Genomic DNA, 112,396 nt, shown 5'->3' with positions numbered 1-112,396 from the left:
TCACTGAGATTAATGGAGAAGAACGCCAACGTGTTCATATCCGTGATCTAATCTTTGATATTCCTACACTTATTGAAACTATGTCACGCACTATGACACTGTTGCCTGGCGATATTATCGCAACGGGAACACCGGTCGGCGTCGGGATTGGTTTTAAACCACCTAAATATCTTGTTGAGGGAGACAAGATGAAGGTGAGTATCACAGGTCTAGGTTCGTTGGAGAATACAATCGGCTAATGCAACCGCAGAAGCCATAAAACTAGGGAGGAATGTATGATGAGAAAATTTGTAACAGCATTGCTGGCAACAGCTGCAACGGTCGCCACGGCGCAAGCGCAGACTGACTACTTTGCGGGCAAGTCAATTGACGTGATTGTGCCGTTTGGTCAAGGCGGCGCAACCTTTGTTTCAGCTAAGTTTCTTGAACCATATTTTGAGAAACATTTGCCGGGCAATCCGAAGATAAATGTAATTGATCGCCCAGGCGGCGGTTCAATTCTTGGAGCGAACTGGTTTGAGAAAAACGCAAAACCAGATGGCACAACAATACTTTTCACAACGTCATCAACAGCGAACCCATTCGTTTTGGGCCAGCAAGGCGTAGAGTACCGTTTGTCAGATTACCGTGTTGCTTACTCGCATCCTTTTGGTGCTGTGGCCTATGTGTCGCCAAGTACAGGCATTGAAAAAGCCGAAGACATCAAAAACTCTGATACCCCTTTGCTTTATGGCGGTATTGCCGCTGCTGCATCCGATCTACCTGCACTTCTATCTTTTGAGGTTCTAGGCCTCGATGTAAGATCTGTCCTTGGGTTTAGTGGCCGTGGTCCGGTTCGACTTGCATTCGAGCAGGGCGAAATGAATATCGACTATCAGTTTAGTCCTGTATATTTAACGCAGGTTATTCCGTCGGTTGAGTCCGGTACTGCTGTGCCACTATGGACAGGCGGCGCCATTGAAGACGGTGTTTTGAAGGGCCGTGATCCTATCGCGCCAGAATTACCTTCCGTTTATGAAGTGTATGAAACACTCAATGGTAAAGCCCCATCAGGTATTGAATGGGATGCTTATCAAGGTATCGCTTCTGTAACCTACGCATATGGCTTAACCGGTTACATGCATCCTGATGTGCCTCAAGAAGTATTGGATATTTTTGAAAAGGCAGTAGCAGATATCAATGCTGATCCTGAGTTCCAAGCGCAAAGCAAAAAAGTAACAAATGGCGCAAAACTCAATGCTGGTGCTGATACGGAAAAGTCAGTGAAAGCTGCCCTTTCACCATCTGAGGAAGTTAAGACCTATCTGCGTGATCTGCTTTCAGAAAAGTATGGTGTGAAGTTCTAAAGTAACTTGAGGCGGCTCGTTTTTTAAATGAGCCGCCTTCTTTCGTTGCGCGTAACAATAGCTTGCTATCAGGATTTTATGAATGATCGACAATGCGATCTTGGCGCTGGAAGCGCTTATGGACCCCATTCGGCTCCTCGCTCTTTTGGGTGGTATGGCTGTCGGAATGGTGTTTGGCATGCTCCCTGGACTTGGGGGAGTGGCTGCAGTTTCCATTTTGCTGCCCTTTATATACTATTTAGATGATTACTCTGGCCTCGCGATGCTGCTTGGTGCTGTATCCGTTGTGTACACATCCGACACGATCACTTCGGTGCTGCTAGGCGCGCCGGGCTCTCCAGCTTCTGCGCCAACTGCGATTGAAGGACACGCCCTTGCAAAGCAAGGTCAGGCTGCTCGCGCGTTGTGTGTCGGTTTTCTAGCTTCAATGGTTGGCGGCCTTGTTGGAGCGATAACGTTATTTTTCGCAATCCCAATTGCTGGCCCGATAGTTTTATTACTTTCGACACCAGAATTATTCATGTTCGCATTGGTCGGCCTGTTTTTTGCCGCATCAATGATTGGTAAGGATTTGGCAAAGGGATTAGCCGCCGCGTGCCTTGGTTTATTCTTAGGCGTGGTTGGCCCTGCCAGCGCTGCTGCCGACTTTAGGTTCACTTTCAACCAAGTCTATTTATTAGATGGATTTTCATTGACCATCGTTGCGCTAGGTTTGTTCGGCGTGGCCGAAGTCATCTCAATGTTGGCTGCGGGCGGCGGAATTACTCAAAAGCGTATGACCGTTGGTTCTTGGAACGAAGGACTTCGAGATTTTTGGGATAATAAGTGGCTTATTCTAAGGTCATCAATAATCGGTGTTTTTGGCGGTTTTGTACCTGCTGTTGGTGCCTCTGCATCAACATGGGTTGCTTATGGGCACGCAATCCGATCGACGAAAGATAAGTCTCGCTTTGGCAAGGGAGAGATTAAAGGCATTGCTGCTTCTGAAGGTGCAAACAATGCAACAGTGATCTCCGATTTGGTGCCAACGCTTTTATTCAGCGTTCCTGGCGGGCCTGCGGCTGCGATATTCTTAGGCGCACTGTTTTCATTCGGCTACTATCCTGGTCCAAGAATGATCACCGAAAATCCAGACCTTATGTATTTAATTGTCTGGTCTGTGGCCTTAACGTCTATTCTTGGTGCAGCGGCTTGTTTCGTCATTACGCCTTGGCTGGCGCGATTGACCAGTATTCCATTTGCAATTATCGCAGCGCCGCTCGTGCTCGTTATGATAATCGGCGCATATCAAAATACCTCCACGATGGGCGATATTTTCATGCTCTTTGGGCTCGGTGCTTTGGGCTGGACAATGAAGCAGGGTGGATGGCCGCGCGCACCAGCGCTGGTGGGCTTTGTTTTGTCGGGGCCAATGGAGCAGTATTTTTGGTTGACCAATCAGATACATGGCTGGAGTTGGCTTGCTAGACCGGGCGTATTGATAATCGGTTCTATCATTGTGATCCCAGTGTTGGTTTCAGCATTCAAATGGATCAGAGCACGCAAAACAGCTGTACCTGCTACATCTAACAGCGCAGCTGAAAAAGAATCCGCGGCTGACACAGATGATTCCAACAGATCAATCGCACTAGCCATCGCAATTATTGCATCTGTTGTGTTTGTTTATGCAGCATGGGAAATGTTGAGCTTCAACCCGTCATCACGGTTAATGCCTGCGCTTGCAATCGTGCCGGGTATGGCTCTCAGTTTCTGGTTAGTATTGCGCGGCATTCGCGAATATCGCAGCGACTTTATGCGCGATGGTAGCGAGCTGATTATCCTAGCAGTGCTGATTGTTTATTCGATTGCTGTTTGGGCAATTGGATTAAGCATTCCAACAGTTGCTCTGCTGGTTTGGATGCTGCTCGTGCGGGCAAAAATGCGGTGGTGGACCGCGGCAATTTATGGCGCAGTCGTATTTGCCATCACTCTACTACTTTTCAATGTACTTCGCGGTGATGCACCCGTCGGTACAATCATTTCTCTATTTTAAGAAGAAGGAATACACATGTCTAATATGATCGATCCTGATATTATTGAACCGAGTGTCGACCCAGCTACAAAGAAAATTGGGATACGCCATGTAAAGGCGTCCAATGCGGCTGGAACAAGAACTAAAATCCAAGTTCGTGATTTTGATCCGATATATACAGACGAGCCGGCGTCCCTTGGAGGCACGAACTCAGCGCCTAGTCCTTTGGAAACTGTGCTTGTTGCGCTTGTGGGGTGCGATGGCGTCATCATACATGGTGTCGCTACAGCGATGGGCTTCGCATATAGCGGTGTTGACCTTGCGTGCGAGAGCCAAATCGATGTTCGCGGCCCTAAAGGTGTTCCTGGCATTCGTCCTTACTTTGAAAGCGGTTCTCTTGAGATCACGGTTTATAGTGACGAGCCAGAAAAGCGGTTTGATCAGTTGTGCAAGAATGTGGAATATCGTTGTCCAGTGATGAACCTGTTCAGTGCCGCAAAAGTAGACATGAAAGTTACATGGATACAAAAACCTGCCAGTGAGTATGCTGGTAACACTGACTAGTTTCTTACATTTCACTCTTTGTGAAATGTGGACGTAGTCCATAATTATAGTCGAACGCAGAATTGTTTTTCTGCGTTCATTTAAAAATGTGACAAAGCCGGGATCGGCGTGGCGACGTTCTATAATTGGCGTAAAAAATATGCTGGTTGATGCCATCTGAAGTGAAGCTGTTGATTGTCGGGTAAGGCTGATCCAGTTTGTTGTTTCGTCCTGATCCACCTTTAATTCGAAAATCTTTATACCAGTAACTAGTTACGCCTGCTTAGGTGGGACAGGTTCGAATGAAAAAATGGGTCAAAATCTTCTGAAAATCAATATTTCAGCTACAGGTTGGGTTTAGTGCGCCATTTCTGGAGTGCCTCAAGGTGGCTTTGATCATTTTGGACTAGCCCACGTGTCGAAAGACTTAACTTACACCCAAAGACTTTATCGCATTGATCACAGCTTCGGTCGTCGCTTCTATATGGGTTCGGATGACCCGCTGACTTTTAGCCACATCCTTGTCGAGCGCGGCTTCCATAAGGGCGCGGTGTTCGCCGTGAATATCACGGGTTAAAACCGTGCGTAGGCGGCTTAGTCTGCGAAACCGTTCGTGGTGTTTGAACATTCCAGCGCGGGTGCGCAGCAGCCAAACGGATGGACATGCAGCGACAAGCGCTTCGTGAAACGCGCCGTTAAGTTGTTCCCACTCTGCGAGTGCTTCAACGCCGCGCTCTGGACCGGTTTCCAACCTTTCAAGCCTATGAAAAGTCGTGATTATACGTTCTTCCCAAGCCGTATCACCATTCGGGATTGAAAGGCTCAATGCTTCTGCTTCGACCAGTTTACGTAAGTCGCCGATTTCACGTGCATCTTGAACAGTAAAATCTGCAACAACAAAGCCGCGTTGCCCTAAAATTTGAACCAAATGGTCGCCAGCTAATCGCGACATCGCCTCACGAAGCGGGCCGGAACCTATATCATAGCGATTGCGCAGCATTTCGATTTTGAGTTTTTGCCCAGGAGCAAGAGCGCCAGATACGATATCTTCGCGTAGCAAACGATACGCCCGTTCGGACGTTGTTTTCTCTTCGCCTGCTTCTCTCATCAAACTGGTTTTGCTCACTTCTGCTCTCCCTCGACACGTCTATAGCCGCTTTAAATGAATTTTTCCAGAATGTTTATGTTATCGCATAAAAATAAAAAATATAAATATTTTTGTTGACTGGACCAAAATATAAATATTTATTCACCCGTGGAGGTAATGATGTTCAATGACACTCAGATAGAACTGCCGCAGCCTTGGTTGGTGAGAGTTAGCGCAGGTGTTGCCCGTGTTGAATTCATATTGATTGGTGTGTTGATGGTGGCGATTTTTGCATTTCTGATGCTGAATGTCGTATCGCGTGCCGTTGGCTCTCCTGTCATATGGGTAGATGAAGCGGCCGTTTTTCTCATGATATGGGTGGCGTTTTTTGGCGCATCGTTGGCACTGGCTAAACGAGAGCATCTCGCTGTAACTTTGGTATCGGATATGCTGAGCGGGCGTATGCGTATACTTTTATCTGTACTCGTTGATACCTTCCTTTTTGCCTTTTTTGCTATTTTCGCCGTTATATTGTGGCGTTGGTTTGATCCCATCACGCTATGGAATGCAGGATCAATTGCTGCGTTTTCGAGTGAAACGTTCAACTTTATCTATCAAGAACCAACGGTGACGCTTGGTCTGCCAAAAGTGTGGTTTTGGTTGATCCTACCAATTTTTTGTCTGACGGGACTTGTTCACACGGCAGCGCAACTCATGCGACCTAGAGGAGATTTCCAATGATATCGGCGGGTAGTTTCTTTGCTTTTTTGGCTGCAGGTCTGCCGATCTCTTTTGCGCTGATTTTCTTGTCTTTGGTATATATTGCAATGACCGGAAATTGGATTTTGTTGCAATCATTTCCGCAGCAGTTCTTTGGCGGTATGGAGAATTATGGATTGTTGGCATTGCCACTTTTCATCCTTCTCGGTGAATTTATGAATGCTGGCGGCATTGGCCGTCGATTGATGGCGCTGGCGCTGGCGCTTCTGGGCCAAATGCGCGGCGGATTAGCCTATGTAAATTTAGTCGCCAACATGATGATGGCTTCCATATTAGGGTCCACAGTTGCTCAGATTACAATTATGTCTCGCATTGCCGTGCCTGAAATGGTTCGTGCCGGTTATCCTAAGGATGTGAGCGTCGCGATCACTGCCGCAGGTGGGTTGCTTGCACCAATTATACCGCCGTCAATGATGTTCATTATTTTTGGCGTTATTGCTCAGCTTCCCATCGGGGATTTGTTTATTGCCGGCATTATACCGGGCATGATGATGTTCTTGGGCTTTGTTATTGTGGTGGCTTGGCTTGGGCGCAAACACGGGTTCCCAGTTACACCTAAAATGCCAATTCGTGTGCGTGGACTTGCCGTTTGGAATGCACTTCCTGCAGCTTTGATCCCACTGATCGTGGTTGGCACAATCCTTGGCGGCATTGCCACGCCTACGGAAGCGGCTGCCATTGCAGCAGCTGCGGCTGCTTTTATCGGATTGTTTATTTACCGCGAAATGACTTGGAAACAGATATTTCCAGCATTTGCTAGCGCAGGACGAGGCTCAGCTGTGGTCTTATTTCTGATCGCCGCAGCTCAAATTTTCAGCTGGGTTATCACTTTTGAAAACCTGCCTGCAATTGTTGCTGCTTGGATGCAGTCGCTTACGACGTCACCTGTAATGTTCTTACTAATGTTGAACCTTTTGCTGCTGTTGCTGGGTATGGTTGTGGACCCAATACCTGCGATCATTCTTGTGGTTCCCGTATTCTTGCCGGTTGCGACCGGAGTGTACGATATCGACGCTTTCCAATTCGGCGTCATAATCTGTTTGAATTTAACGATGGGGTTACTCACGCCACCCGTGGGAACAGGGCTATTTACTGCGGCATTAATGAGCGGCGTGCGCGCTGAACGCATTGCACGGCTAATTCTCCCATTCTTGTTTTCGGTCGCCTTGGTACTGATCTTGCTCGCCTTCTTTCCATTGCTATCTACTGCTTTGAAGGATGCTTTCTAATGGCGCAAATTCTCGTCATAGGCGGTGGGTTAATTGGTTGTGGTTGGGCCGCAGCTTTTGCTGGCGCAGGTCACGATGTTGCTGTGGTCGACCCCGATGCTTTGGTTGCTGATCGGCTTGAGCAGACTTGGCAAGCTGCACAACCCGTCATGGTTGCGCTTGGTACAATGCGGGAAAAAACCACGGCGCCGCGCCATGTTTTAAATGTAGATCAAGCACCGTGCGCTGATTTAGTGCAGGAAGCTTTGCCTGAAGATTTGACACTTAAGCATAATGTGCTTGCTGAACTTGAGCCGCTGATTGGAAAAACAACTCCGATAGCGTCGTCGTCTTCGGGGTTCACACCGGATATGATTGCATCGGGACTAACAAATCCTGACAGGCTGTTTATCGCTCATCCATGCAACCCACCATATTTGATGCCGACTGTTGAACTGGTGGGGCAGAGCAATACGCTGCCAAGCATACTTGATGATGCAGAGGCTATTTATGCGGCGATGGGTAAAACGGTTTTACGTATGGCCAAGCCAATGCGTGGACACTTGGTGAACCGGCTTCAGTTCGCGCTTTGGCGCGAGGCTGTTCATCTTGTCGCTACTGGGGCTGCAACCATGGCGGATGTTGAAAATGCCATTAGCGAAGGCTTGGCACCGCGTTGGTGCCTAATGGGGCCAGGCGGCGTGTTTCATCTCTCGGGAGGAGATGCAGGCATGGCAGGTTATATCGAAGCTCTGGGACCCGCGACGACAAGTCTGTGGAATGATCTTGGAACACCTAATCTTGTTACTGCTGCCAAAGTTTTGACGGAAGGGATGACAGAAGTTGATCCACGCTCTGTCGCAGAAATAACGACGGCCCGCGATGCTGCATTGCCGAAGGTTATGCGCGCGTTGAAGCCGATCAAAGAAAACTATCGTAAACAGGGAGAGTAGACATGAATACACTTAAGAAATTTGCAATTGGATTGGCAGCATTAGCCTTGCCGAGCGTTGCCTCAGCCGAGGAATACCGCCTTGGTTTGATAACACCGCCGCCGCACCAGTGGACGGTTTCAGCCACAGAAGCTGCTGCCGAAATCAAAGAAAAGACAGATGGCCGCGTGGATATCCTTCTTTTCCCATCAGGTCAGCTGGGTAATGAATCACAAATGCTACAACAGCTTCAAACTGGGGCAATGGATTTTGCATTCTTCACATTGGGTGAATTTGCCAACCGTGACCCTAATTACGGTATTTTTCTCGCACCTTATCTGGTCGATGATGTTGCTGGTGCGCGCGAATTGTTAAAAGGGCCGACAGCGCAAAAACTGCTCGATAATATGTCAAACTTTGGTCTTGTTGGTTTTGGCTGGGGCATGGCCGGAATGCGGATCATTGTTACTGGTCCAAAGGTCGAAAAGATCGAAGACCTAAAAGGCAAGAAAATCCGCACTATTCCATTTGCACCAGAGCTTGCTTTTTGGGAAGCACTGGGTGCCGCGCCGACACCAATGCCTTTGCCAGCGCTTTATGATGCGTTTGCCAATGGTCAGGTTGATGGAATGCAAATCGATGTCGAGGGTACTTGGAACACTAAGTATTACGATCACGCCGAATCCATCATTATCTCAAACCATATGATGTTCCCAATGGCAGCAATTGGTTCTGGTCGTAAATGGCAGAGCATTGATGAAAAAGACCGTGCTGTGATCGACGAAGTCTTTGCCCGCAAATTGGATGAGATGGTCGGCAAATATGCTGAAATTGATGCCAAATACAAAGCTGATCTGGAAACGACCGATGTGGACGTGACGACTGTGGGCCGTGAATGGTTCGGACCTGCAATCGACGCATGGTATGAAGATTGGCGCGTGAAGGCTCCAATGTTGGTCGAGCTTGAAGCTGAAACAAAGAAATAATCAAGCGTGGGCCAAGCAAAACTCTGCTTGGCCCGCACAAGAAAAGGAATGACAATGTCTGCATCCTATCGTGATTTACGTTATCTACGCTTACCGGTTCAAGAGCTTGAAGCCGCCGCTGACTATGGCAGTAATGTGCTTGGCCTTATGCTTGAGGACCGCACAGAAGATACGCTCTATTTTCGTTCGGATGCACGTAATTATGCTTTGTGCTTCACCGATGGTGGAACCTCATCCGTTGGGTTAACCGTGGCAGATCGTTCGGATATCGATAGAGTGTTTGATCAATTGACCGCAGAAGGGTTTTCGCCCGTCTGGTTGACAGATGACGAAGCAAAAAGCCGTCAAGTAAAATCGGGCATTACAGTTGCTGCGCCAAATGGCGTGATGGTCGATGTGATTTGGCGTCCATTAACTTCAGGCTGGCCATTTCATGGCCCGCGCCCCACAGGAATTGTTGGTCTGCAGGCCATTCAACTGGCTTGTAAAGACGTTGAGGCAAATGAAGTTTTCTGGACCAAAGGTATAGGCGGCACGGTATCTGATTGGGTTGGCCAATCGGCTTTTATCAATATTGATGGCGCACATCACCGAATTGCGATTTATGCGTCCGATAAGGATGGGGTTCTTGGTGTTACTTTCGGTGTTGAAGACACGGACCACATCATGCGCAATTGGTACTTCATGCAAGGGCGCCAATTGCCTGTTGTTCATGGCCCAGGTTTGCAGCCAACATCCGGTTCGCGGTTTGTGACAACCAGCGGTGTGGGCGACATACTCTATAGTTATGCGACGCCAATGGCTCCGCCAGAATCAACCGGACCACGTCAATTTCCTGATGCAGCATTGAGCCATTGCTCATGGGGATCACCCAGCACGTTAGCCGAATTTAACGGAGGATCTGACAGATGATAGAACTTAAGGATGTCGTTTACTGCCGCCTTGGAACAACGGATCTGGAAGGTGCGAAATGGTATGCAGTCAATATACTTGGCCTTGAAATTGCTGGCTATCGCCCTGGGGCGATCTATTTTAAATCAGACGATCGCCAGCATACCTTATGTTACTTTGAAGGGAATCCTGAAGATCAAACAACTGGATTTGAAATCGGGTCTGCCGACGATTTAAACCGCGCTGGTGCAACTTTAGACAAGCTCGGGCATGCAGTACATTACGGTTCGCGTGAAGAATGTGAATTACGGCATGTGGCAGCTTTTATCGGATTCAAAGATCCGATGGGAAATCAAATCGAATTCGTTCTGCGCCCTGATACGACTGCAAAAGCTTATCACGGTACACGCGATGCTGGGATCACTGGTTTCAGCCATGTTGGACTTTGCTCTAACGACCTTGAGAGAGATGAGAAATTCTGGACCCAGGTGTGCAATGCGCGCGTGTCAGACAGGATTGGCGATGCCCCATTAATGCGTCTTGGCACGATCCATCATTCGATTGCGCTATTTCCTTTTCACAAGCCGGGCATCCAACATATTAATCATCAGGTTGGTGGCACCGACGACATTCAACGAAGCTTTAATTTCGTGCGTGAAAATCAAGTGAATGTAACGTTTGGGCCCGGTCGCCATCCGACATCCTCTGCGGAGTTTTTGTATTTCACAGGGCCGGAAGGAATGACTTTCGAATATTCTAGCGGCGTGGTGGAAATCCATGATGAGCCCTTATGGCGCGACCGACAGTTCCACTTTGAACCCAAAGGTTTTTGTAAGTGGGGGTCTGCACCAAATATTGCAGCTTTTAAGGATTGATCGCGGTGGAAGATATTGCTCGCACAGTAAGAATAGCTGCCCGCGCCCTTGGCCGTGCAAAGCTGGTTCACGCATATGGTCATTGTTCTGCTCGGTTAAATAACGAGAGCTTTCTCGTTTGCCCGTCTGTGCCAATGGAGCATGTGCAAGTTGGTCAAACATGCCCGCAAGTGCTGGTCATGGGACCGCTGCCTGATGGGGTTTTGGGAGAGGTAAGATTGCATCAGCAAATCTATGCGCGGCGTCCTGATGCGGGCGGTGTTGTTCGCTTCATGGGGCCGCACATGATGACACTGGCTGCTTTGGCAAAGGTTCCCCAAATTCGTCACGGGTTTGGGACCTATTTTACGCCGAGGGTCGGCTTCTGGGACGACATCCAATTGGTGCGCGATGATGAGCGTGCCAAAGGTGTGATTGATGCGATGGGCGATAGTGCAGGCGTCATTATGCGCGGCAACGGTGCCGTTGTTACCGGTGCGACATTGCCCGAAGCCGTAGGGTTGGCATGGTATCTTGAGGACATGTGCAAGGTCGAACTTGCTGCATTATCCGCAAATTTATGTGACGCCTCAATCGTCACAGCTTCACAAGCTGAAGCCCGCGCCACCCGACAGGGCGGTATTTTTGAACGTATGTGGAACTATTTAACTTACGGCGACCCTGAGTTGCCAAGCTTGGATTGCAAGCCTGAATTAAGGACTGAATAATGCAAAAGATTCTGAATTTTATCGACGGTGAATTTAAAGCCGGAACCGGCGGTGAATTTGCCAATAAATTTCCCACGACTGGTGAAATTTTTGCCGAAGTATCTGCCGCTGGAAAAAGCGATGTAGATGCTGCCGTAGGTGCTGCTCGAAGTGCACTCAAAGGCCCATGGGGCCGGATGAGCGTGCCGGAGCGTGTGTCTCTGCTGCGTAAATTAGCTGATGGAATTAACGCGCGTTTTGATGAGTTTCTGGCTGCTGAAATTCGTGACACCGGCAAGCCGCGTAGCATAGCCAGTCATATTGATATTCCGCGCGGCGCAGCGAACTTTAATGTTTTCGCCGATCAGATATTAACGGCTTCAACTGAGACATTCGAAATGAAAACGCCAGATGGCGGCGACGCGCTTAACTATGCGCTGCGCGGTCCGCGCGGTGTCATTGCCGTCGTGTGCCCTTGGAACTTGCCACTGCTTTTAATGACATGGAAAGTCGCTCCAGCACTCGCATGCGGAAACACGGTTGTTGTTAAGCCTTCTGAGGAAACACCGGCCACCGCCACTTTATTGGGCGAGGTCATGAACGAAGTTGGAATTCCGCGCGGTGTTTACAACGTGGTCCATGGATTTGGCCCTTCCGCCGCAGGCGAATTTCTGACCAGTCATCCCGATGTTGATGGCATCACTTTTACGGGCGAAACCGGAACGGGTGAAGCAATAATGAAGGCGGCTGCCAATGGCGTGCGTCCGGTGAGCCTTGAACTTGGCGGAAAGAATGCCGGTATCATTTTTGATGATGCAGATATCGGCGCGACCCTTGAAGGAATTGGCCGTTCCTGTTTTGCAAATACCGGACAGGTTTGCCTAGGCACGGAACGTCTTTATGTTCAGCGCGATATTTATGACCAAGTGTGCGAAGGGCTTGCCCAAAAAGCGCGCAGCTATCGCATGGGTGATCCTTTCGACCAAGCAACGACGATGGGGACGGTTATTTCTGCCGAGCACCGCGATAAAGTTATTTCTTATTATGACAAAGCGCGTGCATCTGGTGCGCAAATTCTTGCGGGCGGCGGTGTTCCTGACATCAAAGGTTATGAGGGCGGTTATTGGGTTGAGCCAACTGTGTGGACTGGTCTTGATGAAGATCACCCTGTTGTAACCGAAGAAATCTTTGGTCCATGCACGCATATCCGTGCGTTTGATACCGAAGAGGAAGGCATCGCGCTCGCCAATAATTCGCCCTACGGCTTGGCCACAACGATATGGAGTACCAATCTTGGTACAGCACATCGGGTCTCCAAGCAGATTGAAGTTGGCATCACTTGGGTAAATTGCTGGTTCTTACGCGATCTACGCACGCCATTTGGCGGATCAAAAGCCAGCGGTATTGGCCGCGAGGGCGGTGTTCATTCGCTAGAATTCTACTCTGAACTGCGCAACGTTTGCATCAAGCTTTGAAGGAATAAAAATGTTAAGTGAAAAAGACCGCCAGATTTGCGTCGACGGATTATTAGAAAGCCACCGCACGAAAGTGCAAGGGCGACGTCCGTCAGAGATGTTTCCTGACATTGAAATTGCTGACAGCTATGCCATTTCTAGCGCTGTTGCCGCAGCAAAAGAAAAAGAAGGCGTTAAGATCATTGGCCATAAGATCGGCCTGACATCGAAAGCCATGCAGGCTGCATCCAAAATCGACGAGCCTGATTATGGGTATCTTTTTGATGATCTTGTGTTGCAAGACGGCGCCAAAGTGAAGTTCGAAGATTTTTGTGTGCCGCGTGTCGAGCCAGAACTTACATTCATTCTCAAAGAGCCTCTCAAGGGCCCCAATGTTGGGCTTATTGATGTTATGCGTGCGACTGAATGGGTTATCCCGTCGATTGAAATAATTGATGCGCGTGTGACTGAGCCACGAAAAATATTTGATACCGTGGCCGATAATGGAGCAGCAGCTGGTATTGTGCTGGGTGGGCGTCCTGTACGGCCAGAAGAAGTTGATCTACGTTGGGTTGGCGCTGCATTTTATCGTAACAGCCAAATTGAAGAAACTGGCTTGGCTTGCGGTGTGCTTGGCCATCCGGCGATGGCAATTGCGTGGCTGGCTAATAAGCTTGCTCCTTTTGGTACTGTTTTGGAACCAGGACATATGATGTTATCAGGTAGCTTCACGCGCCCTGTTTGGGCAGAGAAGGGCGATACGCTCCATGCCGATTTCGGGCCTTTGGGCTCTGTAGCAGTGCAGTTCGTTTGATGCGCGCGCCCTTGAACGACTTCAAGCGTCGCTTGCTTGCAAACGAGACACTCGACGGTATCTGGATGTCTTTGACAAGTCCCGTTGCATCCGAAGGTTTGAGCCTTATCGGTTATGACTGGCTGTTGTTTGATACTGAACATGCGCCCATAGAAACATCGCAGGTGCAGCCATTATTGCAAGCTGCGTCAGCTGGTGAATCTAACCTCGTTGTACGCCCCGCTTGGAACGACAAGGTTCTCATCAAGCGTGTGCTTGATATTGGCGCGCAGACTGTACTCATTCCCTTCGTGCAGAATGGTGAAGAGGCTGCTGCCGCTGTTGCTGCAACACGCTATCCGCCGCACGGTATTCGCGGTGTTGCTGGGGGCACGCGCGCTAGCCGGTTTGGTTTAGCCACGGATTATTTTGAACAAGCAGATCAACAAATCGCTGTTTTGGTTCAGGTTGAAACGGTCGATGCCTTATCGAAACTTGAAGAGATTGCTTCTGTGCCGGGCGTGAACGGCGTATTTATCGGTCCGTCTGATCTTGCGGCGAGCTTTGGCCATCTTGGTAATCCTGGGCATGAAGAAGTTCAGGCTGCTCTTAAAGACGCAGTGACGCGCTTAAAGGCACTTGGTGTGCCAGCGGGCATACTCGCGACGAACACCAATGACGCTAAGCGCTATCGTGAGTGGGGATATGCATTTGTATCCATAGCCGTTGATTTGGGACTTCTAATGCGTGGTGCGTCTGAGGCGCTAAAGGATATGCGCTCGAAGTAGATATCTACACTTGAACCGGTCTGCTATATGGTCAATGCAGCCCGCTCTCTTGATCTAGACCCATCCGATTGTTTGTGAAGGATTGCGCTCAAAAGCTGCGGTAGGATTAGGCATTGTTGCGTTGTTGTGCAGCCGCTTCGCTCCACCACACAAGTTGATTTAAAGTACGCCCCATATAGCTTCCCCATTTTTCTGTATCGACGCCATTTGCATAAGAGCCGTCTTCAGCAAAGACGTCTTGAGCGTGGGGAATATGGATTATGGCCGATACCGGAAGACAATCGAGTTCACTTAAGTAAGTTCGCATGCTTACAGCTGCTCTGGCACCGCTCCATTGGCCTGCGCAAGGCTCATAGAATGACTATATTCTGGGCTGACCATAACGAAGCAATCAGCATCTTTAATTTTAGTAGAAAGACTTTCCAAAGCTTCAGGTGCGCATCCTGCGCCAAAATGAAAAATGAGGCTTGAAAACTGCAGGCAAGTTCAGATCTAATGGGTCAATAATTTCGACATTTATATCGGTTTTGGCCAATTGCGATGCACAGGCTGCAGCAACGCGAGCACCCAGCCGCGCTGGGTGAGGCGGTTTACTCTCACGAACAGAACCTAGGAAAACAACTGCTTTCATAATTGAACCTTTTGAATGCTAATTAAGCGACTTTGGCAGGATTAGCCGCCGCACTAAATCGTTTAGTTAGAATGAGTTTTTCAATGAGTTAGTATCCGCTTGCATAAGTTTAATGCGGAATGAGAGGGCGGTTACATAACTGAAATGAGTGTCAAAGCAGCTGAAGAGCAGAAGCGTGGTGGGTAATGAGCTATTTCCAGTTTAATTTGCTCTCGACTTCGACGGCGAACGTAAGCGGTGTTTTGCGGTTTTCCGTTCCGAATATCTTTATGCGTGGTAATGCGTTTACTATCACTCCTGCACCAGCTGCGGTGAGCAAGGCGGTGCCGAAAGTTGTCCCTGCTGCCAAAACTCCAGCTCCTGTGATAAGAGCTCCTTGGATATTAAAGCCCAACGTTGTCGTTGCACTTTCAAATGAGATGGAGTTATTTTCACGGGCAGCTTTCATTTGGTCTTCAAGTGCAACCTCGAGCTTTCTAAAAACTGAATGTTCAGCGAGTGGTTTATCTCTCGCGCTGTCTATCTGTAAATACAGTTCGTCAATAAATGACCACATGGCTTCACATTCAGAACTTCGTTTTCGCTTGTACGACAGGATGCGATCAATTGGAGTTTCAAGCGCTGGAACAGGTAGAGATTTTACAAGTTTTACTTGGATGCTACGACCTGAATTGTCTGTCAGTGCATCTGACGTATACGAGCTATCACCTGTGGCAATAGCCCATGCACCGGGATGTTTTTCCTCTTCGTCTGCCCATGATTGCATAACGCTGCGATGTGTCGCCATGCCACCTTCGCCGCTGTTCATTTTGATTATCTTGTTTTCAAGAATTTTGTTTGCACGTAAAATTTCAAAAACAGGTATGCCGCCGCCGATAGAAACAAGATTGTTATCTGGGCTTACAAGCTTGTCCCAATACAAAGTCCAAGCTGATACATTTTGCTCGTTCCAGCCATTCATCTCAATTTTGTTAGCTGCTACACTGACTTTTAACTTCGGTGAAATTACTAGCCCACGCATTTTTATAGCTTTCCCATTAATTTATCTTCCACCGAGTGGCCGGAGCGCGCAAACGCTCATAGCATTGGGCCAAGACAACCCATCAGATGCAGTTTCCAAACATCCTAACCCAGCCTGCTTTCACAAGCAGAGACAGGCTGCCTGATTCTTTGAAAGTGCACTAGCCATGAATGATATGCGCACATAACTCCTGTCCACGCACCTCGTCGCGTCGACCTACATATTGGCGGAGCTTTGAGACGTGGAGTATGCGAAACTATAGCTTAGGGAAGGCGGGGTGCTTATCAATCCCGTCTAAATTAGGCAACGCTAAACCTCATAGCGACCCTTATGCGCAATTTAGTGTGCGGAAGTTGGCAGCTCGACATTTGACGATATCGAAATGTCTAACCTTTTCAGGAAAGCTGTCTAACCAATGTAGGTTGATAATGGTCGATCTTAAAAGCTGAATGATGTCAAGGGTTTAATGGTAGCGGGAGAGGGACTTGAACCCCCGACACGCGGATTATGATTCCGCTGCTCTAACCAGCTGAGCTATCCCGCCACAACAGGCAAACCTGTTACTTGAAGCGAGGCGGATATAGGGGGAAGGTCGCTTGCCTGTCAAGCAAGCAATCGTTGTTTTTCGAACTGATTTGCCAATTGCGTCATATTACGCCCTTGTTTTCTACTTCTTGGCTGATTAGCACAGGCATTAGCCATGATATGAAAGGGTAATCTATGCGTTCTATGCCGAAAATCGCTGTCTTTGGATGCGGATACTGGGGCAAGAATCATGTGCGTACCTTGGCTGAACTGGGCGCGCTTGCGTGTATTGTCGATCAAGACGAAAATTTGGCCAAAGAATTAGCCCAAAAACACGGCGTTGATGTGCGTGATGCGCAAAGTGTTTTTGCTGATCCAGCAATCGACGGCATCACAATGGCTCTTCCCGCTCAATATCATGCAGAAACAGCGCGTCAGGCATTTGCCGCTGGCAAACATGTGTTTGCGGAAAAACCCATTGCGCTCGATGTTCGCGACGCGCAATCCATGGTGGATGCGGCTCAAAGCGCAAACCGCGTTTTAATGGCAGGCCACATTTTGTGCCATCACAATGCGTTTCGCGCGATTGTTTCCTTGATTGAGGATGGGGCGCTTGGCGATGTTAAATATGTGCAAAGCCACCGCTTGGGGTTTGGTAAATTTCATACAAAATTTGATGCTGCATGGGATTTGGCACCGCACGATCTTTCTTTGATTTTATCGATTGCAAAATCTAGTCCGATTAAAGTTGATGCGGTTCCTGTATCGGTGACAGATGGTCAAACGGATAGCGCGCATATTCATTTGGCATTTGAAAACGGCATGAAGGGACATGTGTTCGTATCTCGGCACAGCGCTTATGTTGAGCGTCGTTTCAGCGTGATTGGCACGAAGGCCAGCGTTGTTTGGGATGATCTTGAGCAGGATTGGAATAAAAAAGTCACGCTTTATAAGCACGATGTTGCACGTGAAGGCGATGCTTGGCGCTCTTCAAAAGATGATGGCGAAAACATTGCGTGTGAGGCTGGCATGGCGCTCACCGATGAGCTTGGCCATTTTATTGATTGCATTCAAGAAAATCGCGAACCTTTAACAAATGGACGCCAAGGTCTTGAAGTTGTTAAAATATTAAACACACTTTCGGTTTAATCACTGGCTGTTACATTTGTCTTGAAGGTGTGATCTTGGCACCTATGGATTTCTAAACTGTTCCGCGATACTGCGATTTCGGGGCTAATTTCAATTCGAACCGTTTGTCGGTTCTATCGGGGATAATATGCAGTTTATCGACCTTGCAGCACAGCGCGCACGTCTTGGCGTTGATCTTGAAAACGCAATCATGGATGTCGTTAAAGGCGGTGCTTACATTCTTGGGCCGCAAGTTGCCGAGTTTGAAAAACGCCTTGCTGACTATGTTGGCGTTAATCATGTGATTGGCTGTGCAAGCGGCACCGACGCGCTATTGATCCCGCTTATGGCGTGGGGCATTGGCCGAGGCGATGCTGTGTTTGTGCCAAGCTTTACATTTGCGTCGACGGCTGAGGTTGTTGCGCTTGCCGGTGCTGAGCCTGTGTTTATTGATATCGACCCTCAAACCTATTTGATGGACACGGCGTCTCTTGAAGCCGCTATTCAGATGATTGAAGCAGAAGGCCGCCTAAAGCCGAAGGCGATCATTCCTGTTGATCTATTTGGTGCTGTTGCTGATTACGAAGCCATTGGTGTTATCGCTGCCAAGCATGGCGTACGTGTGATTTCAGATGCTGCACAAGCGCTGGGTGCAACATCAAATGGCGCTTATTGCGGCTCGTTTGGCGATGTGGCGGCAACAAGCTTTTATCCGGCAAAACCGCTTGGCTGTTACGGTGATGGCGGCGCGATCATGACCAATGATGCGATCCATGCCGAGATCATGCGTTCGGTTGCATTCCACGGCAAAGGCCAGAGCCAGTACGACAATGTACGTATCGGCCTGACATCGCGGTTGGACACAATACAGGCTGCTGTTTTGCTCAAGAAAATGGATATTCTTGAAGACGAGATGGAAGCGCGCAATCGTATTGCTGCACGCTATCACAGCGAGCTTAGCGATGTGGTTCAAGCGGCATGTAATGTGGAAGGTCAGCGTTCAGCATGGGCGCAATATGCGATTGAAACCGATGACCGCGATGGGCTTCGCGCGCATTTAAGCGAAAAAGAAATTCCGTCGGTTGTCTATTATGTCAAGCCGCTGCACATGCAGGTTGCCTATTCGAAATATCCGTGGGCACCACAAGGTTTGCCGGCAACGGAAGCCAAGCCATCACGCATTTTGTGTTTGCCGATGCACCCATATCTGACTGAAGAAGATCAAGATTTGGTGATTTCTGAAATCCGCAACTATGTTGGCAAAAACGAGCTTAAGCTCGTTTCAACCAAGTAAGCTGATTATTCAGCTGCAATAGTTTTTGGATTTTCCATCAAGGCAGCAAGCTGAACTTCTACATGTTCCGCGCGGCGGGTTTTATTAATAAAACCGCCGCCTAGAACGCGCGATCCAGCGCCGTGCCCATCATAAAATACGCAAGCCTGACCAGGTGAGACACCTTGTTCGCCGTCAATGACTTCGACAGTAATCATGCCATCTTCATTAAATATACGGGCAGGGCGCGGCGGACGGGTTGAGCGTACACGCACCAACACTTCCGTGCCGCCTTCCGGTATTTCATCGAGTGGCATATCGCCGAGCCAGTTCACATCGCGCAGTTCCAAGACACGTGTTTCCAGCGCTTCCACAGGGCCTACAATAACGCGGCGGGTGCGGGCATCAATTTTAACAACGTAAAGCGGGTCGCCAACCGAAACGCCAAGGCCGCGGCGCTGGCCGATTGTGTAATGCAAAATGCCTTCATGCTGGCCGAGCAGGCGTCCATCAATATGCACAATGTCGCCGGCAAGCGCAGCATTTGGGCGCAGCTTAGTAATGACATCGGCATATTTGCCGTCTGGTACAAAGCAAATGTCCTGACTGTCGGGTTTATCGGCAACGACAAGGCCCATATCAGCAGCGTGGCGGCGCGTTTCGTCTTTGGTCATGTTGCCGAGCGGAAACCGCACATAGTCAACTTGATCTTGCGTCGTGGCAAACAGGAAATAGCTCTGGTCGCGGTCAGCGTCGACAGGGCGGGTTAAAACGCGGCGATTGCCTTTTTCAACCGAGTTAATGTAATGGCCGGTCGCAAGGCAATCTGCGCCCAATTCTTTTGCTGTTTTCAAAAGATCGGCAAATTTCACAGTCTGGTTGCATGAGATGCAAGGCACGGGTGTTTCGCCTGCAATATAGCTGTCGGCAAACACATCGATGACGGCGTCACGAAAACGGCTTTCATAATCGAGCACATAATGCGGAATACCGAGTGTTTCACACACACGGCGCGCATCATCAATGTCTTGGCCAGCACAGCATGATCCGGTGCGGCGTGTTGCTTCGCCATGGTCATAAAGTTGGAGCGTAATGCCGATGACTTCGTAGCCTTCTTTATGCAAAAGGCCCGCCACAACAGACGAATCCACACCACCCGACATGGCAACGACCACGCGGGTATCTTCTGGCTTTTTAGCAATGTCGAGCGAGTTACGCATATCGGCTCCATTTCAAGTGGCCGATATAGTGGTTTTTTGATGCGATTGAAAGGGTGGCCTACACGTTCTCGTTGGCAGATAAATATTTGATGAGCAGCTTGTTGAAAGTTGCTTGCTCTTCATCGGTGAGCGGGGAGACGAGTTTTTCCTGTGTTTCCACATGGGCCGTCACTGTTTTTTCAATAAGTGTTTTTCCTTGCTCTGTTAGCGCGATCAGAACACTACGCTTATCGTTTTGATTTTGAATGCGTTTTACAAGTCCTGCTTGTTCAAGACGGTCAATACGATTGGTCATGGTTCCAGACGTAATCATCATCGTCGCCAGCAAATCATTTGGTGAAAGAGCATGTGGCGGGCCGGTGCGCAAAAGTGTTGCGAGCACATCAAAGCTTGGTCCGTTCATATTATGCTTGGCAAAGGTTTTACCCATTTCAGCTGCCAGCACATGTGACACACGCATTAAACGGCCGATCAATGCCATGGGGCGTGTATTCAGCTCGGGTCGTTGCTTGGCCCATTGGGCGATAATTAAATCAACTTCATCCATGGAAATTAAGTCACATAATAATGTCTTGACGTCAAGATATATTCATTTATCTTGACATCAAGATAAAATAGAGATGCACAAAATGTCCTACGCCCGTGATATTGCTTTAACAGCGTTAGCGCCTGCTATTTGGGGGAGCAGCTATATTGTAGCGACCGAGTTCCTACCGCTCATTGACCCGCTTATTGTTTCGCTTTTACGTGCGTTGCCGGCTGGCATTATTTTGCTGATCATTGTGAAGGAGCTGCCAAAAGGCTGGTGGATTGCCAAAATATTTTTGCTTGGGGCGCTTAATTTTTCTATCTTTTGGACAATGCTATTTATCGCGGCCTATCGATTGCCGGGCGGGGTTGCTGCTGTTGTAGGCTCTTTGCAGCCGTTTATTGTCATCTTCGCAGCACGCTTGATAATTGGGACACCGATAAAGCTATTATCAATTGTCGCGGTCATGGCGGGCATGTTGGGGGTGGCATTGCTTATTTTGACGCCAAAGGCGAGCCTCGATTTATTTGGAATTGGCGCAGCATTGATCGGCTCTGCCTCCATGGCATTGGGCACTGTTATGAGTAAAAAATGGCAGCCACCAGTGCCGCCTTTAACTTTTACGGCATGGCAATTAACTGCCGGTGGTATTTTGCTGCTGCCGACATTGCTTTTAGTCGAAGGGCAGTGGAGTGATTTTTCACTGACCAATTTTGCTGGCATTGCATATTTAGGTTTGATCGGTGCCGCCTTTACATATCTGCTTTGGTTTCGCGGTATTGCCAGGCTCAATCCTTCAAGCGTTGCAATTTTAGGCATTCTAAGTCCGCTGGTTGCAACATTATTGGGATGGTTTATTTTGGGCGAAAGTCTCAGTGCGTTGCAATTGTTTGGTGTTGGCATTGTGCTGGTGAGCGTGATTGCCGGACAATATGCGTTGCGGCCTAATAGAGTTGTGCTCAAGCCTGCCATGTCTAAGTGATGTCTTGATATGCTCACGTAAATTCTCGGCGCTTCATAGTCTCTTGATGTCATGTATTGGAAAAGCTACGTTTTACGCAGACGTAAAGGTAAGTTGCGCTGGGAGGCGTTTATGAGCAGGCTATCACTCATCTTTTCACATAATTCGATTGTTCCCATGATTTGTGCGCTGATAGCCGGAATCATTATTCTTGGTTTGAACGGACCGTGGTGGGCTGTGTTTTTTGTTTTTCTTGGCGTGCCTGCGCAAATGCTCAATGAATATTCATTGCACCGATTTATTTTTCATCTGCCGCCGCCGGAAAAACAGAGCTTATTCAATGTGCTGTATCAGGCGCATTATGGGCACCATGATTTTCCAACCAATAAGAAATTATTTTTCGCACCAATCTGGGTTTCCATTCCGGTGTTAATCATTAACTTCACAGTCGTATGGGCCGTTTTATCGCTCATCGTTCCGCAATATGCTTTGTCTATTGCAGCGTCTATCGTGCTGATTGGCGGGGTTGGCACTTTTCTTTGCTATGAATGGTTTCACATGACGGCGCATTTAACGGTGCGCAAAACATGGGTTGAGCGGCATGTGACGACGCTTCACAATCAGCACCATTTCCGTGATTTTTCAAAATGGTTTCATGTCTCTCCAGGCGGCCAAATCATAGATAAAGCAATGGGTACGGCCATCGATAGAGAAGCGCTTAAAAGGCAGCAGCGGGTTGAGTTTATTCGAACGCTGGGCATGCGGCCCAATGATGAGCGCCTTATCAAAGCCCGTCAGCATTTCAGTTATAAATATGGTTTGAGTGCAGAAGAGATCGAACGCGCCGCTCACATTTAATGCAGGCCTATTGGCGGTTAGCTTTGCTCTGCGCTGCGATTTTCCTGCGTGCGAATATGGAACAGATGTGCAGGAATTGATTCATACATCTTACCAACTCCTTACACTCGAGTTAGCGCTTTTTTAAAACTGTGGCCGTATTGTGGATCATGAATTGAAGGTCGTTAGTTTTGTAGAGAGTAGTATGACCGAACAGATTAGACCACGCGTAAAATATGTCATTGGCCCAGACGGTAGCCCGTTAACGATCAATGATCTTCCACCAGCATCGACGCGTCGCTGGGTAATTCGCCGTAAGGCCGAGGTTGTGGCTGCCGTACGCGGTGGCCTTCTAAGCCTCGATGAGGCTTGCGCCCGTTATACGCTGACTGTCGAGGAGTATCTCTCCTGGCAGGCGTCTATCGAAGAAAATGGATTGGCTGGTTTGCGTACAACGCGTATTCAGCAATACCGTCATTAAAAATTCTTTTCGCCTGTCTTGTTGGGCGAAGTGAAAAGTTTCAAGCGTCGCTTTCGGTTAATGAGGGCGGCGCTTTTGCATCTTGATTCAGCTCGCGCTTTACGATGGATGCCGCAATAGCGCTGGTCAGAGTTGAGGCTGCAAAAAACCAAAGGCCGGGCTGCGAAATTGCTGCGGCTAAACCAGATGTTTTTGCCGCAAAAATTGTGAGCGCCACAAGCAGCACATCCAGCATTGACCATTTTGAAATGATGCCGAGCCAAGTGCCAGCACGGTGCGCGGTGATTTGATTCAAATTTTTAGCTGATAACATACCCGCCAGAGCGAGAAGTTTGGTTGCTGGAAATGCCAGCGATACGCCGCCGACTAAAAGTCCAAGCGCAATATCGCCTGAGGAAAAAAGCCCATTAACAATCGCAACCAGAGAAGGGCGGTCTGTTAAAAAGAAAAGTCGCTCCATTTGCAGAAGCGGCAATGTTGTGCCCAGCGCAAAACAAAAGGCAGCGATCGTGATAAGTAGTCCGGCTAAAATTCGCATATCCAGCAGATAGGGGTGCAAATGATGGCAGGCAAGTTATAAATGCGCAAAATCGTGCAGTGCGAAGATGTCTTCACACTGCACGATTTTGTGTCTGTGTCATCAATGCCTGAACGAAAATGCTCAGCCAATCATGGCGTGTCGATCGTATTTATTCTGTGGTTCTGGCTCAACAGTGCCGCGTGCTTCACGCACTTCCAGCTTTTCAGCCTTTTGAAGCTCTGCTTCTGCTTCCAGTAAAAGCTCTTCGGCAGACTCTTTTTGAGTCTTTAGATCTTTAATGGAATTAAATAGATTGTCTCGGCGTACCCGCGCTGCTTTTGCAAATGTAGGGTATGCGAAGTTTTCGACGTCCGTGACGCCGCTCTTTTTTTCTTCATTTTGTATTTGAAGATCGAGCTCGCCTGCCATCCGTTCGAATTCACTAATCATTGTTTCCAGCTGCATCACTTGGCGATGCTTTTCAGTTACCTGAAATTGCTTGAGACGGATCATATTGTCTCTAGGTTTCATTACGCATTACTCCAAAACCATTTCGGGCTCATTGTCGGCCCGTACACAAACACCAGACATAAAACTTAATAAAAGGTGCAAATTTGCAAAACACGCGAATTTGGTAACTTTTCGTTTACGTCCTGCGTTAATGATACTTCTCAACCTTTAAGGGGGAGTAAACCGATTGGAGAACTTTCACTTAATTGTCGTAATTAAGAGAATTGTTGAGTCATTTGATTCATTTACGCCCGTTTCTTTATAAAAAGATTCAAAATAATTGCGTAAATTATGGTAAATAAATCAATAACTTCATTGATTCACTTAATAAAGTTTGAAGGCTTGCATTACCGGAATATAATTTGTTAACCATTCGGTGGCAGGGTGATTTGCAGAGACGTAGGAGCCACGGTTATGGCCCGAGCGTATGCTGGACAAGGGGAATACAATGCGTGTTTTGCTGATTGAGGATGATAGTGCGATCGCCCAGAGCATCGAACTGATGCTCAAGTCGGAAAGCTTTAATGTTTATACGACGGATTTAGGGGAAGAAGGTGTCGATCTAGGCAAGCTCTATGATTATGACATTATCCTACTCGATTTAAATTTGCCGGATATGTCCGGTTATGAAGTGCTTCGCACTTTGCGTTTGTCGAAAGTTAAAACGCCGATCCTAATTCTATCCGGTATGGCCGGTATTGAAGATAAGGTACGCGGCCTCGGCTTTGGTGCCGATGACTATATGACAAAGCCATTCCATAAGGATGAATTGGTAGCGCGGATCCATGCGATTGTTCGCCGCTCCAAGGGCCACGCCCAATCTGTTATTACAACGGGCGATCTGGTTGTGAATCTGGATGCGAAAACAGTTGAAGTGGGCGGTCAACGCGTACACCTCACTGGTAAAGAATATCAGATGCTTGAGTTGCTTTCATTGCGCAAAGGCACAACGCTCACCAAGGAAATGTTCCTTAACCACCTATATGGCGGTATGGATGAGCCGGAACTGAAAATTATCGACGTGTTTATCTGTAAGCTTCGTAAGAAACTTGATTCTGCATCGGGTGGCGTGGGCTTTATTGAGACCGTATGGGGCCGCGGCTATGTGTTGCGCGACCCTGAAGCAAACGAACTTCAAGAAATCGCTTAATTTTCAAGCAAATTTCTATGAATTAAACCCGCTTAGCTTATGCTGAGCGGGTTTATTTTTGAGAATTGAAAGCTAAAATTTAAGCGGCTTTGCGCATCGTGCGAAATTGGCTCATAAGCTGTTTTCGGTCGAAGGGCTTGAGCAAGAACTCATCTGCACCAGCGCGCTTGGCGCGCATCATGCCAGCAAGGTCAACCTGCGTCATGCAGCAGATTATTTTTGCGTCTTTTTTGCGGTCCAGTGCACGGAGTTGGCGAATAAGGTCTTCGGACTGGCCTTCATTCATGCCTGCATCAACAATAATATAGTCGGGCATTTGTGCAGAAGCCATTGAAATGGCCTCAGCGCTGTTTTTTGCTTCCACAACAACCATATCTTCGCTTGTTAGAATGCGCTTTGCTACTTTACGTATGACGCTTGAAGCGTCCAAAACCATACAAACTTCCATCATCTTACCCTTTACTCAGTCTATCCTTGAGCCATGAATAGCAAAGAGAGCTGAAAAAAAGTAAAAACAGATCGGTAAAATTTTACCGATCTGTGCAGATTCTGATATTTTGGCGTTAAATACTAATTCGCTGAATAGACAACCTTGTCGTCATCCATGTGAATCTTGATTTCCATTCCGGCATCTTTAGCCAAAAGAATGGTATAATAATATTGGACAGAATGGGCATCAATCGCGTCTTCACCCATGCGGCCGTCTATATAATCTTGGAATTTTTGCGGAATGCGTTTCATGCGGCCCATCGCGGTTAGCGTAAAGCTACATTCTTCGCCTTCGACTTGAAGATCGAGATCAAGACTTCCGCCGCGCGGTATAGAGCCGATACCAATCAAAATCATGTTTAAGATCAGTTTCACCTTGTTTTTGGCAAGATATGCGCGTGGGCCGTTCCATGTGAATTCTGGTTTTTCGTTCTTAAGATAATTTTCTGCGACAGCTTGTGCGTCGCCAGTATCGATCTGTACACCGGCAGAGCCGGCTGCACCGAAGGCTATACGAGCAAATTGCAACCGCGCTGAGGCGCTTATTGCACTTTGGCGGATAAGATCCATCGCATCTTCATCAGCGCCGCCATCATCCAGCAGTTCAAGCCCATTATTAATCGCACCAACTGGTGAAATCACATCGTGGCAAACACGGCTGCAAAGGAGGGAAGCAAGATCGGAGGCAGAGAGTTCAACAAGAGCCATAAGAAGTCCATCTTTCAAATCAACATTGTAGATAGGTAGAGAACCTATCGGTACGGTCAGTGTAGAGCAACATTGCCCTGATTCTAGTTTCGATAACCTGTGTCTTGGTTAACTAAAAAGGTGCAATTTTTCCTTAATAAAGTGGAAACTTCATCCGTGTAATTTGAATAATACAAATGATGATGACAAATCGCCATTTTACATATTTTGCCCCGCTTTGCGATTATTGTGCGGGTTCGTTGAGAGTAAGGACAGTAAAGATGCGAAATTTATCCTATACGAAGTCCAATATTCGCCTGATTGCGGCTTTTACAGCGCTTCTTTCCATGGTGATGGTTGCACTATTGCCAAGTAAAGCTGCAGCGCAGACACGCCCTGACACATATGCACTTGGCGAAATGGTCGATGCTGGCCATCGTTTTTTTGGCAGTACGTCTAGTGCTGTTGCACAAACCATTGAGCAAATATTTGCGCGTTATGGCATGCCAAATGGTTATGTTCTTGGCCAAGAAGGAAGCGGCGCATTTATTGGCGGCCTGACTTATGGCGAAGGTACATTGCATACTAAGAATGTCGGTGACCATAATGTTTTCTGGCAAGGGCCATCCATTGGCTTTGATTATGGCGGCGATGGTGCGCGCACAATGATGCTGGTCTATAATTTGGATAGTGTTGATGCATTGCATGGCCGCTATGGCGGTGTTCAGGGCTCTGCTTATCTGATCGCAGGCGTTGGTATGCATGTGCTTAAACGCAATAATATCCTTCTCGTGCCAGTACGCACAGGGGTTGGCGCACGTCTTGGTGTGTCACTTGGTTATCTTAAGCTAACACCAATGCCTACTTGGAACCCGTTCTAAGTTTCTGACTTGGATAGTAACCACTTTAAAGGGTCGCATTTGCGGCCCTTTTTAATGCGGTGTAATATAGAAAAATATGTGCATATATGGCACATGAAGCGCCGATGGTGAGGTTTTCGCGTTGATACAATCTGGTCTGTTTTTTCTACTAGGGTTTTTAGTTGCTGGATTTCTTGCGCTTATCATCGCACCGGCGATATGGCGCCGTGCTGTTTTCTTGACCCGTAAGCGCATTGAAAGTTCCATTCCGCTGACTGCCAATGAGTTGCAGGCCGAAAAAGATAAACTTCGCGCTGAGCACGCTATCGCGCAACGAAAAGTCGAAATAGCGCTTTCCAAGCAGCGGGAAAAATATTCTCAACAGGCCAGCGTTGTTGCCAATCAAAATGAGCAGATCAAAGCGTTCAAAGCCTCTATTGCTGACAAAGATGCAAAATTATCTGAAATGAATGAAGAGGTGTCAAATCTTCGCACTGAATTGTCAGAACGCGAAAATGCTTTGAATGATACGCAATTTGGTCTTTCAGCAACGCAAGCCGAGCTTTCTGCACGCACGGGCGAAATCGAAAGTCTTGCCCGCCTGTATAAAGAGGCAGAAGCGCGCATTGCTTCTTATGAAGAACGTGAAAAGCAAATGGAGCTGCGTGAATCGACATTGATGGCAACGGTTGCTGATCTACGAGACAAACGCCAGAATGATAAAGCGCTTGTCCGTGAAACGCGCAATGATAGCCGTGGAAAAGCAGAGCTACTTAAAAATGAGCGCGCGCGCGCAAAAGAACTAGAAAAGAAATATGAGCGTCTTGTTGCCAAAAACTCTGATCTTGAGACCAAGGTTGCGCGTCGAGAGCGCGAATTAGAGCGGTTACGTGAAAAGAAAATGGGCGAACGTGCTGACACCAATGAGTTAGAAATGCGTCTTGCCGATAGTAACGAAGAGCGTATCGAACTTGAACGCGAGCTGGCAGATTATACTTTGCGGTTTAATCGTCTGTCCAAGCTAACAGGCGATGTTGATCCGGAAGTGGCGCTTGAAAAATTGCAAGCTAAACTCGCACAAATGGAACTTGAGTTAAAATCTAATACCGGCAAATCTTCTGCGCCACATGGTGCGGGGCTAAGCTTGTCGCCAAGTGCTGTTGGCAGTGCCAAGGGTGATGATTTGCTTCGTGATCAACTCAGCCAATTAGCGGCGGAAGTTGTTCATATGACTGCTATTGTCGAAGGCAAAGATTCACGCATCAATGAATTGCTTGATAGTGAAAATCCCAATGAAAATAATGGTGTTGTGAGCCTCGCAGATCGTATTAAGGCGCTGAAAAAAAGCACTAAAGCTGCGGAGTAAGCTTTGGCGCTTATGACGGTGTTGCGCGTTCTAGCATAGCATCAATCGCATCGCCGCTGGCTGCATCACTCAGACCAGAAAAATCACCTTCATTGCACATCATAGCAGTGGCTTGCACAATGTAATGATGGGTCACGCGCGCAAGTGCTGAACCGACCGAGATGCGCCGAACACCGATATTCGCAAAGTCTTGAACATTGTATTGTCTGAATTGCCCTGCTGCTAAAGCGTTGATCGGCGTGTTTACGCTGCGCACAATTTTCGCAAGCGCATCCATTGATGGGGGCAGGGGCGCATAGAGCAGATCTGCGCCTGCTTTTTCAAATGCTCGCAGGCGCTTGATAGCCTCTTCAGTATCATATGTGCCATTCATAATGCCGTCTGCGCGTGCACAAAAGACAAATGGGCGGCCAAGCGCACGCGCTGCATCAACACCAGCCGCGATGCGATCTGCCGCTTCTTCTAGCGTGTAGGTTTTAATCTCGCCGTCGAGATATGTGTCTTCAATTGAGCAGCCCGATAATCCGGCCTCGCCAGCAAGGCGAATTGTTTCAGCAACATCTTCGGGGCTGTGACCAAAGCCATTTTCTAAATCGCCCGATATAGGTAAATTTGTGCTGTGAACCAAATCTTCAGCGTGGGACAATGCTTGATCGCGCGTGATGCTACCCATATCCGGCACGCCCAAAGTAAAGGCCAGCCCTGCGCTTGTTGTCGCCAGCGCTTTTGCGCCATTAGCGGCCATGAGCTTTGCCGAACCGATATCCCATGGGTTTGGGATAACAAAACACCCGCTTTGGTGAAGATCGTGGAAATCTGCGTGGCGCTGCGCAAGTGTTGTCATGGTCTAATCCTGATCGCTTGTAATGGCTGCAATCAATTCTGCTTCGGTTAAGTTGTAAGCTTTACCGAAACCGCCATTAAGGCTGGCCTTTTGCGGGGCAAGTTTGAAAAATGAAAAGTCCGCAAAATCGGCGTAAAGTTTGGCTTTTGGGTGTTGAGCCAAATGGCTCTCACGTATGGTGTTATATTCTGCTGAATCGTTTGGTACTTGGCTGGCAATAACATCCAGCGACATGCGCGGATGGGCAAGCGGATCACCTTTACCTGTTTCGCCAATTAATAGTGCGCAATGCGGGTTGTCGCGCATACAGGCTGTGTGCGGTGCCAAATCAGAAACCAATGTAATCAGTTGACCTTCTTCGTTTGTTGAAAGTTGAATACGGCTGATGTGAGGAAATCTGCCGTTTTTCTCAAATGCGGCAAGTGCGCCATGCTTTGCGGCCATTATAATCTTGGCAACAAGGTTGAGTGCTTCCATATCAGTATCTCTGATAATTTTGGTTTGTGCAGTTTCAGACATCAATTACTCCGCTTTGACCTGTTGATGAACATGCTTCGCAGGTGACAGTTTGGCCGCTATTGCATATTCTCATAATTATCAGGATGACATTACGGACCGGCAATGGCCAAGCTCTATTTCAACTATGCAACGATGAATGCTGGCAAAAGCACCATGCTATTGCAGGCTTCTTACAATTATCGTGAACGAGGTATGAAGACGATGCTCTTTACCGCTGCGCTTGATAACCGTGCAGGCGAACGGGTCATTGCATCACGCGTTGGGCTTGAGGAAATGGCCGAGACCTTTGAGGCTGGCGATGATCTTTACGCACGGATCGAAGCGCGCTTATCGGGAGATCGCATCCATTGTATTTTTATCGACGAGGCGCAGTTTCTTTCGCATGAGCAAGTTTGGCAATTGGGCCGTGTTGTGGACCGGCTGAATGTGCCAATTATGGCCTATGGTTTGCGGGTTGATTTTCAAGGCAATCTATTTCCCGGATCGCAAACTCTGCTGGCTATTGCTGATGAATTGCGCGAAGTACGCACGATCTGCCGCTGTGGGCGCAAAGCTACTATGGTGGTGCGTCTTGATGGCGACGGCAAGGTTACGCGCGAAGGTGATCAGGTTAAAATTGGCGGCAATGACACGTATGTTTCGCTTTGCCGTGCCCATTGGGAAGAAGAAATGGGCCGCGTGCGCGCTGAAGATATGATTGGCTTTGCCAAAGCATAGGCAAAAGCTTTATTGACGTATTTGCAACAACGTCTTCTAATTGAAACGCTGAACCATTATATAGAGTTTAGCAAAGATGCATTGGCGAGGAAATATTTATGGCAGTCACGTATAATTTTGATGCGGAAATTCAACGCACAAAAGACGTCGTTCAAGATATGCAGGGCAAAATCAAACAATCAGGCGACGTTCTAGACAAGATTGCTGAAGCAGATGCGAAAATTGGCGATGCCCAATTTGATATCGAAAATGCCCGCATTCAGGACGTTCTCAAGCAACAAAAGGTGATGGAAGGCAATATGGCCGACCTTATCATTGGGCTTGAAGATGCGACCAATGTGTTCGGTTCAGAATTTGAATCGATGAAATCCTATACAGGTATGGAAAAATTCATTGGTCTGTTTTCCAAGCAGCGCATGCAGCGTATGCGGTCTGAGCGCGTGCGGAACATGTCGCTTGCAGGTAATCTGCAGGAGCTTCTTACTAAGTCTGACACGATTGTCGGCATTTTGAAGAACCAGAAGAATATTCTTGATGAGCGCTATGCGACTTCAGAAAACTCGCTTCGCACAGTCATTGAGCGCCGCAAAACCACAATGGATAATCTTGAGGTAACTCAGAAGCGCATTGAGGAATTGAACCCGATGTTGCTTGATATTGAGAATAAGATTGCCGCGACAACCAACCAGAAAGACCGCACCCAACTTGAAGGTGAGCGTTCGAAACTGGCAACTGAATATAATGAAGCGCAATCTAAAGAGCAGGAACTATTAGCTGAAAGCCAAACGCTTGAGCGCTACACATCGATGTTCCAGACATTCGTGGATTCGCTTAACAACCAGATTGCGGCGCAGAACACGCTGATCAACAAGCTGACGATTGATACAGAGCAGCGCATCGTGCTTTACAAATCGCTGGAAGATTCATTGAAAACAGCAGCGCAGCAGGATGTTGCGCATAAGATCAACACGCTTGGCAGCCAGGTCGATACGGCCGCTGAAACCACAATGGCGGGAATTGGTGCTGCTGCGCAAAAACATATTGGCGACCTGCTTGAAATGCATGAAGGTAATATGGTTGCAACGGCGGATATTCAACGCCGCAAAAAGCTGGCCGATGATGCCTTTGCGCGCCGTTTTGAAGAAGTTATGCGCAAGCATGACGCTGGCAATTATGTGAAAAACTAAGGCGTAACCAACCGGAACGCCTGCACATGAGCACGACAAATAATAAGAATACAAATAGCGCGGACACCAGTGCAGTCACGCGCTATTTTAGTTCGATTGAAGCTGCGCTTTCTGGGCTGGATATCTATTTGCGCGATTCCAGATCGCCGCTTTATAAGCACGGTCTGGTTGCCCAAACGGTGACGCAATATTTAGCGCGGCTAAACAATTCCTTTTCAAGTTGGCAGAACCGGCTCGACTATGAGCCGAGTTTTAAGATTTCGCGCTCTGATAGCGGCTTTCCTATTTTTCAAAATGTTCTTGAGTTGGAAAAGGATCGGCAAACGGCAGAAAACCGCCTTGCCTCTATTCCGGAACCAGATGTTTTGCGCGATGAAATGGCCGACTTCATTTTGCGGCAAAAATCATTTCCGCGTGAACTTCAAAAGACAATGGCCGAACGCCTTTATCTTGAAACGGTGCAGAAAGGGGAGGTTTTTTCTCCTTTCGTGTTGCCTGAAACAACTAAGGTTTCTGCTAACCCTAAGACGGGGCGTCCTTATTATCTAACCCATTGGGGTGTGTTTGACGGTGTCTCGAATTTGCCGATGATCTATTCGGCAATGATTGAAGATTCAACGCTTGATATGATCAAAACATTGGTCGGAAAAGATGGACGTTTGCGCGAGGATGTGGAGGTGCCGCTGCCTGTTGGCGGGCTGCTCAATCCGGCGCTGGCACGTAAATTTGATGAATTTGCAGAATCCAATTCAGCCTATTCATTGTCGCCGACAACCATTGCCACGAATATGGACCAAGAGTTCGACACGCTACATCCCAAGCAATTGCGACGCATCGTATTGGGCCCGTTTTTCTCAACCGGTATTACAGAAAACAACGAGACCATAAACCGGATTTTGGACCGTGTGGCGAACCCGAAAAATGCTTGGCTTTTAACGTGGACTATTCAAGACGTTTATTCCAAGAATGAACGCGCTGGCAAAAAGGGCTTTTGGTCTTCAACACCATCGCGCCAAGAATATCACATTGAAACCAATGATTTAGATGCTGCGCGTATGGGTGTTTCAGCCTATGAAAACCATGCGCTTGTGCCGCATGAAGCCTATCAGGCGCTCTATGCTGCAGGCGAAATCGACAAGGTTTTTGCAGGCTATAAAACGCACATCATCTCCAATGGGCAGGTGATTTCAGACGTATGATGAGGCACATCAAAAGCTATATGCAAACCCAACTTCAAAGGTATTATTTTCCCTTTACAGCTCTTGCTGGCCTCACGCTTTTTACATCAGTGGAAGAAAAATTTGCGTCATGGGTAAGTAGAGTTGTTTTAGGTTACGAAGCCGTCATTACATTCCTTTGGGGGGGGCTGTCTGATATAGTAGGAGTTGATTTCACTCCATTCAAAAATGAATTGTCTTTATCTCTATTACTATTGGGCCCGTATATTGTCCGTGTCAGAAAGGTAACGTTTGGTTCCTTCATTGATGGGAAAAATCGTTTATTACATTTTATAAATTTTATAGCTCTCTCGATAATTGTCGGAGCATTTCCACCCCACACATCTGGCAGTTTTAGTTTAGCACTAGGTGTTTTCTGTTTAGGCACCTTGTTTCTTGTGACCGCGATTTATGGTTTGGCGATAGAGCCAATTTATCGACGCAAAGTGAGGTTAGCTTTTGCACTCATGATGCCATTTTTGATTGGTTGGAGTATATATTCTTTGATTTCAAACAACCAAGAATTGTTGGCGTTTGAGAGTCCATATGTTGCATTGTTTGCAATTTTTATTTCACAGGTTTCTTATATATTTGGAATAATGTGTAAAGTGGAAGATTACTTCCCATTTCTGTTTTGTTTGATTGCCTACGCAGTAATTTGGTCGATTAACTATTTTTCTCTTAATTTAGTTCCGGTCGTTGATGGCGCTTTACTTTCAATTGGAGTTTAAGAATGGACGTTGGTTTGACCCGCATTGATGAGCAGGACATCGCAAAGCATCGCTCGGTTGCGCAATCGTTTGTTACGCGTTTTGTTGTGCTTGAACAGGCGTCAGATAAGTCTGGCACCGAGCTTGCGGGCACGCGCCGGCGTATGATTTCGACAGTGTCGACTGCGGGTTTGCGCAAGACCCGTGAAGTCGAATTGATGAAAGCCATTCAGAGCGTGCGTTCTGACGATGCGATGTTATCGCCCAAACAGCATGCTCTTGCCTTTCGTGCGCGCCGCGGCGTTGCACTGGCGCTGGCAGTCTCAGATGTGTTTGCGCGCCAGAGCGAACTTGAAGCGCTGACTGCACGCAATGCCACATCGCCGCTGGACGGCGAGACCGCAGAAAACTTTAAACGGCTCATGGCTGCTTCGGCCTATATTGCCGCGTTCACGCTGGCTGCTTATTTGGGCCAAATGCTGGAAAGCGATACGGAGCCTGGTGAGGATTTAAACGAGCCGGATTATTTGTTCGATACGCCGCAGGATTCTGTCAAATCGGTGATTGCTGGTTTAAGTGCTGCGATTGAAGGCGCGCCGGATGATACCGCATTGCTGCAACGGGCCAAAGCCTATGCGCGGGTGACATTAGAAGGCTTGATTCAGCGCAAGGGGCGCTTTGCGGGGCTCGGCAGTTTTGAAGATAATCACATTCATGTTGAGCAAGATGATTTCACGCTAAACGGTTTTGATGTTGCGCCCGGCGCAAAGCGTAAACCGCTGACGATGCAGTTTAAAAAGCCTAACGAGATTGTCGGCAACCACATTGCAAAATATCAGGCGATGAAGCTGGCGAAAATGCTGGTCGCTTATGACTTTGATCGGCAGCTTAATCCATTTGTTGAGCTTGGCGGTTTTCTGTTCACATTCATCGGCGATGGTGCGCCCGGTACAGGTAAAACGATCCTTATTCAGATGGTTGCGGGCCTTGTAAATGATTATTGTCAGGTGGCGGGCTATCCGTTCCACTATGAGAATTTCGGCGTGGACCAGATTTCTTCTTATCAAGGTAAGTCGGGCCAAAACTGCAAAAGCTTTATCAATAATGTGATTTCACCCAAGGCCATCGGCTTCGGCACGATTGACGATATTGACCAAGTAGCGGCAAAACGCTCTGATGATCGCGCATCTGCTGGTCAGCAGGAGGTCACGGCTGTATTGATGGAAAGCTTTGCGGGCGCATCAACGGTGGTGCGCGGCAATTGCTCGTTTGGCATGTTCTCCAACTATCCAGAAAATGTGGATGATGCGCTGCGCCAACGTGCTGGTGCACGCTGGTTGGTGGATGGGCCGCAAACGCAGGACGATTATATCGACATTTTTGCACTGCTTGCTGGCAAGAATCACGCTATTCCACTGGGCGACCATGATCTGTTCAAGGCGCAAGCGATTAAGGAAGCGGTGAGCGCTGCTTATTCAGGCAGTGCTAAACCGTCCGAGCAGGGGCTTTTAAATGTCTATGATCGGTTCATCGCGCAGCATGGTGAGCCGAAAACAATGGCGGATGTCGGCACTTATTTGCACATGATTAAACAGGTCGAGCCGCGATTTACGGGCCGTGCGATCAAAAATGTCACCGACGCGATTAAGATGCGTGCCATGGATATCGATCTGCCGGATGAGTGGTTCGAAACGCCGGAAGCCTTTATGCATAAGGACTATGACGCAAAACGCGATATGATTGCCGAACTGCGTCAGCCTTTCACGATGGATATGGTGATGCAGGAAATCAACCGTTATGCGGATTCTGAATTCCGCTACACCGATAAATCCGACAATACCGCCGTAGAAGAAATCATCCGCCGCGAACGCCAGCGCGGCAAAGCGATTGTTGAGATCGAGGACATGAAAAAGCGCGGGGCTTGGTGATGATATCGGACGTCACAGTCGTACTTTTGATGCTTGGATACGGCATGCTGCATTGTGCAGCGTGTATAGTCTGGTTAGTGGTCCGGCTTGTTAAGCGCGGTGCATCAAAGGCTGGTTCACTCAAACAAGCCATCGCTCTACCACTGGCATGGTTTGCGGTTGGTCTGATAGTATTTGTGCGTGGCTATGTCGGCTTAGCAGAATTTGGGACGGGAATGGGGCTTTGATGAAAGTCTGTTTGTTGGGTGATCACTAGTATGAAACGCCTTTATGAAAATGAGCTTATCTATGGCCGGTTGCTGAGTGTTGATCAGCCGCATTTGGTCGAGCGTTATAATAAGGCGTTGCAAGCTTTTGGCATTAAGCCGACTGAACTGACGGCCTTTGACATCGATAAGACTGGGTTTTCGCCGCAAATTGCCAAAGAGCTTGGCGACTATGATTATCTTGATCCAAACGGCGTCAATCGTCGGTTTATTATTTTGACGCCGTCGCAGGTGTCATTGCCAGTGGTGCATACGCGTTTTTCAAATACTGACGCGCTGATGTATGAGTTTTACACCGACAATATGCGCGTCATTAATGCCCTGACGATCAAAGACGTGATCTATGGCGAGATCGAAGACAATGTGTCTGTCGTCAATGATATGGAAGATTTACTCTCCATTCAGCAGGTCGAATTTCGTGTGCTTTCGGCCGATGATGTGATTGGAAAAGCCAATGAATTGCGCGGTCTTATCGACCGGTTGAAACACACAGCTGATGCGTGGCGTGATGATGCTATGCTAAACCGCATGGTTGAACTTTCCAAAAAAGTTGGTGACATTCGCGAGAACCATATGGTGCCGGAACATGTCGTGTTTCGCCATAACGCCTATTGGACCAGCCATTTTGACGGCGCATATATTTTCGTTGATGAGAAAATGACAACGGTTATCAGCAATCCTGATGCGCCCGGTTTCAGGCGGTCGCGGCCTTGGCAGGTTAGCTATTTGCCGATTGGTGATTATGACCGCGTGTTTCGCTTTTTGGCCGCATCAAAGCGTATCGAATTGCCGCGTGCATCGTGGATTGAAGAAACTGGTTTTATCGAACATCGCGCTGAGATGATTATTCGCTCGATCATTCATGAAGCCGAGCCTGATGTTGATATGACGAAAGTTGATGCTGTGTGGCTGCAAACCTGGCTGCATCGCAATGCCAATCTTGTAACAAAAGATGGGCGCTATCCGTTCCTCAATCAGATCAAACGCGAGATTGCGCAAAATGGGCGCGTTGATATCAATGAGATACCTGAAGAATATCGCTTTATGCTTGTTCGGGCAAAGCCGGATCATCCTGATGCATGGCTGACAAATCGTCTTATCTGTGAATTTAACCGTGTTGATTTTGTCTCGCGTTATATTTTCAACAAACAAGCATTTTACGATGATTACGAAGAATATGATGTACAATACCGTAATCATGTTGTGGAAACACTTAAAGCCACCTATCTGAATGATAAGGCGGCGCTGCGCGCACGCTTGTATGGGCTTGATTGACCAATAGCCGGAGGGAAGAATGCTAGATCCGATAGTCGCTTTTTTTACGCGTATTTTTGAATTGATCGGACGGGCGATCGGTACTTTTATCGCATGGCTCATCTGGCCGTTTATTGCCTTTCGCAATTGGTTGCGTGGCAAAGGCTGGTTCATCAAGATTCCGGTCTTTACAATCTTGTTGCTCATTGTTCTGAGCTATATGTATCTGTTTTATATCACGCAGTTCTGGTCCACTGGCGACGAGGATTATGTGGCTGCATATAAGTTTGAAGAGACAACAACTGGCGTTGGCGATCAGCTTGCTGACAATACTTGCCAACAATCAGCAATGGTTCAGGTTGCTGTCGATCTTATTGATTTTAATGTCAATCAGACCGTTTGGGCGCCATCCAACCCGCTTTATAAAGCTGGTTTCATGTTCTACTGGGATTGGAAAGATACGCCGTTCTTTGACAATAAAGCCGCATTCCAGCTTGGTGTGAACCAAGTTCTGCGCCGTACATCTATCGAGTTGGTGGACCGTCTTGGCCGCGTGCGCGGTACATCATCGATCAACCAGAATTTGCAAGAAGCGCGTGAATCCATCAACTACCGCGAGAACGCATGGTTCTTGACATTTTCGCCGCCATTCTTGCAGCCATCAACACAGGCACGTCTTCGCGATGGTCGTCAAAATTTGATCGACTTCAACGAAGAAATGAAAGCTTGTAACGCAGACTTTGATGCACGTGCCGACAATCTCATGCAGTTCTTTGACCGTATTACGGGCGATATTGGTGCAACGTCTGAAATCCTTCAACGCCGCATGGAAGCATCGAACTTTACGGGCTTTGACGCGCGCGCCGATGACCGTTTCTGGTTCACTTATGGGCAGCTCTATGGATATTACGGTATCTTGTCTGCGGCACGCTCAGATTTTCGTGAGGTTGTTGTTCAGCGTCAGCTAGATTCTGTTTGGGACCGTGTGGACGACCAGCTTCGTGAAGCGATGACGACGAAACCGCCATTTATTGCCAATGGTAGCAATTCAAGTCTGGTGAAATCGCATCTGGAAAGCATTGGTTTTGACCTGTTGCGCGTGCGTGCGAATCTGGTCGAAATGCGCGATATTCTTGATCGCTAATTGTTCACTTAGCTTTATCTAAGTTGCTTGATTAAAAGGCTATATCTGCAGTTTTGCAGGTGTAGCCTTTACGCTATGTCGCTTTCACCCTACCGTATCGTTCAAGACAGTCGCCTTTAGGCTGCTCCAAGCCTGAAGGCTTGGAAAAATATATGCGTCAATGAGCATGCCGCAAAATTGCGGTCACAGCATTTTTGCGGTGCTAGCTTGGTATGGGAGGCCACACATTGTCCGAATATAAGACCGATATTCAAATCGCGCGTGAGGCCAATAAAAAAACTATTCAGGAGATTGGGGCTAAACTCGATATTTCACCGGAACATTTGCTGCCCTATGGCCATGACAAGGCGAAAATATCAGCCGAATATATTCAATCTGTTCAAGGCAATAAGAACGGCAAGCTGATACTTGTAACGGCGATCAACCCGACACCTGCAGGTGAGGGTAAAACAACAACCACCGTTGGTCTTGGGGATGGACTGAACCGTATCGGCAAGAAAGCCGCGATCTGTATTCGCGAAGCATCTCTTGGTCCAAACTTTGGTATGAAGGGCGGTGCTGCGGGAGGCGGCTATGCACAGGTTATACCAATGGAAGATATGAACCTTCACTTCACGGGCGATTTTCATGCGATAACATCCGCGCATAATTTGCTTGCTGCGATGATCGACAATCACATTTATTGGGGTAATGAGCTCGAAATTGATACGCGCCGCATCGTCTGGAAACGTGTGGTTGATATGAATGATCGCGCCTTACGTATGATCAATGTATCACTTGGCGGTGTTGCCAATGGCTTTCCGCGAGAGGGCGGGTTTGACATTACGGTTGCCTCCGAAGTGATGGCTATTCTTTGTCTTTCAAAAGACATCAAAGATCTGGAAAAACGTTTGGGCGACATGATCGTGGCTTATCGGCGCGATAAAACGCCGGTGTTCTGCCGCGATTTAAAAGCCGATGGCGCAATGACTGTTTTGCTGAAAGACGCTATTCAGCCAAACCTTGTGCAGACGCTTGAAAACAATCCTGCCTTTGTGCATGGCGGGCCTTTCGCAAATATTGCTCATGGCTGTAACTCAGTTGTTGCAACGACGACAGCCTTGAAGATTGCCGATTATGTAGTAACCGAAGCAGGCTTTGGCGCTGACCTTGGCGCTGAAAAGTTCATGAACATCAAATGCCGCAAGGCTGGCATTGCACCTGACGCGGTTGTTTTGGTGGCGACAGTGCGCGCCATGAAAATGAATGGCGGCGTTGCCAAAGCAGACCTTGGCGATGAAAATGTTGATGCAGTTAACAATGGCTGCTCGAATTTGGGACGCCACATTTCCAATCTTAAATCGTTCGGTGTTCCGGTCGTGGTTGCCATCAATCATTTTGTCACCGACACGGAAGCCGAGGTTCAAGCGGTTAAAGACTATGTTGCAAAGCAGGGCTCTGAGGCGATCCTTTGCAAGCACTGGGCGCATGGTTCGGCGGGGGTTGAAGAACTCGCACATAAAGTCGTGCAAATGGCGGATAGCGGTATGGCGAATTTCGCACCGCTTTATCCCGATGAAATGCCGCTGTTTCAAAAGATCGAAACAATTGCCAAACGCATCTATCATGCCGATGAAGTTTTGGCGGATAAATCGGTTCGTGAACAGCTAAAAACATGGGAAGAGCAGGGCTATGGCCATCTGCCCGTCTGTATGGCCAAAACGCAATATTCGTTTTCAACCGACCCGAATTTGCGCGGTGCACCGACAGGACATTCGGTGCCTATTCGCGAGGTGCGGCTTTCTGCAGGTGCAGGCTTTGTCGTGGTTGTCTGCGGGCAGATTATGACCATGCCGGGCTTGCCGCGTAAACCGTCAGCAGAGATTATTCGCTTCAATGATGACGGCGTTATTGAAGGGCTGTTTTAAGTCAGAGATTAAAGAGCACTGGCTCAAAATGGTTCATATCTTCAAATGTGCAAAAGTCGCTTGTGCCGAGTTCGATCATCGGCACATTTTGCAGAAAGTCAGCGCTTAGCTTTTGGATGGCATCTGCGTGGGTTTTTGCCTGCTCAGCTGTCATGAATTTGATCAGATAAGCTATCGTTATGTGGAATGTATAGGTGTCATGATCTGGATGACGATAGCCAAAACAATCGGCCAGCTGATCGCGAAAATCGCGCAGCGCTTTTTCATCGTCTGGCGTTGCGCCTGCCACCGTTAGACCATTGGGCGTGACAGCAATTGGTTTGACATTGAAAGGCTGTGATTTGGGGAAGTCTTGCAATTTCTCAATCATATGTGCGGTTGCAGCATCAATCGGCGCATCGAGAGGCAAGGTCGGCGGCCAGAAACCGGCCGTGCGTCTGAATTCTATGATCCCTTGAAAAACCGTCATATGGTAGCTGGAAATAGGTGTGAAGGCGAAGTGCGCAGCGCTTGGTAATGCCTTCATTTTTTCAGCAAGGGTAATCAATGCACCTTGCGACTTTGAACCATCAAGCACATGCGCGACGACTGTATTGCCCGGTTCTGGCAAAAATCTGCCTTGTGGATCAAAGCGCGTGCCAGCATGGGCAGGCGCATTGCCCTGTCCTTTGCCCGCTAAATGATCGATGAGTTTTTGCGATGTTTCATTCGGCATAGAAGGCTCCTTGGCCATGAGCACCTATCGATGTTTCTTGAAAGATATATGACGTCCCTTTGCAGGGCAGGCTAAAATGTTGCTCTTAAAGGCAGGCATTCACGATCTGAATAAATTTTTATTGCACTGCGGCGTTTACGTGCTAAAGATTTGCTATGAACAAAACAATGAACATCGCAGCGAATTGGTGGCGCACGCTTTCATAGGCGGGCTTTTTCGTGTTTTGACGCATATGCACCGCCTTAGACATAAGGCGGTTTTTTTGTGTCCGCACATTGTTTAAAGGTTCAATTTTATCGGCTCATCTTGAGCAAACAGGCAGATTTGACATGACGAATGCAGGCCAGCGCCAACAACCGGACCAGTTTATAACACGCGGGGGCGTTGCAATTGAGCGGTGCCGCGAAACCGTTGAATATGCGACAGCAATCGATAGCTATTTGGATGCGCTCGATGATCGTCTGGGCGCTGTCTTATCCTCAAACTATGAATATCCGGGCCGCTATACACGCTGGGATATTGCGATTGTTGATCCGCCCGTCATGATCAGTGCGCGCAAGCGCGACATGCAGATCAAGGCGCTTAATGGGCGCGGAAAAATCATCGTTGCGATGATTAAAAAAGCGCTTGCCGATGAAGCGCATATTGCAAAAATGTCGGACACAGATGACGGGCTTGCCATTGTTATTGCCCAGCCTACGCGTGTCGTGTCTGAAGAGGAGCGTTCGCGCGCGCCATCCGTGTTTTCTGTTGTGCGCAAGATCGTTGATCATTTCCATTCGCCGCAAGATGATAATCTGGGTTTCTTTGGTTCATTTGGCTATGACATTGCATTCCAGTTTGACCCAATTGAAGAAAAGCTTGAGCGCGCCGAAAACCAGCGCGATCTCGTTCTGTTTTTCCCAGACCGAATTTTGGTCGTCGATAACCATTCGGCGGCTGCATGGGTCGATGAATATGATTTTGCCGCTGATGGCGCATCAACGACGGGCTTGCCACGTGAGCAGACTGCCGACCCATTTATACCAAGCGATGTTGTGCCGCCAAAAGGCGATCATAATCCGGGTGAATATGCGGATCTTGTTCGCAGCGCTAAGCAGAGCTTTTCGTGCGGTGATCTGTTTGAGGTCGTGCCGGGACAGATGTTTTATGAGCAGGTCAAAAGCAAGCCTTCTGCGATTGCGCGCCGCCTGAAAGCGACGAACCCTGCGCCATATTCATTCTATATGAACCTTGGCAATAATGAGTTTTTAATCGGTGCGTCACCGGAAATGTTTGTGCGGGTAACGGGCAAGCGCATTGAGACATGCCCGATTTCTGGCACGATTGAGCGTGGTGCCGACGCGATTTCAGATTCAGAACAAATCTTGAAATTGCTCAACTCGAAGAAAGATGAGTCTGAGCTGACCATGTGTTCAGACGTTGATCGCAACGATAAAAGCCGCGTGTGTGAGCCTGGTACAGTGCGGGTTATTGGCCGCCGCCAGATAGAGATGTATTCACGCCTTATCCATACGGTTGACCATGTTGAAGGGCGACTTCGCGAAGACATGGATGCGTTTGACGGATTTTTGTCTCACGCTTGGGCCGTGACTGTGACCGGAGCGCCGAAGCTTTGGGCCATGCGATTTATTGAGAACCATGAGAAAAGCCCGCGGGCTTGGTATGGCGGTGCGATTGGCATGGTCAAGTTTAATGGTGACATGAATACTGGTTTAACTTTGCGCACGATTCAAATCCGTGAGGGCATTGCATCTGTGCGTGCCGGTGCAACCTTGTTGTTTGATTCTGATCCTGAGGCGGAAGAAGCAGAAACCGAATTGAAAGCGTCTGCGCTGCTCGCGGCTATTCGCGATAGTGCAAAGGGCAATGCGCCGTTGAGTGAGATTGCCGTTGCGCGTGTAGGCGAAGGCAAACGTATTTTGCTTGTCGATCATGAAGATTCATTCGTGCACACATTGGCTAATTATTTCCGCCAAACAGGGGCCGATGTGCGCACTGTGCGCTCACCGGTGACCGCTGATGCGTTTGATGATTACAAGCCTCACCTTGTTGTCTTATCACCGGGACCGGGCAAACCATCTGACTTTGATTGCAAAGCAACCATTAAACAGGCCAGAGCGCGTGACTTGCCGATCTTCGGCGTGTGTCTTGGCTTGCAAGCGCTGACCGAAGCCTATGGCGGGTCACTGCGTCAGCTGGGCTATCCGATGCATGGCAAGCCTTCGCGTATTCGCGTGCAGGAACCAGGCTGCGTATTCTCTGGGCTGCCAAAAGAAATTACAGTTGGCCGTTATCATTCTATCTTTGCTGATCCAGCGCGTTTGCCGGATGTGTTTACAGTCACGGCTGAAACAGAGGATGGCGTGGTGATGGGCATTGAGCATCGCCATGAACCGGTTGCGGCGGTGCAGTTTCACCCAGAGAGCATTATGAGCCTTGGCCATAATGCCGGTATGCGCATGATCGAGAATGTTGTTGCGCATCTGATTAAGTAATGATGATGACCTATGATTTGCTTCTCGGCCTTATTGGTTTTGCTTTTGTTAGCTCCATAACGCCGGGACCAAATAATTTGATGCTCATGGCATCGGGGGCCAATTTTGGTTTCCGGCGCACAATACCGCATATGCTTGGCATAGGACTGGGATTTACCTTTATGGTATTCCTAGTCGGCATTGGCCTTGGGCAAGTTTTTGACAGCGTGCCCGTGCTGCACATGATTTTGAAAATTGTTAGCGTCGTTTACATGTTCTGGCTTGCTTGGAAGATTGGCAATTCTGCGCCACCACAAAAGAGCGAAGCAGAAGGAACACCAATTACATTTTTGCAAGCTGCAGCGTTTCAATGGGTGAACCCAAAAGCATGGGCAATGGCATTGACTGCGGTGACAGTCTACTCGCCTTCACGCGATCTGGAAGGTGCGCTGTGGGTGGCTTTGATTTTTGGCGCGACCAATCTACCATCGGTGAGCAGTTGGACCGTACTTGGCCAACAGATGCGCCGCTTTCTGACCAACCCTAAGCGGCTGAGGATATTTAATTGGTCAATGGCCGCATTGCTGATCGCATCACTTTATCCGGTGTTGGGGTTGTGAGTGGTGTATAGTAATCAAGCGTGCGACCTTTCTGCCATGAGCGCCAGATGATCTAAAAGAACAAGGGAGGGAATCACTTGATTACAGATATTGAGGATTATTTTCTAAAAGGGTGCGGGCGTTGTGATCGGTTTGGCACGCCTGATTGTTCTGTGCGGCAGTGGGCCGATGGTTTGCTTATGCTGCGGCGGATTTGCCTTGAGGCAGGTCTTGTTGAAATCGTTAAGTGGGGCCATCCATGCTACATGTATGAGGGGCGAAACATTTCTCTTATCGGCGCTTTTCGTGGTGATTTTCGTATTAGTTTTATGAATGCGGCACTTTTAAAAGACAGCGAAAACATTCTTGAAAAGCCGGGCCCTCATTCTCAACATGCAAGTACTCTGCGCTTTAAGAGTGCTGACGATGTCGCAGACAAAGAGCCAATCATTACGGCCTATCTCAAGGAAGCCATGGGCTATGCCAAGGCTGGTATCGAGCCACCCAAAACTCAAGCAGAGTTCGAACTACCAAGCGAATTGATTGATGCTTTGGATTCTGATCCGGAACTTGCAGAAGCGTTTCATGCGCTGACACCTGGCCGCCAGCGCAGCTATGTCATTAATCTAAACTCAGCCAAAAAACTCGAAACGCGTATTGCGCGCATCCATAAGTTTCGGGATAATATTATTGCAGGCAAGGGCGCAATGGAGCGGTGAACAATTGCCCGTGACACTTTCACCTTTGTCTATTTTCGCTCTTGCACTCTGATGAAACTTTGCTACGTTCGTTTTATGAGCATGACAATTTTAACATTGCTAGCCGCCTTATCGCTAACTGCTATTGCAGCAGCGAATGCTGCTGCGCGTCGTCGCAAAGCTCTCCTCCTACTTAGAAGCGATCGCTCGGCCCGTTCATAAGGGGCGCCGGGTGGTCGTATCCTCGGCGATCAAAAGCCTGCCCCTTCTTCCATCATGAACATTGAATAATTAGCTGGCAAGCGTTAAGCCCGCGCATAAGAAATGCGTAAAGCTGCTTGCACGACGAGGATATTATGACGAAAACTTCTTCCACCCAAGGCATGAAGAGCATGGCTGCGGCCGCTTCCAAATATCGCGCTTATCCGCCAATGGATATGAGCGACCGTACTTGGCCATCCAAAACAATTGAAAAAGCGCCAATTTGGTGTTCGGTAGATTTGCGTGATGGTAATCAGGCGCTTGTTGAGCCAATGGGTCATGAGCGCAAAACCCGCATGTTTGCGCTGCTTTTGCAAATGGGTTTTAAAGAGATTGAAATCGGCTTTCCATCGGCTTCGCAAACAGATTTTGATTTTGCGCGTTGGTGTGTGGAAGAGGGCAATGTGCCCGACGATGTTTCGCTTCAAGTCTTGGTTCAGTGCCGCGAAGAGCTTATCACGCGCACATTTGAATCGCTTAAAGGCGCTAAAAGCCCGATTGTTCATTTCTACAATTCGACCTCTGAATTGCAGCGCCGTGTGGTGTTTAACAAGGATGTGGCAGGCATTAAGCAGATCGCCACTGATGCTGCGAAAATGGTCGCTGATATGGCGGCAAAAGCAGGCGGCGGTTACCGCTTTGAATATTCACCGGAAAGTTTTACCGGCACTGAAATGGAAGTCGCGCTGGAAATTTGTAATGCGGTGACTGAAATTATGCAGCCGACAGCTGAAAACAAGCTTATCCTCAATTTGCCAGCGACCGTTGAAATGTCCACGCCAAATATTCACGCAGATCAGATGGAATGGATTGGCCGCCATCTCGATAACCGTGAAAATATCATCATTTCACTGCATCCACATAATGACCGCGGCACGGGCATTGCAGCGACCGAGCTTGGTTTGCTTGCCGGTGCTGACCGTGTTGAAGGCACTTTGTTTGGGAATGGCGAGCGCACAGGTAATGTCGATCTTGTGACATTGGCTTTGAATATGTTGACGCAAGGCGTTGATCCTGAACTTGATATTTCAGACATCAACCATATTCGCGATGTGTATGAGCATTGTAACCAGCTCACTATTCCTGAGCGGCATCCTTATGTTGGCGAGCTTGTTTACACGGCCTTTTCTGGCTCGCACCAAGATGCGATCAATAAGGGTATGAAGTCGATCAAAGAGACCGACGGCAAGCTTTGGGAAGTGCCATATTTGCCGATTGACCCGCAAGATGTGGGCCGCTCTTATGAGGCGATCATCCGCATTAATTCGCAATCGGGTAAGGGCGGTATTGCCTATATTCTGCAACAGGATTTCGGCTTGAATTTGCCGCGTAATTTGCAAATTGAATTCCGTCAGGAAGTGCAGAATATCACGGACAGTGAAGGTACAGAGCTTTCTTCGCAGCGCATCTATGATGTGTTCATGGCGACCTATGTGAAGCCTGAATCGCCTCGGTTGCGGTTTGAGGGCCATGCGACTGAAGCCGATAGCAGCGACAGTGAAGTGCGTATTGTGCGCGCTAATATTATTGACGGTAATCAGGCCAAGACGATTGAGGGCAAGGGAACAGGGCCGATTGACGGCTTTGTGGACGCGCTTTCAAAAGAGTTTGGCATGAACATTTCGGTGAGTGATTATTCTGAGCACTCGCTACAGCACGGCTCAAATGCCGCTGCGATTACCTATATGCAGCTTGATATTGATGGCGAAACTGTCTTTGGCGCGGGTATCAATAAGAACATCGTGGCTTCGTCGCTTGAAGCTATTTTGTCTGCGGTAAACCGTGTACTGGCCCGCAAAGCTTAAGCTATAATTTTTGAACTTTGACGAAGATTTGGGTGTGAAGCGCAGTTAAGTGCTTCATGCCCATTTTTGCATAAAGCGGAACGTAAACACGTTTTTTCGCCCGATTTGGCAGTAATGTTGGGTGTAATGCATGCGATATCATCATTTCCCTTGCAACAAACCTAAAGCCGCCCCAATTATGGTTAATAATGAGTTAGCGTATTTGGAGCCACAAATGGCCTTTGATCGACCCGATCGCGTGAAAAACGCACCCAAAAGCAGCCTTGTCGATGCCGTGCGCGATATAAAAATCGCTTCGGCCGAGCGCGGCGATATTGTCATCGATATGAAGGAAGCGGACCGCGCACGTCTTGAGCTTCTTGCACAGGAACTTAAACCTGTGTTTGACGAAGTGCCGCTTGATGACGAGCGCTTTGATTTTGCTATTTCTTCTGGCCTTCAGCCGCGCCTTTGGATTGATGCAACGGCGCATGTGATGATGGGCAAAGACCGTCGCCAATATCGTTTCGTTCGCGATAGCCGTCTGGGGCGTCTCACCCTTGCAGAAGGCACTGCGATTGAACCGATTGCGCAGTCTGTTACCAAGTATATTGCCGAGCGTATTTATGAACGTGAATTGGCGTTTGCTGGCGATGATATTTCGTATCGCACTCAAACAGTTGCCGATGAAGAGAAGGCTGCTCAAGATATTGCCAGCGAAGAAGCCTCAAAGCATGCTGATCAAGCTGCCGAGGAAAAGGAAACGGTTGTTGAAGAAGTTTCAATGGCTGCCAAGGATCGTGCGAGCAAAACAGCTGCGAGCAAAGTTGGCTGGTTTTTGATCGCGGCTTTCGTTGTTGGCGGCACGCTTCTGTTGGCTTTCCGCGATAGTATTTTCGGCTAATCTAACCGTAGAGTTTGCGGCTGTCAGTAATATCAAAAGTTGAGGCTGTCGCAGAATTCACGCTGTGAGAGGTCAATGTGCAATGCCATTGGCCCGGCTCTCCTGAAATAACAAAATGATTATAGGCCGCAGCTGGTTTGCGGCCGCCGCCGCTTTGGCTGGCAGAAGGTACGCCAATCACTGGAACTTTGGTGCCGTTTGGGCCTTCAATCTCATGGCGTTGTGGCAAATGGGTGTGGCCGTGCAAAACCAGTTCTGCGCCATATTCGCGAATGACCTTCTGGAAAAGGCCAATGCCATATAAGCGTTTATGTGGCGGTGTCGCATTGCGCACAGGCGGGTGGTGGATCATCACCACACGGAACAAGCCAGCCTCACGTGTTTGTTCTAATAGCTTGATCAGCTTTACCGATTGGCGTTTGCCGAAGCGGCCTGCAGCAACAAAGGCCGGTGTTGCAACGGCGCTGGAAACCCCGATGATTGCCACATTGTCACGCACACGCAAAAACGGAAATGTTTCGCCTTTAACGTAATTTTGCTGATCATCATTGGTCATATATGGCCACCAAGCTTTGATGGCTTTGGCCAAAGTTCCCGATATATAGGCATCATGATTGCCTGGCACGACGGTTGTGGTTTGAGGATCAAAATTAGCGCGTAGCCATTCGCCCGCTGCCACGACTTCGGCATCGAGACCGATATTGATCAAGTCACCTGTTATAGCCACATGGTCAGCATTTTCACGGGCAAGCTCGCTGATGAGGCTATTGAGTGTTGCGCCGCCAAGATTACCTGCGCGGTTGCGTTGCCAGTTAATATAGCCAGTTACACGTTTGCTGGCTAATTCGCGTAGCTTTGCTTTGGGTAGTGGTCCGAGATGAACATCGGAAATATGTGCAAGTGTGAAACCCATTTTTATTAGCTAACGCCTTATAAGCATGTCGTAAACGCTTCATGCAAAATTTTATTTCGTTTCTTCGCTCATTAATGCATAAAGGCCCCATGTCCATTAAAACTCGTCTGTTTCATTTGTGGTTTTTGTTCTCGCGGCCAATGACGCTTGGCGTGCGCGCTGTTGTGATTGACGATCAGAAGCGCGTTTTATTGGTGCGCCATACCTATGTGGCGGGATGGCATTTTCCAGGCGGCGGCGTTGATGCTGGCGAGGCATGCCAAGACGCAGTTTTGCGCGAGCTCAAAGAAGAAACTGGTTTGCTCACGAGCGAGCCTGCACAGCTATTTGGTCTATATCTCAATCGCAAGGTGACAAAGCGGGACCATGTTGCAGTTTATACTTTGTCTAATTTTTCCGGCACTTTGAAGAAACAGGCTGGTGAAATTGCTGAGCTTGGCTGGTTTGCCATTGATGATCTACCAGCCGAGACGACCCAAGGGGTTCGTGATCGACTGGCAGAAATCATAGATGGCAAAGCGATTTCCAAAATTTGGTAGTTAGAGCCGCGCGCGGTCATGGCTTTGAGAGAAATCAACATCGGGGCCAACGGGCACAATGCGTGTTGGGTTGATGGTCTCATGGCTTGCGTAATAATGCGCCTTGATGTGGTGCATGTTCACAGTCTCAGCGACACCTTCAATCTGGTATAGTTCCTTCGTGTAATTCCAAATGTTCGGGTAATCGGCGATGCGGCGAATGTTACATTTGAAGTGACCAAAATAAACCGGATCAAAACGCACAAGCGTTGTAAATAGCCGCCAATCCGCTTCAGTGATTTGATCACCCATAAGATAGCGCTTGGTACTCAATCGTTCTTCCAGCATGTCCAATGTATCAAACAGCGGATAAACGGCCTCTTCATAAGCTTCTTGCGTTGTTGCAAAGCCAGAGCGGTACACACCATTATTGACCGTTTTATAAATGCGATCATTAATCGCGTCGATGTCGCTACGCAATGCTTCTGGATAGTAATCGGTGTGGTCGCCAGTGATCTCGTTGAACGCTGAATTAAACATACGGATGATTTCAGAAGATTCGTTGGAAACGATCGTGTTGTTTTTCTTGTCCCACAAGACCGGCACTGTGACGCGTGTTGTCACATCAGGCTGCGCCTTTTGATAGATTTCGCGCATGAAAGTTGAGCCGAAAAGATCATCACCCTTAGCTGCATCATCGGTTTTAAATGTCCAACCATCCGCGGCCATATAATGATGAACCACTGATACGGATATCAGATCTTCAAGTTTTTTGAGTTTACGGAAAATCAGCGTTCGGTGCGCCCATGGGCAGGCGAGTGAAACGTAAAGATGATAACGCCCTGCCTCTGCCTTAAAGCCGCTGTCACCGGATGGGCCCGCTGTGCCATCTGCGGTTACCCAATTGCGGAAGCTGGCTTCCTTGCGCTCAAACCGACCGCCGCTGGATTTTGTATCGTACCATTTGTCGTGCCATTGCCCGTCGATTAGTAAGCCCATTTTTGTCTCCGTCATTCTTGAGTTATTGTATATTTAGAGCGAACAGTCGCAGCAATCATCAGGTGAAAGTGTGAACAGTGCGTCACGGTAAAATAGCGCAACAGTAAAAAAGTATCTTTACGGTTGCATGATCTGGTGCTACCGGAATGTCATGATTTTAAAAGCTGAACATATTTCGTCGCTCCGACGACGATAGGAAAAAATCTTTGTGCCTGTTTGCGGGCTTTTTCCTATGCGCTTTTAAATTCTGGATTTCTCATGAAACAACAATCCTCTGCCTCACTGGCAACTCACGCCACAGCTCCGTCATTTACGATTTCGCTTGAAACCAAAGCGCATCACCAAACGATAGAACAGCTACATGAAACTGTGTTTGGACCGGGCCGGTTTACACGGGCAGCTTTCCGCGTGCGTGAACAGGGTTCTCACGATCCTGAACTGTCTTTTGTGGCAACGCAGCCAGATGGTAAGATGATTGGCAGCGTTCGGCTGACATGGGTTACAACATCGGTTAGCCGTTCAAAGGGACTGTTGCTTGGCCCTTTATGCGTTGTGCCTAATTTGCAAAAACAGGGTGTTGGCAAAGCACTTGTCGCCAAATGTGTGGAAGCTGCCAAGCAGGTAAGTGCTGACTATCTTATGCTTGTTGGCGACCAGCCATATTATGGTCCGCTTGGCTTTGATGTTGTGGCTAAACGCAATGTGTTGATGCCGGGGCCCGTTGACCTTAACCGGTTGCTCGTTTGCCCGCTTGGTGGGTTTGACCCGTCCGCTATGGCAGGGCTTATTTCACATAGCGACATACTGCCCAATTGATGAGAGGCGTTTCATATTTTGAAGTGTGAAACGCTCTATTTGCCCTCACGATACCACATCGCGCTGAAGGCAAGCAGTAGTAAGGCTAGCCCAAGAAAACCAGCGAACACGCCTTGGCGGTTGATGCCACGCAATTCGGTTTCTTTCGTCATTTTAAAGCCAATCCAATCACGGCCCGATGTCTCAACATTGCTGCGTATTGGCAAAATGTTTGGCACATTGATATCGCCGTCACCGTTCAACAAGCGGCGTGTATCACCGCGAACTTCGTCAAGGTAAGGCTTTAAAATATCCGCTGTGGAAATCATATCGCGGAACTCTGGCGCATTGATAGGACCGATATGCGCAAGCGTGGATTTGGTTGCATCGGATACTTCAAAAAGGCCTATCTGGTTGGTTTCATAAGTGCCTTCAAACAGTCCTTCATCGGTCTTTTGCAGCTCCAGAATTATCTCCTGACCATCGGGCGCAATAATGGTTACTGCGTCTGCAGCATCAGCCATTGTTTGGCGGCTGACTTTTAATGCCTGACCATCTGGTTCTGCGGTTAAAGCTTCGGCTTCAAGGTCCGGTTCTTTCATCAACCAATGCGCTAAACGGCGATATAAATTCACATGTGGTCCGCCGCCTTCAAAGCCGCGTGCCCATAGCCAGCCATGATCTGACAGCATCAAGCCGACACGGCCTTCGCCATATTCGTCTAAGACAAGCAGCGGTTTGTCATTCGCTGCCTGCATGATGGTGGTGCCTTTAACATCCTGCACATCAACGGTGCGGAACCAGCGGCCCCAATTTGGTGGCTCGTCTGCACCGCCCGGTAAGTCGCGTGTCACCGGATGCCGTTTGCCGTCATCGCTGATGCGCGGGTAATAACCTGCCATCTGAACTTGGCCCGTGGGAACCGCAGGCAGCGCATTAAACAAGGGCGTTCGTGCAACGGACGTATCGCCAGCATATTCATCGCCAGCGGCAATCAGCAGTGCACCGCCACTGCGCACATATTCGGCGATATAATCATAATAAAGCACGGGTAAAACATTGCGGTTTTGATAGCGGTCAAACACGATCAGATCAAAATCCTCGATCCGCTCGACAAATAATTCGCGCGTTGGAAAAGCAATCAAAGACAGCTCGTTGATTGGCGTGCCGTCCTGTTTTTCAGGCGGCCGCAAAATCGTAAAATGAACCAGATCAACCGACGCATCGGATTTCAGCAAATTGCGCCATGTGCGCTCACCAGAGTGTGGTTCGCCAGAAACCAGTAGCACCCGCAAATTCTCACGAATGCCTTCAATGCGCACAACCGCACGGTTATTATTGCCCGTCAGTTCGCCGTCAATTTCATCGGTTGCAAATTCGATAATGTTTTTGCCCGAACGATCAAGCTCGATCTTAGCTTCAAATGTTTCATTGGCCAGCGCTTGTTCAATGGCCAGTAACTCGCCATTGCGATAGATCGACACTTCAACATTTTCATTGCCTTGCGGCACGTTGCCTTGGTGTTCGATACGGTAGCTGACTTGAACCGGATCGCCAACAATTGCAAAGCGCGGTGTTTTAACCAATTGCACCTTGCGGTCATATTCGTCTGGATGTCCGGTAATCAGCGCATGAACTGGCGCCTCAAATCCCAGCGCTTCGCTGATGTTTGGTACATCATGCACTTGCCCATCGGTGATGAAGACCGCGCCGCCAATGCGCGCGGGTGGTACATCGCGAAAGACAGAGCGCAACGCTTCGAAAAGGCGGGTCTCGGTCTGTGTGTTTGCAGTTTCTGTTTTGGCTGTTTCAATCACCCGCACATCGAATTGGTCATAACGCTCAAAATTGGCGGTTAAGCGCTCCACCGCTTGCGCGGTGGTTTCGGTGCGGCCATCAAGCCGCTGGCTTTGGCTTTCATCGACGATGATCGCAACGCTGGTTGGCAAAGCTGTGCGGTCTTCTTGGCTGATAACAGGATTGGCAAGCGCAATGGCAAGGGCCAAGAAAGCGAGTGCACGCAAGATGCTGCCTCGCGTGCGCAAAGCCATAATGATGCCAGACAGAAGAACGGCCAGCGCCAGCGCAATCCAGATAACAGGCCAAGGCAAAAACGGGTCAAAGGCAATGGAATAATTGGTCATTTACTGCCCCAATCTTTCAAGCAGAGCAGGAATGTGCACCTGATCGGCTTTATAGTTTCCGGTCAGCATATACATCATGATGTTGACACCTGTGCGAAACGCATAAATGCGCTGCATGGGATTGCCAGATGCAATAGGGCGCAGTGGCACGCCGCTTTCATCGAGTGCCCAAGCCCCTGCCAGATCATTGCCGGTAATAAGAATGGGAGATACGCCATCACCGCTACGAACAGGCCTGTCGATATTATTTTCATCATTGCTTGCCTGAACCCAAAGCGGCGAACCTTCATAGACGCCCGGAAAACTATCCAAAATATAGAATGATTTGGTTAGAACGTGGTCTGCGGGCACAGGCTCTAAGGGCGGCACATTTAAGTTACGCATGATATCGCGCAAGCGTTGGTTTTCAGGGCTTTGACCTGAACTGAATGAACCGCCGATCTGATCGCGGGTATCAAACAGAATACTGCCGCCAGCTTGCATATAAGCATCAAGCCGCGCAATTGCGGTTTCACTTGGCATGTCGGCATCAGCATCAATGGGAAAATAAATTAGCGGATAGATGGCCAGCGCATCTGTCTCTATATCAAGCCCAACCGGATCGCTTGGCTCAAACGCTGTGCGCGATGCCAAATAACGGCTAATGCCCGAGATGCCAGCTTTTGTGATGGTGTCTGTGTCTTGCCGACCCGTCAGCACATAGCCGATGCGGGTTGCATCAAGATTTTCAATCAACAGCTCATCGCCGGGTTTAGCGTCCTGCGCATGGGTAGGGCTTGGGGCAAAGCTTATTGCGGCAATGGCTATGAGCAGTGCGGTACTTGCACCTGCTGATTTGTAACCGCGTTTGAAACGCCCATTAATCCAAAGCATGGCCAATGTGTCGATGATGAGCAAAAGAAACGCTATGGCAAAGAGCCAGCCGCTAAGATCTGTTTCTTCTGCAACAGCATAGGGAAGCGCTTCTGTTGACACCTCTGTTTGCGGCAACACAAATGGCTCTAATGTTGCGCCTGTATTTAGAATGTTGAGCGCAGAAAATGCGTCTTGCGTCCCATATAGGCCAGCTGGATTTTCATAGGTTGTTACAGCTGTGTTGGCCGTGTCGCGCGGCTTAACAAAAGAGGGCGGGTTAATCAGCTCGCCGTCACTGCGCAATGTGCGAAGGGGGCTGAGGGCCTCGCCCGTTGCGGACTGCGATGTGTTATCGCTAGCACCTGTATTGGCGGAGATATCTGCGATCCTGCGCAACATATCAACGAACGAACCGCTGATTGGCAGGTTCGACCATGTTGCTTCGGCTGTCACATGGAAAAGCACAATGGTGCCTTTGCCGCGCCGCTCACCAGTTACAAGCGGTGTTCCATCTTGAAGGCTTGCCCATGTTTTTTCCGCAAGCTGCGCATCGGGGTTTGCAAGCAACTGCCGATTGACGGTCACATCGCGTGGTGCATCCAATTCAGCAAAAGGACCATTGGCTGAAAAGGGGGCAACAATCTGCGGTTCTGTCCATGTTAATGCGCCGCCAAGTTCGCGTTCGCCGCTGCGCAGTGAGACAGGCAAAAATGGATCATCATCGGCGGAGGCTGCAAGGCGCGGTCCGGCAAAACGTACCAGTGTGCCGCCAGCTTCTATCCATTCTTCAATTTGGTTTTCGACAACATTTGGCAAGACGCCGATATCGGCCATAATGATGACGGCAGGGCCTTGCTCTAAAATCTCAGGAATATCGACGCTCAAATCATTGCTGCGCGGGCGCACAATATCTGCATAGGGCTGAATGGCGCGGGCGATATAATAGAGCGGCGATAAGAGTGGCTGATCTTCATCGCCAGCAAGACCGCTGAACAGCGCAAAGCGTCGGCGGCGATTATTCTCATCAAGCATATATGTCGCGGCGGCGTTCTTCTGATTTTCAATGCGGAGTGTCGCCATGTCATTGCGCAATTCAAACGGTACTTCAAAGGCAGCAATCGCCTCACTGGCACCATCTTCAAAGAACGCCGTTGCTGTTCCGAGCAGTCGTCCTTTTTCATCAATTGCATTGACGTTAATCTCGTCGGCAAGCTGCGAATTTTGCGAACGGATAATCGTTGCTTCCAGCGCGTTGGTGCGGTTTTGCGCTTCGCTGATGGCGGCGATCTGCGTGATTTCACCGTCAAAGAGCAATGTTTTTGCAACTATATTGGCGTCCAAATTCAGGGCGCTATCTTGTTCTCGCTGAGCAAGACCATCGCTTAAAATTGCAAGCGTTGCGTTTTCACTGCCCAATGCTGCTTCGCCAAGACGGCTCAAAGCTTGCGCGCGGTTTGGTTCCGCTGCAATCGGCTCAAGCGTTGCAAAAGAGGCAGCAGCTGTTGCCGCATCCACCAAACGGATTGTTGCCGCTGGCGGTGATACGCTCGGACTGATTGCGACCGGAATACCGCGCTCGCCTGCTGATTGAATGAGGGCTGCGCCTGTTCTTTGCCGTGCTTGCCAATCGCTGGCGGAGGCCCATGAATTATCGACCATAATCAGCAGCGGGCCTTCCTCAAGTGCCATTTCGGTTTGCGGATTGAGCAGGGGACGCGCCAGCGCGAAAATCACCAGAGCAGCCAGCGCCAAGCGTAACAAGGTCAGCCACCAAGGGCTTTTGGCGGGTGTTTCTTCGCGCTTGACGAGTTTTTGCAGTATGCGCAGCGGCGGAAACACTTCTGTTTCTGGTTTGGGCGGCGTTAAGCGCAATACCCACCAGATGGCAGGCAGAGCAATCAAACCAAAAAGCACGGCGGGTAGGGCGAAGGCGAAGGGTAGTCCAAGCATTAGTATGTTCCGGCCATTTTGGTGGTTGCTACCGGATTACCTGTCATAAACCCATGCAATCGGACGAGTGTTTCAGATGCTAAATGGTCTGTGCGGCTAATGGTGTAGCTGCCGCCATGGGCACGGCAGCGCATTTGTAAGGCGTGCCTGCGTGCTTGATAAAGATTGCGATATGCTTCTCGCCAATCTTCGGCGCGACCTGCCGTTAGCCTTGTGCCTGTTTCTGGATCAACAAATTCTGTACGACCGCCATAGGGGAAATCTTCTTCTGCCGGATCGACGATCTCAATCAGATGCATACGCGCGCCTTGGCCTGCCAAATTATCAATCATTGCCAGCGTTTCGTTGGTATCGCCTAAAAAATCACTGACCAAAACAACATCGCTAAACCGTTGAACCTGCGTGAGCGATGGTGTGTCTGGTAAATCGTGTGGCTGTGTTGCAAAAGCGGTTGCAAGGCGTTCAGCGCCTTTACGGTTGGCAGAAGGTTTTAAAAGGCCGGGATAGCCAACGCGTTCACCAGCGCGCGCAAAGAGTTCTGCCAAAGCGAAAGTCACCACCATTGCGCGGGATTCTTTTGATACAGATGCCGCCGATGATTTGAACAACATGGACGACGACCGATCGACCCAAAGCCAGATTGTATGGGCGGCCTCCCACTCTTGATCGCGCACATAAGTTTGGTCATCGCGGGCTGACCTGCGCCAATCAATCCGCGCCATTGTTTCGCCCTGTGTGTAAGGGCGATATTGCCAGAATGTTTCGCCGATGCCACGCTTTTTGCGCCCATGCCATCCGGCCATAACCGTGTTGACGATGCGAAGCGCATCAACAAGCAGTTCAGGCACTAAGGCAGCGCGTTGCCGTGCACGGGTTAGCGCATCATTATTGCCTGTTGGCTTTGTGGATTGGCCGATAGTCGCCATAAGTTTGGCTGCTCCTAATCCAGCTTTGCAACAAGATCTTTTATGATGCTTTGAACGCTCATGCCTTCTGCACGTGCAGCAAAGGTTAATGCCATGCGGTGCTGCAATACAGGTTCTGCAAGTGCACGCACATCATCCATTGAAGGGGCGAAACGACCATCGTAAAGCGCACGTGCGCGGGCACATAGCATCAAGGACTGGCTGGCGCGCGGGCCAGGGCCCCAAGAAATATGTTTGTCGGTTGTCTCATTGCCATGGCCGGGCCGTGCAGAACGCACCAGCTTCAAAATGGCATCGACCACGCTTTCAGGCACAGGCATGCGGCGCACCAAAAGCTGGATAGCTTGCAGCTTTTCTGTGCTCAAAACGGCTGTTGCTTGCTGCGCGATGGTGCCTGTTGTTTGCAATAGAATTTGGCGCTCAGCTTCAAGCTCTGGATAGTCGATGTCGATCTGCATCAAAAAGCGGTCAAGCTGAGCTTCTGGCAGCGGATAGGTGCCTTCTTGCTCCAACGGGTTTTGCGTTGCAAGCACATGGAACGGTGCTGGCAGATCATAGCGCGCACCTGCAACTGTCACATGATATTCCTGCATTGCTTGCAAGAGTGCCGACTGGGTGCGCGGGCTTGCGCGGTTAATTTCGTCGGCCATGAGGAGCTGCGTAAAAATAGGGCCTTTGACAAAGCGGAAGGCACGTTTTCCATCGCCGCTTTCTTCCAGAACTTCTGAACCTAAAATATCGGCAGGCATAAGATCGGGTGTAAATTGCACGCGGCCTGCATTGAGCCCAAGAACGGTGCCTAATGTTTCAACGAGTTTGGTTTTGGCCAAACCCGGAACGCCGACAAGCAGGGCATGGCCACCGGATAAAATCGCTGTAATGGCGCTTTCGACAACTTGTTCTTGCCCGAAAATAACCTTGGCGATTTCTTCCTTGGTTTTGGCAATATCGCTCAACGCGGCTTCAGCCTCGGCGACGATTTTTGCTTCATCGACCGTTTCGCCGGTTGTGTGTACGCTCATTTGCCTTATCTCCTTAAGTGGGCCACGTCTAAACAACGTAAATCAGTTCGGATTGCTGACAAGGCGTTTCCGACTGACTATTTCGTGAACGCAGGTATTATTCAACGAACGCTACACGATTCTGCGATCTTTAAGGAGTATGCATGACAGATAAAGGCAATGCCAAGGCAGAAACGAAACAGATGAGCTTAAATAGTTTGCAGGACATGCTGGCGCGTGCGCCGGGGGCCGGTAAAGGTCTGCCGCCTGTTGATAAGTGGAACCCGCCATTTTGCGGTGATTTGGATATGGAAATCCGCGCGGATGGTTCGTGGTACTATTTGGGCACACCTATTGGACGGCCGGAACTTGTCCGTTTATTTTCGTCTGTTTTGCGCAAAGATGACGATGGTAAGACATATCTTGTCACGCCTGTGGAAAAAATCGGTATCCGCGTGGTGGATGCACCCTTTCTGGCTGTTGAGATGAATGTATCCGGTGAGGGCGACGCGCAGAAGCTGACATTTCGCACACTGACCGGCGACATTGTTGAAGCAGGCAAAGACAACCCGTTGCGTTTTGAAATTGCAAATGAGAATTATGGCCTTAAGCCCTATATTCATATGCGCGGACGGCTTGAAGCGCTCATTGGGCGGCCTGTGATGTATGAGCTGGTTGAGATAGGCGAGCATATCGAGATTGATGGTGTTTCCATGTTTTCTGTTCGCTCCAATGGAACAGTCTTTCCAATCATGCCATCTGAAGAGTTGGAGCGCGCCAGCCAGTGATGGATTTTTCGATTGAGAATTTTCGCCACCGCGCAGCGCGGCAAAGCCGCGACTTGCATTTGGGTGAAACGGGCGATTTCCATTTCAATCCTGATTTGGAAACGGTCATCCGCGAAAATGCTGTGCGCGAAGCGGCGGTGTTAATCGGTGTCTTTGATGCGCAGGACGGGCCGCATCTATTGCTGACTGAGCGCACCACCACGCTGCGTTCGCATTCGGGCCAAATCGCATTGCCCGGTGGGCGCGCAGATGAAGGCGACCGAACTTTCGAAGAAACGGCCATGCGCGAATGCGAAGAAGAAATCGGCATTGGCGTTGATAATTTGGAAGTTGTTGGCCGCCTGCCGACATATCTTTCGGGGTCTGGCTACCGTATTCATCCAATTATGGCCGTTGTTTCTGGCGATTATCAGTTAAAGCCCAATCCCGATGAAGTTGCCGCTATTTTTCATGTGCCACTTTCGTTTTTGATGAATGAGCAGAATCATGTGAAAGCGGACCGTGATTGGCAGGGCAAGAGACGTTATTTTTATGAAATGCCCTATGAAAATCGTTATATTTGGGGCGTGACGGCGGGTATTCTGCGCGTCATGTATGAAAGGCTTTATGTTGACTAATTCAGGCAAAATCTCTGCTAACTGGCTAAAAGACCAGGCGCTCATTCAATTGTTTGATGCGCTGGAAAAAGATGGTGGGCAGGCCCGTGTTGTTGGCGGTGCTGTGCGCAATGCGCTGATGGGGCGCACGGATAGCGACATTGATGTTGCAACAACAAGCACACCGGATGAAACATTGGCGCTGCTACAGGCTGCCGATATTAAAGCCATACCCACAGGTATCGACCACGGAACTGTGACGGCTATCATTGCGGGCAAAGCGTTTGAAATCACCAGCCTACGCAAAGATGTTGAAACCGATGGCCGTCATGCGGTTGTCGCGTTTGGCACCAGTTTTGAAGATGATGCCAAGCGCCGTGATTTTACAATTAATGCGATCTATGCCGACCGCGAGGGCAACCTCTATGACTATGTGGGCGGGCTTGTTGATATTGAAACTGAAACGCTGCGGTTTATTGGCGATGCTGGCACGCGCATCGAAGAAGATTATTTACGCATTTTGCGGTTCTTTCGCTTCTTTGCTTATTACGGCAAACATCGGCCAGATGCACAGGGTCTCAAAGCCTGCGCACGGCTGAAAGATGGTTTGGGCGGCCTTTCGGCTGAACGTATATGGAATGAAATGCGCAAGCTGTTTGGCGCGCCTGATCCATCGCGTGCGTTGTTGTGGATGCGGCAAGTCGGGGTTCTGACCCAGCTTTTACCAGAGAGTGAAAAATGGGGCATTGATGCGATCCCGCCGCTTATGGAAGCTGAGCAGGCGCATGAAATTAAACCCGATGCGATGATACGTTTGATGAGCATCATTCCGCCGCGCGTTGATACGGTCAACGATATTGCTAAGCGTTGGAAACTCTCCAATGCAGAACGCGATAGATTGCGCGTTTGGGCAAGTCTGCCGCAGCAATTACCAAAAGATGATCGTGCTTTGCGCCGCCTTGCCTATCGTCATTCTAAAACGGCTGTGCTGGACGGCCTGCATGTTCAAACGGGCTTGCGCCGTGATGAAGAATTGGCAAGTGCGGCTAAAACACTTGGCGCGTGGATTATGCCAAACATGCCGATTAAGGGCGCAGACTTAATGGAGCGAGGCTTTGAAAAAGGCCCATTGCTTGGCGCGAAACTCAAAGAGCTTGAGACCGCTTGGGTGGAAAGTGATTTCAGTTTGAAGCGGGATGAATTGCTGGCGAAAATTTGATTATGCAATAAATTCTAATTTGTCGCCAAGGCGTATCGCGCCCTCTTCAATGACGGTCGCGATTATGCCGCCATGGCCGCGCATGGCGTTATAGCCGCCAATGCCAAATTCATCTTCCATGCGGCTGCATGGTGCGCACAATCCTTTGCCTTGCAGTGTCGCGGTGCCAAGTTTGAATGTGCGGTCTTTAAGGCCAAGCACATTGATGCCGGAAATAACGACATTGCGGCGCAAAAGGGCAGGGTCTATTTCACCGCGTCCAACAAGGCTTGCGATAACCGGTAAATGCTCTGCCTGAATAAGGGTGACAGCGCGTTTGCCAGCTTTTGTGCGGTGATCGCCAACCAAGCCAAAATCTTTGATCTCAGCTTCTTGCAAGATGCGCATAGGTTGACGCCGCACAGGCCGCACGCCGATCCATTCAATTGTGCCAGCGCGCGGAAATTGCGCAAGCAGTTCAGCCATTGTGTATCTGCCAGCAATACTCATATCAATCTATGGCCACTTAACTGCAGGTGGCATGGATGATAGGATGCTGTTTACATTGCCGCCGGTTTTAAGTCCGAAAATTGTGCCGCGGTCATGCAAGAGATTAAACTCAACATAGCGGCCACGGCGAATAAGCTGCTCTTCGCGGTCTGCGTCTGTCCAAGGCGTGTTGAAGTTTTTGCGCACAAGATGAGGATAAACAACTGCAAAGGTGCGGCCGATATCTTTTATCATCGCAAAATCGGCATCCCAGCCACCATCTTCATCGCTTGAATGACGCCAGTCGCAGAAAATGCCGCCAATGCCGCGTGGCTCGTCGCGGTGGGGCAAATAAAAATATTCATCGCACCAGTTTTTAAAGAACGGATAGTCGGCAACTTTATGTTTGCTGCATGCCAGTTCGAAGGACTTGTGAAAGGCGACCGAGTCAGGGTCTTCCTGCGTGCGCCTGCGGTCAAGAACCGGTGTTAAATCCGCCCCGCCGCCAAACCACCATGAGGATGTTACCACCATGCGTGTGTTCATATGAACGGCTGGCACATTTGGGTTTTGCGGATGTGCAATCAAGGAAATGCCAGACGCCCAGAATGTAGGGTCTTCTTCTGCGCCTGGAATTTGCTTGCGAAATTCTGGTGAGAATTCGCCATAAACCGATGATGTGTGCACGCCGACTTTTTCAAAGACACGGCCATTCATCATCGACATGGTGCCGCCGCCGCCTTTGCCTTCATCGCGCAGCCAAGGCTCTTGTTTAAAACGGCCCGGCGCATATTCTGAAAAAGGCCCAGTCAGTTCGTCTTCAAGTTTCTCGTAATCTGCGCATATTTTATCGCGCAAACTCTGAAACCAGTTTTCAGCAAGTGTCTTTTTTTCTTCTATGTCGGCTGGCAATCCTGCCGGCAGCGTTGGTCGTTCAACCATCTAACCCATCCCCTGATATTCTGATTTCTTGCTAAACCCCGACGCATGATTTGCCAAGTCTGCTTTAGGGCAAGCTTGTGCGGCGAAAAGCTGCGCTTTGAGATTCATCTGGTCAAACACCAGATTTATGGTTAACATTTTCTTGAAAGAATCGCGTTTAGTTGTGTGTGAAGGGGATATGATGGCACCGCCCAAGATACCCAGAGAACGATTTTCGGCAAATTTGGCCCAGAGCCGTGCCCGAATGGAAAAATCGACTTTCGTGCGTGAAACATATCGCCAGCCCCGTGCTGCTGCGCGCATAACAGCAAGAAAATGGTTCACAGAATACCCTAAAGCGGCCTATTGGACACAAGTTGAAAGTTGGCGTCTGCTGGACGGGGATGTTGTTGAGTTTACCATGCGGCGGCTGCCCAGCGCTGATTAAATATAGAGATAAAAATGAAGATTATGTGCCGCCGCGCGACAAGCGCAGCTGATTTTGCAGCGTCTATGGCTATTCGCGAAAGCGTTTTTATTGGCGAGCAAAATGTACCTGCTGATCTGGAGCGGGACGGGCTTGAAGATGAGTGCCTGCATTATTTGGGCGCATTAAATGGCAAGATCGTTGCGACCGCACGGGTGATGCCGAAGGCCAGTAAGTTCAAATTTCAGCGTGTTGCCGTGATGAAATCTGCGCGCGGCACTGGTCTTGGCGCGCAATTGATGCGCTTCATGATGGATGATCTGGCCAAACGCGATGATGCGGCGGGTAAAGTGTTTTTCCTATCAAGTCAGGTCAGCGCAATCGGATTTTATGCGCAGCTTGGTTTTGAGGTGTGCTCCGATGAATATATGGATGCTGGCATACAGCACCGCGATATGAAACGGGCGATTTAATCCGCGCTTTTTCGCGGTTCGAGAACCCAGCGCGGCCCAAAGCCGGAGTGAGCGGCCCAATCGTCCTGATTATAGAGCTTGCACTTTTGAAGTGATAGACAACCGCAGCCAATGCACCCATCCAGCTTATCGCGCAGGCGTTCCATCATCGCGATCCGCTCATCTAACACGGTGCGAAAACTGCGGCTTATCTTCTCCCAGTCTTTTTTATTGGGTGCGCGGTCATCGGGTAGTTTTTCAAGCTCGCCCCTAATTTCGCTTAACGTAAAGCCCAAGCGCTGGGCAATGGAGATGAAAGACACTTTGCGGATTTCAGATCGCATAAACCGTCTATTGCCGCCTTCGCTGCGGATGGCCTGTATCAAGCCTTCGTCCTCATAAAAACGTACCGCCGATACTTTTATACCTGTGCGTTCAGCGACTTCTCCAATCGATAAAGTCACGAATTTTCTTTTTTTAAGTTTCATAAAAATAACTCTTGATCTCAAGTGTACTTGAGAAAGTAGTTTGTATTTATGAACAAGGAAAGGATTTATTATGCCTACACTTCACGCCTCTTTAGAGCACGTTAATTTCACGGTTCCCGATGCGAGTGAAACCGCAGCAATGCTTTGCAAATTGTTTGGTTGGAAAATCAGATGGCAGGGGCCAGCAACCAATGGCGGGTTCAGTGTCCATGTCGGAAGCGATACAAGCTATTTGGCTGTTTATTCGCCTGCGCAAGGCGCGCAAGTTGCCGATATTAATAAGGCCCGATCTGGTCATCTCAACCATGTTGGCATCGTTGTTGATGACCTTAAAGCAGTCGAGGAAAAAGTTAAATCCATGGGCTATAAGCCCTATAATCATGCAGATTATGAGCCAGGCGAGCGGTTTTACTTTGATGATGAAAACGGCATTGAGTTTGAGGTTGTGCGCTATGATTAAGTTTGTTGGCGCACTGCTTCGCCTGCCACCATTGCAACAGATAAAGCGAGGTTCAAGCTACGTGCCCCTTCGCGCATTTTTATCGTCAGGCGCTGATCGCACTGGTCACGCACATGATCTGGAACGCCAGCGCTTTCACGACCAAATAAGAGGATATCATCTTTGGTGAATTTGAAGTCGGTGTAGCTGACATCCGTTTTGGTGGTGAGTAAAACCAATCGCATCTGTTGCTCTTTTCGCCAAAGGGAAAAGGCATCCCAATCAAGGTGACGGGTCAGGCTTGCCATTTCAAGATAATCCATGCCTGCACGTTTTAAATTGCGATCTGAAAGATCAAAACCTGCCGGTTCGATGATATGAACTGCCGCGCCTATGCACGCTGCAAGACGTAATATCGTGCCGGTATTGCCTGCAATGTCGGGCTGGTACAATGCGATATGGCAGGATGGGTTGTTGTTGCTCATTTGTCGCACTTTCTAATTTGTATTGTATTGTCATCGATTTTTACTTGAGGATTTCAAATGGAGGTAGTATCAGGCACGCACCGTAACACGAGCCGCGAAGGAGAGTTCTATGTTCACAGTTCTTATACATATGCCTACTTCAGTCGGCACCTCACATCGTTCAGATCTCCGAGTCTGCACCCATGTGGTCTCCTTCTAGCACGCGGTTTTAGCACTTAATTTTTGTTGTTTGACCGCCGGTTTGTTTCCAAACGGATTTTACGGTCATGTCTATTCAAGATTTCGTGCTTTTGCACATTCCAAATGAGAAGAAGCTATTTTCCTTCAGTTTTTTGCCGGAAAGTAATTGTTCTGCTCAGTTCAAAACTTTCTTAGCTTTATTGGCGTTGCTTACCGCGCTTGGTGTCAGTATTTATTATTCAATCCCTGAGCCAGAAGTTCGGCAGCGCATACAGGCTGATATGCAGAAGCGCTCAGCTGAGCCGGATTTATGCTTGTTAGAAAGACAACGTCATTTCGAAATAGTGGAAAGAGGCCTTGTGCCTTCGCCTTTTCGACCATGCATGTATTATTAAGGTGCCACAATGAATATTCTATTTAATTGGTTCGAAAAACGGGTCGACCCTTTCCCGCAAGATACACCTCAGCAACCGCCAGATCGCTTGCTGGCATTTTGCCTGCATTATACGCAAGGAATCTGGCGGTGGTTGATCCTTATTTCAATTTTGACGTCGCTCATTGCGGTGTTGCAGGTCGTCATATTTGGCTTTTTGGGCGAGGTTGTTGATTGGCTTGCTACGGCTAATCGCGAGACTTTTTTCCAAGACGAGTTTTGGTCGCTTTTCTGGATGGGCGCTGTTGTTATCGTATTCTTGCCAGCGCTTGGTGCGCTTAACATCATGCTTTTGCACCAGACAATTTTCGGCAACTTTCCGATGCGGATACGTTGGCGGGCGCACCGTTATATGCTGGGCCAAAGCTATGGTTTTTATCAAGATGAGTTTGCAGGGCGTGTGGCAACAAAAGTTATGCAAACGGCGCTTGGTGTGCGTGAAACGGTGGCCAAAATAATTGACGTGTTCGTCTATGTTGTTGTTTATTTCGGTGGCGCGCTCATTCTTGTCGGTAGTTTGGACATGGCGTTGATGCTGCCATTTATCGGGTGGGTTTGTTTTTATATCGCTCTATTAGCTTATTTCCTGCCAAAAATGCGGCATATATCCGAACTGCAATCCAATGCACGGTCTACAATGACAGGCCGGATTGTAGACAGCTACACAAACATACTCACAGTGAAATTGTTTGCTCATAGTAGTGGTGAGCAAGATTACGCTAAAGCGTCAATGAACGAGTTTTTGAATACGGTCCATCCACAAATGCGTTTGGCCTCCAAGCTCAATATGAGTCTGGATATTGCCAACGCTTTCTTGCTTTTTTCTGTTGGCGCTGTGGGGCTGCTTTCTTGGCAGGCAGGCAATGCCACCGTTGGCACGATTGCTGTTGGCGTTGGTCTTGTTATGCGTCTTGAAGGCTTGTCGCATTGGTTCATGTGGGAACTTGCTGGCCTGTTTGAAAATATTGGCATGGCAGAAGATGGCATGAAAATGCTGTCAAAGCCTGTTGTTGTTAATGACAAAGCGAACGCTAAAGCTTTGACGGTAACAGGTGGTGCGATTGATTTTGACAAGATCAAGTTCAACTACGGCAAGGATGGTGGCGTTATTGAGGAACTTAGCCTTTCTGTTGCGCCGGGCGAAAAAATTGGTCTTGTTGGGCGCTCGGGCGCTGGCAAATCAACACTAATGAATGTGTTGCTGCGCCTTTACGATATTGAAGGCGGTGAAGTGCGCATTGATGACCAGAACATTGCTGATGTTAGTCAGGAAAGCCTGCGTGAACAGATTGGTGTGGTGACGCAGGATACATCGCTGCTGCACCGTTCTATCCGCGATAACATTGCCTATGGCCGTCCTGATGCGAGCGAAGAAGACATTATTCAGGCTGCAAAACGTGCCAATGCGCATGACTATATTCTGGATCTTGTCGACCTACAGGGGCGCACTGGCTATGACGCACATGTGGGCGAACGCGGGGTAAAGCTATCTGGTGGTCAGCGCCAGCGTATTGCGATTGCCCGTGTGTTTGTTAAAAACGCGCCTATATTGGTGTTGGATGAAGCGACATCAGCGCTCGATTCAGAAGTGGAATCAGCCATTCAAGAGAGCTTAAATGCTCTCATGGAAGGCAAGACCGTGATTGCAATTGCGCACCGTCTTTCAACGATTGCAAGCCTTGATCGACTTGTGGTGCTTGATCAAGGTGCGGTGATTGAAGAAGGCTCTCATGAGCAGCTTTCAACGTCGAACGGTTTGTATTCACAGCTTTGGGCGCGTCAGTCTGGCGGCTTTCTTGGGTTAGACGATCTTGGGCTAGACGAGGATGTCGAAGCAGAATAATCCTCGTTAGAAATACCTGTCCCGATTTCTCGGGGCGGGCTTTAGATTATGACAAGGCTATGATTTGACCCGCCATATGAGAACCGAACCGGACCCTAAATTTCATAATGCGGACCATCCGTTTTGGAACCGTTTCGAGCGTTTCATCGAACCATTTGAAGATACAGACCGTAAAGTTCTGCCCAAAACCGCATGGGGGTTTATTGGCTATTTTGCAGCGCAAGCAAAAGGCCCGTTTATCCTTATGCTTGTTGTTGGCGCATTGATGGGCGCTGTTGAAGCCTCCTTATATTGGGGCGTTGGTTATCTTATTGATGTTTTGGATTCTGCCACACCTGCTACATTACTAATCGATCACGGGATTGAACTGGCATTTATGCTGTTCTTAATTTTGGTAGTGCGGGCGGCCGTGATGATCGCTGCGGCGGTTGTCGAGCAGCAAGTGATCGTGCCGCGCTTTTATACAATGGTGCGCTGGCAATCATTCCGTCGTGTTATTCAGCAGCCCTATGCATTTTATCAAGATGATTTTGCAGGGCGTATTGCGACCAAAATATTGCAAGCAGGGCAATCGGTTGGCGATTTTATCGTCACCTCGCTGCAAAGCCTTTGGTCATTTATGACTTTCATTGTTTTGACGGCAGGTGTGTTGGCAGCGCTTGATGCGTGGATGGGTGTTGTCGTTGCTGTTTGGTTCGTTGGCTATGTGATGATTGTACGCTATTTGCTGCCGCGCTTGCGTGCTGCTGGTAAAAACAACGCCAATGAGAGCGCCGTTTTAAATGGCCGCTTGGTCGATATATTCACCAATATTTTGACCGTTAAATTGTTTGATACGGGCGACCGCGAACATTCCGATGTGAAGACCGCGATTGGTAATTATATGGGGTCTGTCACCCATATGACGCGTGTGATCACTCTGGTTCGTATGTCTGTGGCAACACTTAACGGTATTATGATGAGCGCGGTGGGCGTAATTGCTGTGATGGGTTGGATGAACGGCACCATTACGACAGGTGCGATTGCGGCAACGATGGGTTTGGTCTTTAGGTTGAACCAGATGTCGGGCTGGATGATGTTCAACATTAACGGGCTTATCCGCGCTTATTCTACCGTTCAGGATGCGGTTGAGACAATTTCAGTTGATCCGAAAATTTCCGATAAGCCGAACGCACTGGTTTTGTCGCCTGTTAAGGGGCGTATCCGGTTTGAAAATGTAACGTTCAACTATGATAAGTCTGACACGACATTGTTCCGCACGCTTGATCTTGATATTAAGGCTGGCGAAAAAGTTGGAATTGTTGGTCCGTCCGGTGCGGGTAAATCGACGCTCATTTCGCTTTTGCTGCGCTTGTTCGAACCAGAAACGGGGCGCGTGCTGATTGATGAGCACGATATTCAAGACGTTACGCAGGCAAGCTTGCGCGCGCAGTTTGGTGTTGTGAGCCAAGACCCTGCGCTGCTGCACCGCTCGCTTGCCGATAATATTGCCTATGGCCATGACGGCGCATCGCGCGCGCAAATAGAAGAAGCAGCGCAGCGCGCTAAAGCCTATGACTTTATTCTTGATGCCCGTGACCCACGCGGGCGCAAGGGCTTCAATGCCCATGTGGGTGAGCGCGGTATCAAGCTTTCGGGCGGTCAGCGCCAGCGAATCGCCATTGCACGCGTGATGCTTAAAGATGCGCCGGTTTTGATCTTGGATGAGGCGACCTCTGCGCTAGATTCTGAAATTGAGGCAGCAATCCAAGAAAATTTAGGCACGTTGATGCAGGACAAAACTGTTCTGGCAATTGCACACAGGCTATCCACTATTTCTCAAATGGACCGACTTATCGTGCTGGATGGCGGGCAAATTGTGCAAATGGGCACGCATGATGCGCTTTTACAGGAAAAGCAGGGGCTTTATGCCCGTCTTTGGGCGCGTCAGTCAGGTGGTTTTATTGCTGTTGAAGAAACAGCAGGCTAAACCTTGTTAATAGTGCTAATTTCTACCGCGACATAGTGCCATCATATGGTTGTGGCCTCTGGACAATCGCCCGATTTAGCCATAATGAAGCCACAAATTGACCCGCCACAAGTGTGTCTTGCGGAGGTCAGCGAAATTTTTTGCAGGAAAGGACGTCTGACGTGAGTGACACGACGACAACCGAAAACGAAGAACTGCCAACACGGCGCGACTTTATCTATGTTGCGACAGGCATGTTGGGTGTAATTGGTGCAGCTTCAGTTGCTTGGCCATTTATTGACCAGATGAGACCAGATGCTGCCGTATTGGCTGCCGGTCAACCAATTGATGTTAACCTTGAAGCTGTTGAACCTGGTCAGGCCATCACAGTGACATGGCGCGGAAAACCTTACTTCGTTCGTCGTCTTACCGAAGACGAAATTGCTTCAGCCAGCGAGCTTGGCGAAGGCGACATGAAGGAATTTGCGCCAATCGAAACACGTCTTGGCGGCGAAGAAGTTAAAGACTGGGTTATCGTTTCAGCAAACTGTACTCACCTTGGCTGCGTTCCTAAAGTTATCGACACAAAACCAGAGGGCTGGAACTGCCCTTGCCACGGTTCAGTGTTTGATATGACTGGCCGTATCCTACGTGGACCGGCTGCCACAAACCTTCCACTTCCACCATATGTCTTCACGAGCGCTACAAACCTCGTGATCGGCACAGACCAGGCGTAGGAGCAAGAGCACATGAGCACTTTAGAACATCATGGTACTTACCAGCCTACAACGGGCCTTGGAAAATGGATGGACGCGCGCTTGCCTTTGCCGCGTCTTATGTATGATTCATTCGTTGCCTATCCCGTTCCACGCAATTTGAACTATGCCTATACATTTGGTGGCATGCTTTCGATTATGTTGGTTCTGCAGATTTTGACCGGCGTTGTGCTTGCAATGCACTATAATGGTTCAACTGTTGGCGCTTTTACATCTGTTGAGCACATCATGCGTGATGTGAACAATGGTTGGCTTTTGCGTTATATGCATGCCAATGGCGCATCGTTTTTCTTTGCTGCTGTGTTCCTGCACATTTTCCGCGGCATGTATTACGGCTCATATAAAGAGCCACGCGAATTGCTCTGGATTTTGGGCTGTATCATCTTCCTCTTGATGATGGCGACTGCGTTTATGGGCTACGTTCTTCCTTGGGGACAGATGTCTTTCTGGGGCGCGACTGTGATCACAGGCTTCTTTACAGCCTTCCCAGTTGTTGGTGAGCCAATTCAGCAGCTTCTTTTGGGTGGCTTTGCGGTTGATAATCCAACGCTTAACCGTTTCTTCTCATTGCACTATTTGTTGCCATTTATGATTGCTGGTGTTGTGGTTCTCCACGTTTGGGCACTTCATGTAACAGGCCAGACAAACCCAACTGGTGTTGAGATCAAGTCTAAAACAGACACGGTTCCGTTTACACCATTTGCAACAATCAAAGATGCGTTCGCTTTGATCGTGTTCTTCTTGTTCTTTGCTTACTTCGTTTTCTACATGCCAAACTTCCTTGGCCATGCGGATAATTACATTGAAGCGAACCCGCTTGTAACACCGTCGCATATTGTTCCTGAATGGTACTTCTTGCCGTTCTACGCGATCTTGCGTGCGATTACGTTTGATATTGGACCGTTAACATCCAAGCTTCTCGGCGTTTTGGCGATGTTTGGTTCTATCGCGGTTCTGTTCGTGATGCCTTGGCTTGATACATCAAAAGTACGTTCTGCTGTGTACCGCCCTTGGTACAAAGTGTTCTTCTGGCTTTTCGTGGTCAATGCGATCTTCTTGGGATGGCTTGGAGCGAAACCTGCGGAAGGTGTTTACACTTTCTTGGCTCAGCTTTCGACGCTTTACTATTTTGGTTTCTTCATTGTGATTTTGCCGCTGCTCGGTCTTATTGAAACACCGCGCCGTGTGCCAAATTCAATTACAGAAGCTGTGCTTGCAAAGTCGTCCAAGCGAAGCGGTGGCGCAGCGCAAGATGCTGCTGCATCAACTGACAACAAAGCCTGAAGCAAAGAGAAACTGGAATAGAAATATGAAAACTATGTTTGCAAAAATCAGTGCTATCGTTGTTGCCGCAACGCTCGGCCTGTCTGTTGCTGCGACCGGTGCCTTTGCTGCCAGCGAATATCCGTTGAACAAGCCACGCGAACAGGATTGGTCATTTGCTGGTCCTTTCGGAACTTATGATAAAGGTCAGCTTCAACGGGGTTTCAAAGTATACCGTGAAGTTTGTGCGGCATGTCATTCAATGAACCGTGTTGCATTCCGCTCATTGGAAGATTTGGGTTATTCAGAAGGTCAGATCAAAGCAATCGCTGCAGAATATGACATCACTGATGGGCCAAATGCTGACGGCGAAATGTTCACACGTCCAGGCACTGGTGCGGATCATTTCACTGGACCTTATCCAAACCGCGAAGCATCTGTGGCGGCCAATGGCGGTGCTTACCCACCAGACTTTTCGCTTTTGGCTAAAGCACGTGCGGTTGAGCGCGGCTTCCCGACATTCGTTTTTGACGTCTTTACGCAATATGCGGAAAACGGTCCGGATTACATCTACTCATTGTTGACCGGTTACCCTGAAGATGGCGAAGCACCAGAAGGCGCACATGTTGCTGAAGGTACTCACTACAACCCGTACTATATTGGTGGCGCATCGCTTGCGATGGCAGCACCTCTATCAGAGGACATTGTTTCTTATGATGATGGTACGCCAGCAACTGTCGATCAGATGGCTAGAGACGTTTCTGCCTTCATGATGTGGGCTGCAGAGCCAAAGCTAGAAGAGCGTAAATCACTTGGTTTCAAAGTGATTATCTTCCTTCTTATCTTTGCTGTGTTCCTGTATCTTACAAAGAAGCAGATCTATGCAAAGCTAGAGCACTAAGCTCTTATAAATTGTATGACGAGGGCGCTGCGGCGCCCTTTTCTTTGTCCTTGGTTTAAGCCCAACAACAGGAAATAAGTGGAATTATTATGGATTTGAATAAAGCACTTAAAGCCTCTATTCGCGATATTCCCGACTATCCAAAACCGGGTATCATGTTTCGTGATATCACAACGCTGTTGGGCGATGCCAAAGCCTTTCGCTTAGCTGTCGATGCGCTTGTCTATCCTTATGTCGGCACAAAGATGGACCAGATTGCGGGCATTGAAGCACGTGGCTTTATTCTTGGCGGCGCAATGGCGCACCAATTATCTGCTGGCTTCATTCCTATCCGCAAGAAGGGCAAGCTGCCTTATGACAAGGTGCAGATCGCCTATAGCCTTGAATATGGCGTGGACGAGATGGAGATGCACCGTGATGCGGTTAAGCCGGGCCAGAAAGTCATTTTAGTTGATGATCTAATTGCCACTGGTGGTACTGCTGAAGCTGCTACGAAGCTCTTGCAACAGATGGGCGCCGATGTTGTGGCTGCTTGTTTCGTTATTGATTTACCGGATCTTGGCGGGCGCAAGAAAATCGAAGCGCTTGGCGTTCCGGTGCGTACATTGATTGAGTATGAAGGCCATTAAGGTCTTCATGATTTATCCCATCATCATTTGAAAATATGCAGGTACTGCAACATAGGTAAACAGTGCCAGCAGTGCTAAAAGCCGCACCCACAGCTGTTTGAAGCGGCGGAAAATGATGATGGAGAGAACCACGCCTAGTGCTGCCTCTATCAGAGAAAATATGCCGCCATAATGATTTTTATCCCAATAGCTGACCGGTGAATGGAAACGCCAGCCGGTCAATGGCCAGAAATGTGGATGGGCGTCTTTTGCGTGGACAGGCAGATCACCGGCCAGATGCGTCATTGCAGCCAAAGCAAGCAGCCCTAATGTGCTGCTCAGCGCAAGTTTTCCGTAATCTTCTTCTGTTGTGCTTCGCTTTGCCCACATAATGGCAATCAGCAAGATCACAAAGTAAAGCGGGAATGAGTTTCCAATGGCTGTGAAAGTCAGCATTGGTTCGGAGAAGTAAAGATCGCGCCAAAGTAGGTTTTCTGGAATTTGTGCGAATTTCGACCAGATGAACAATATGTAGATGGCCGCATCAGGCAAAAAGCTGCCGATCAATATGGCAAGGTTCTGGCGAGCTGGGCGCTCAGGACGTGCAAACAGGCATGCGGCCACTAAAGTGTGGGTCTGTGTCATCATGGCAGTTTAATTCCCCCCAAACGGGTATTGCATCTGTGCAGCGGCGAAAAAATCTGCCAATAAATATTCATGATGTTTTCGGTATCACAAATGGATTGGATTGCGTTTGGCTTTTTTGCCGCCGCTTGGTTTTTATTTGAAGTTGTGAATGATTATTCATTCCTGCGCAATCACTCCTTGTCGATGCTTATGGCACGGCGGCGGCGTGAATGGATGCTGGAAATGGCGTCCCGCGATTTGCGGATGATTGATACGCAGATTATGCAGAGCTTGCAAAATGGCGCGGCTTATTTTGGGTCGGCCAGTATCTTGGCAATAGGTGGCTGCTTTGCGCTTTTAGGCGCAACGGATCAGGTTTTGGAAATATACCGCGACCTACCAGTGGAAACCGAAATCCCAAGAGAACTGTTCGAGCTAAAAGTCTTTGGGCTGACATTTATTTTTGTTTATTCATTCTTCAAATTCGGTTGGTCGCACAGGCTTTTTAACTATTGTTCGATTTTAATCGGCAGCGTTCCGATGGTCGATAGAGCGCCGCTTGAGGTTAGAAAAAAAGCAGCCCTCGAAGCTGCTGAAATGAACATTATTGCCAGCCGCCATTTTACAGCAGGGTTGCGCGGCATCTTTTTCGCACTGGCTTATCTCGGCTGGTTCATCAATCCGTGGATGCTTTTTGGCTCCACCTTATTTGTGATTGGCGTTTTAACGCGCCGCAACTATTTTTCAGCTGCGCGGCGCGTTCTTAAAGATAGCGAATAGGGATTAGTCCCGACTATTAAACGTTGAACTTAAACAGCATCACATCGCCGTCATGCACGACATATTCTTTGCCTTCGTCGCGCGCTTTACCGGCTTCTTTGGCTGCTGTTTCACCGCCAAGTGATACATAATCATCAAATGCGATCGTTTGCGCGCGGATAAAGCCTTTTTCAAAGTCAGTGTGAATTTCGCCCGCTGCTTGCGGTGCTTTAGAACCTTCTTTTACTGTCCACGCACGTGCCTCTTTCGGGCCGACAGTGAAGAATGTAATCAAGCTAAGCAGCTTGTAGCCTTCACGGATAAGACGGTCGAGCCCTGGCTCTTCAAGTCCCATCGCATCCATATATTCTTTCGCTTCTTCATCATCCAGCTGCGCGATTTCAGCTTCAATGGCTGCAGAAATAAGAACGCTGCGCGCGCCTTGTTCAGCTGCCATTTTATCGACGGCAGCGCTGTGCTCATTGCCATTGGCTGTGTGTTCTTCGGCAACATTGCAAACATACAAAACAGGTTTTGACGTTAGCAGGTTCAGCGTGTTGAGAATTTTCAAATCTTCTGCAGAAATACCATCGAGCAATAGGCGTACAGGTTTTGAATCCTGCAAAAGCTTGAGTGCATCTTCCATCATTGGAAGCAGCAATTTAGCTTCTTTGTCATCGCCTGTTGCGCGTTTGCGCATTTGAGTGATGCGGCGCTCAAGGCTTTCAAGGTCTGAGAGCATAAGCTCTGTTTCTACGGTTTCTGCGTCAGAAACCGGATCGATTTTACCTTCGACATGGGTGATGTCATCATCTTCAAAACAACGCAGCACATGAACAATGGCATCGACTTCGCGAATGTTGGCGAGGAACTGGTTGCCCAAGCCTTCGCCCTTTGATGCGCCGCGCACCAAACCTGCAATATCAACAAAGTTGATGCGTGTTGGCACGATCTCTTTTGATGATGCGATTTTGGCAATATCGAACAAGCGTGCGTCTGGTACAGCGACTTCACCGGTGTTCGGTTCAATCGTACAGAAGGGGTAGTTTGCCGCTTGCGCTGCTGCTGTTTTTGTCAGTGCATTGAAGAGTGTGGATTTACCAACATTTGGCAATCCAACGATGCCGCATTTAAAGCCCATGATCGGACATCCTTTAATAAGATTAGTTGTGCAGGCTTTGCATGATACACCCCCGCCGCGTCAAGGATTTATGCACTTAAAGGGTGCGGCTTAATGCGGATAAACATTTTCTAATCTGCCCAAATGGGAACTCAATTGACTGCCACACGTTTTAATCGCGAAGGGACTCGCGTGACCGATCACGCTCACTGCCTATGAAATCAGATATTTGAGATTTTAGGCTTAATAGAAAGTGTGAATTATGATTTTACGAAAAACGTTGATGGCCACTACGGCCCTTATGATTGCATTTCAGCCTGCTATGGCGTCGATGAGCGTACCTTCCGGCTCTGAGATGAGTTTTAAAGTTGCTCAAGGGGCAGAAGCTGCTCAAGTTTTAAATGATGCACTGGCAGCGCTCAGTGAAGCAAGCGCGGCACTTGCAGCGGCCAACGCATCAGGCGAGGGCGTTGAGGCTGCCGAGCAGGCTGTTGACGCTGCTCAGGCGCGTGTAAACCAAGCACAAGCAGATTTTGAAGCCGCTAAAGCTGCACAGACACCTGTACCAGAGCCAGAGGCTCCTGCAGAACCTGCTCCTGTAGAAGAGCCTGTTGCTGAGCCAGAAGTTGCACCAGAACCAGTACCCGAATCAGCGCCAGAACCAAAGGCTGAAGCGCCTGTTCAAGAGCCTGCGCCAGATGCTGAAGTTCAAGCACCGGAACCAAAAGCCGAAGCTGAACCAAAAGCCGAAGCACCAGTAGTTGAGGAACCGGTAGCAGAACCAAAGGTTGAAGCGCCTGCCAAAGAGGCGGCTCCAGAGCCTGCAACAGAAGCACCTGCTGCAAAAGAAGCTGCTCCTGCAGAGCCAGCGATGAAAGAACCTGCGCCAAAAGCAAAGGCGACAGAAGAAAAACCAGCCGCTGAAAATACAGAAAAGCCTGCCGCAGATAATCAAGCGGCAGAGCAGCCAACACAAGTTGAGCCAGCTGCTAAAGCTTCAGCTGAAGAAAAACCTGCGGATAAGAAACCTGCCGATGTTGAAGTCGTGGATGAAGCAGAAATTAGTATAGAGGTCAAAGAGCCTGAAGTTGTCGTAAAGCCAGTTGAAGTGATTATCGAAGAGACAAAAGGCGCGCCGGTAACTGTTCTACCTGAAAAAGTATCAGAGCAGGAAAGAGCAGCGCTTGATAAAGCTGAAAAAGAGCGCCGCGATGATGCCCGTAAGCGCCGTAACGAGTTGCTCGGCGCTGCTGCGGTAGGCGTTGCGGTTGGCGTTCTTGTGCCAATGCTTGGCGGAAAGCTGGTGGAAGACCAAGGCGACCGTGTGATCATTGAGCGTAACGGCGAATATTTCGTGCGCAAGGATGAAAACGCATTGCTGCGCCGTGATGATGTTGATGTTTATTACGAAGATCTCGACAATGGTTTGAGCCGTGAAACAATGACACGTCCTAATGGCGTTCAAATCATTACAACACGCGCACCAAACGGTGATATTTTGCGCCGTGAGCGCGTTCGCCGCGATGGCAGTGTTGTTGTTCTGATTGATAGCCTTGATCGTGGCCGTGTCGACTATGTTGACTATGACCGCGAACTTCCGCCGATAAATCTGACGATTGACCGCGGCCTCTATGTCGTCGATGCGCGCAATGCAAATCAGGCGCGTTTACGCGAAACATTCTTTGCGCCGCCTGTAGAGAAAGTACGCCAAGCCTATACATTGCGTGAAGTGCGATCATCGGAGCGTTTGCGTGATACCATGCGTAGTGTTGATCTGGATAATATCCAGTTTGATACAGGCAGTGCCACAGTGCGCCAGAGCCAAGTGATCTTGCTTGAAAAAGCGGCCCTTGCGATTGCAGATGTCATCAATAAAAATCCATCGGCTGTATTCTTGATTGAGGGGCACACAGACGCCGTTGGCGGCGAAGTCTATAACCTTGCATTGTCTGACCGCAGAGCAGAAACGGTCGCGCGTATTTTGACTATGAACTATGGATTGCCACCGGAAAACTTTGTTGTTGAAGGCTATGGCGAAGCGCATCTGAAGATCAACACGCAACGGGATGAGCCACGCAACCGCCGCGTTGCAATTCGCAACATCACGCCGTTGCTCGGTGCTTCTAAATAAGCGCAGAAAAACCACTTACAAACTTAGCCGGGCGCATCATGCGTCCGGTTTTTGTTTGTACTTTGATATGCCTCAGATTATTTTCCGAGAAGTTTTTTGAGCATGTCGGCCATTGGGCCGGTTGTTGGTGCATCGGGCTTTTGTGCACTGCTGCGCGCTTGGCGAATGTGGCTCTGCGGCTTTGGTACGGGCTTTTCAGTCTTTTTTTTGGGCTGGTTTGGCGCAACATCACCAACAGCCAGAGCGATCTTGTTCATGAAGCCAGAATTGTCGCCTTTGACCAATAGCTCAACATTATCCGCAATAGCTGCAAGCAGGGGCTCTAGCCATATCTGGTCAGCTTTCGAAAAGTCGCCAAGTACATGGCCGGTCACGCGGTCCTTATGGCCTGGATGATCGATACCAAGGCGTACACGCTGATAGTTTTGGCCGCAATGCTGATCCATAGATCGAATGCCATTGTGCCCACCAGCACCGCCGCCGCGTTTGATACGCACTTTGGCAGCGGCAAGATCTAGCTCATCGTAGAAAACCGTAATGTCCTGCTCTGTCAGCTTGTAGAAGCGCATGGCTTCGCCGATGGCTTGACCGGACTTATTCATAAAGGTTTGCGGTTTGATGAGGAGAATTTTTTCCGAGCCGATACGGCCTTCGGAAATTTCGGCTGAGAACTTTTTCTGCCAAGGCGAAAAAGAAGAATGGCGGCGGACAATTTCGTCCACCGCCATAAAGCCGATATTGTGACGCTGGCCTGCGTGTTGACTGCCGGGATTTCCCAAACCTGCAATAATTTGCATCAGTCACACTCCTGTAATTCAGGTGGCCAGTCGCCTATAAGGGGAGAGGATTACGCCTCGCCACCTTCTTCAGATTGAGCCGTTGCAGGAACTTCACTTGCTTCAGGTGCATCTGTTTCTTCTTCAGCTGCGCCGCCACCAGGTGCCTGAATTGTTACGATCGTGAAATCACGGTCCGTAATCGTTGGCGTTGCCCCTTCAGGCAGAGCAACATCAGAGATGTTGAGCGTGTCGCCAATAACAGATTTGCTGATGTCGATTGTGAAGAATTCCGGAATTGATGAAGCCGGGCAGTTCACTTCCACTTCGTGACGAACAATGTTCAAAACGCCGCCAGCTGTAAGGCCAGGGCACTTGTCTTCGCCTTCGATGTGTACTGGAATGTTCACAGTCACGATTGTTTTGCTTGAGATGCGTAGAAAATCAACATGCATCATGAAGTCTTTTACAGGATCAAGCTGATAGTCTTTCGGCAACACTTTGTGTTTTTTGCCGTCAACTTCAATATCAAGAAGCTTTGTCAAAAAGCCGCCCTGATGAAGCATCAATGTTACTTCCTTGGCAGGAAGAACAATAGAAATTGGGTCTTTGTTATCACCGTAAATTACGGCTGGAATTTTACCTTGACGGCGAATAGCCCGGGAGGACCCCTTACCAACCCGGTCGCGCGCCTCGGCTTTGAGTACGACTGCGTCGCTCATAGCGTTTCCTTTCGAGGACAATATGGAGTGGTTAAAACCTTCGCCTTAACCGATATCACAAGGATATCCACCGCGCTGCCTCCAAGGGTGTCTGCGCGGATGCGCGCTCATAACCGACAAAGCTTGCGTTTGCAAGACTTTGCTGGCGTCTCAACACTTTAAACGGTCTAATATGTACTGCTTTTAGTCGAACAGGCTCGAAACTGATTGTTCATGCGCTGTGCGGGCAATAGCTTCACCGATCAAATCTGTGATGGATATCACTCTGATTTTATCTGCGGCAGCAACTTCAGGGGATGGCTGAATGGAATCAGTGATAACCAATTCCTTGAGCTTTGAATTTGTAATGCGCTCAACAGCAGCACCGGAAAGAACACCGTGCGTGATATAAGCAGTCACGCTTTTAGCACCATCTTTTAGCAAAGCTTCAGCCGCGTTACACAAAGTGCCGCCTGAATCGATAATATCGTCGATGAGAAAGCAATCTTTGCCAGATACATCACCGATGACGTTCATGACCTCAGATTCGCCTGGGCGATCGCGGCGCTTATCAACAATTGCCAGAAGCGTATCATCGAGGCGTTTTGCCAGTGAGCGTGCGCGTACAACGCCGCCCACATCGGGTGAAACGATCATAACATCGTTTAGGTTTTTATATTTGGCTTTGATGTCGCGGGCCATAACAGGCACGGCATAAAGGTTGTCCGTTGGGATATCAAAGAAGCCTTGAATCTGTCCGGCATGTAGATCAAGCGTTAGTACACGGTCGGCACCGGCCTCAGTAATAAGGTTGGCAACCAGTTTCGCTGAAATTGGTGTGCGGCCTTGGGCGCGGCGGTCTTGGCGCGCATAGCCAAAATAAGGAAGCACGGCTGTTATGCGGCGCGCTGATGAACGGCGGAACGCATCAATCAAGATCAGCAATTCCATAAGATGGTCATTTGCTGGACGTGATGTGGACTGAATGATGAAGATGTCCTCGCCTCGGACATTTTCCTGAATCTCTACAAAAATTTCGTCATCTGCGAAACGGCGTACATTTGCACGCCCGACGCTTACGCCCAAATATTTTGCTACAGATTCGGCAAGCTGCCGGTTGGAATTTCCAGCAAATAATTTCATGCCTGATCGCCTCGCTAAGCGCTTTTGAGTGCAGTTTAAGGCCTTTTAGCGGTCGCACAAAAAGATGCAACCCAAAGCCGGCAAAACACTTCTGAATCATCAAAATAATTGTGATTCATTTAAATTCGTGTCCTTGGCGCATCAAGATGTTGAGCGCCAGCTCGTATATTGTTTCAAAACACTGTCTGCAATTTGTTGCATAGTGGCTTCTGGAACAACAGACCAAGGCTCTGTGCCGGTGCCCGCGACCTTTTCTTGGCCTTGAATACGGTGCACGCGCTGGCCTTGCGGTGTGAATACATCCCAAACATGGATGATGGTCGTCTGGCCGCTTTCAGAAAAGGCAGAAAAGTAACCGCGAATCTCATGATCAACCGTGTTGGAGTTCGACCCCTGTAGTTTAATCGAATTGAGCGGTGCTGCGCTTGAAAGACGTTTTGAGAATGTCGTTATCTTGGAAACAGGTGCGCCTACAATCGGCGCAAAATACACATTTCCTAAAGTCGCATTTGGTTGATTGCTTGCCAGTTCCACGCCCGTATTTGCGGTTGGTACGACAACGCTTGGCGTCGTTACTTGCGGGGTTGTTTCCACACCAAGGCTGGAATCTGTTGAAGTACAAGCGGCCAGCGATATTGCAACTAATAAAGCTGTAAAGGCGCGTAACCCAATCATTGTCTGTGCGTGTGTCATCTTGACCCCATACCGATATGCCCATAGCCGCGCAGGTTCTGGTGCCTTAGGTTTACCTTATGGGGCGTTCAAATCAAGGCCGAGTTATTTTTCTCATTGGTGAAGTGAACATTTATTTCTCTAAATAAGTGCAATTGCAGACATCTGGCGTCCATAATCAGGTTCATTTCTGTGCGTCGTTCGTCTGTAAGAGAAAAAGCGTTCCTCATCGTCGTAAGTGCATTCGCCGGTTTTGCTTGCCTTCACGCCAGCCGCTTTTAGCCTGTCGAGGATGAATGTTTGCATGTCGAACATATAATGTTCTGGCTTTGCTGAAGCGGAAAAATAGATGTTGAAAGCTTCAGCCTGATCGGCAAAACGCGTTTTGAACTCTGGGCCAACTTCATAGTTGTTTTGGCCGATGCATGGGCCAAGTACGGCGCAGATATTGCCGCGCTTTGCACCGAGCGCAATCATCGCTTCAATTGTGTTTTCCGCAACGCCTGTCAGTGCGCCTTTCCAGCCAGCGTGACACGCACCGATGACTTGCGCGCGCGCATCGGCAAACAGGATCGGGCCGCAATCGGCGGTCAATACGCCCAAAGCGATGCCGCGTTGATTGGTTGCCATGCCATCTGCCTCAGGTCGCTCAGCACCCATTGGCGCGTTAACGCTTATCACATCGGCTGAATGGACTTGGTAGCATCCGGCCAAATGGGTGGCTGCTACGCCCAAATCTGCGGCAATGCGCTCACGGTTTTGCATTACAAGCTCAGGATCATCCTTTGAGCCAAGTCCAGTGTTCAAGCTTTCATAGATGCCCGAGGACAGGCCGCCTTGACGGGTGTAGAAGCCGTGGCGGATGCCGCTTGTGCTTAGTGCTTCCAGTGGGTTTGATTTTACAGATGGGAGTGTCATCAAAATATCCTTCTAAGCGGCTGCATTATTGAGTGTCATTCGTGGCGTTGGGCTGGCCAAAAGGGGCAGGTGGCACAAGGCCCGTTGAGGTGATGCACATTGCTTTAAACAGATCGCCCATCTGGTTGGCACCATTGCCTGCTAAGCGGTTAACCGCATCATTTATCGCTTGCTGGGTTGCTTGGTCTTTTCCCGTACCGAGTAATCCTGCCCGTTCAATTAAGCCAAGGCCTAGCAGAAATTCGGCCTGCGTTATGATGGGGTAAATAGAGCTGCCGCCCGTTTTGGCAGCAATGTTGAGCGTTTCAAAGTCAACATGGCTGGTCAGATCAGCGTCGCCTGGATTGGCGAAAACATTTTCCTGTTTGTGCGCACGCACTGCCTGCAATGTGTCACCCAGATCAGATTTTACGTGTCCATAATCGATGAAGAGCGCTGCGCCCTTATGCTCTGCTATGTGGCTGGCAATCTCTTGCGCTAAAGCTTCGCGGGCAGGGGCATATTCAAATATGCTGCTTTCTTCTGCGCCATCTGCACTGAGCGGCAATGTATCGGCGTCAATGGTGCCAGTGCCGATGGTGAATATGAGTTCGCCGTCTTGCTCTGACACAACGCGCTCGGCCCACTTGTTTGTCGTTTTTACATATTGGCGTGTCGGCAGTGCGTCAAATAGTTCATTGGCAATGAGCAGCGTTGGCAATGCTGGTAAATCATCGATTGTGGAAACCCATTTGATTTGGCCCTCGTGCTCTGAAAGCGCTGTTTTTTGCACGTCGATCAATCGGGGGCTTTTTTCGATGAGATGGATTTTTGCAGCGGCAACAAATTCAGGATCAGCTTTGTGCGCTGTGCGCAATATATCGCGCATCCAAGTTGCGCGGCCAGGGCCAATTTCGCATAGGCAAAAATCGGCAGGCCTGCCCATCGCGCTCCATGTTTCAACGAGCCACAATGCAGTTAGCTCGCCAAACATCTGGCTTATATCTGGTGCGGTGATGAAATCGCCATCCGCGCCAAATGGTTGCCTGCGCGTGTAATAACCGTGCTCAGGGTGAAACAAACATTCGGCCATATAGTCCGCCACGCTGAGCGGACCTGATGTGCGAATACGCTTGAGAAGCTTTTGTTTAAGCATGGTCAGTTTCAGGGGCTAGATATTCGACTTTTCGCGCCGATAAGATCAATACGAGACCGATCAGAACCATCGGCAATGACAACAGCATGCCCATTGTGAACCAATCGCCAAACAGATAGCCCAAATGCGCATCGGGTTCTCTGAAGAACTCGACGATTGTGCGTGCAATACCGTAGCCACCAACAAAGATACCGGTTGCGAGGCGCGGACGGTGCAGCGCTTTGAAGCCATAGACAGCAATAAACAGCACGGCGAGGAGAAGCGCACCTTCGAGCGCTGCTTCATAAAGCTGGCTCGGGTGGCGGGGCTGCGGTCCGCCGGTTGGAAATGCCATTGCCCAAGGCGCATCCGATACACGGCCCCACAATTCGCCATTGATGAAATTGGCTACGCGGCCAAGGCCAAGGCCTATAGGTACAACGGTGGCGATAACATCAAACAAGCTCCAGACCGGAATTTTGCGTGCACGGGCAAACAATATCATGGCGATGGTCACACCAAGGAAGCCGCCGTGGAACGACATGCCGCCCTGCCAGATCTGAAAGATCGACACTGGGTCCGCCATAAAGCCTGCAAAGTCATAGAAAAACACATAGCCGAAGCGGCCGCCGAGCACTGTGCCAATGGTTGCCCAAAGCATGAAGTCGTCCATATCGATGTCGGTGATCGGGGATTGCCCGCCCCATAGACGGTTATTGCGCACGATCGACTTGGCATAGAGCCAGCCTAAAACGATGCCGACGATATAGCTTAAGGAGTACCAACGAATTGCAATCGGTCCGATTTGAAAAAGAATAGGATCAAGATTGGGAAAGGTCAGTGCGAGCTGTGGCAGCACGATAGGGAACATCAGGGCACTCATTTTTTAAGTTCAAAGAAGGTGGCTCAGTAAAACATCTATGACGCGTCATTATGGCGGTATGCTTTGTCTTGCAAACTTTTTGCCGCGACCATAGATAGTTTAGAGAAAAAGGAAACAAAGCTATGACATCTGGTCCGAATAAAATTTTTGACGATTTCGCTCGATTGATGACGGATGCTGCCGGTGCCGCACAAGGCATGAAGCGTGAAGCGGAAACTGTGTTTCAAGCGCAAGCTGATCGCTTTCTTGCTTCGATGGATCTTGTTCAGCGCGAAGAGTTCGATGCGGTCAAAGAAATGGCTGTGAAGGCGCGTGATGTGAACGATGCGCTGGAAGCAAAAATTACTGATTTGGAAGAGCGGATCGCAAAGCTTGAGTCCAAAAAGTGAACGCTTAAACCTGCTGCTGAGTCAGAGGGCGGCAGTTCACACTTTTCTTTGATTTTTTTTGCCCTGTGGATTCTTTTTAAAAAACGCAGCGCGTTGAATCCCTTAGGTGCCATTTAGGCCCCAGCAAAGCAGTTCCATCCACAGCTCATTTGCCTGTGACGACTCCGATGGGGTTTTAACTGTGAGTCCTATCAATATGCTGAATCTATTGATTGATTCGCGATGAGCCTCACGGCGGTGATTTAAAAACCGCTTATGCTTCATCGGTCGATAGAACCTTGATGGATGCAGGACCAAATGAGCCTTTTGGATTTCGAAGTTGAACGTATAGCCCACCCCGTGGATGTGATTGAACACATCGCTTATGCACGGGAGTGGAACTTCGAGCGCACCGGTGATGATGAGATTGCTATTGCCGTCGCGGGTCATTGGGCCAACTATCATGTTTCCTATGCGTGGATGCCTGATTATGAATCGCTGCACTTTGCTTGCGCGTTTGATATCACGGTCAGCAAGGCCCGCATGACGGAGCTACTTAAATTACTCTCATTGATCAATGAGCAATTATTGATGGGGCACTTTGACTTTTGGGAAAAAGAGGGCGCGATCATGTTCCGCCATTCTCTTTTGCTGGCTGGCGGTGCTGAACCTACTCAGGGCCAAATCGAAGTTATGCTGACAAGTGCGCTTGAAAGCTGCGAGAGCTATTTCCAAGCTTTCCAGACGGTTGTTTGGTCAGGTGCCTCTGCGCGTGATGCACTTAATCATGCTATGTTTGAAACGCAGGGCGAAGCATAAGGTTGATGACGATGAGCGACCCAATTTCATTTGATGACTATATGAAGGTGGATATCCGCACAGGGACGATCATCGAAGCTGAACCGTTTCCTGAAGCGCGTAAACCAGCAATCAAAATGCGTATTGATTTTGGCGATGAAATTGGTGTGAAGAAATCATCTGCGCAAATTACGGTTCATTACAAACCAGAAGAACTTATTGGCCGCCAAGTTATGGCTGTGGTCAATTTTCCGCCGCGCCAGATCGGTCCGCTCATGTCAGAAGTGCTCACTTTGGGTTTTGAAGACGAGCAGGGCGCAATTGTGTTAGCGGCTACAGACAAAAAAGTGCCCAACGGCAAACGTCTTATTTAAACGCAATCAGACAGGAATATCGACAATCACTTGAAGCCCGCCAAGCGTGCTGTCATCCAAAGTGATGTTTCCGCCATGCTTGCGCGCAATATCGCGTGCAATGGCAAGACCAAGGCCTGTGCCGGATTCATCTAGGTTGCGCGCCTCATCAAGGCGGTAGAATGGTTTAAACACTTCTTCGCGTTTGTCTTCAGGAATGCCGGGGCCATTATCGTCAATAAAAAGCGTCAGGCGGCCTTTTGCATTGCGGGCAACAATTTCTGTGCGGCTCGCATAGCGAAAAGAATTGGAGATGAGGTTTTCCAGAAGCCTTTGAAAGGCAACGGGACGCACCACGATATCCTTCCGGCCTACAATATTCGTTTTCATCCGGTGTTTACGTATTTTTGCCTCATCTTCGAATGCTGCAATTAGCGCGGCTAAATCGACTTCGCCTGTTTCTTCTTCGACTTCGCTTTTAGCAAAATCCATATAGCCTTCCAGCATTGACTGCATATCAGCGATATCCTTCTCCAGCGCATCAATCTCTTTTGATGGTTCCTGCAATGCCAATTGCAGTTTGAAGCGGGTGAGGATGGTGCGTAAATCATGGCTCACACCGGCAAGCATCTCGGTGCGTTGTTCGATCTGCTTTTCAATGCGCTCACGCATTTTGATAAAGGCCAGACCGGCCCTGCGAACCTCAATGGCGCCGCGCGGGCGAAAATCTGCTGGTAGCGGACGACCCTTACCAAAATCATCGGCTGCATCGGCAAGCCGCTGAATAGGGCGTATCTGATTGCGTAAGAACAAGATCGCGATGAACAGCAGCACCAGCGATGTCGCCACCATCCACAACAGGAAAATATGGGTGTTGGAAGCATAGGCTTGGCTTCGTTTGGCAAATACGCGCAGCACTTTATCTTCGAGCTGAATGCGAATTTCGACCAGATTTGAATTGCCCACCGTATCAATCCAGAAAGGCTTGCCGATCTGGTTGGTGATTTCTTGGCTTAAAATACTGTCAAGAATGGAGAAGAACGGTTTTGGAGCTGGGCCGGGCAAAGGATCAGGCGGCAGAATGGCGATGTTAAGAGCGAGCTTCTCACGGGCCAGCGTTATGACATTGAGATAGTTTTCATCGTCCGGATAGGTATCAACAATTTCTATGATCGCCGCGATGTCACGGGTAACGGCGGTGGAAAGGCGCTGCGTCACTGTTTGCCAGTGTCTTTCCATAAACACGAAAGCTACCACGGACTGCAGTAACACCATGGGCGCAATGATGATAATCAACGAGCGGGCATATAGTCCGCGTGGCAATGATAGAGTGAGCCTTGAGGACCATTGGCGCAGACGTATCAGGCTATAGCGCGCAATACGCTTGATGCGCACCGAAAATGGGCGCTGGTGGTGCGGCGCAGCAGGAGGTGTCGTGGTATCAGTCATTGCGCCGCAGTGTTCCAGTTTTGATCAGAGGTTCTCAGTCTTTACTCAATGCAAAGACGGTAGCCTATTCCGCGCACAGTTTGAAGATAGCGCGGGTTGGCTGGATCATCTTCAACTTTTCGGCGCAGGCGATTGATCTGTACATCAATTGTACGTTCGCCGATTTCAGTGGCATCTTCAACAAGTTCATGGCGCGGTATCGTGTCACCGGGCGTATTTGCAAACCGAACCATAATATTGCGCTCGCGGTCTGTCAGCTTAACCGGTTCGCCATTTTTCTTCAGCTCTCGCTTGCTGATAAAGAAAGAGTAGGGACCAAAAACCACCTGTTCAATTGCGGGCAATTCAGTTGCTGCGGTGCGCCGGACAATGTTGGATACCCGCAGCAAAAGCTCGCGTGGATCAAATGGTTTTGGCAGGTAATCATCAGCGCCAGCGGCAAGGCCTTCAATGCGCTGCTCTGTGTCAGAACGTGCGGTGAGCATCAAGATGGGTACATCGCGGAGTTCTTCGCGCATGGCACGGGCAAATGTCACGCCGTCTTCGCCTGGCATCATAACGTCTAAAATCAGCAGGTCGAATTCTAGCCCAATCATTTTGCGGCGCGCATCGGCAGCACTTTCTGCCGCTGTCACTCGATAATTATTGCGTGACAAAAACTCCGTTAGCAGCTCGCGAATACGCGTATCATCATCAACGATAAGAATGTGGTGGGCTTCATCGTCAAGTGGACTGGTCGTAATTGGTTCTGCCATCAGATAACCTTTCGCTTGGAATAGCCCTATTCCAGTGTTTCTATTTGATGCTTTGCATTGGGTCCAATCATTGAAGATAGGAACCTGATCGCATCGTCCTCCCCGTGGCCCGAACTTGCCAATGCTTCGCATATGCGGCGAGACTGTGGCCTTCTGAGATCCTCAATCAACAATGCGCCCATATCGGTTAAGTATAGTTCGCGCTGCCTGCGGTCGCTTGGCCCTTCGCGTTGTTCGATATAACCGCCATCGACCAATTGTTTGAGAACTCGCGCTAAGCTTTGCTTTGTAATGCCTAAAAGATCAAGCAGTTCAGCAACTGTTAGCCCTTGCTTGCGGTCGACGAAATGTAGCACACGGTGATGCGCACGTCCAAAACCCAGTGCACTTAAAATCTCGTCAGGGTCTGCGATAAAATCTCGATAAGCAAAGAACAAGAGTTCAATTATCGTGTTGATTTTTGAGGGATCTCTGGCATCTTTATCGAAAATCGTCGGCATAATGACTGCACACTGTTTTTTAAATTTAAATTATGTCAGCCATATTGACATAATTTCGGCGCGGTGTAACCGTCATTTCCAATGACTCACAAATAATGACGGGAAAAGACAAATGGCAAGTGTTCCATTCGATAAGTTAGGCGGCCACATCTGGATGAACGATGAATATGTCAAATGGGCAGATGCTAAAGTTCATGTTCTCACACACGGTTTGCATTATGCGAGCTCTGTTTTTGAAGGTGAGCGCGCTTATGGCGGAAATATTTTCAAAATGACCGAGCATAATGAGCGCTTGCATAAATCAGCTGAAATTCTTGGCTTCAAAATCCCTTATTCCGTTCAGGAAATCGACGATGCATGTGTTGGCTTGCTGAATAAGCAAGGCTTGAAGGATGCGTATGTGCGTCCGGTCGCGTGGCGTGGTTCTGAGATGATGGGCATTTCGGCTCAGTCGAATAAAATCAATCTCGCAATCGCGATTTGGGAGTGGCCAAGCTATTTCTCGCCTGCAGAAAAACTCAAAGGTGTTCGCCTTGATGTTGCAGAATATCGTCGTCCAGATCCAGCAACCGCGCCTTGTAAGGCAAAGGCTGCGGGCGTTTATATGATCTGCACAATCTCTAAACATGCAGCCGAAGCCAAAGGCTATGCCGATGCGATGATGCTTGATTGGCGCGGACATGTTGCAGAAGCTACTGGCGCGAATATTTTCTTCATAAAAGACGGTGAAATTCATACACCAACGCCAGACTGCTTCCTTGATGGTATCACACGGCGCACGGTCATCGGATTGGCGAAAGATCGCGGCATTAAGGTTATCGAACGCACGATCATGCCTGATGAGCTTTCAAGCTTTGAGCAGTGTTTCTTGACTGGTACTGCGGCAGAAATTACGCCAGTTTCTGAGATTGGCGCTGATCGCTTTGTTCCAGGCTCTATCACTGAAACTTTGATGAACGATTATACGACCTTAGTAAATCCAGCTGCTGTAAAAGCTGCTGAATAAAGTCAAAATACTTGCCCACAGTTGAAAGAGAGCCAAACTCTACTGTGGGCAGCTTGTGCTAGATTGCGTTTTCCGTTGACAATTCGTTAATGGCGGGTTTGTGATGTCTTATGTGGCGGTTTTACTCAGCCACGGCAAAAATTATTGATGGGACAAGACTATGGAAGCTTTAATTCCAATTATTATCCAAGCTATATCTGGCATGGTCGGCGGCGGCGTTGCTGGTGGACTGCTTAAAAACGTTGCTATGAGCGTGTTGCCTAAGCTGCTTGCTGGCGGCCTTGGCGGTATTGCTGGTGGCTCTGCTTTGGGCGCAATCCTTGGTAGCGCAACGGGTGCTGCTGGCGGCGACGCAATGGGCGGTATGATGGGCGGCATGGATATTGGTGCTTTGCTCGGTAATGTTGGCGGCGGCGCTGTTGGCGGCGGTGTGCTAACTGCCCTTGCTGGCCAGTTCCTCGGCAAAAAATAATCTGCTTGCAGAAATGAATACAAAGGCAGCTTTCGGGCTGCCTTTTTTATTGCCCGCAGTTTACGCGGTGCTGGAAGCTGTTGCATAAGAATATAAAATGAGGAGCAAAATATGAGCGGCCAATTGCAGGGCATTATCGTGCCGGTGACTTCCTTCCAGCAAAATTGCACGATTTTGTTCGATAGCGAAACCAAGCGCGGCGTGGTGATTGATCCGGGCGGCGATGTCGAGAAAATTCAAAGTGCGATCAAGGAGCAAGGTCTTGAAATCGAAGCGATTTGGTTGACCCACGGCCATATCGATCATGCGGGCGGGGCGATGGATTTGAAAGACGCGCTCGGCGTCGATATTATCGGGCCGCATAAGGATGACTTGCCGCTTTTAGAAGCGCTGGAAAAACAAGCCCAAATGTTTGGCGTTGCAACGGTGCGTAATGCGGTGCCGGATCGCTGGCTTGAGGAAGACGACACGCTTGCCTTCGGTGCCCATGAATTTGCCGTTTATCATTGCCCCGGACACGCGCCGGGCCATGTGATCTTCTACAATGAAGCGGCGGCCTTTGCCCATGTGGGCGATGTTTTGTTTGCCGGTTCTATCGGGCGAACCGATTTGCCGGGCGGCAATCACGAAGCGCTGATCAACTCGATTAAAACCAAAGTCCTGCCGCTTGGCGATGATGTTGGCTTTATTTGCGGCCACGGACCGGGCGGCAAAATCGGCGAAGAGCGGCGCAATAATCCTTTCCTGAAATAGGCGCAAAAAAAGACCCGAGACTCGCGTCCCGGGTCCACCCTAGCACCCACACGCACGCGGTGGATTAGTTTGTTCTTTTATCGACTTATCTTGCGACGCAGAAATGGTCTTTGCCATCATAGCCGCGATAGGTGCCGGTTTTGGCATTGAACGAACGGTAGCGATCGTCGCAATATTCATACCAACCTGCTGTCCACGGCTCCAATGAGGCATAGCCGCCTTCATATTGAACAACACGCGGCTGAGACCGGCTTGGTGCTGGCGGATAGACATTGCTGTTATGGGTCGGCGCACGATATTGCGGCTGCGGACGCACATAGGTCGGCTGCTGGTTGCTACGCACCACTTCGTTCAAAATCACACCGCCAACGACACCCAAAAGCACGCCTGCTGCAATGTTACCGCTATTGTCGCGGCGTTTGACGATCACTTTATCAGGGCGATGACGGTCACGAACACGGACATCATTGCGGCAATGGCGATCACGCGGACCGCAATGTTGAATGCGCTGACCTTCATAGCGGGCAAAGCCGCGCTCTCCGGCTTGCGCGGATGTGGCCATTGGCACGAGGGTCGTTGAAGCAACCGCTAATGCGGCGAGGGATGTTTTTACAGCTTTCATCATTGTTCTCCTTGAGAGGGCTTAGTGTGCCTCTTCGATGATTGCACATTACTAATTCTAGTCTGAACTGAAGCTGAACGAATTGTGGCGGATGTGTGGAAAGTGGCGTCATGCTCGGGCTTGACCCGAGTATCCATTCCGTGAACTTCGCTGAGGTGTTTGTTCTGATAGAAATATGTCCTTCATTGGCATCACGGAATGGATTCTAGGCTTTAAGCCTAGAATGACGGCGTTTTGAATTACGCATGGGTGAACGTCCTCCCGCTTGGCAGAAAGTTGCAAGATAATAAGTTTCAAATATTCCATCATGTTGGTGCCGCGCGCGCCTGCATGGCCAATGCGTGACACTCACGCAAAATAAAATCGACCGCATGGTCGGCACGCTTTTTGTGGGCGGGTGGATAGCCGGGCCGCAGCGGCCCCACGCATTTGGGACCAGCAGGCAGCGTTGAACGGCGCGCCTGATGACGCGCCAAGCGCTGTGCCTGTTTGGGCAAATCATTCAGCGCATTTTGCAGCGCTTTGAGGCGAAGCATCACCCGCGCTTCATGGTCACCGCGTGTTGTGGGTGCCACGATGGATTTTGGCGCATTCCAGATGGTCAGGCGCGGCACGCCCTTATGGGGCAGAAGCGCTGCGCGCTTTTCAGCAAAGCGCTTGCGGCGATCAAACAGTGCAAAACTCGGTACGTGATCGGTCTTACGCGACAATTTGGAAAAGTCTGGCGCAGCGCGGTTTTGCAGTTTGACGTTGATACCGCGCGCAGCAATCACGATCAGCCGCCGCACAGCGGATTCAGCAGGACGCAATACGCGCAGCAGGGGCAGACGCACGCCGCGCGGCAATGGTGCGGTTGCCACCCCCGCCATGGTGAACAACACGGCGATAATGCGCTGCAACGCTTCACGGTTTACATTGATCGCCCCTTGCCAGTCCATATCGCCCTCGTTTTCTTCGCGCCGATTATGCGGGCAAGGTCTGTGGGGGTGGATAAGTTTATTTGTTTCCCTCTCCTGCCTGCGGGAGAGGGTGGGCGAGCGAAGCGAGGTCGGGTGAGGGCGTTTATCTCTCCCCACTCTCGGTGATTGCTTCGCAATACACCTGTCGTGCAGCGCTTGGCGGGAGAGAAAGTAAAAACAAAGTCTTAGCTCTAGCTAAGTCTTATGTTTTTACAAGTGAGGGGGTATGTATCCAATTACTAAGGTTGCAATCTACGCCTCACACCGCAGCCCCCTCTCTTGTATTTTCCAATGACTTGCTCGCTGTGCTTCGCAAGCCAAGGAAAACACTTTCTCTCCCACGAGGGGAGAGATAGAGGCGCCGACATCCACCACACGCACTGTCATGCTCGGGCTTGACCTAGAACAAGCGGAGCGCCGTGGAATGATCCATTCCGTGAACTTCGCTTAGGTGTTTGTTCTGTGAGAACTGTTTGCTTCGCCACCATCACGGAATGGATTCTATCAACGGCGCTGCGCTTGTTTTAATTAAAGCCTAGAATGACGGAGAAGGGTTTTGCCTCCTCCCGCTGGCGGGGGAGGCACGAGAAGCAAGCGCAGCGCAGCTGATCGGGTGGGGGCGTTGGATAAGTTTTTTGTGATAAGTCTCATTAAGATCAGAGAATTCTTATAATAAGTAATTGGTTTCAAGATGCGGGTGTTAAAATTGAAATTATGCATTCATCCAACTCAAGTTGCTTCACTGTAAAGTGATTTAAATTTGGGGTTGAAGGATAGAATTGATCATGGTACCGATTGAAATGAGTTTAGTTATAACTTAACTATTGCAGTGTAAGAAAAGATATTGAGCCGAAAGTCGAGCACCAAGAAATTAGAAGGACGACTGATAGTGTCTGGCGCTTTCGGTGATGTAATTTGTATTGGTGAAGCGTTAAGTGAGCTTGATAAATTAAGGGAAAAGGCTGAGCGCAATGAGGACACCACAAGTATTAGGCATGAGCGCACAATCACGCGATATCTCGGCAGGTACGCGGAGGTTGGTCCGACAGGCCTTGGTACAAGTATGTACAAACCGCAAACTAGAATATCGGTAGGCCATAACGATACCGTATTTATATATGAGTTTAAATCATATCAATTCCGGCTTTATGGTGCCGAAACTTCCATTGGTGGCCGGCGTACGTTTTTGGCCACGGCTTGTAACCCTTCAAAGAAAAAAGACAAAGCAGACCCTGCAATCTTGCAAAAAGCTGCAAAAGTTTTTCAGGAATATTTAAATGGTTGATTTCAAATCGAAATCTTTTAATCGAGAACTCATTGAATTCGAAGAAGATACTCTTATCGACTTTCAATTCGCAGTCATGGATGCGCTAAATCAAGCTGACATGTCTCAAAAAGACTTGTCAGATCTTCTTGGTGTTTCAAAGGCGCGAGTTAGTCAGATTTTGTCGTCAACGGCTAACCCATCTATAAAGCTTGTTGCTCGAATTTGTGGACTTTTGAATATTAAGCCAGAATTTGTCGAGTGTGATCTGTTGGAAGTCGAGAATCGCAATAACTTCGAAGATGCTTTTGATGGATTTGAGGCAGGGTGGAGTATTGCCGCTAAACGAATGGACACATGTCAGTCCGTTTGGGGAATTAATGACAATTACGCAGAACCATACGAAGAGCGGCAGAAAGTGAGTGCATAGAATGGCATCCAATTCACCGAAGAAAAGCTCGTTGCCTGAAAAAAATCCAGCCATCCGAAAAAAAGCACTTTCGGCCAGTCCGAAAAAAGCCGAGATTGAGAGAAAAATTAATTCGTATAATGCTGCAGTTGATGCAGCCATGCTGAAAAGCGTACAGCTTGTTGAAATTAATTTTTTGGTGAAGCCTGACTTTTTTCGCGCTAAATCAAATGAAAAAAAATTTCATGTCGTAGTGGATAGTGTTGAGCCAGAGTACGAGGCTGGTAATGACGCCGTAGTTGCACTTGTAGATTTTGAGGTGTTTATTAAAAGGGCGCGTACTAAACAATTGACCTGTAAGGCAAAGTACGCCGTAGTATATGGAGGGTTTAGCAATTGTGAATATGAAGACGTATTGCGTTTTATTGAAAGAGTTTCGACCTTTACTTGCTATCCATACTTTCGTTCTGTGTTTGCAAATATTGACTGGGCTGCTGGAACACATTTACCTCCTTTGCCTGTCCTCAAGGAGCGGGTTCTCCCGAGTAAAAACTCCAAGTGATTTGATAACTATGCTTTGCAAGTCTAGGACTCCGTTTTATCTCAGTAAGCTTATACGGTGCGTGAAATTAGCATAGGTGATTATTCTATGAGAACTGTTTGCTTCGCCACCATCATGGAATGGATTCTAGGCTCAAGGCCTAGAATGACGTTGGAGGCTTTTGCTACTCTCTGCGTTTCCTAATCACCGCCCCGGCCGTCCCGTTTTCCCCGGTCGGCGTTTGGCTTTTCGCGCATCGGCAGGGTCTTCATAAGAGCCAGCGCCAATGCGGTGTCTCTTTATCGGAGCAGGGTTGTCATCATCGCGGGTCGCCGACGGCGCTTCGCTTGTCTCTCGACCTTTCGGCGGCGCTACGCTTGCCTTGGGAGAAGGGGAGTCCTGCGCCTTTTCGTCTGCCTTACCATGCGCTGCACCATCTGATGAGAACCCACCCTTAGCGTCTTCCGTCCACGTTTTGCGCGGTTGGCTCCACCCTTCAGGCGTGGCGGGTTTTTCCGTGCGGCCAACGGTCATTTCGTCGAGGGTGTTTTTTCTGAAAACGCTGTTTTCAGTTTTATCGCTCGGTACGGTTTCGGTCGTCGACGGCGCTTCGCTTGTCTTTCGACCCTTCGACGGCGCTACGCTTGTCTTGCCTTGAGCCTTCCGCTTCCGGCTATCCTTCGTATTCTCAATACCCGTATTGCGGGCCAGAGGGTCGTCCATGACCGCCAGTTCGGTTTCACGCAGGCGTTTGATTTCGTCGCGCAGACGCGCGGCTTTTTCAAAGTCGAGATCGGCGGCCGCATCGCGCATTTCAATTTCCAGCGCTTTGAGGTGCGCCGCAAGATTGTTGCCCACCAGCGCGTCAGCTTTGCCACCCGACGCGGTTTTAATATCGGCGGTCACATGGTCGCGCTCGTAAACGCTGTCGAGAATATCGGCGATGTTGGACTTGACGGACTCCGGCGTGATGCCGTTGGCCTCATTATAGGCGACCTGTTTTTCGCGGCGGCGGGTGGTTTCGTCCATCGCGCGTTGCATCGAGCCGGTGATACGGTCCGCATAGAGGATGACCTTGCCGTCCACATTACGCGCGGCGCGGCCAATGGTTTGCACCAGCGAGGTTTCGGAGCGCAAAAAGCCCTCCTTATCCGCATCCAAAATGGCGACAAAACCACATTCGGGAATGTCGAGGCCCTCACGCAGCAAGTTAATGCCCACCAGCACGTCAAACGCGCCAAGGCGCAGATCGCGGATGATTTCGATGCGCTCCAGCGTGTCAATGTCGGAGTGCATGTAGCGCACGCGGATGCCTTGTTCGTGCAGATATTCGGTCAAATCTTCGGCCATGCGCTTGGTGAGCACGGTGCATAGCGTGCGGTATCCGGCCTGCGCTGTGGCGCGGATTTCGCCGACCACATCGTCCACCTGATCTTTGGCAGGGCGGATTTCCACGGGCGGGTCGATCAAGCCGGTTGGGCGGATGACCTGCTCGGCAAACACGCCGCCGGATTGTTCCATCTCCCACGCCGCAGGGGTGGCGGACACGGCGATGGTTTGCGGGCGCATCGCGTCCCATTCCTCAAAGCGCAACGGGCGGTTATCGAGGCAAGAAGGCAGACGGAAGCCATATTCAGCCAGCGTTGCCTTGCGGCGGAAGTCGCCCTTATACATCGCGCCAATTTGCGGAATGGTGACGTGGCTTTCGTCGCAGAACACCAGCGCATTGTCGGGAATATATTCGAAAAGCGTCGGCGGTGGCTCGCCAGGGGCGCGTCCGGTTAGATAGCGCGAATAGTTCTCGATACCTTGGCAGGAGCCAGTCGCGGCGAGCATTTCAAGGTCATATTGCGTGCGTTGCTCAAGCCGCTGCGCTTCCAGAAGGCGGCCAGCTTCATTGAGTTCAACAAGACGGTGCTTGAGCTCGGCTTTGATCTTCTCCTGCGCCTGATTAAGCGTCGGGCGGGGCGTGACATAGTGCGAATTGGCGTAGATTTTGACGCTTTTCAGATCGCCGGTTTTCTTGCCTGTGAGCGGGTCGAACTCGGTAATGGAATCGATCTCATCGCCGAACATCGAGACGCGCCAAGCGGCATCTTCCAAGTGGGCGGGGAAAATCTCAATCGTATCGCCGCGCACACGGAACGAGCCGCGCACGAAGTTGATGTCTTGGCGCTTATATTGCTGGGCGACCAAATCGGCGAGCAATTCGCGCTGGTTGACGCGGTCGCCGACCGACATTTGGAACGTCATCGCGGTGTAGGTTTCCACCGAACCGATACCGTAAATACACGACACGGACGAGACGATAATACAATCATCGCGCTCCAGCAGCGAACGGGTCGCGGAGTGGCGCATCCGGTCGATCTGCTCATTGATCGAGCTTTCCTTCTCGATGAATGTATCGGTGCGCGGCACATAGGCTTCGGGCTGATAATAATCATAATAGGAGACGAAATATTCGACCGCATTGTTGGGGAAGAAGCTTTTCATCTCGCCGTAAAGCTGCGCGGCAAGCGTTTTGTTGGGCGCAAGGATAAGTGCGGGGCGCTGCGTTTCCTCAATGACTTTCGCCATGGTGAAGGTTTTACCTGATCCGGTAACGCCGAGCAGTGTTTGCATGCGGTCGCCGTCTGTCAGGCCCGACACGAGGTCTCTGATCGCGGTGGGCTGATCGCCTGCCGGTTCATATTCCGTGACCATCTCAATCTTGATGCCGCCTTCGGATTTCTCCGGACGGGCAGGGCGGTGGGGCACCCATTGCTGGCCGTTCTTGAAGAGCGGATTGCCGCTGTCGATTAAATCCTTGAGCGCTTCCACCGTGGCCGTAACGCCCGTTGTTGAAGCAAGCTGCCCTGCCTCTTCTAGCGATACGTCGAGACCTGCAACCGGATTAAGGCCCGCTGCGGCGCGCTTCTTTGGATCGTTGGTGCCACCGATGGATGTGCCGCCGCCGGTGCGTTTATCGCCGATGCCGTTTTTGTCTTTATCGCGCTTTACATTTTCTTTGGCGGCTTTTTGCTCCACTTTGCGGCGGTGCTTGCCAGCTTTGGAGCGAATGTCGCGAGTTTCTTCGCGGCGTTGATCGCGCGCGGCTTCTTCTTCCAATTGATTGACCCAATCGGAAATCGACGAGCCGGAAATCTCCGCGCCTTCAAACTCGGCTTGCGGCATTTCTCCCATGCCAGAAGGCTGGTCAGGTGCGTTTTTCATAAATGAATTGTCGCGCGCTTCGTCATTCGATGCGCGTGCGTCTGCAGCCTCGTCAATCTGTGACGGGTTGCCTGTCTTTTTTGGAGGTCGTTTAGCCATACGTGCAATATGGGAAAATGATGCCGCGAAAGAAAGGGGGCATATTAAATATTCAACGGGATACTGACAGGACGATGTCAGGAGGGCAGGGAACCAGTGACACGCTAGCGCGTTATTCGTTTTTCAAAGGAGTTCTTACAATGTCATTTTTAAAAGCGATTTTGGTCACAACATTCGTCATCGCACTTGCAGGCTGCGCCAATACAATCCGAGGTGCGGGACAAGACACAGCCAACGCCGTGGACGCCACCGTAGATGCAACCAACAATGTTGCGCGCTCAGGCAATTAATACGTGGAGATTGTGACCGACAGCCCGCGCGCATAGCGCGGGTTTTAGTCAGATGAATGAAAGCTAATTCATTTTATTTTGAATCCGCCGCTTCATTTGTGAAGAATACCTGACACATATCTGTGCTACAATTCTCTCTCAATTTTGGGAGAAGATCATGCAGATTATACCCTATCTATTTTTCAACGGAAATTGTGCCGAAGCACTTATTTTTTATGAGCAAGTGCTTGGTGCCACGATTGAAGATAAAATGCTTGGTGCTGATATGCCGCCAGATCCTGAATTTGGTGTGCCAGAGGACAAGAAGAATTGGATTATGCACGCCAAATTGAAAGTTGGCGATGATACGATCATGGCTTCGGATAACCTCATGGAGACCAGCGCACAAATGGATGGCGCATCGGTGATGCTGAATTTTGCGACTGCCAATGAAGCCAAGGCTATTTATGATAAATTGGCCGATGGCGCTGACATTACGATGCCTTGGGCTGCGACTTTTTGGAGTGCTGGCTTTGGTACATTGCGTGACAAATTTGGTGTGCGCTGGATGATTGGCTGCGATGAGCTGCCTGCCGAGGCGTAAATTTCAGGTTTGATTTTTTGCTGATTGAAGGTTGTTTCATTCGCTTGTGATTTAAGCAGTTTTATCACGCCTTGATTGGGCGTGGTTAGTGTATCGTTAAAATATGATGGTCAAAAATAGCCCCATAATACTTACCCCTCGTATCGTGTTGGCGCGGCATACTTGGATTTAAGACCCAATTGCTAAATTCCATAGCATGATGAGAAAGCTTCGCAGAAAGCTTCCATGAGTTGAGTGAGTAGAAGGCTGGTTTTCCAGCAAACCTGAATTGCAAAGGCGTAGCAAAACCGCCGCAATAAAGGATATGAGATCAAAATGGCGCTGTTGCGCCTTGGGTATCTTTTGATTGAAACGGATCGTGTTAATGAGCGCGGGCCGGTTTTGTCATTTTCTTAATTTTTTTAAGATAGTACATTTTTGTGGTGCGGTTGATTCTGCACCCCAAGCGAAATTTGTTCTGGGTTACTCAATGATTCCGATTAAACAAGCAGTGCCTGCGCCGACATCTGAAGGAACAAAATTCCTTTCGCTGATTGCTGGTTGCCAAACATCGTATGATGTTTTTCGGTTGCTACGCTCGATTTGCGTAGAATATGATTTTTCACATTTTTCATCCATCAACATTCCTTCTGATGCGCAGCAAAACCTTTCTGATTTGTCTGTTGTCTCCAATTGGCCGCCGGAACTCGTCAACGCCTATGATGAGTTGGGCTTGCTTCAAAAAAGCCCCATCATTGCTCGTTTGAAATCCAGCGTAGAGCCTATTGTTTGGGAACTCGACGCAATTAATGTCGAGCGAGCCGAAGGTGATAAAGCCAATGCTGCGGTCGAATTGTTCAGAGATTTCGGCTTGGAGATGGGCGTTTATTTTTCCGTTCACACTGCCGCTGGTGAATTAGGCGCGGTTTCGTTTTCAGGCAAACGCGATGCTTTATCGATGGAGGAAATGCTAACGCTTAATTTTCTCTCGCAATCCATTTTTGCCAAGCTAAAGCAATTTGAAATTAAGAAAAGCACATCTGACATGGCGTTATCGCCGCGCGAGGCAGAGTGTCTTGCATGGACGGCTGCAGGCAAGACCAGCGCTGAAATTGCATCAATTCTCGATATTTCGGAACATACAATCAACCATTATCTTGGTTCTATTTGTCAAAAACTCAATGCACAAAACCGTGCGCACGCTGTTAGTAAAGCGATGCGTATGGGGTTACTTAAATAGTTAGGAGGTCATCAATGGCACTTGCAATGCAAATTGGTGAAGTAGAAAAATCTTCACAGGACCTCGCCGAAATTGGGCTTACTGGTATCTCATTACTCGACCCCTTAAGCAGCTTTGATCCTTATGGCGCATGGCGCTTGGATATAGCGACCGGCCTTACTTATTGGACCCGCGATGTTTATCTCATTCACGGCATGTCGCCTACAGCAGGTCCGGTGGATTTGGTGTCGGCGGTTAATGCTTACCACCCAGAAGATCGTGAGTTGGTGATGCAATGTGTTGAAGAAGCGATTGCCAATAAGTCCGGCTTTCGGTTTGTTCTGCGATTATTGCCCACAGATGGGCCGCAAGTTTTGGTAAAATCGACAGGTGTTTTTCGCACCACTGCTAATGGCGATGAACTTTACGGCACATTTTCTCAGTTTCAGGCACCTGTTCGCAGCGTTGCTATTGAATAGGTTTTTTACCGAGGCAGCACCTTGTTGACTGGCTTTAAGCCGTGCTGCGAAAAATAATTTACAATATTTTCAATCCAGTAAGCTGCCTCCGGCGTAATATGAACAAGAACGCGTGCTTGTTTGGCAGGCACGATGCATTGTTGCCATCGGGAGGGATTGAAGCTTGTCCGACGATATTGGAAATTTGATCTCGCAATGCGCGCTGAAAAATCGCGCCGCATTTACACAGCTATATAGTTTGACCTCTGCGAAACTTTTTGGTGTCGTGCTGCGTATTTTAAATAACAGGGCCGAAGCGGAAGACGCATTGCAAGAGATTTATGTTAAAATCTGGAACAATGCAGACAAGTTCGCCGTCAATCAGTACAGCCCGATGTCATGGCTTGTTGTGGTCGCAAGAAACCACGCAATTGATGTCATCAGAGCACGTAAGCCGATTGCCGTTGATATTGATGATGCGTTTGACGTGTCTGACGATAGCAAGACGCCTGAACAGGAGGCAATCAATACCTCTGAAGGCAAGCGCATTGACCGCTGCTTGCAAGAATTAGACGAGCAGAAGGCTCTTGCAGTGCGCGGCGCCTATGTTGAAGGGTATAGTTATGACGAATTGGCAGAGCGATTTAGCGTGCCAATAAACACGATGCGGACTTGGCTACGCCGGAGTCTCATCAGCTTAAGGGAATGTTTGGAACAATGAGTTCGCAAGTGACCATAGATGAGAAGGACGAGATGCTCGCGGCAGAATATGCGCTTGGCACGCTTCCTCATGGCGAGCGCGTTTCATTGGAAAAGCGTATTGTTACAGAGGCCGATTTGCGCAGCCGTGTTGCTTGGTGGAACTCTCAATTTGTAACATTGGCAGATGAGGTTGAGCCTGTTGAAGCGCCTGCCTCTGTGCTGCGTAAATTAGAAAGCCGTCTGTTTACATCTACGAGCACTGAAGCTGGTTGGTGGCGTTCGCTCGGATTCTGGCGCGGGCTTTCTGTTGCATCACTGGCAGGGCTTATCGTCGTTGGCGGTCTTTATGCGAATAATGTTATTTCGCCGCCGCAACGTGATGGTGGCAATGTGTTTGTGGCGCAAATGTCTGGAGAGAATTCTGACCTTCGCCTTGTTGCCTATTATGACGATAGCGCCAAGAAACTGCGCTTAAAGCGCACGGCTGGTGAAGCGGCTGAAAACCGTGATTTCGAATTATGGATCATTGCTGGCACGCAAGATCCTGTGTCCTTGGGTGTTTTGCCGACAGACGCAATTTATGAAGTCGATGTGCCTGAGGAACTTCAGGCTGCGATGTCTTCTGAGGCGGTGCTTGCGATTACCGATGAGCCAGATGGTGGCTCGGCCACAGGCAAACCAACGGGCGCTTTGCTTGCTGCAGGACCTGTTCAGCAAATTTAATTGCTGGTGTGTGAAACTATTTGTCGGGCTGCTCCGTGACTAGGACATCACACAAGGGAGTTTCCAATGACTAAACTTACATCATTCATCACTGCTACGATTGCATCTGCGACCATTGCCACAGGTGCATTCGCAGCTGCACACGCATCACTGGGCGTAACAGCCTCGGACCAAGATGTTTCAGGCGGCACTGTGACGGCAACAGAAATTACAGCCGGCGAAAATGGCTGGCTTGTTGTTCACCGTACAGATGACACCATGAAACCTGGCCCAGTTGTTGGCTATGCGCCAATCAAAGAAGGCATGAACATGGATGTGACTGCTATTTTAACTGAGGAAGTTGCTTCTGGCGACAAGCTTATGTTGATGGTTCACTCTGAAGCTGGCGGCATGAAAACAGGTGTTTTCGAGTACACTCTCGGCGCTAAAGAAGATGGTCCGATTAAAGTGGATGACAAATTGGTTATGAGCGTTATCAGCGCTCAATAAACGCCTATAAAATCCATCCAGAAGAAACCGCCGAAAATTTTCGGCGGTTTTTTTGTATTTAGTGAAACTAAATCAGACGCTGCCGCGTGACTACTTTTGAACATGCACAAAGCATGATTTTAGAGGAGTTATAAAATGAAATTCACGACATTAAAAACAAGCGTTGCAGCTTTGATCGTTGCGGCATCGGCTTCCACTGCATTTGCGATGAACCCAGAAGTTGGCGGCGCGCCAATGTTTGCAGATAAAAACATCATTGAAAACGCTGTTAACTCAAAAGATCACACAACATTGGTTGCTGCTGTTAAAGCGGCTGGCCTTGTTGAAACGCTTTCAGGAGAAGGCCCGTTCACAGTGTTTGCACCAACGAATGATGCATTCGCAGCTTTGCCAGAAGGTACAGTTGAAACTCTTTTGAAGCCTGAAAATAAAGATCAGCTTACAAAAATTCTGACATGTCATGTTGTTGCTGCAGACGCGATGTCAAAAGACATTTCGAAAATGGTGGACGATGATGGTGGCGCGCACCCTGTTAAAACAGTTGGCGGCTGTGAATTTACTGCCAAATATGAAGGCGACAAAATCATGATCGAAGACGGTCAGGGCAATGTTGCTAATGTAACAATCGCTGATGTTGACCAGTCAAACGGCGTTATTCACGTGATTGACAAAGTTCTTCTACCTGCAAACTAATAGCAGGGTTGCATGTGGTTCGAAGTGAATTCGGACACATCAAAATCTGCCCTCAGCCTTAGGGTTGGGGGCTTTTTTATGAAGATGCCAACGCGCTTTGAACCAAGTTTAAAATTAGACTATAATCAATTGAGGAGATCGTCATGCAACGCAGAAGCTTTTTAAAATACAGTTCTATTGTTGGCGCGAATATCGCGATGCTTGGCGCTGGTATCGTTTCGGCGAAAGCTGCCTCGGGCAAATACCCGCCTGAAGCTGGTGATATGACCTATGAAGTCACTAAAACGGCTGAAGAATGGCGTGCGATATTGTCTGAAACTCAATTTAGCGTTCTTCGTGAAGAGGACACCGAGCGCGCATTCACAAGTCCGCTCAATGATGAAAAACGCGCTGGCACATTTCATTGCGCAGGGTGCGATTTACCAATTTATGCATCCGAAACCAAATATGACAGCGGCACAGGCTGGCCGAGTTTTTACGACAATATTGATGATGCGGTTCGCACCAAAGAAGACAACTCGTTCTTCTCTACGCGCACAGAAGTTCATTGCCGCCGCTGCGGTGGTCATTTGGGCCACATTTTTGATGATGGACCGGAGCCAACAGGTTTGCGCCACTGCTTAAACGGCGTCGCGCTCAAATTTGTGCCTGCTTGATTAACGCAGGAGCCTAATCCACCGGGCTAGGTTCAACAGGCTCATTAACGCGCCTGCAACATAGGTCAATGCGGCTGCTTTTAGCACAGATTGGGCGGCTGCGAGATCTTCGCCTTGCAAATATCCGCCCTGTTTTAAAATCGGCAGCGCTTTGTTGAAACTGGCATCATATTCAACAGGCAGGGTGAAGAGATGCACTAGAACGCGGACTGCCAAGAGCATTATGCCAAGCGCAATCATTGCAAATATTGCGGCAGGTGCGCGCACAATGACAAAGAGTACGGGCGCAGCAATGAAGAATATACCTGCGATCTTATCGGTCACCATCGCTATGCTGACCAATCGGTGGCGGTTTTTAAGGCCGCGCTCATCGCGGTGATGCTGAATGGCATGGCCAACCTCATGCGCAGCCACTGCGATAGCGGTCAGGCTTGGGTCATGAAAGTTCTTTGATGACAGGCGCACGACACGGTCTCGCGGGTCATAATGGTCGCCGCGTTCTGTTTCTTCAACGCTAACATTTTCCACCTTAAATGTTTCTAACAGGTGACGCGCAAGTTCGCCTCCAGTGCCGGGGAAATCAGCCCGTGGTTCACTGTGCTTTTCCATCGTGTGCTTTACCCAATATTGGGGCGCGTAAATTGCAGCCAATATAAGCAAAAAACCAATTCCGGCTATTAACACCATTGCAGACCCTAAAAGTTAACGGTTCGTTATGGAACCAATATGGGGGTTCGCGCGCTTATATAGCAAGAAAGCGGTAAATGCCGCAGATAAATTCAACAAGCTCAACACAGAAGTGAGCAAACAAGAATTGGATAAGAGGATGTTTACAGACCTTAAAAATACAGAAGCGTCAAAACGCAAAACTGGCCTTGCTGCATTTTTGCAAGCGGCCTTAGTTTCAAGCGCCTTTATTATGGGTTCGCTTGGCGTTGCACAGGCTGATGATTTATCCAACGCTTATGCCGTTGAAGGCGAAAGCGCTTATTCTGAAAGCTTTGATGAGGCGATGATTGAAGAGCATCCGCTCAATGATGCTTGGATGGGCATGACTGTTGAGACCGCCGATGGCCAAGTGGCTGGTTATGTTTCAGATGCTGTCATGGCGCCCAATGGTGACATTGAAACATTGTTTATAACGCCGGGCGGTGAGGGCCGTTTGAACGAAGAAATCGTTATTGATGCACGCAATGTGCAGCTTAATGATTGGAACGTGACAACCAGCTATACGCTGCGTGCTTTAGCTAGCCTTCAAACGCCGGATGAATATTTGCAAACAGCATCACTGGTTGAATAATCATATCAAAACTGCATGAATTTGAGGGGCCTTATGGCCCCTTTTGGGTTATGTAACACTTTCTTTACCAAGTTTGCACACGGCGCGTTCACCAACGGGCCGTACAATCTGTTCGGGGACTCACATTAGGCGATTGCCTAAAAACCGAATGGATGAAGCGGCTATGTCTTTGCCACGCAAAAAAAGTGTGACTTTCTTAAGTTTGATTATCACATCAGGAATCCTTGCTGCTTGCGGCACGGGGGCAAGCTGGGTGGACGGTGTTCCGAAGCCAAGTGCTGGCGTGGATCAATCAACAAAGACCAGTTCGATATTTTCTTTTCCGCGTTTGGGTATTCCAGGCTTTGGCAATCGGCAGAACACTGGTTTGCCCGCCGAAGAACAGCAATGCCGTGTTGCGCTTAAGCGCATGAATGTGACATTCAAAGATATTCCAAGAATTTACGATAATGCCAGTTGCGGTATCGAATATCCTGTTGAAGTGAGCGGTCTGGCACGCGGTGTTGCGCTTAAACCAGCTGCCAAATTGAACTGCCAAGCAGCGCTTGCTATGGCGCAATGGTTACAACGCGATGCTGGCCCAACTGCACGCTCACGCTATCTTTCAGGTATTGCCGAGATTAGGCAGATGTCGTCTTATTCATGCCGTCAGATTGCACGCACAGACAAATGGTCGGAACATTCCAAAGGCAATGCGGTGGATATTGGTTCGTTCAAACTGAAAAACGGCCGTGTGATTAAAGTTGCCAAGCCTGCCTTTTTTGCTTGGCGTGAGAAGAGCTTTTTGAAATCTGTGCGCGGGCAGGCGTGTGGTCGGTTTGGTACAGTTCTTGGACCGGGCGACCGCGATCACCACGATCATTTCCACTTCGATATACGCCAGCGTTCAAAGTCCTATTGCAGCATGTGATAGCTGGATGCGGGTGGGCAATAATCATGTGCCGCCGCGAGAACTAGAATATGAATGACACAGGAATAGAACAGGTTGACGAAATGGCTAATGCCAAATTGTGTCATGAAAAAAGCTGGGAAGATACTGTTTTACCATCCCGCGCTGTTTTGGTTGTTCTTTTTGCCGGATTTTTGTTTTTCAAAGCGCTGTATTTCTTTGCAATGCCTCTGGGTGCAGACGAAGCCTATTACTGGTTGTGGGGACAGACCCCTGCGCTTTCTTATTACGACCATCCGCCGTTATTGGCGTGGGTTCAAACCTTCAGTAACGCAGTTTTTGGTTGGTCGATCTATTCGCTGCGCCTTGTAACACTGATCACATCAGCTGCGGCTGCTTGGATTATGTGGTTTTGGTGTAAAAGACTGGCTCCGAAGCGTACGTTGGATGCATTTCTGGCGTCGATCTTTTTTGTTATGATGACGCCGCTTATTTTGCGCTATCAATCTATTGCTATACAGGATTGCCTGCTGATCGTATTTTCGATGGCTTGTGCACATTTTATGGCACTATTTGTTGTTAGCTCTAAAGAGCAAACATTCAATTGGACATATTACTGGAGCGCTTGTTTTTTTATCGGGCTTGCGGCGCTGTCAAAGTATAACGGTATATTCCTCGCGCTTGGTTTTGCTGCATTTGTTTTTGTAACACCTCTTGGTCGTGGGTTATTGCTGCGCTGGCAAATGTGGGCAGGAGCAGCTTTGGTGCTTGCGATGCAAGCGCCAGTGTTGATCTGGAATATGCAAAATGATTGGCCGTCATTTCGCTATAATTTGCAAGACCGTATAGGTCAGACAAATGGCGGCGGCACCTTAGATAATTTTATATTCTTGGCATTGAATTCAGTGGTTTATCTTGGCCCTGTTTTTCTGATTGCAGCGGTGCGGTTTGTTTGGCCGGAAAAGACGGGGGCTGCACGTGAATTTCGCAGTGTCGCGCGCTGGGTCGTTATTGCTTCAACGATGACATTTATAGCTCTAAGCGTTACCAATACGATTCTGCCATATTGGAATATGGTGGCTTACGCAGTGCTATTGCCTATGCTTGTGTTTTTCGTGCGTTCAAAGTTGGAGTTTTATATTCATGTATTCTTTTGCCTGACAATCGGTGCATGGCTGCTTGTCATTTATGGCATTTATCCTCTTTATAAATATAATGGAAAAAGTGTTCGAGATATCGATATCTCCTACGGTTTGTCCTTCATAGCGCAGGAAATCGCGCGCGCGGAAGCTGAAGTTCAGCCAGATTTTGTGATGACAACCGATTACCGTACGGCTTCTATGCTGGCGGTTACGCGCGGCACTGATGATGTTGTCAAAATGGGGTTGCGTAACGATCAGTTTGACTTCTGGTTTGATCCAAGTGTGCATAAGGGCCAAACAGCACTTGTGCTTACAGATGATTTTTTACCCGTAAATGAAATGGTCGATAAGGTTTTTGAAGATGTGACGTTTTTACGTGACATTACAGTTCGCGCATATGGCTATGATATTCATACCTATCATTTGTATGTCGCTAAAAATTATATGGGTGAAGGCCCATATTAACCCGTGCAGCCGTTACTTTGATAAGGGCGGAATTTTGGTTGGTTTGCCGTTTGTATCAATCGCGACCATGGTAAAGCGTGCGAAAGTCACTCGTTCGCTGACATCTGTTAGATAACGCTGCGCCCAAGCCTCAATATATAAAACCATTGAGCTATTGCCGATTTTTTCAATGTCCGAATAGATTGAAAGCGTGTCGCCCACTTTAACGGGGCTGGCAAAGGACATTTCATTGACGGCGGCGGTTACAATGCGGCCACCTGCGCGTTCTGCGCCGCGAATACCGCATGCCAAATCCATTTGTGCCATCACCCAGCCGCCGAAAATATCACCGGCAGCATTGGTGTCGCCCGGCATGGCAAGCGTTCGTATTGTCAGTTCACCGCGCGGATTATCTGGCTTAGAATTTGGCATTGTCATCCTCCGTTTTCCGCATCGTATGTAACAGCGAAGCGAAGTCCAGAGGTTTGTACATTTAGATCAATCAATCAACATGATGTCAGTTGCGGTGCCATCATCATTTGTGTTGAGGATCACATTTGCGCCTTCAGCCAAGATTTCAAGCGGAATGCCTTGAGCAACCTTGTACTCCTTGCCATCGGCAAGCGTGATCTTCATGTTATCAAGATCTACATTTTCTACCGTGCCTTCGATTTCTGCAGCAAAAACTGAAGCGGTTGCCGCGGCAATAATAATCAATGCAAAAGCAAATTTTTTCATCGGTCAAATTCCAATAGGTTTTGGCCGGACACAGCTGCTTTATAGGATTAAAGCGCTGCCGGACGAGGCGATGTTAGGGCTATGGAAGAATGCCGGCAAGCGGTCATTTGACGGCATATTGATGGCCGAAAAACGGCAGGCAAAATAGATTGCCTGCCGCCGAATTCTTAAAATTACATCTTTTCGACAGATGTCAGCACTGTCGTGCCGTCTTCATATGTTACCTTGACTGAATCGCCGACTGCGAGCGCTGAAACATCAACCTCTGCGCCAACTGTCCATGCGGTACCGTCTTCAAGCATGACTGTGCCCGTTGCCGGCTCAATGGCGGCTACGACACCTTCGCCTTCACCAGCAAAACCTGGCAATGTTGCGCCAAGAACAGATGCACTTACTAGGGCTGCGGATAGTAGTTTTTTCATCGTCGTGTTCCTTTTAAGTTTAACATTTAAAGATGCGCAACGTCTGAACGTTTAGGGTTGGGGGATCGAGGTGTTCAGCCGTTCCGCTTCACCAATGTGGGCGATAATGGAATTAAACTCAAATCACTTGATGTTAAAAAATCAAGTAAAATCAACGACATAATTATGCCTTATTTGGCTTCGACTTGCCGTATTTAGGTGTGTTCGTGCGGTTTTGCTGGAACTGCGTGAGCCATAATTCTGTTGTGAGCGCTCAAGCGGTTGGGCAAGAGCGATCACAAAGTTGCAATAGAATTTTGAGTTGATCGCTTGTTACGAAATTTGAGTGCGTCCGCGCAGTCGTAACATCGGTATAATTTCAACCGCGAGCATGGCTGTGAAGATTAATAGGCAGCCAATGTAACCGGAAAAGCCAATGCGCTCGCCAAGAATGATTGCGCCGAAGAGGGCCGCAAAGAGTGCTTCCGATGACATGAAAATGGCAGCTTGCGGCGCGGTTGTATATTGCTGAGCAACGGCTTGAAGCGTGAAGGCGACACCGCCAGAGACGACGCCAGCGAACAGGATTTCAGGTGCTGCGGCAACAAGGATTGCCCATGAGACGGTTTCAAAAAAGGATGCCAGCACAAGGCCGAGTATGGCGCAGGTGAAAAATTGTATTGTTGCTAATGTAAACGGCGTGTTGCCGCCGCGCTGTGTGGTCAATACGCGGCCAAGAAACAGCACATGGCATGCCCAAAGGACCGCACATAAAATGGTCCAATAATCGCCTGTTGTCAGGCCCGTAAGGCTGCCACCAGACAACAGAAAAATGCCTGTAAGTGTGAGCGCCGAGGCAGGCCAGATAATGGTGTGCGGCACTTGGCGCAGCACAAGCAAACCAAGCACGGGCACCATGACAACGTAAATGCCCGTTAAAAAGCCGGAATTGGTAACGGAAGTCGTCAAGAGGCCGATTTGCTGGGTTGCCAATGAACTAAACAATATGGCGCCGAGGATTGCAAAATTGAGAATGTTTTTGCGCGTTAAAGTTGGTTCGCTCTCAGGCATTGTGCGGGCGCGGCGCTTTTGTTCCCAAATCGCAAAAGGCAGCACAGCAATCGCTGCGGCTAAAAAACGTATGCCAGTGAAAAATATTGGCTCAATTGCGTCCATCGCCGTTGATTGAGCAACGAAGCCCATGCCCCAGACAGCGCCGACGAACAGCAATAATAGATTGGCATAAATACGGCGCATGTTCAGCTGGTCCAGTCTTGGTGGGCTCAAATGAGCGAATATGAAAACTTGTTGGTGTTTTGCACGCTTAGCCCTTGTTCTCAAGCGCATTTCTGCCCACGATGGTCGTCAGGTTTATACGGAACTCAAGTCGGGTGCACTGGAAGTTTCATTGCGCCTGTCCCACATAAACTTAATTGATCAAAAGGTGCAATTTAGCATGACCCAATCGACGAGATTAACTAGAAATGCGATGATAGCGCTGTGGGTAATGGCCATATGCTCGATGCTTATTATTGGAATAGGCCAAAGCGCCCATGCCAACCAATTCAAGCGTGTGCGCGATGTGAATGTGGCATGTAACAATGCGCTGCTTTGCAATATTTATATAGCGAACCGGAGTGTATCTCTCTCAAGTTTTGGTTTTAGACGCACAGCGGCACCGGATTCACCTGTGCAGATGGTGATCAGCGCTCGGCCTGCTTTGCGCGGTGGCAGTAATTTGCAAATTATGGTCGATGGCGAAATGGTTTTGGAGCTTGATGTATCAAAGCTTAGCTACCGCGCTGCGACCTATGAGTATCTTTATAATGATCAGGAAAACGTGACCAAGCTGATGAAGGCTGTGCGGCGCGGTAAGCAAGTTCAAATCAGCTACACAACGCGTTCGGGGCGCACGACAGCGCCATTTTCACTGTCAGGTATTACAGCTGGGTTTATCTTTGCCGATGAGGCTCAAGGCAGGATCGGTTCTAATAATGCGCTTATGGCATTAAGTGCCAATGTGCCAACCGAGGCAGATGACGCGATTGAAGAAGTCAATATTACCAACTATTCCAGCTGGTCGGATGTGCCCGCTGATTTGCTGACGTTTTTTGGAAAAGAAGCCGGGCGTTGCAGCAATGAAACCGGCGAAGGCCAAAGCCGTGTGGATGGCGGGTTTTCAGCAGGGTTGGATAATGGTTATAAACTCATAGCGCTGCCTTGCGGCGATGCGGGTGCCTATAATTATCCTTATGCTTTTTGGATGCAGGACGGCGATATGTTCACGCCGCTTGCTTTGCCTGTGATGAGCAATGAAGGCCCGAGCGTGAGTGATTTAGCGTGGAATATTGTTTGGGATGGTGAAACGCGCGAACTTTACGCGTTCTTCAAAGGACGTGGTCTGGGCGATTGCGGCACGAGTAACCGTTGGACCCTTGCAGGTGAGGGCGGAACCTATCGCTTTGTGCTTGTTGAAGCGCTCGAAAAATCTGCCTGCGATGGTATCTACAAAGAAGACCTATCTGATTACAAAAAGCTTTGGCCTTTAAACTGATGCCAGCCAAAGTTGATACGAAGGCCGCGAGGCTTGCCGCTTAGTGCGGCAGCTTTGCGGTGATCGCTTTAAGGCGCTTTAAATTCACGCCTGCATCCGAATAGCCAATTTGTGCGCGGGCGTAAGCGATGAGACTGGATGTGCCGTCGGCATTATCAATGGCGACAAATTGATTGGTGTCTGGAAAACGCATTAGATTGCTGCGCGTTACATAGCGTGCCGCCAAAGGATCGGTGCGATCATCAACGCGCTCATAGATCATGCCGCTTTCTTGAAACGCCTTGTCTATCATAATGATGAGCTCTTCAGCCTTGGCATTATAGGTCGGAAGCGTTTCATTTATTTCTGCACCAGATTTACAAACATCCGCGCTGCACAAAAGCGCATCATGCGGCTTTGTAGTCCGTTTAATATTGGCGAGGTCAATCGTGCCTAAATCTGCATTGCCAAAAAATAATTGCCAGCTTTTCTCCCTTCCATAAAAGATGAATGAAAGGGCCGCGATGAGCGCGATTATAACGATGGTGAGGAGTATTTTCATAGCGCGTATATAAGGCGCAGTTTTTCGAATTCAAAGCCAAAAACAAAAACGCCGGCTGTTACACCGGCGTTTTTCTAAGCCCGTATGGTGGGGGGCAAAATGACGGGCTTAGTAATAGCCGCACATTGTGGGGCTAATATCGTGATTTTTCAGGCTGCGTGAAATCTTGGACGAGGTTTTTTGTCATGGCGATTAAACCGCCAGCCATAACCAAAAGGCCTGCACCCATTGCGCCGAATATAAACAGGTTGCTGCTGTCAAATGTCAGATCGGAAGCGACGTCCGGTGCGGCAAGCATTCTGGCAAGGGCCATTACTGATGCTGCACTATCCATTGTTTGAGCGCTGGCCGATGCCGTGAAGCCGATAAAAAGCACCAGGTTGGCGATAAAGAATGTGCCTGCAACAATCATAAGCGAGCGGCAATAGCCGCGCTCGATTTCCAGTTCATTGTGTAACATACGCATAATTTGATCTGCCTTTTAAGCTTTTATCTTGTTGGATAAAATTTGCATCAAATTGGGGCATGATGAGGCGCGTAATTAGGCCATGTCGAGGTAAGTTTGTGGCCGTTATGTGGCAGGCAACCAATCCAAGGTCACATGATGTGTTTGCTTAGACACATTACTTAACCATTTGTTAATAAACGGAAAGCGTTCCATCTCGAATTTACCAATCTCACCAGCTGTGTGCGTGTAGGCATAAAGCGCAATATCCGCGATTGTATAATCATTGCCAGCGATGAACGGCGTTTTTTCCAATTGTGCTTCCATCACGCCAAGCGCGCGGTGGCCGGAAACAAGCAAAGGGTCAAGATGTTCAGGCGTCCGCAGATGGGCGCGCTGCTCATATTTAAAAATGGCTTGCCGTGTTGCTATGGTGCCTTCGTGGAAGTTCTGCTCGAAGAACAACCATTCATGGACTTTTGCGAGGTCGTAGAGATCGACGGGCAGATAAGAACTGCCCTGCGCCAGATAGAGTAGAATAGCGTTGGATTCTGCAATCAGGCGGCCATCTTCAAGCTCAAGCAGTGGCACTTTTCCATTTGGGTTTTTTGCACGGAACCAATCGCTGGTTGTCGCGCCGGAACTATATTCGCAATCAATATGTTCAAAACCGATGCCAAGCTGGTTGAGCAGCAGGCGCACCTTATAGGAATTGCCCGATGATGGCATGGAATAGAGTGTTAGCACGCGGCGTCTCCAAGATTACAATCAGCCGATTTTGAGCAAAACTATTGGCGCGAAGCAATCGTATTTATTTGAATGAAATCGTCAGAAATATTGAGCTTAACGCGCGACTGGATACCCGAAGGAAGGCATTGGGAAAGTCTTGGTTCCCTGAAACCATTCACTAAAATCTGCCGGAACTAGGCGCGGCATCGCAGCAGCAAAGCCTTGCACCATTTCCGCACCAGCATTTTCGGCCATTTCGATCTGCCAAAGTGCTTCTAGCCCTTCGGCAACCACCTGAATGCGAAGTTCTTTAAAATGCGCAATAAGGCTCTTGAGTTGCTTGTAGCCGTCGGGGCTATCCATCAGCTTTTTGACCATGGGGCCATCAAGTTTCACGATGTCCGGTGTCAGGTCTGCAATGCGTTCCATATTGGAGGATTCTGCACCAAAATCATCAACAGCAATGTGGTAGCCACGGGCACGGAGCGAATAGACGAAGTAATTAAGGTCTTCTTTGCTCTTGGCAGCGCTTTCTATGATTTCGCAAACACATGCGCTCGGCATTATATCAGAGGCCCGCAATTCAGTGCCAAGATCATCAATCATTTTTTCAAATGTGGACTTGGAGGAAAGGGCGGCTGGATCGAAATTTAAGAACAGATGACGCGCCTGCGCCGGAAGGCTTGCAGCATTGCGCACATGAAGTGTTCGCGCCACGGCTTCCACCAAACCCACTTGATCATCTTCAAGCTGGCCAAAGAACGCGCTGGGCAATATGGGAGTTTCGTCTATTTGCGGGCGCAACAATCCTTCAAAAGCAACAGGGCGCAGTTTGCCGCCAATAAACCTGAATATTGGTTGAAAAGCCGATTTGAGGACATAGCCGCGATAATTGCCGACCCAAGAGCCGTCATCGGCGCGCATTAAGCAGGCTGAGACTTGTTCTTTTTCGACTGATTTATTAGCGCTGTTTTGCAAAAT

General features: G+C 49.0%; 122 protein-coding genes and 1 tRNA gene (2 of these 123 only partly in view). 74 read left to right on the top strand and 49 right to left on the bottom strand.

Annotation, left to right across the window (positions count from 1 at the left end):
- The 4 genes from C504_RS0114775 to C504_RS0114760 form a co-directional block, all read left to right on the top strand.
- Positions 1–239, top strand: the end of a protein-coding gene (locus C504_RS0114775; RefSeq protein ID WP_026317543.1) for a fumarylacetoacetate hydrolase family protein. It extends 631 nt beyond the left edge of the window; only the last 239 of its 870 coding nucleotides appear in the window; the start codon falls outside the window, past its left edge; it ends in the stop codon at positions 237–239.
- Between the two features lie 36 nt (positions 240–275).
- Complete coding sequence (locus C504_RS0114770) at positions 276–1,346, top strand: type 2 periplasmic-binding domain-containing protein (protein ID WP_018690141.1); 1,071 nt, start codon at positions 276–278, stop codon at positions 1,344–1,346.
- Positions 1,347–1,428: 82 nt separating this feature from the next.
- Positions 1,429–3,378, top strand: coding sequence for a tripartite tricarboxylate transporter permease (locus C504_RS0114765; RefSeq protein WP_018690140.1), 1,950 nt, complete (start codon positions 1,429–1,431; stop codon positions 3,376–3,378).
- 15 nt (positions 3,379–3,393) lie between these two features.
- A complete protein-coding gene (locus C504_RS0114760; protein WP_018690139.1) occupies positions 3,394–3,921 on the top strand; it encodes an OsmC family protein in 528 nt (175 codons plus the stop codon).
- A gap of 406 nt (positions 3,922–4,327) precedes the next feature.
- Here the strand turns inward: C504_RS0114760 and C504_RS0114755 are convergent, their stop codons facing one another.
- Positions 4,328–5,026, bottom strand: a complete 699-nt coding sequence (locus C504_RS0114755) for a GntR family transcriptional regulator (protein WP_245555227.1) — start codon at positions 5,024–5,026, stop codon at positions 4,328–4,330.
- A 141-nt stretch (positions 5,027–5,167) separates the two neighbouring features.
- On the opposite strand from C504_RS0114755, the gene C504_RS0114750 reads away from it, so the two are divergent.
- From C504_RS0114750 to C504_RS0114705, 10 genes are read left to right on the top strand one after another with little or no spacing between them, the layout of a single operon-like run.
- Positions 5,168–5,728 carry a TRAP transporter small permease gene (locus C504_RS0114750; protein ID WP_018690137.1) on the top strand — a complete coding sequence of 187 codons (561 nt, stop codon included), beginning with the start codon at positions 5,168–5,170 and terminating at the stop codon, positions 5,726–5,728.
- Positions 5,725–6,996, top strand: coding sequence for a TRAP transporter large permease (locus C504_RS0114745; RefSeq protein ID WP_018690136.1), 1,272 nt, complete (start codon positions 5,725–5,727; stop codon positions 6,994–6,996). The genes C504_RS0114750 and C504_RS0114745 overlap by 4 nt, the downstream gene beginning before the upstream one ends.
- Positions 6,996–7,928 carry a 3-hydroxyacyl-CoA dehydrogenase NAD-binding domain-containing protein gene (locus C504_RS0114740; RefSeq protein WP_018690135.1) on the top strand — a complete coding sequence of 311 codons (933 nt, stop codon included), beginning with the start codon at positions 6,996–6,998 and terminating at the stop codon, positions 7,926–7,928. Before C504_RS0114745 ends, C504_RS0114740 begins: the two co-directional genes overlap by 1 nt.
- 2 nt (positions 7,929–7,930) lie before the next feature.
- Positions 7,931–8,893: a TRAP transporter substrate-binding protein gene (locus C504_RS0114735; RefSeq protein WP_018690134.1), complete on the top strand. Its 963-nt coding sequence runs from the start codon at positions 7,931–7,933 to the stop codon at positions 8,891–8,893.
- A gap of 54 nt (positions 8,894–8,947) precedes the next feature.
- Positions 8,948–9,805 (top strand): VOC family protein, encoded by an 858-nt coding sequence (locus C504_RS0114730; protein ID WP_018690133.1) that lies wholly within the window; start codon positions 8,948–8,950, stop codon positions 9,803–9,805.
- A complete protein-coding gene (locus tag C504_RS0114725) occupies positions 9,802–10,659 on the top strand; it encodes a VOC family protein (RefSeq protein WP_018690132.1) in 858 nt (285 codons plus the stop codon). The genes C504_RS0114730 and C504_RS0114725 overlap by 4 nt, the downstream gene beginning before the upstream one ends.
- 5 nt (positions 10,660–10,664) lie before the next feature.
- Positions 10,665–11,366 (top strand): class II aldolase/adducin family protein, encoded by a 702-nt coding sequence (locus tag C504_RS0114720; protein WP_156815969.1) that lies wholly within the window; start codon positions 10,665–10,667, stop codon positions 11,364–11,366.
- Positions 11,366–12,820, top strand: a complete 1,455-nt coding sequence (locus C504_RS0114715) for a 2-hydroxymuconic semialdehyde dehydrogenase (protein ID WP_018690130.1) — start codon at positions 11,366–11,368, stop codon at positions 12,818–12,820. The genes C504_RS0114720 and C504_RS0114715 overlap by 1 nt, the downstream gene beginning before the upstream one ends.
- Before the next feature lie 10 nt (positions 12,821–12,830).
- The gene (locus tag C504_RS0114710) at positions 12,831–13,613 is read left to right on the top strand and encodes an FAA hydrolase family protein (RefSeq protein ID WP_018690129.1); all 783 of its coding nucleotides are present in this window, start codon (positions 12,831–12,833) and stop codon (positions 13,611–13,613) included.
- Entirely contained in the window at positions 13,613–14,380 is a 768-nt protein-coding gene (locus tag C504_RS0114705; protein ID WP_018690128.1) for an HpcH/HpaI aldolase family protein, read from the top strand. The genes C504_RS0114710 and C504_RS0114705 overlap by 1 nt, the downstream gene beginning before the upstream one ends.
- 106 nt (positions 14,381–14,486) lie before the next feature.
- On the opposite strand, the gene C504_RS18885 is transcribed toward C504_RS0114705, so the two are convergent.
- The 5 genes from C504_RS18885 to C504_RS0114685 all read right to left on the bottom strand — a co-directional run bounded on the left by C504_RS18885 (position 14,487) and on the right by C504_RS0114685 (position 16,576).
- A complete protein-coding gene (locus tag C504_RS18885; protein WP_018690127.1) occupies positions 14,487–14,687 on the bottom strand; it encodes a hypothetical protein in 201 nt (66 codons plus the stop codon).
- Between the two features lie 2 nt (positions 14,688–14,689).
- On the bottom strand, positions 14,690–14,806 hold the full coding sequence (locus C504_RS18880) for an NAD(P)H-dependent oxidoreductase (RefSeq protein ID WP_211097982.1): 117 nt from the start codon (positions 14,804–14,806) through the stop codon (positions 14,690–14,692).
- A 4-nt stretch (positions 14,807–14,810) separates the two neighbouring features.
- Entirely contained in the window at positions 14,811–15,011 is a 201-nt protein-coding gene (locus tag C504_RS18875) for an NADPH-dependent FMN reductase family protein (protein WP_018690126.1), read from the bottom strand.
- Positions 15,012–15,201: 190 nt separating this feature from the next.
- On the bottom strand, positions 15,202–16,032 hold the full coding sequence (locus C504_RS0114690) for a DUF6236 family protein (protein ID WP_018690125.1): 831 nt from the start codon (positions 16,030–16,032) through the stop codon (positions 15,202–15,204).
- A gap of 467 nt (positions 16,033–16,499) precedes the next feature.
- Positions 16,500–16,576 (bottom strand) — tRNA-Met (locus C504_RS0114685).
- Positions 16,577–16,752: 176 nt separating this feature from the next.
- Here C504_RS0114685 and C504_RS0114680 point away from each other — a divergent pair.
- Complete coding sequence (locus tag C504_RS0114680; protein ID WP_018690124.1) at positions 16,753–17,706, top strand: Gfo/Idh/MocA family protein; 954 nt, start codon at positions 16,753–16,755, stop codon at positions 17,704–17,706.
- Between the two features lie 127 nt (positions 17,707–17,833).
- Positions 17,834–18,979 (top strand): DegT/DnrJ/EryC1/StrS family aminotransferase, encoded by a 1,146-nt coding sequence (locus C504_RS0114675; RefSeq protein ID WP_018690123.1) that lies wholly within the window; start codon positions 17,834–17,836, stop codon positions 18,977–18,979.
- A 5-nt stretch (positions 18,980–18,984) separates the two neighbouring features.
- Here C504_RS0114675 and mnmA read toward each other — a convergent pair whose 3' ends face one another.
- Both mnmA and C504_RS0114665 read right to left on the bottom strand, forming a co-directional pair.
- Positions 18,985–20,178 (bottom strand): tRNA 2-thiouridine(34) synthase MnmA, encoded by a 1,194-nt coding sequence (gene mnmA / locus C504_RS0114670; RefSeq protein WP_018690122.1) that lies wholly within the window; start codon positions 20,176–20,178, stop codon positions 18,985–18,987.
- A 58-nt stretch (positions 20,179–20,236) separates the two neighbouring features.
- Positions 20,237–20,725: a MarR family winged helix-turn-helix transcriptional regulator gene (locus C504_RS0114665; RefSeq protein WP_018690121.1), complete on the bottom strand. Its 489-nt coding sequence runs from the start codon at positions 20,723–20,725 to the stop codon at positions 20,237–20,239.
- A gap of 82 nt (positions 20,726–20,807) precedes the next feature.
- Between C504_RS0114665 and C504_RS0114660 the strand changes: the two genes are divergently transcribed.
- From C504_RS0114660 to sciP, 3 genes are all read left to right on the top strand, one after another.
- Positions 20,808–21,689: a DMT family transporter gene (locus tag C504_RS0114660; protein WP_018690120.1), complete on the top strand. Its 882-nt coding sequence runs from the start codon at positions 20,808–20,810 to the stop codon at positions 21,687–21,689.
- A 111-nt stretch (positions 21,690–21,800) separates the two neighbouring features.
- Positions 21,801–22,526 (top strand): sterol desaturase family protein, encoded by a 726-nt coding sequence (locus C504_RS0114655; RefSeq protein ID WP_018690119.1) that lies wholly within the window; start codon positions 21,801–21,803, stop codon positions 22,524–22,526.
- A gap of 184 nt (positions 22,527–22,710) precedes the next feature.
- Complete coding sequence (sciP, locus tag C504_RS0114650; protein WP_018690118.1) at positions 22,711–22,986, top strand: CtrA inhibitor SciP; 276 nt, start codon at positions 22,711–22,713, stop codon at positions 22,984–22,986.
- 40 nt (positions 22,987–23,026) lie between these two features.
- On the opposite strand, the gene C504_RS18020 is transcribed toward sciP, so the two are convergent.
- Positions 23,027–23,524 carry a paraquat-inducible protein A gene (locus C504_RS18020; RefSeq protein ID WP_018690117.1) on the bottom strand — a complete coding sequence of 166 codons (498 nt, stop codon included), beginning with the start codon at positions 23,522–23,524 and terminating at the stop codon, positions 23,027–23,029.
- Positions 23,525–23,647: 123 nt separating this feature from the next.
- Complete coding sequence (locus C504_RS0114640; protein ID WP_026317540.1) at positions 23,648–24,037, bottom strand: flagellar export protein FliJ; 390 nt, start codon at positions 24,035–24,037, stop codon at positions 23,648–23,650.
- Positions 24,038–24,464: 427 nt separating this feature from the next.
- Here C504_RS0114640 and ctrA point away from each other — a divergent pair, with 427 nt between their 5' ends.
- Positions 24,465–25,166, top strand: a complete 702-nt coding sequence (ctrA, locus tag C504_RS0114635; protein ID WP_018690115.1) for a response regulator transcription factor CtrA — start codon at positions 24,465–24,467, stop codon at positions 25,164–25,166.
- Between the two features lie 79 nt (positions 25,167–25,245).
- On the opposite strand, the gene C504_RS0114630 is transcribed toward ctrA, so the two are convergent.
- Both C504_RS0114630 and chpT read right to left on the bottom strand, forming a co-directional pair.
- Positions 25,246–25,602, bottom strand: coding sequence for a response regulator (locus C504_RS0114630; protein ID WP_018690114.1), 357 nt, complete (start codon positions 25,600–25,602; stop codon positions 25,246–25,248).
- 134 nt (positions 25,603–25,736) lie between these two features.
- On the bottom strand, positions 25,737–26,363 hold the full coding sequence (gene chpT / locus C504_RS0114625; RefSeq protein WP_018690113.1) for a histidine phosphotransferase ChpT: 627 nt from the start codon (positions 26,361–26,363) through the stop codon (positions 25,737–25,739).
- Between the two features lie 260 nt (positions 26,364–26,623).
- Here chpT and C504_RS0114620 point away from each other — a divergent pair, with 260 nt between their 5' ends.
- Both C504_RS0114620 and C504_RS0114615 read left to right on the top strand, forming a co-directional pair.
- Positions 26,624–27,223: a DUF1134 domain-containing protein gene (locus C504_RS0114620; protein WP_018690112.1), complete on the top strand. Its 600-nt coding sequence runs from the start codon at positions 26,624–26,626 to the stop codon at positions 27,221–27,223.
- A 121-nt stretch (positions 27,224–27,344) separates the two neighbouring features.
- Positions 27,345–28,568: a coiled-coil domain-containing protein gene (locus tag C504_RS0114615; RefSeq protein WP_018690111.1), complete on the top strand. Its 1,224-nt coding sequence runs from the start codon at positions 27,345–27,347 to the stop codon at positions 28,566–28,568.
- A 10-nt stretch (positions 28,569–28,578) separates the two neighbouring features.
- On the opposite strand, the gene C504_RS0114610 is transcribed toward C504_RS0114615, so the two are convergent.
- The gene (locus tag C504_RS0114610) at positions 28,579–29,412 is read right to left on the bottom strand and encodes an isocitrate lyase/PEP mutase family protein (protein ID WP_018690110.1); all 834 of its coding nucleotides are present in this window, start codon (positions 29,410–29,412) and stop codon (positions 28,579–28,581) included.
- A gap of 3 nt (positions 29,413–29,415) precedes the next feature.
- Positions 29,416–29,931 carry a HugZ family pyridoxamine 5'-phosphate oxidase gene (locus C504_RS18015; RefSeq protein ID WP_018690109.1) on the bottom strand — a complete coding sequence of 172 codons (516 nt, stop codon included), beginning with the start codon at positions 29,929–29,931 and terminating at the stop codon, positions 29,416–29,418.
- 102 nt (positions 29,932–30,033) lie between these two features.
- Here C504_RS18015 and C504_RS0114600 point away from each other — a divergent pair, with 102 nt between their 5' ends.
- The 9 genes from C504_RS0114600 to C504_RS0114560 all read left to right on the top strand — a co-directional run bounded on the left by C504_RS0114600 (position 30,034) and on the right by C504_RS0114560 (position 40,261).
- Positions 30,034–30,648: a thymidine kinase gene (locus C504_RS0114600; RefSeq protein ID WP_018690108.1), complete on the top strand. Its 615-nt coding sequence runs from the start codon at positions 30,034–30,036 to the stop codon at positions 30,646–30,648.
- A gap of 98 nt (positions 30,649–30,746) precedes the next feature.
- Positions 30,747–31,835, top strand: coding sequence for a coiled-coil domain-containing protein (locus tag C504_RS0114595; protein WP_018690107.1), 1,089 nt, complete (start codon positions 30,747–30,749; stop codon positions 31,833–31,835).
- Between the two features lie 26 nt (positions 31,836–31,861).
- Complete coding sequence (locus C504_RS0114590) at positions 31,862–33,034, top strand: hypothetical protein (protein ID WP_018690106.1); 1,173 nt, start codon at positions 31,862–31,864, stop codon at positions 33,032–33,034.
- 20 nt (positions 33,035–33,054) lie between these two features.
- Positions 33,055–33,783: a hypothetical protein gene (locus C504_RS0114585; protein WP_156815968.1), complete on the top strand. Its 729-nt coding sequence runs from the start codon at positions 33,055–33,057 to the stop codon at positions 33,781–33,783.
- A gap of 2 nt (positions 33,784–33,785) precedes the next feature.
- Positions 33,786–35,690, top strand: a complete 1,905-nt coding sequence (locus C504_RS0114580) for an AAA family ATPase (protein WP_018690104.1) — start codon at positions 33,786–33,788, stop codon at positions 35,688–35,690.
- On the top strand, positions 35,690–35,917 hold the full coding sequence (locus C504_RS0114575; protein WP_018690103.1) for a hypothetical protein: 228 nt from the start codon (positions 35,690–35,692) through the stop codon (positions 35,915–35,917). The genes C504_RS0114580 and C504_RS0114575 overlap by 1 nt, the downstream gene beginning before the upstream one ends.
- A gap of 30 nt (positions 35,918–35,947) precedes the next feature.
- Positions 35,948–37,231 (top strand): DUF6638 family protein, encoded by a 1,284-nt coding sequence (locus C504_RS0114570; protein WP_018690102.1) that lies wholly within the window; start codon positions 35,948–35,950, stop codon positions 37,229–37,231.
- Positions 37,232–37,250: 19 nt separating this feature from the next.
- Positions 37,251–38,354 carry a DUF2333 family protein gene (locus C504_RS0114565; protein ID WP_018690101.1) on the top strand — a complete coding sequence of 368 codons (1,104 nt, stop codon included), beginning with the start codon at positions 37,251–37,253 and terminating at the stop codon, positions 38,352–38,354.
- Positions 38,355–38,581: 227 nt separating this feature from the next.
- Positions 38,582–40,261, top strand: coding sequence for a formate--tetrahydrofolate ligase (locus tag C504_RS0114560; protein WP_211097981.1), 1,680 nt, complete (start codon positions 38,582–38,584; stop codon positions 40,259–40,261).
- 1 nt (position 40,262) lies between these two features.
- Here the strand turns inward: C504_RS0114560 and C504_RS0114555 are convergent, their stop codons facing one another.
- Positions 40,263–40,976 carry a DUF1868 domain-containing protein gene (locus tag C504_RS0114555; protein WP_018690099.1) on the bottom strand — a complete coding sequence of 238 codons (714 nt, stop codon included), beginning with the start codon at positions 40,974–40,976 and terminating at the stop codon, positions 40,263–40,265.
- Positions 40,977–41,305: 329 nt separating this feature from the next.
- Here C504_RS0114555 and C504_RS0114545 point away from each other — a divergent pair, with 329 nt between their 5' ends.
- The 5 genes from C504_RS0114545 (at position 41,306) to C504_RS18425 (ending at position 47,699) form a co-directional block, all read left to right on the top strand.
- A complete protein-coding gene (locus C504_RS0114545; RefSeq protein WP_026317537.1) occupies positions 41,306–43,474 on the top strand; it encodes an anthranilate synthase in 2,169 nt (722 codons plus the stop codon).
- A gap of 5 nt (positions 43,475–43,479) precedes the next feature.
- Entirely contained in the window at positions 43,480–44,073 is a 594-nt protein-coding gene (locus C504_RS0114540; RefSeq protein WP_026317536.1) for a LysE family translocator, read from the top strand.
- Positions 44,074–44,150: 77 nt separating this feature from the next.
- The gene (locus tag C504_RS0114535) at positions 44,151–44,771 is read left to right on the top strand and encodes a YdeI/OmpD-associated family protein (RefSeq protein WP_018690095.1); all 621 of its coding nucleotides are present in this window, start codon (positions 44,151–44,153) and stop codon (positions 44,769–44,771) included.
- A 335-nt stretch (positions 44,772–45,106) separates the two neighbouring features.
- On the top strand, positions 45,107–46,816 hold the full coding sequence (leuA, locus tag C504_RS0114530; protein WP_018690094.1) for a 2-isopropylmalate synthase: 1,710 nt from the start codon (positions 45,107–45,109) through the stop codon (positions 46,814–46,816).
- Positions 46,817–47,030: 214 nt separating this feature from the next.
- A complete protein-coding gene (locus C504_RS18425) occupies positions 47,031–47,699 on the top strand; it encodes a hypothetical protein (protein WP_018690092.1) in 669 nt (222 codons plus the stop codon).
- 1 nt (position 47,700) lies between these two features.
- Here C504_RS18425 and C504_RS18005 read toward each other — a convergent pair whose 3' ends face one another.
- Positions 47,701–48,612: a metallophosphoesterase family protein gene (locus C504_RS18005; RefSeq protein ID WP_018690091.1), complete on the bottom strand. Its 912-nt coding sequence runs from the start codon at positions 48,610–48,612 to the stop codon at positions 47,701–47,703.
- A gap of 89 nt (positions 48,613–48,701) precedes the next feature.
- Here C504_RS18005 and C504_RS0114510 point away from each other — a divergent pair, with 89 nt between their 5' ends.
- Positions 48,702–49,151: an NUDIX domain-containing protein gene (locus tag C504_RS0114510; RefSeq protein WP_245555225.1), complete on the top strand. Its 450-nt coding sequence runs from the start codon at positions 48,702–48,704 to the stop codon at positions 49,149–49,151.
- On the opposite strand, the gene C504_RS0114505 is transcribed toward C504_RS0114510, so the two are convergent.
- Positions 49,152–50,129 (bottom strand): glutathione S-transferase family protein, encoded by a 978-nt coding sequence (locus C504_RS0114505; RefSeq protein ID WP_018690089.1) that lies wholly within the window; start codon positions 50,127–50,129, stop codon positions 49,152–49,154.
- Between the two features lie 258 nt (positions 50,130–50,387).
- Between C504_RS0114505 and C504_RS18000 the strand changes: the two genes are divergently transcribed.
- Positions 50,388–50,945 carry a GNAT family N-acetyltransferase gene (locus C504_RS18000; RefSeq protein WP_083923204.1) on the top strand — a complete coding sequence of 186 codons (558 nt, stop codon included), beginning with the start codon at positions 50,388–50,390 and terminating at the stop codon, positions 50,943–50,945.
- A 35-nt stretch (positions 50,946–50,980) separates the two neighbouring features.
- Here C504_RS18000 and C504_RS0114495 read toward each other — a convergent pair whose 3' ends face one another.
- Genes C504_RS0114495 through C504_RS0114480 form a run of 4 tightly spaced genes read right to left on the bottom strand, consistent with a single transcriptional unit; the run spans position 50,981 to position 57,821 of the window.
- Positions 50,981–53,068, bottom strand: a complete 2,088-nt coding sequence (locus tag C504_RS0114495) for a hypothetical protein (protein WP_018690087.1) — start codon at positions 53,066–53,068, stop codon at positions 50,981–50,983.
- Positions 53,069–55,873, bottom strand: a complete 2,805-nt coding sequence (locus C504_RS0114490; RefSeq protein ID WP_018690086.1) for a DUF4159 domain-containing protein — start codon at positions 55,871–55,873, stop codon at positions 53,069–53,071.
- On the bottom strand, positions 55,873–56,799 hold the full coding sequence (locus C504_RS0114485) for a DUF58 domain-containing protein (protein WP_018690085.1): 927 nt from the start codon (positions 56,797–56,799) through the stop codon (positions 55,873–55,875). The genes C504_RS0114490 and C504_RS0114485 overlap by 1 nt, the downstream gene beginning before the upstream one ends.
- Positions 56,800–56,813: 14 nt before the next feature.
- Positions 56,814–57,821 (bottom strand): AAA family ATPase, encoded by a 1,008-nt coding sequence (locus C504_RS0114480; RefSeq protein WP_018690084.1) that lies wholly within the window; start codon positions 57,819–57,821, stop codon positions 56,814–56,816.
- Positions 57,822–57,964: 143 nt separating this feature from the next.
- Between C504_RS0114480 and C504_RS0114475 the strand changes: the two genes are divergently transcribed.
- Genes C504_RS0114475 through C504_RS0114465 form a run of 3 tightly spaced genes read left to right on the top strand, consistent with a single transcriptional unit; the run spans position 57,965 to position 60,403 of the window.
- Positions 57,965–58,588 carry a DUF1285 domain-containing protein gene (locus tag C504_RS0114475; RefSeq protein WP_018690083.1) on the top strand — a complete coding sequence of 208 codons (624 nt, stop codon included), beginning with the start codon at positions 57,965–57,967 and terminating at the stop codon, positions 58,586–58,588.
- Positions 58,588–59,205: a CoA pyrophosphatase gene (locus C504_RS0114470; protein ID WP_018690082.1), complete on the top strand. Its 618-nt coding sequence runs from the start codon at positions 58,588–58,590 to the stop codon at positions 59,203–59,205. Before C504_RS0114475 ends, C504_RS0114470 begins: the two co-directional genes overlap by 1 nt.
- The gene (locus C504_RS0114465) at positions 59,198–60,403 is read left to right on the top strand and encodes a CCA tRNA nucleotidyltransferase (protein ID WP_026317535.1); all 1,206 of its coding nucleotides are present in this window, start codon (positions 59,198–59,200) and stop codon (positions 60,401–60,403) included. The genes C504_RS0114470 and C504_RS0114465 overlap by 8 nt, the downstream gene beginning before the upstream one ends.
- Here the strand turns inward: C504_RS0114465 and C504_RS0114460 are convergent, their stop codons facing one another.
- Positions 60,404–60,868, bottom strand: coding sequence for an MOSC domain-containing protein (locus C504_RS0114460; RefSeq protein WP_018690080.1), 465 nt, complete (start codon positions 60,866–60,868; stop codon positions 60,404–60,406). It abuts the gene before it with no gap.
- Positions 60,869–60,898: 30 nt separating this feature from the next.
- Positions 60,899–61,813: an oxygen-dependent coproporphyrinogen oxidase gene (hemF, locus tag C504_RS0114455; protein WP_018690079.1), complete on the bottom strand. Its 915-nt coding sequence runs from the start codon at positions 61,811–61,813 to the stop codon at positions 60,899–60,901.
- A gap of 244 nt (positions 61,814–62,057) precedes the next feature.
- Here hemF and C504_RS18585 point away from each other — a divergent pair, with 244 nt between their 5' ends.
- Together C504_RS18585 and C504_RS0114445 are read left to right on the top strand one after the other, a co-directional pair.
- A complete protein-coding gene (locus C504_RS18585; protein ID WP_245555224.1) occupies positions 62,058–62,240 on the top strand; it encodes a hypothetical protein in 183 nt (60 codons plus the stop codon).
- A 14-nt stretch (positions 62,241–62,254) separates the two neighbouring features.
- Positions 62,255–62,692, top strand: a complete 438-nt coding sequence (locus tag C504_RS0114445; protein WP_018690077.1) for a GNAT family N-acetyltransferase — start codon at positions 62,255–62,257, stop codon at positions 62,690–62,692.
- On the opposite strand, the gene soxR is transcribed toward C504_RS0114445, so the two are convergent.
- Positions 62,689–63,159 (bottom strand): redox-sensitive transcriptional activator SoxR, encoded by a 471-nt coding sequence (soxR, locus tag C504_RS0114440; RefSeq protein ID WP_018690076.1) that lies wholly within the window; start codon positions 63,157–63,159, stop codon positions 62,689–62,691. The two genes, C504_RS0114445 and soxR, sit on opposite strands and share 4 nt — an antisense overlap.
- A 70-nt stretch (positions 63,160–63,229) precedes the next feature.
- Between soxR and C504_RS0114435 the strand changes: the two genes are divergently transcribed.
- Positions 63,230–63,619, top strand: coding sequence for a VOC family protein (locus tag C504_RS0114435; protein ID WP_018690075.1), 390 nt, complete (start codon positions 63,230–63,232; stop codon positions 63,617–63,619).
- Here the strand turns inward: C504_RS0114435 and C504_RS0114430 are convergent.
- A complete protein-coding gene (locus C504_RS0114430) occupies positions 63,616–64,083 on the bottom strand; it encodes a tRNA (cytidine(34)-2'-O)-methyltransferase (RefSeq protein ID WP_018690074.1) in 468 nt (155 codons plus the stop codon). The genes C504_RS0114435 and C504_RS0114430 overlap by 4 nt on opposite strands.
- 266 nt (positions 64,084–64,349) lie before the next feature.
- Here C504_RS0114430 and C504_RS0114425 point away from each other — a divergent pair, with 266 nt between their 5' ends.
- The 7 genes from C504_RS0114425 (at position 64,350) to C504_RS0114395 (ending at position 72,056) form a co-directional block, all read left to right on the top strand.
- Positions 64,350–64,658, top strand: a complete 309-nt coding sequence (locus C504_RS0114425; RefSeq protein ID WP_018690073.1) for a hypothetical protein — start codon at positions 64,350–64,352, stop codon at positions 64,656–64,658.
- Positions 64,659–64,667: 9 nt separating this feature from the next.
- On the top strand, positions 64,668–66,539 hold the full coding sequence (locus tag C504_RS0114420; RefSeq protein WP_018690072.1) for an ABC transporter ATP-binding protein: 1,872 nt from the start codon (positions 64,668–64,670) through the stop codon (positions 66,537–66,539).
- 76 nt (positions 66,540–66,615) lie between these two features.
- Positions 66,616–68,508, top strand: a complete 1,893-nt coding sequence (locus C504_RS0114415; RefSeq protein WP_018690071.1) for an ABC transporter ATP-binding protein — start codon at positions 66,616–66,618, stop codon at positions 68,506–68,508.
- Between the two features lie 161 nt (positions 68,509–68,669).
- On the top strand, positions 68,670–69,224 hold the full coding sequence (petA, locus tag C504_RS0114410; protein WP_018690070.1) for a ubiquinol-cytochrome c reductase iron-sulfur subunit: 555 nt from the start codon (positions 68,670–68,672) through the stop codon (positions 69,222–69,224).
- Between the two features lie 12 nt (positions 69,225–69,236).
- Positions 69,237–70,547 (top strand): cytochrome b, encoded by a 1,311-nt coding sequence (locus C504_RS0114405; protein ID WP_026317533.1) that lies wholly within the window; start codon positions 69,237–69,239, stop codon positions 70,545–70,547.
- Between the two features lie 25 nt (positions 70,548–70,572).
- Positions 70,573–71,427, top strand: coding sequence for a cytochrome c1 (locus tag C504_RS0114400; protein WP_018690068.1), 855 nt, complete (start codon positions 70,573–70,575; stop codon positions 71,425–71,427).
- 89 nt (positions 71,428–71,516) lie between these two features.
- A complete protein-coding gene (locus C504_RS0114395; RefSeq protein WP_018690067.1) occupies positions 71,517–72,056 on the top strand; it encodes an adenine phosphoribosyltransferase in 540 nt (179 codons plus the stop codon).
- A 12-nt stretch (positions 72,057–72,068) separates the two neighbouring features.
- Here the strand turns inward: C504_RS0114395 and C504_RS18420 are convergent, their stop codons facing one another.
- Positions 72,069–72,683 carry a hypothetical protein gene (locus C504_RS18420; protein WP_018690066.1) on the bottom strand — a complete coding sequence of 205 codons (615 nt, stop codon included), beginning with the start codon at positions 72,681–72,683 and terminating at the stop codon, positions 72,069–72,071.
- Positions 72,684–72,773: 90 nt separating this feature from the next.
- Between C504_RS18420 and C504_RS0114385 the strand changes: the two genes are divergently transcribed.
- Positions 72,774–73,442, top strand: coding sequence for a DUF599 domain-containing protein (locus tag C504_RS0114385; protein ID WP_245555222.1), 669 nt, complete (start codon positions 72,774–72,776; stop codon positions 73,440–73,442).
- Between the two features lie 16 nt (positions 73,443–73,458).
- Here C504_RS0114385 and ychF read toward each other — a convergent pair whose 3' ends face one another.
- Positions 73,459–74,562 carry a redox-regulated ATPase YchF gene (gene ychF, locus C504_RS0114380; RefSeq protein WP_018690064.1) on the bottom strand — a complete coding sequence of 368 codons (1,104 nt, stop codon included), beginning with the start codon at positions 74,560–74,562 and terminating at the stop codon, positions 73,459–73,461.
- 241 nt (positions 74,563–74,803) lie between these two features.
- On the opposite strand from ychF, the gene C504_RS18415 reads away from it, so the two are divergent.
- On the top strand, positions 74,804–76,672 hold the full coding sequence (locus C504_RS18415) for an OmpA family protein (RefSeq protein ID WP_018690063.1): 1,869 nt from the start codon (positions 74,804–74,806) through the stop codon (positions 76,670–76,672).
- Positions 76,673–76,749: 77 nt separating this feature from the next.
- Here C504_RS18415 and pth read toward each other — a convergent pair whose 3' ends face one another.
- The 7 genes from pth to lgt form a co-directional block, all read right to left on the bottom strand.
- Complete coding sequence (gene pth / locus C504_RS0114370) at positions 76,750–77,469, bottom strand: aminoacyl-tRNA hydrolase (protein ID WP_018690062.1); 720 nt, start codon at positions 77,467–77,469, stop codon at positions 76,750–76,752.
- Positions 77,470–77,519: 50 nt separating this feature from the next.
- Positions 77,520–78,170: a 50S ribosomal protein L25/general stress protein Ctc gene (locus tag C504_RS0114365; RefSeq protein ID WP_018690061.1), complete on the bottom strand. Its 651-nt coding sequence runs from the start codon at positions 78,168–78,170 to the stop codon at positions 77,520–77,522.
- A gap of 183 nt (positions 78,171–78,353) precedes the next feature.
- Entirely contained in the window at positions 78,354–79,292 is a 939-nt protein-coding gene (locus C504_RS0114360; protein ID WP_018690060.1) for a ribose-phosphate pyrophosphokinase, read from the bottom strand.
- 141 nt (positions 79,293–79,433) lie between these two features.
- On the bottom strand, positions 79,434–79,985 hold the full coding sequence (locus C504_RS0114355; protein ID WP_018690059.1) for a hypothetical protein: 552 nt from the start codon (positions 79,983–79,985) through the stop codon (positions 79,434–79,436).
- 120 nt (positions 79,986–80,105) lie between these two features.
- Positions 80,106–80,882 (bottom strand): peptidoglycan editing factor PgeF, encoded by a 777-nt coding sequence (gene pgeF / locus C504_RS0114350; protein ID WP_018690058.1) that lies wholly within the window; start codon positions 80,880–80,882, stop codon positions 80,106–80,108.
- 25 nt (positions 80,883–80,907) lie between these two features.
- Positions 80,908–82,017 (bottom strand): SAM-dependent methyltransferase, encoded by a 1,110-nt coding sequence (locus tag C504_RS0114345; protein WP_018690057.1) that lies wholly within the window; start codon positions 82,015–82,017, stop codon positions 80,908–80,910.
- Entirely contained in the window at positions 82,010–82,867 is an 858-nt protein-coding gene (lgt, locus tag C504_RS0114340) for a prolipoprotein diacylglyceryl transferase (protein WP_018690056.1), read from the bottom strand. The genes C504_RS0114345 and lgt overlap by 8 nt, the downstream gene beginning before the upstream one ends.
- A 134-nt stretch (positions 82,868–83,001) precedes the next feature.
- On the opposite strand from lgt, the gene C504_RS0114335 reads away from it, so the two are divergent.
- From C504_RS0114335 to C504_RS0114325, 3 genes are all read left to right on the top strand, one after another.
- On the top strand, positions 83,002–83,268 hold the full coding sequence (locus C504_RS0114335; protein ID WP_018690055.1) for an accessory factor UbiK family protein: 267 nt from the start codon (positions 83,002–83,004) through the stop codon (positions 83,266–83,268).
- Positions 83,269–83,565: 297 nt separating this feature from the next.
- Positions 83,566–84,066: a type III secretion system chaperone family protein gene (locus C504_RS0114330; protein WP_018690054.1), complete on the top strand. Its 501-nt coding sequence runs from the start codon at positions 83,566–83,568 to the stop codon at positions 84,064–84,066.
- 11 nt (positions 84,067–84,077) lie between these two features.
- A complete protein-coding gene (locus C504_RS0114325) occupies positions 84,078–84,419 on the top strand; it encodes a tRNA-binding protein (protein ID WP_026317530.1) in 342 nt (113 codons plus the stop codon).
- 6 nt (positions 84,420–84,425) lie between these two features.
- Here the strand turns inward: C504_RS0114325 and C504_RS0114320 are convergent, their stop codons facing one another.
- From C504_RS0114320 to C504_RS0114310, 3 genes are read right to left on the bottom strand one after another with little or no spacing between them, the layout of a single operon-like run.
- Positions 84,426–85,847 carry an ATP-binding protein gene (locus C504_RS0114320; protein ID WP_018690052.1) on the bottom strand — a complete coding sequence of 474 codons (1,422 nt, stop codon included), beginning with the start codon at positions 85,845–85,847 and terminating at the stop codon, positions 84,426–84,428.
- Between the two features lie 41 nt (positions 85,848–85,888).
- Complete coding sequence (locus C504_RS0114315) at positions 85,889–86,602, bottom strand: response regulator (RefSeq protein ID WP_018690051.1); 714 nt, start codon at positions 86,600–86,602, stop codon at positions 85,889–85,891.
- A gap of 26 nt (positions 86,603–86,628) precedes the next feature.
- Positions 86,629–87,102 (bottom strand): MarR family winged helix-turn-helix transcriptional regulator, encoded by a 474-nt coding sequence (locus C504_RS0114310; protein ID WP_018690050.1) that lies wholly within the window; start codon positions 87,100–87,102, stop codon positions 86,629–86,631.
- 112 nt (positions 87,103–87,214) lie between these two features.
- On the opposite strand from C504_RS0114310, the gene C504_RS0114305 reads away from it, so the two are divergent.
- From C504_RS0114305 to C504_RS0114295, 3 genes are all read left to right on the top strand, one after another.
- Positions 87,215–88,108, top strand: coding sequence for a branched-chain amino acid aminotransferase (locus tag C504_RS0114305; protein WP_018690049.1), 894 nt, complete (start codon positions 87,215–87,217; stop codon positions 88,106–88,108).
- Positions 88,109–88,268: 160 nt separating this feature from the next.
- On the top strand, positions 88,269–88,580 hold the full coding sequence (locus tag C504_RS0114300) for a hypothetical protein (RefSeq protein WP_018690048.1): 312 nt from the start codon (positions 88,269–88,271) through the stop codon (positions 88,578–88,580).
- A gap of 111 nt (positions 88,581–88,691) precedes the next feature.
- The gene (locus C504_RS0114295; protein ID WP_018690047.1) at positions 88,692–89,333 is read left to right on the top strand and encodes an MBL fold metallo-hydrolase; all 642 of its coding nucleotides are present in this window, start codon (positions 88,692–88,694) and stop codon (positions 89,331–89,333) included.
- Positions 89,334–89,418: 85 nt separating this feature from the next.
- Here C504_RS0114295 and C504_RS0114290 read toward each other — a convergent pair whose 3' ends face one another.
- Both C504_RS0114290 and C504_RS0114280 read right to left on the bottom strand, forming a co-directional pair.
- Positions 89,419–89,958, bottom strand: a complete 540-nt coding sequence (locus C504_RS0114290) for a BA14K family protein (protein ID WP_026317527.1) — start codon at positions 89,956–89,958, stop codon at positions 89,419–89,421.
- Between the two features lie 302 nt (positions 89,959–90,260).
- Entirely contained in the window at positions 90,261–90,893 is a 633-nt protein-coding gene (locus C504_RS0114280; protein WP_018690044.1) for a hypothetical protein, read from the bottom strand.
- Positions 90,894–92,191: 1,298 nt separating this feature from the next.
- Here C504_RS0114280 and C504_RS17985 point away from each other — a divergent pair.
- Positions 92,192–92,608 (top strand): helix-turn-helix domain-containing protein, encoded by a 417-nt coding sequence (locus C504_RS17985; protein WP_018690042.1) that lies wholly within the window; start codon positions 92,192–92,194, stop codon positions 92,606–92,608.
- Between the two features lies 1 nt (position 92,609).
- Entirely contained in the window at positions 92,610–93,149 is a 540-nt protein-coding gene (locus tag C504_RS0114265; protein ID WP_018690041.1) for a hypothetical protein, read from the top strand.
- A 183-nt stretch (positions 93,150–93,332) separates the two neighbouring features.
- On the opposite strand, the gene uvrB is transcribed toward C504_RS0114265, so the two are convergent.
- Positions 93,333–96,440 (bottom strand): excinuclease ABC subunit UvrB, encoded by a 3,108-nt coding sequence (uvrB, locus tag C504_RS0114260; RefSeq protein ID WP_018690040.1) that lies wholly within the window; start codon positions 96,438–96,440, stop codon positions 93,333–93,335.
- Between the two features lie 140 nt (positions 96,441–96,580).
- On the opposite strand from uvrB, the gene C504_RS0114255 reads away from it, so the two are divergent.
- The 9 genes from C504_RS0114255 (at position 96,581) to msrB (ending at position 102,232) form a co-directional block, all read left to right on the top strand.
- Positions 96,581–96,730: an entericidin domain-containing protein gene (locus C504_RS0114255; protein ID WP_018690039.1), complete on the top strand. Its 150-nt coding sequence runs from the start codon at positions 96,581–96,583 to the stop codon at positions 96,728–96,730.
- 157 nt (positions 96,731–96,887) lie between these two features.
- Complete coding sequence (locus C504_RS0114250; protein ID WP_018690038.1) at positions 96,888–97,313, top strand: VOC family protein; 426 nt, start codon at positions 96,888–96,890, stop codon at positions 97,311–97,313.
- Positions 97,314–97,782: 469 nt separating this feature from the next.
- Positions 97,783–98,532, top strand: a complete 750-nt coding sequence (locus C504_RS0114240) for a helix-turn-helix transcriptional regulator (RefSeq protein WP_018690037.1) — start codon at positions 97,783–97,785, stop codon at positions 98,530–98,532.
- A gap of 14 nt (positions 98,533–98,546) precedes the next feature.
- Positions 98,547–98,990 (top strand): PAS domain-containing protein, encoded by a 444-nt coding sequence (locus C504_RS0114235; RefSeq protein ID WP_018690036.1) that lies wholly within the window; start codon positions 98,547–98,549, stop codon positions 98,988–98,990.
- A 163-nt stretch (positions 98,991–99,153) separates the two neighbouring features.
- The gene (locus C504_RS0114230) at positions 99,154–99,690 is read left to right on the top strand and encodes a sigma-70 family RNA polymerase sigma factor (protein WP_018690035.1); all 537 of its coding nucleotides are present in this window, start codon (positions 99,154–99,156) and stop codon (positions 99,688–99,690) included.
- Positions 99,687–100,394: an anti-sigma factor gene (locus tag C504_RS0114225; RefSeq protein ID WP_026317523.1), complete on the top strand. Its 708-nt coding sequence runs from the start codon at positions 99,687–99,689 to the stop codon at positions 100,392–100,394. Before C504_RS0114230 ends, C504_RS0114225 begins: the two co-directional genes overlap by 4 nt.
- Positions 100,395–100,460: 66 nt before the next feature.
- Positions 100,461–100,883 carry a DUF7282 domain-containing protein gene (locus C504_RS0114220; RefSeq protein WP_018690033.1) on the top strand — a complete coding sequence of 141 codons (423 nt, stop codon included), beginning with the start codon at positions 100,461–100,463 and terminating at the stop codon, positions 100,881–100,883.
- Between the two features lie 135 nt (positions 100,884–101,018).
- Positions 101,019–101,576, top strand: coding sequence for a fasciclin domain-containing protein (locus tag C504_RS0114215; RefSeq protein ID WP_018690032.1), 558 nt, complete (start codon positions 101,019–101,021; stop codon positions 101,574–101,576).
- 143 nt (positions 101,577–101,719) lie between these two features.
- Positions 101,720–102,232 (top strand): peptide-methionine (R)-S-oxide reductase MsrB, encoded by a 513-nt coding sequence (gene msrB, locus C504_RS0114210; RefSeq protein WP_018690031.1) that lies wholly within the window; start codon positions 101,720–101,722, stop codon positions 102,230–102,232.
- Here the strand turns inward: msrB and C504_RS0114205 are convergent, their stop codons facing one another.
- Positions 102,233–102,919: a zinc metallopeptidase gene (locus C504_RS0114205; protein ID WP_018690030.1), complete on the bottom strand. Its 687-nt coding sequence runs from the start codon at positions 102,917–102,919 to the stop codon at positions 102,233–102,235.
- 139 nt (positions 102,920–103,058) lie between these two features.
- Between C504_RS0114205 and C504_RS0114200 the strand changes: the two genes are divergently transcribed.
- The 3 genes from C504_RS0114200 (at position 103,059) to C504_RS0114190 (ending at position 106,028) form a co-directional block, all read left to right on the top strand.
- On the top strand, positions 103,059–103,532 hold the full coding sequence (locus C504_RS0114200) for a PRC-barrel domain-containing protein (RefSeq protein ID WP_156815966.1): 474 nt from the start codon (positions 103,059–103,061) through the stop codon (positions 103,530–103,532).
- Between the two features lie 163 nt (positions 103,533–103,695).
- Positions 103,696–104,442: an extensin-like domain-containing protein gene (locus tag C504_RS17980; protein ID WP_169385138.1), complete on the top strand. Its 747-nt coding sequence runs from the start codon at positions 103,696–103,698 to the stop codon at positions 104,440–104,442.
- Positions 104,443–104,492: 50 nt separating this feature from the next.
- Positions 104,493–106,028 (top strand): ArnT family glycosyltransferase, encoded by a 1,536-nt coding sequence (locus C504_RS0114190; protein WP_018690027.1) that lies wholly within the window; start codon positions 104,493–104,495, stop codon positions 106,026–106,028.
- A 12-nt stretch (positions 106,029–106,040) separates the two neighbouring features.
- On the opposite strand, the gene C504_RS0114185 is transcribed toward C504_RS0114190, so the two are convergent.
- The 4 genes from C504_RS0114185 to C504_RS0114170 all read right to left on the bottom strand — a co-directional run bounded on the left by C504_RS0114185 (position 106,041) and on the right by C504_RS0114170 (position 108,403).
- Positions 106,041–106,445, bottom strand: a complete 405-nt coding sequence (locus C504_RS0114185; RefSeq protein WP_018690026.1) for an acyl-CoA thioesterase — start codon at positions 106,443–106,445, stop codon at positions 106,041–106,043.
- Between the two features lie 60 nt (positions 106,446–106,505).
- A complete protein-coding gene (locus tag C504_RS17975) occupies positions 106,506–106,745 on the bottom strand; it encodes a DUF1344 domain-containing protein (protein WP_018690025.1) in 240 nt (79 codons plus the stop codon).
- Between the two features lie 173 nt (positions 106,746–106,918).
- Positions 106,919–107,167 carry a DUF1344 domain-containing protein gene (locus tag C504_RS0114175; protein WP_018690024.1) on the bottom strand — a complete coding sequence of 83 codons (249 nt, stop codon included), beginning with the start codon at positions 107,165–107,167 and terminating at the stop codon, positions 106,919–106,921.
- Between the two features lie 312 nt (positions 107,168–107,479).
- A complete protein-coding gene (locus C504_RS0114170) occupies positions 107,480–108,403 on the bottom strand; it encodes a DMT family transporter (RefSeq protein WP_018690023.1) in 924 nt (307 codons plus the stop codon).
- Between the two features lie 265 nt (positions 108,404–108,668).
- On the opposite strand from C504_RS0114170, the gene C504_RS18410 reads away from it, so the two are divergent.
- A complete protein-coding gene (locus C504_RS18410) occupies positions 108,669–109,700 on the top strand; it encodes a DUF1176 domain-containing protein (RefSeq protein ID WP_169385136.1) in 1,032 nt (343 codons plus the stop codon).
- Positions 109,701–109,740: 40 nt separating this feature from the next.
- Here C504_RS18410 and C504_RS0114160 read toward each other — a convergent pair whose 3' ends face one another.
- The 4 genes from C504_RS0114160 to C504_RS17965 form a co-directional block, all read right to left on the bottom strand.
- Positions 109,741–110,241 (bottom strand): DUF1499 domain-containing protein, encoded by a 501-nt coding sequence (locus C504_RS0114160; protein WP_018690021.1) that lies wholly within the window; start codon positions 110,239–110,241, stop codon positions 109,741–109,743.
- Positions 110,242–110,374: 133 nt separating this feature from the next.
- A complete protein-coding gene (locus C504_RS0114155; protein WP_018690020.1) occupies positions 110,375–110,707 on the bottom strand; it encodes a hypothetical protein in 333 nt (110 codons plus the stop codon).
- A gap of 105 nt (positions 110,708–110,812) precedes the next feature.
- On the bottom strand, positions 110,813–111,433 hold the full coding sequence (locus C504_RS0114150; protein ID WP_026317522.1) for a glutathione S-transferase family protein: 621 nt from the start codon (positions 111,431–111,433) through the stop codon (positions 110,813–110,815).
- Positions 111,434–111,529: 96 nt separating this feature from the next.
- A protein-coding gene (locus C504_RS17965; protein ID WP_018690018.1) for an EAL domain-containing protein crosses the window boundary here: on the bottom strand, positions 111,530–112,396 show its 3' portion. It continues 6 nt past the right edge of the window; 867 of the gene's 873 nt are visible here — the last part of the coding sequence; its start codon lies off the right edge, out of view — the gene reads right to left on this strand; its stop codon occupies positions 111,530–111,532.

This window comes from Ahrensia kielensis DSM 5890, from assembly GCF_000374465.1.
In the GTDB taxonomy this organism is placed as follows: domain Bacteria; phylum Pseudomonadota; class Alphaproteobacteria; order Rhizobiales; family Rhizobiaceae; genus Ahrensia; species Ahrensia kielensis.
The sequence above is the reverse complement of the archived record's forward strand: the minus strand, read 5'-3'. Positions and strand labels throughout refer to the sequence as shown.

Bases quoted from the DNA above. Each gene is read 5' to 3' on its own strand.
- C504_RS18015 (WP_018690109.1), bottom strand. From the start codon at position 29,931: ATGTCTGAAACTGCACAAACCAAAATTATCAGAGATACTGATATGGAA.
- C504_RS0114425 (WP_018690073.1), top strand. From the start codon at position 64,350: ATGTCTATTCAAGATTTCGTGCTTTTGCACATTCCAAATGAGAAGAAG.
- C504_RS0114360 (WP_018690060.1), bottom strand. From the start codon at position 79,292: ATGAAATTATTTGCTGGAAATTCCAACCGGCAGCTTGCCGAATCTGTA.
- C504_RS0114235 (WP_018690036.1), top strand. From the start codon at position 98,547: ATGGCACTTGCAATGCAAATTGGTGAAGTAGAAAAATCTTCACAGGAC.
- leuA (WP_018690094.1), top strand. From the start codon at position 45,107: ATGACGAAAACTTCTTCCACCCAAGGCATGAAGAGCATGGCTGCGGCC.
- C504_RS0114400 (WP_018690068.1), top strand. From the start codon at position 70,573: ATGAAAACTATGTTTGCAAAAATCAGTGCTATCGTTGTTGCCGCAACG.
- C504_RS0114640 (WP_026317540.1), bottom strand. From the start codon at position 24,037: ATGAAACCTAGAGACAATATGATCCGTCTCAAGCAATTTCAGGTAACT.
- C504_RS0114710 (WP_018690129.1), top strand. From the start codon at position 12,831: ATGTTAAGTGAAAAAGACCGCCAGATTTGCGTCGACGGATTATTAGAA.
- msrB (WP_018690031.1), top strand. From the start codon at position 101,720: ATGCAACGCAGAAGCTTTTTAAAATACAGTTCTATTGTTGGCGCGAAT.
- C504_RS0114480 (WP_018690084.1), bottom strand. From the start codon at position 57,821: ATGAGCGTACACACAACCGGCGAAACGGTCGATGAAGCAAAAATCGTC.
- C504_RS0114280 (WP_018690044.1), bottom strand. From the start codon at position 90,893: ATGGACTGGCAAGGGGCGATCAATGTAAACCGTGAAGCGTTGCAGCGC.
- sciP (WP_018690118.1), top strand. From the start codon at position 22,711: ATGACCGAACAGATTAGACCACGCGTAAAATATGTCATTGGCCCAGAC.
- C504_RS0114320 (WP_018690052.1), bottom strand. From the start codon at position 85,847: ATGACTGATACCACGACACCTCCTGCTGCGCCGCACCACCAGCGCCCA.
- C504_RS0114585 (WP_156815968.1), top strand. From the start codon at position 33,055: ATGCAAACCCAACTTCAAAGGTATTATTTTCCCTTTACAGCTCTTGCT.
- C504_RS0114415 (WP_018690071.1), top strand. From the start codon at position 66,616: ATGAGAACCGAACCGGACCCTAAATTTCATAATGCGGACCATCCGTTT.
- C504_RS0114495 (WP_018690087.1), bottom strand. From the start codon at position 53,068: ATGACCAATTATTCCATTGCCTTTGACCCGTTTTTGCCTTGGCCTGTT.
- C504_RS18410 (WP_169385136.1), top strand. From the start codon at position 108,669: ATGCTTATTATTGGAATAGGCCAAAGCGCCCATGCCAACCAATTCAAG.
- C504_RS0114220 (WP_018690033.1), top strand. From the start codon at position 100,461: ATGACTAAACTTACATCATTCATCACTGCTACGATTGCATCTGCGACC.
- C504_RS0114205 (WP_018690030.1), bottom strand. From the start codon at position 102,919: ATGGTGTTAATAGCCGGAATTGGTTTTTTGCTTATATTGGCTGCAATT.
- C504_RS18000 (WP_083923204.1), top strand. From the start codon at position 50,388: ATGAAACAACAATCCTCTGCCTCACTGGCAACTCACGCCACAGCTCCG.
- C504_RS0114240 (WP_018690037.1), top strand. From the start codon at position 97,783: ATGATTCCGATTAAACAAGCAGTGCCTGCGCCGACATCTGAAGGAACA.
- C504_RS18425 (WP_018690092.1), top strand. From the start codon at position 47,031: ATGGCCTTTGATCGACCCGATCGCGTGAAAAACGCACCCAAAAGCAGC.
- C504_RS0114420 (WP_018690072.1), top strand. From the start codon at position 64,668: ATGAATATTCTATTTAATTGGTTCGAAAAACGGGTCGACCCTTTCCCG.
- C504_RS0114200 (WP_156815966.1), top strand. From the start codon at position 103,059: ATGTTTACAGACCTTAAAAATACAGAAGCGTCAAAACGCAAAACTGGC.
- C504_RS0114215 (WP_018690032.1), top strand. From the start codon at position 101,019: ATGAAATTCACGACATTAAAAACAAGCGTTGCAGCTTTGATCGTTGCG.
- C504_RS0114580 (WP_018690104.1), top strand. From the start codon at position 33,786: ATGGACGTTGGTTTGACCCGCATTGATGAGCAGGACATCGCAAAGCAT.
- C504_RS0114250 (WP_018690038.1), top strand. From the start codon at position 96,888: ATGCAGATTATACCCTATCTATTTTTCAACGGAAATTGTGCCGAAGCA.
- C504_RS0114565 (WP_018690101.1), top strand. From the start codon at position 37,251: ATGCTAGATCCGATAGTCGCTTTTTTTACGCGTATTTTTGAATTGATC.
- C504_RS0114190 (WP_018690027.1), top strand. From the start codon at position 104,493: ATGAATGACACAGGAATAGAACAGGTTGACGAAATGGCTAATGCCAAA.
- uvrB (WP_018690040.1), bottom strand. From the start codon at position 96,440: ATGGCTAAACGACCTCCAAAAAAGACAGGCAACCCGTCACAGATTGAC.
- pth (WP_018690062.1), bottom strand. From the start codon at position 77,469: ATGCAAATTATTGCAGGTTTGGGAAATCCCGGCAGTCAACACGCAGGC.
- C504_RS0114665 (WP_018690121.1), bottom strand. From the start codon at position 20,725: ATGGATGAAGTTGATTTAATTATCGCCCAATGGGCCAAGCAACGACCC.
- C504_RS0114545 (WP_026317537.1), top strand. From the start codon at position 41,306: ATGACGAATGCAGGCCAGCGCCAACAACCGGACCAGTTTATAACACGC.
- C504_RS0114470 (WP_018690082.1), top strand. From the start codon at position 58,588: ATGGATTTTTCGATTGAGAATTTTCGCCACCGCGCAGCGCGGCAAAGC.
- C504_RS0114305 (WP_018690049.1), top strand. From the start codon at position 87,215: ATGGCAAGTGTTCCATTCGATAAGTTAGGCGGCCACATCTGGATGAAC.
- C504_RS18585 (WP_245555224.1), top strand. From the start codon at position 62,058: ATGGAAAAATCGACTTTCGTGCGTGAAACATATCGCCAGCCCCGTGCT.
- C504_RS0114385 (WP_245555222.1), top strand. From the start codon at position 72,774: ATGGATTGGATTGCGTTTGGCTTTTTTGCCGCCGCTTGGTTTTTATTT.
- C504_RS0114295 (WP_018690047.1), top strand. From the start codon at position 88,692: ATGAGCGGCCAATTGCAGGGCATTATCGTGCCGGTGACTTCCTTCCAG.
- C504_RS0114555 (WP_018690099.1), bottom strand. From the start codon at position 40,976: ATGCCGAATGAAACATCGCAAAAACTCATCGATCATTTAGCGGGCAAA.
- C504_RS0114255 (WP_018690039.1), top strand. From the start codon at position 96,581: ATGTCATTTTTAAAAGCGATTTTGGTCACAACATTCGTCATCGCACTT.
- ychF (WP_018690064.1), bottom strand. From the start codon at position 74,562: ATGGGCTTTAAATGCGGCATCGTTGGATTGCCAAATGTTGGTAAATCC.
- C504_RS0114345 (WP_018690057.1), bottom strand. From the start codon at position 82,017: ATGCTTAAACAAAAGCTTCTCAAGCGTATTCGCACATCAGGTCCGCTC.
- C504_RS0114185 (WP_018690026.1), bottom strand. From the start codon at position 106,445: ATGACAATGCCAAATTCTAAGCCAGATAATCCGCGCGGTGAACTGACA.
- C504_RS0114445 (WP_018690077.1), top strand. From the start codon at position 62,255: ATGAAGATTATGTGCCGCCGCGCGACAAGCGCAGCTGATTTTGCAGCG.
- C504_RS0114715 (WP_018690130.1), top strand. From the start codon at position 11,366: ATGCAAAAGATTCTGAATTTTATCGACGGTGAATTTAAAGCCGGAACC.
- C504_RS0114745 (WP_018690136.1), top strand. From the start codon at position 5,725: ATGATATCGGCGGGTAGTTTCTTTGCTTTTTTGGCTGCAGGTCTGCCG.
- C504_RS0114600 (WP_018690108.1), top strand. From the start codon at position 30,034: ATGGCCAAGCTCTATTTCAACTATGCAACGATGAATGCTGGCAAAAGC.
- C504_RS0114690 (WP_018690125.1), bottom strand. From the start codon at position 16,032: ATGCGTGGGCTAGTAATTTCACCGAAGTTAAAAGTCAGTGTAGCAGCT.
- C504_RS0114325 (WP_026317530.1), top strand. From the start codon at position 84,078: ATGAGCGACCCAATTTCATTTGATGACTATATGAAGGTGGATATCCGC.
- C504_RS0114395 (WP_018690067.1), top strand. From the start codon at position 71,517: ATGGATTTGAATAAAGCACTTAAAGCCTCTATTCGCGATATTCCCGAC.
- C504_RS0114330 (WP_018690054.1), top strand. From the start codon at position 83,566: ATGAGCCTTTTGGATTTCGAAGTTGAACGTATAGCCCACCCCGTGGAT.
- C504_RS0114435 (WP_018690075.1), top strand. From the start codon at position 63,230: ATGCCTACACTTCACGCCTCTTTAGAGCACGTTAATTTCACGGTTCCC.
- C504_RS0114750 (WP_018690137.1), top strand. From the start codon at position 5,168: ATGTTCAATGACACTCAGATAGAACTGCCGCAGCCTTGGTTGGTGAGA.
- C504_RS18415 (WP_018690063.1), top strand. From the start codon at position 74,804: ATGATTTTACGAAAAACGTTGATGGCCACTACGGCCCTTATGATTGCA.
- C504_RS0114170 (WP_018690023.1), bottom strand. From the start codon at position 108,403: ATGCGCCGTATTTATGCCAATCTATTATTGCTGTTCGTCGGCGCTGTC.
- pgeF (WP_018690058.1), bottom strand. From the start codon at position 80,882: ATGACACTCCCATCTGTAAAATCAAACCCACTGGAAGCACTAAGCACA.
- C504_RS17980 (WP_169385138.1), top strand. From the start codon at position 103,696: ATGTCTTTGCCACGCAAAAAAAGTGTGACTTTCTTAAGTTTGATTATC.
- C504_RS18885 (WP_018690127.1), bottom strand. From the start codon at position 14,687: ATGCGAACTTACTTAAGTGAACTCGATTGTCTTCCGGTATCGGCCATA.
- C504_RS0114175 (WP_018690024.1), bottom strand. From the start codon at position 107,167: ATGAAAAAACTACTATCCGCAGCCCTAGTAAGTGCATCTGTTCTTGGC.
- C504_RS0114475 (WP_018690083.1), top strand. From the start codon at position 57,965: ATGACAGATAAAGGCAATGCCAAGGCAGAAACGAAACAGATGAGCTTA.
- C504_RS0114225 (WP_026317523.1), top strand. From the start codon at position 99,687: ATGAGTTCGCAAGTGACCATAGATGAGAAGGACGAGATGCTCGCGGCA.
- C504_RS0114575 (WP_018690103.1), top strand. From the start codon at position 35,690: ATGATATCGGACGTCACAGTCGTACTTTTGATGCTTGGATACGGCATG.
- C504_RS0114490 (WP_018690086.1), bottom strand. From the start codon at position 55,873: ATGCTTGGACTACCCTTCGCCTTCGCCCTACCCGCCGTGCTTTTTGGT.
- C504_RS0114300 (WP_018690048.1), top strand. From the start codon at position 88,269: ATGGAAGCTTTAATTCCAATTATTATCCAAGCTATATCTGGCATGGTC.
- C504_RS0114510 (WP_245555225.1), top strand. From the start codon at position 48,702: ATGTCCATTAAAACTCGTCTGTTTCATTTGTGGTTTTTGTTCTCGCGG.
- C504_RS0114610 (WP_018690110.1), bottom strand. From the start codon at position 29,412: ATGACAACACTTGCGCAGCGCCACGCAGATTTCCACGATCTTCACCAA.
- C504_RS0114630 (WP_018690114.1), bottom strand. From the start codon at position 25,602: ATGGTTTTGGACGCTTCAAGCGTCATACGTAAAGTAGCAAAGCGCATT.
- C504_RS0114620 (WP_018690112.1), top strand. From the start codon at position 26,624: ATGCGAAATTTATCCTATACGAAGTCCAATATTCGCCTGATTGCGGCT.
- C504_RS0114430 (WP_018690074.1), bottom strand. From the start codon at position 64,083: ATGAGCAACAACAACCCATCCTGCCATATCGCATTGTACCAGCCCGAC.
- C504_RS0114505 (WP_018690089.1), bottom strand. From the start codon at position 50,129: ATGGGCTTACTAATCGACGGGCAATGGCACGACAAATGGTACGATACA.
- C504_RS0114315 (WP_018690051.1), bottom strand. From the start codon at position 86,602: ATGGCAGAACCAATTACGACCAGTCCACTTGACGATGAAGCCCACCAC.
- C504_RS18420 (WP_018690066.1), bottom strand. From the start codon at position 72,683: ATGATGACACAGACCCACACTTTAGTGGCCGCATGCCTGTTTGCACGT.
- C504_RS0114570 (WP_018690102.1), top strand. From the start codon at position 35,948: ATGAAACGCCTTTATGAAAATGAGCTTATCTATGGCCGGTTGCTGAGT.
- lgt (WP_018690056.1), bottom strand. From the start codon at position 82,867: ATGTTCCCTATCGTGCTGCCACAGCTCGCACTGACCTTTCCCAATCTT.
- C504_RS0114705 (WP_018690128.1), top strand. From the start codon at position 13,613: ATGCGCGCGCCCTTGAACGACTTCAAGCGTCGCTTGCTTGCAAACGAG.
- C504_RS0114765 (WP_018690140.1), top strand. From the start codon at position 1,429: ATGATCGACAATGCGATCTTGGCGCTGGAAGCGCTTATGGACCCCATT.
- C504_RS0114740 (WP_018690135.1), top strand. From the start codon at position 6,996: ATGGCGCAAATTCTCGTCATAGGCGGTGGGTTAATTGGTTGTGGTTGG.
- soxR (WP_018690076.1), bottom strand. From the start codon at position 63,159: ATGAAACTTAAAAAAAGAAAATTCGTGACTTTATCGATTGGAGAAGTC.
- C504_RS0114735 (WP_018690134.1), top strand. From the start codon at position 7,931: ATGAATACACTTAAGAAATTTGCAATTGGATTGGCAGCATTAGCCTTG.
- C504_RS0114660 (WP_018690120.1), top strand. From the start codon at position 20,808: ATGTCCTACGCCCGTGATATTGCTTTAACAGCGTTAGCGCCTGCTATT.
- C504_RS0114405 (WP_026317533.1), top strand. From the start codon at position 69,237: ATGAGCACTTTAGAACATCATGGTACTTACCAGCCTACAACGGGCCTT.
- C504_RS0114590 (WP_018690106.1), top strand. From the start codon at position 31,862: ATGAGCACGACAAATAATAAGAATACAAATAGCGCGGACACCAGTGCA.
- C504_RS17985 (WP_018690042.1), top strand. From the start codon at position 92,192: ATGGTTGATTTCAAATCGAAATCTTTTAATCGAGAACTCATTGAATTC.
- C504_RS0114335 (WP_018690055.1), top strand. From the start codon at position 83,002: ATGACATCTGGTCCGAATAAAATTTTTGACGATTTCGCTCGATTGATG.
- C504_RS0114540 (WP_026317536.1), top strand. From the start codon at position 43,480: ATGACCTATGATTTGCTTCTCGGCCTTATTGGTTTTGCTTTTGTTAGC.
- mnmA (WP_018690122.1), bottom strand. From the start codon at position 20,178: ATGCGTAACTCGCTCGACATTGCTAAAAAGCCAGAAGATACCCGCGTG.
- C504_RS0114655 (WP_018690119.1), top strand. From the start codon at position 21,801: ATGAGCAGGCTATCACTCATCTTTTCACATAATTCGATTGTTCCCATG.
- C504_RS0114460 (WP_018690080.1), bottom strand. From the start codon at position 60,868: ATGGCTGAACTGCTTGCGCAATTTCCGCGCGCTGGCACAATTGAATGG.
- ctrA (WP_018690115.1), top strand. From the start codon at position 24,465: ATGCGTGTTTTGCTGATTGAGGATGATAGTGCGATCGCCCAGAGCATC.
- C504_RS0114760 (WP_018690139.1), top strand. From the start codon at position 3,394: ATGTCTAATATGATCGATCCTGATATTATTGAACCGAGTGTCGACCCA.
- C504_RS0114290 (WP_026317527.1), bottom strand. From the start codon at position 89,958: ATGATGAAAGCTGTAAAAACATCCCTCGCCGCATTAGCGGTTGCTTCA.
- C504_RS0114770 (WP_018690141.1), top strand. From the start codon at position 276: ATGATGAGAAAATTTGTAACAGCATTGCTGGCAACAGCTGCAACGGTC.
- C504_RS0114595 (WP_018690107.1), top strand. From the start codon at position 30,747: ATGGCAGTCACGTATAATTTTGATGCGGAAATTCAACGCACAAAAGAC.
- C504_RS0114310 (WP_018690050.1), bottom strand. From the start codon at position 87,102: ATGCCGACGATTTTCGATAAAGATGCCAGAGATCCCTCAAAAATCAAC.
- C504_RS18005 (WP_018690091.1), bottom strand. From the start codon at position 48,612: ATGGGTTTCACACTTGCACATATTTCCGATGTTCATCTCGGACCACTA.
- C504_RS18875 (WP_018690126.1), bottom strand. From the start codon at position 15,011: ATGAAAGCAGTTGTTTTCCTAGGTTCTGTTCGTGAGAGTAAACCGCCT.
- C504_RS0114365 (WP_018690061.1), bottom strand. From the start codon at position 78,170: ATGAGCGACGCAGTCGTACTCAAAGCCGAGGCGCGCGACCGGGTTGGT.
- C504_RS0114485 (WP_018690085.1), bottom strand. From the start codon at position 56,799: ATGGCGACTATCGGCCAATCCACAAAGCCAACAGGCAATAATGATGCG.
- C504_RS0114155 (WP_018690020.1), bottom strand. From the start codon at position 110,707: ATGCGTATGTTACACAATGAACTGGAAATCGAGCGCGGCTATTGCCGC.
- C504_RS0114680 (WP_018690124.1), top strand. From the start codon at position 16,753: ATGCGTTCTATGCCGAAAATCGCTGTCTTTGGATGCGGATACTGGGGC.
- hemF (WP_018690079.1), bottom strand. From the start codon at position 61,813: ATGGTTGAACGACCAACGCTGCCGGCAGGATTGCCAGCCGACATAGAA.
- C504_RS0114725 (WP_018690132.1), top strand. From the start codon at position 9,802: ATGATAGAACTTAAGGATGTCGTTTACTGCCGCCTTGGAACAACGGAT.
- C504_RS0114355 (WP_018690059.1), bottom strand. From the start codon at position 79,985: ATGACACACGCACAGACAATGATTGGGTTACGCGCCTTTACAGCTTTA.
- C504_RS18020 (WP_018690117.1), bottom strand. From the start codon at position 23,524: ATGCGAATTTTAGCCGGACTACTTATCACGATCGCTGCCTTTTGTTTT.
- C504_RS17975 (WP_018690025.1), bottom strand. From the start codon at position 106,745: ATGAAAAAATTTGCTTTTGCATTGATTATTATTGCCGCGGCAACCGCT.
- chpT (WP_018690113.1), bottom strand. From the start codon at position 26,363: ATGGCTCTTGTTGAACTCTCTGCCTCCGATCTTGCTTCCCTCCTTTGC.
- C504_RS0114730 (WP_018690133.1), top strand. From the start codon at position 8,948: ATGTCTGCATCCTATCGTGATTTACGTTATCTACGCTTACCGGTTCAA.
- C504_RS0114675 (WP_018690123.1), top strand. From the start codon at position 17,834: ATGCAGTTTATCGACCTTGCAGCACAGCGCGCACGTCTTGGCGTTGAT.
- C504_RS0114265 (WP_018690041.1), top strand. From the start codon at position 92,610: ATGGCATCCAATTCACCGAAGAAAAGCTCGTTGCCTGAAAAAAATCCA.
- C504_RS0114160 (WP_018690021.1), bottom strand. From the start codon at position 110,241: ATGAAAATACTCCTCACCATCGTTATAATCGCGCTCATCGCGGCCCTT.